The organism is Streptomyces sp. NPDC050617, assembly GCF_040654795.1.
Taxonomy (GTDB): domain Bacteria; phylum Actinomycetota; class Actinomycetes; order Streptomycetales; family Streptomycetaceae; genus Streptomyces.
In genome coordinates this window covers 167,637-251,337 of the sequence record NZ_JBFAIS010000012.1, presented here as the reverse complement: position 1 = coordinate 251,337, position 83,701 = coordinate 167,637, and the positions used below count along the sequence as shown (strand labels likewise).

Genomic DNA, 83,701 nt, shown 5'->3' with positions numbered 1-83,701 from the left:
TACGGGCACGGACGGCCCGTAGGTGATCAGCGTCGCGGACGTACCGGACCGGCGCACGGCCGCCCGGCCGATCGGACACCGGCGCACAGCCCCGGCACGGCCTTCACACAGCCCGCACACAGCTCCGGGCTCACATCTGGAGGCTCACATCCCGGCGATGAGCTTCTCCACCCGGTCGTCCACCGACCGGAAGGGGTCCTTGCACAGCACCGTGCGCTGCGCCTGGTCATTGAGCTTGAGATGCACCCAGTCGACGGTGAAGTCCCGGCGCTGCTCCTGCGCACGGCGGATGAAGTCCCCGCGCAGCCGCGCGCGAGTGGTCTGCGGAGGCACGGACTTGCCCTCGAAGATCTTCAAGTCGTCGCACACCCGAGCCGCCTGGCCACGCCGCTCCATCAGGTAGTACAGGCCCCGACGACGGTGGATGTCGTGGTACGCGAGATCTATCTGGGCCACCCGCGGATGCGACATGGTGATGTTGTTCTTCGCGCGGTAGCGCTCGATCAGCTGGTACTTCATCACCCAGTCGATCTCCGTGGAGATCCGGTCCAGATCCTCCTCCTGGATGGCGTCCAGGGTCCGGCCCCACAGCTCCAGGACCCGCTCCACCGTGCCCGTACGAATCCCGCGGCGCTCGCAGAAGTCGACGGCCTTCTCGTAGTACTCGCGCTGGACGTCGAGCGCGGACGCCTCCCGCCCGCTGGCGAGGCGCACCTTGCGCTGCCCCGTGATGTCGTGACTGACCTCCCGGATGGCCCGGATCGGGTTCTCCAGAGTGAGATCGCGCATCACCGTGCCCGCCTCGATCATGCGCAGCACGAGATCCGTCGCACCGACCTTCAGGAGCATGGTCGTCTCGGACATGTTGGAGTCGCCGACGATGACATGCAGCCGGCGATAACGCTCCGCGTCGGCATGCGGCTCATCACGCGTGTTGATGATGGGGCGCGAACGGGTCGTCGCGGAACTGACACCCTCCCAGATGTGCTCCGCCCGCTGACTGACGCAGTAGACCGCGCCGCGCGGCGTCTGGAGCACCTTGCCCGCGCCGCACAGCAACTGCCGCGTGACGAGGAACGGAATGAGGATGTCCGCGAGCCGGGAGAACTCCCCGTGCCGCGCGACCAGGTAGTTCTCGTGGCAGCCGTAGGAGTTGCCCGCCGAGTCGGTGTTGTTCTTGAAGAGATAGACGTCGCCCGCGATCCCCTCCTCGTGCAGGCGGCGTTCGGCATCGACGAGCAGCCCTTCGAGAATGCGCTCACCCGCCTTGTCGTGGGTGACGAGCTCGGTCACATTGTCGCACTCGGGAGTCGCGTATTCCGGGTGCGAGCCCACATCGAGGTACAGACGGGCGCCGTTCCGCAGGAAGACATTGCTGCTGCGGCCCCAGGAGACAACTCGGCGGAAGAGGTAGCGCGCCACTTCGTCAGGTGACAGTCGGCGCTGTCCCCTGAACGTGCACGTGACGCCGTACTCGTTCTCCAGCCCGAAAATGCGGCGGTCCATGACTGAACATTACGCCTGACGGCCAGCTCTGAAACCGGGTTCGACAACTGCGTTTCGATCATTTTCCGCCCCCCGTTCAACTACCGGAAGACCACCGACGGCCGGAAGGAAGCGCCGGGCCACGACAAGCACCGCCAACGCCGCACACCCCCCGAAGCCCGCGACCGAGAACCCCGCCCCGGCCCCGCCCCGCTCCACAGCCGGCCCCACCACCGCCCCGCCGATCGCCGCCCCCACCCCGAAACTCGTCACCAGCCACGAGAACGCCTCCGTAACCGTGCCACGCGGCGCGTGCCGATCCACGACGACGAACGCACACGCCAGCGCCGGCGCCAGAAACACGCCCGCCAACACCGTCAACGCCGTCATCGCGACAACCCCCGGCACCAGCGCCAGCGGCAGATAACCGACGGCCAACGCCGCCACCAACAGCCGCAACCGGCCCTCCGGAGCCCCCGGCCACTGCCGCGCCCCATACACCACACCGCCGACCAGCGCACCGACACCCAGCCCGGACAGCAGATAACTGGCCACCAGCCCGCCGCCATGCCCCTCCGCGTACGAAACCGCCGCCACCGCTATCGACCCGAGCGCGACACCGACGAAGAAGAACGACCCCAGCAGCACAAGGAGCCCCGGCGAACGCAGCGCACCGAGCCAGTGCGCCTCGCGCGGCGCACTGCGCCACCGCCGCGACGGCGGCGACACCACCACGGACAACGCGCCCGCGACCCCCAGCGCGTTGACCACCAGCAGCGCCGCCGCCGGCGACCAGGCCGCCACCAGCAGCGTCACCAGCAACGGCCCCACCGCGAACATCACCTCCTGCGCCACCGCGTCCAGCGCGTACGCGGCGTGAATACGGTCATCCCGCTTCAGGACACTCGGCCACAGCGCACGCAGCCCGCCCTCCAACGGCGGCGTGAAGAACCCCGCGAGAAGCATCGCGGCGAACACCACCGGCAGCGGACTCAACCCGCAAGCCGTGAACACGGCCACGCACAGCGCGGAGAGCACCGAGGCGGGAAGCATCACCCTGGGCTGCCCGTACAGATCCACGGCCCGGCCCAGCAGCGGCTGACCGACGGCGTTCCCCACCCCGTAGACAGCCGTCAGCGCCCCCGCCAAGCCGTAACCACCGCCCTCGGCACGCGCGAACAACACGATCGCCAACGTGGCCGTGGCGTTCGGCAACCGCCCCACGAGCGTGCCGCACAGCAGCCGCGCAGCATGCCGCGTCCGCAGCAGATCCCCATAGCCCGCAGCCATCGCCCGCCCCTTCGCGCCCCGGTCCACTCCCGAGGTGTTACGTATAATGTGCGGGGCTACACCTATCATGAGCACCGACCGCCGGTCCACCCCGATAGAGTCCCAAACGGACCGAACGGGAACAGAGGAGCGGCATCAGTGATAGGCGAGGGCGGCGCACCACACAGCCACGGCGACCAGGCGACAAACCCCCCGACCACCGCCCCCCGACCCACCGGCGACCGCACCACCAGCCGCGACGTGGCACGCGCCGCCGGCGTCTCACAAGCCACCGTCTCCCTCGTCCTCGGCGACAAATGGCGCGGCCGCGTCTCCGAACGCACAGCCGCATCCGTACGCGCATCAGCCCGCGAACTCGGCTACCGCCCCAACCTCGCCGCACGCAACCTCCGACTCGGCCGCACCAGAACCGTGCTCCTCGTCGTCCCCGCCCTCACCAACGAATTCTTCGCCCGCGTCCACGCCGGCGCCGCCCGCGCCGCCCGCCAACACAGCGTCGGCGTCCTGCTCTACCCCTCACCCGACGGCATCGGCCCCGCCCGCGACCCCTTCGACTCCGCACGCGCCGCCGTCGACGGAGTGATCGCCTCCTCCATGGCCGCGGACGCACTGACCGCCATCCGCGACGGCGGACTGCCACTCGTCATGCTCGACAGCGACCCACTGCGCTCCGACTCCGCCGCCACCGTCAACCTCGACATCGCCGCCGGCATGCGACACGTGGCCGAACACCTGCTCACCCTCGGCCACCGCCGCTTCGCACACATCGCGGCCCGCATCGACTCCTGGACCTTCGCCGTACGCGCCGAAGCCCTCGCCGCCACCCTCCACCGCACCCCGGACGCCACCGTACGAACCGAACCCGCGGCCCTCGGCGTCGCGCAGGGCCGACTCGCCGCCGAACGCGCCCTCAGCGGACCCGGACCACGGCCGACCGCACTGGTCTGCGACGACGACCTACTGGCGGCAGGCGCCTGCAAAGCCGCCCGCCGACTCGGACTGCGCGTCCCGGACGACGTGTCGGTGACCGGCTTCGACGACCTCTCCCTGGCAACCGCCGTCGAACCCGAACTGACGACAGTACGGCTACCCGCCGAAGCAGTCGGCGAGGCCGGCATGAAAGCCCTCATCGCAGTACTCGACGGCCACACACCCGAACCGACAGAACTCCACGGCGAACTGGTCGTACGCGACTCCACCGCCGCACCACGGGCCGACGCGTAAAAAAACAACGTGCCCGTGACAGACCGCACAGCCCGCCACGGGCACGAACAACCGACAGCCGCCGGCTACTGCTACTCCTCGGCGTCCGAACCCTCCGCGGCATCATCGGACTCCGCGACGGAACCCTCACCATCCGCCAGCAACCGCGTCAACTGACCACCCAGCAACCGCTTGAACTTCCGCTGCTGCGGCCGCGTACGATCCAAGATCGCCACTTCCAGCTGCTCGGCGGTAAGCGTGCGCTCCCCACCGTTGTTGTCACGCGACAGAGACTCCACAGCGAGCTTCAGCGCCTCACCCAGCGTCATACCGTCCACATGACGCTGATCGAGATAACTGCTGATCTGATCCGCGTTCCCGCCGACCGCGACCGAACCATGCTCGTCCACGATCGAACCATCATGCGGCAACCGGTAGATCTGATCATCCTCCGGCCCCTCCCCGGCCTCCGCGACAATCAGCTCGACCTCATACGGCTTCTCGGCCGCACTGGAGAAAATGGTGCCCAGAGCCTGGGCATACACATTGGCGAGACCACGGGCCGTCACATCGTGCCGGTCATACGTATAGCCGCGCAGATCCGCATAGCGCACACCGGCGATCCGCAGATTCTCGAACTCGTTGTACTTGCCGACCGCCGCGAAAGCGATCCGGTCATAGATCTCGCTGACCTTGTGCAGCGCACGGGACGGGTTCTCGGCGACGAAGACAATGCCGTCGGCATACTGGAGCACGACAACGCTGCGGCCGCGCGCAATGCCCTTGCGGGCGTACTCGGCGCGGTCGGCCATGGCCTGCTGGGGTGAGACATAGAACGGCGTCGACACCGGCTATCCGTCCCTTTCTGTCAGTGGCTGGGATACCGCCCAGCGGCGGCGGGGGAACATGCGGGCAGATCCGCGAGACTAGAGCAGCCCGGCCCGCGGGCCGTCCGGCTCCTGCAGCCGCTGCTCATGGATCGCACGGACGGCCTCGGACGCCTCCCCCTCGGTCAGCCTCCGGAACCCCTCGTCAGTGATCACGGTGAGAACGGGGTAGATGCGACGCGCCAGATCCGGCCCACCGGTCGCCGAATCGTCATCGGCGGCGTCGTACAGCGCCTGAGTGACGAGCGTGATGGCCTGGCTCTCCGTCAGGTTGTCCCGGTAGAGCTTCTTCAGCGCGCCCCGCGCGAACACCGAGCCCGAGCCGATCGCCGCGAAACCGTACTCCTCGGAGCGCCCGCCGGTGACGTCGTAGGAGAAGATCCGGCCCTTCCCACGGCCCACATCCCAGCCCGCGAAGAGCGGCACCACGGCGAGGCCCTGCATAGCCATGCCGAGATTGCTGCGGATCATGGTCGAGAGACGGTTGGCCTTGCCCTCCAACGAAAGAGTCGCACCCTCCACCTTCTCGAAGTGCTCCAGCTCCAGCTGGAAGAGCTTGACCATCTCCACAGCCAGCCCGGCCGTACCGGCGATGCCGACGGCCGAGTACTCGTCGGCCGGGAAGACCTTCTGCACGTCGCGCTGCGCGATGATATTGCCCATCGTCGCCCGCCGGTCACCGGCGAGCACCACACCGCCGGGGAACGTCGCACCCACGATGGTCGTGCCATGCGGCAACTCGACGGCCCCCTGCACGGCCGGCAGCTCCCGGTTCCCCGGCAGCAGCTCCGGAGAGTGCTCGGTCAGGAAATCCATGAACGAGGACGAGCCAGGCGTCAGGAAGGCAGCCGGTAGACGCCCTGAGCTACGAGTGTTGGCTTCCACGCGTTTCCTTCCAGGTATGCGATGGCCCGACGCAAGGTGTCGGGATCGTCTCCCAACTTGCCGATGGCCGAATTGCAGTTGAAGCACAGTACGCCACGGACCTTACCCGTCTGATGGCAGTGATCCACATGCACGGCTGGAGCATTGAGACAGATCACGCAGATTCCCATTTGGGAGGCGATTATCTCGTCACGCTCCGCCTCGGTCATGCCGTACTGACGCTTCAGGTGTGCTTCCCGCCCCTGAACGGCCCGACACGCCTTGCAGCGCGTCGACAGGCCGTCCGAGGCAGTCGCGTTGCGGTGCCACTCGCTGTGGGGCTTGATCTCGCCGCAAGAGCGACAGAGCTTGCACCCGTCGGTCACATCCACTTTCTCGCGGACAGTCTTGCCGCGAGCTTCCTGGCGTCGCTTGTAGTACTCAGCCGCGCATTCACGGCAATTGGCCTGGAGGCCGTCCGGCCGCGACCTATTAGCCGCGAATGCGCTGGCAGGGAGTGTCTGCTGACAGGCCGAGCATTTCCTCCCGACGCCGAATTCGGACATTCCTCACTGTCCGCCCTTTTGTACAAAACTCCGGACGAAATCCTCGGCATTTTCCTCCAAGACGTCGTCGATTTCGTCCAGGACGGAGTCCACGTCGTCCGACAGCTTCTCCTGCCGCTCCTTGAGGTCCTCCGCAGCCTGCGCGTCCTGCGCCTGCTCCTCGACCTCCTCGGTGGAACGCGTCGCCTTCTGCTGTCCGCCGCCGGTGTCCTTGGTCGCCATCTACCTCACCCCGCTCGGTTCGATGCACTTGATCAGACCCTACAAGCAGGGTCCGACATTGGCCCTTTACTTCCCCAACGTCCGGGAACCACCTCGATGATTCCCATACGCCGGCCTTTTCAGCCCCGGTTCAGCCCCCGGACAGCACCCGGACGAGGTCCTCCGCCGTGCGGCACCGGTCCAGGAGCTCCTTGACGTGGTTGCGGGTGCCGCGCAGGGGCTCCAGGGTGGGAACACGCTGGAGGGAGTCGCGGCCGGGGAGGTCGAAGATGACCGAGTCCCAGGAGGCCGCGGCGACGTCGTCGGCGTACTGCTCCAGGCAGCGGCCGCGGAAGTACGCGCGGGTGTCCTCCGGCGGCTTCGTACGGGCCCTCTCGACGTCGCCCTCGTCCAGCAGCCGCTTCATCCTGCCGCGTGCCGCGAGGCGGTTGTAGAGGCCCTTGTCGGGCCGTACGTCCGCGTACTGGAGGTCCACCAGCTGCAGCCGGGCGGCGTCCCAGTCCAGGCCGTCGCGGCGGCGGTAGCCCTCCAGGAGCTCGCGCTTGGCGACCCAGTCCAGCTCGCCCGCCAGGCTCATGGGGTCGTGCTCCAGCCGGTTCAGCACGTCCTCCCAGCGGGTGAGGACGTCCCTGGTCTGCTCGTCGGCGTCCACGCCGTAGCGGTCCTCGACGTATTTGCGGGCCAGCTCGAAGTACTCCATTTGGAGCTGTACGGCGGTGAGCGTCCGGCCGCTGCGCAGCGTGATCAGGTGTTGCAGGGAGGTGTCGTGCGAGACCTGGTGGAGGGTGCGTACGGGCTGGTCGATGGCGAGGTCGGCGGCGATGAAGCCGTCTTCGATCATCGACAGGACGAGTGCGGTGGTGCCGAGCTTGAGGTAGGTGGAGATCTCGGAGAGGTTGGCGTCGCCGATGATGACGTGCAGTCGGCGGTAGCGCTCGGCGTCGGCGTGCGGCTCGTCGCGGGTGTTGATGATGGGGCGTTTGAGGGTGGTCTCCAGGCCGACCTCGACTTCGAAGTAGTCGGCGCGCTGGCTGAGCTGGAATCCCTGTTCGTGGCCGTCCTGGCCGACGCCGACGCGTCCGGCGCCGGTGACGACCTGGCGGGAGACGAAGAACGGTGTCAGGTGGCGCACGATGTCCGAGAAGGGGGTGTCCCGCTTCATCAGGTAGTTCTCGTGTGTGCCGTAGGAGGCGCCTTTGTTGTCGGTGTTGTTCTTGTAGAGGTGGATGGGCTGGGCGCCGGGGAGGCCGGCCGCGCGCTCGGCGGCTTCCGCCATGATGCGTTCTCCGGCTTTGTCCCAGAGGACGGCGTCGCGGGGGTTGGTGACCTCGGGGGAGCTGTATTCGGGGTGGGCGTGGTCCACGTACAGCCGCGCGCCGTTGGTGAGGATGACGTTGGCGAGGCCGATGTCCTCGTCGGTCAGCTGGCTGGAGTCGGCGGATTCGCGCGCGAGGTCGAAGCCGCGGGCGTCTCGCAGCGGGTTCTCCTCCTCGAAGTCCCAGCGGGCTCGTCGCGCCCGGTGCATCGCCGCCGCGTAGGCGTTGACTACCTGGGATGAGGTGAGCATGGCATTGGCGTTCGGGTGGCCGGGGACGGAGATCCCGTACTCCGTCTCGATGCCCATTACTCGCCGTACGGTCATGCGGCCCTCCTTGCCCGGCGGCGCCCCCGGATGGGGTAGGCGCTCAAGTACCGCTGCGCTTCCGGTCCGTGTGCGGTCCCGATCCCCCACTGTGCTTCGCGGCGGTACCGCAGAGCCTAGAACGGCTTTGCTGTGGTGGGGAGATCATTACAGTCTTTGCTCGGGCCCGGCCTGTCGGCGGGCGTCCGGTTTTCGCTGCGGCTGCTTCGTTGACGTTCGGTGCGGTTCGTGGGATTGGGTTGAATTATGTCGCGGAACCGCTGTGGGGTCCGTCGGCGCCCGTGGGTATGGGTCGGGATTGGTTGAGGCGAAAAATACGTCCGGCCGCGGACGCCCCGTGCAGGACATCCGCAGCCGGACGGCGGTGTTACAGGTACTGGCCGGTATTGGCCACTGTGTCGATGGAGCGGCCGGTGTCCGCGCCCTGCTTTCCGGTGACGAGGGTGCGGATGAAGACGATCCGCTCGCCCTTCTTTCCGGAGATGCGGGCCCAGTCGTCCGGGTTGGTGGTGTTGGGCAGGTCCTCGTTCTCCTTGAACTCGTCCACGCAGGCGGCGAGCAGGTGGGCGACGCGGATGCCCTTCTGGTTGTGGTCGAGGAATGCCTTGATCGCCATTTTCTTGGCTCGGTCCACGATGTTCTGGATCATCGCTCCGGAGTTGAAGTCCTTGAAGTAGAGGACTTCCTTGTCGCCGTTGGCGTAGGTGACCTCCAGGAAGCGGTTCTCCTCGGATTCCGCGTACATCTGCTCGACGACCGACTGGATCATGCCGGAGACGGCGGAGGCGCCCGAGCCGCTGTGTTCGGCGAGGTCGTCCGTGTGGATCGGCAGGGTCGGGGTCAGGTACTTCGTGAAGATGTCCTTGGCGGCCTCGGCGTCGGGGCGCTCGATCTTGATCTTCACGTCGAGTCGGCCGGGGCGCAGGATCGCGGGGTCGATCATGTCTTCGCGGTTGGAGGCGCCGATGACGATGACGTTCTCCAGGCCTTCGACGCCGTCGATCTCGGCGAGCAGCTGGGGGACGATGGTGTTCTCCACGTCCGAGCTGACGCCGGAGCCGCGGGTGCGGAAGAGCGACTCCATCTCGTCGAAGAAGATGATGACCGGGGTGCCTTCGCTGGCCTTCTCCCTGGCGCGCTGGAAGACGAGGCGGATGTGCCGTTCGGTTTCGCCGACGTACTTGTTGAGCAGTTCGGGGCCCTTGATGTTGAGGAAGAAGCTCTTCCCCGCGGGCTTGCCGGTGACTTCGGCGACTTTTTTGGCGAGGGAGTTGGCGACGGCTTTGGCGATGAGGGTCTTGCCGCAGCCGGGGGGGCCGTAGAGCAGTACGCCCTTGGGCGGCCGTAGTTCGTGTTCTTTGAAGAGGTCGGGGTAGAGGTAGGGGAGTTCGACGGCGTCGCGGATCAGCTCGATCTGGTTGCCCAGGCCGCCGATCTTCGTGTAGTCGATGTCCGGGACCTCTTCGAGGACGAGTTCCTCGACTTCGCTCTTCGGGATGACTTCGTAGACGTAGCCGGATCGGGGTTCGAGCAGCAGTGCGTCGCCGGGTCGGATGGTGATGTCCAGCAGCGGCTCGGCGAGCCTCACCACCCGCTCCTCGTCGGTGTGCCCGATGACCAGGGCCCGCTCGCCGTCCTCGAGGATTTCCTTGAGGGTGACGATGTCCCCGGCGCTCTCGAACTCCATGGCTTCGACCACATTGAGCGCCTCGTTGAGCATGACCTCCTGGCCACGCCTGAGCTCTTCGAGTTCGACGCTCGGGCTGACATTCACGCGGAGTTTGCGGCCGCCGGTGAAGATGTCGGCCGTACCGTCCTCGTTCGCCTGCAGGAAGACCCCGAAGCCGGCCGGCGGCTGCGCGAGCCGGTCGACCTCCTCCTTGAGGGCCACGATCTGGTCGCGGGCCTCACGGAGTGTATTGGCGAGCCGCTCGTTCTGAGCGGACACTCCGGCCAGGTTGGTCTGCAGCTCGACGATCCGCTCTTCGAGAATCCTCGTGTGACGCGGCGAGTCGGCGAGCTTGCGCCGCAGGACGGCGATCTCCTGCTCAAGATAGGCAACCTGACCGGCGGGGTCCTCAGACCCTCGCCCCGGCCGGATGCCGCGGTTGATGTCGTCGTCGTGGGCTGCCACGGTCCTCACCTCCTCCAAGGGGAGCTGGACGCTTCCTGACCCTACCTGGGCCGGTGCAGGTTGAAACCCCTAGATCACAAACCCGGTCGGGGTGTGTCCGATCTTCACCCTTGCGCACGTCCTTACCTGAGGGGAATACCCACCCAACAACATCGGAAAGCGGGCGGTTGTATCGTCGAGTCGGTCAACACCCGTCAGGGCTGGCACGACTTACCGCAAGAATTTGACGCGCGACGCAGGAAACGGCAGGCGAGATGACCGTGCAGGACGAGGCCCGGGAAAGCACCGAGGATCTTGAGGTCTGGATCGATCAGGATCTGTGCACCGGCGACGGGATCTGCGCGCAGTACGCTCCGGAGGTCTTCGAGCTCGACATCGACGGTCTCGCGTATGTCAAGAGCGCGGACGACGAGCTGCTCCAGGACAAGGGGGCGACGACGCGGGTGCCGCTGCCGCTGCTGAACGATGTGCGGGACTCGGCGAAGGAGTGCCCCGGGGACTGCATCCATGTGCGCCGGGTCGCGGACCGGGTCGAGGTTTACGGGCCCGACGCCGACTAAAGGGCGCACGCGAACACGCCGCGTGACCGGCGATTACTCCTTGTGGTCGGCTGGTTCGCGGCTGTCAGACGCTGCCGGGCGCGGGCAGCGCGGTGAGGGCGAACTTCCCGTCCGTCCACCGCCACTTGACCTCTCGCTGCTTGTCGGGGCAGCAACGCGGCACGTCCTTCGAGGAGTAGCCGAGCAGGGTCGCCGAGACGGCGGCGTCCGACACGCGGAAGTCCATGACGCTCATCCGCTGCGCGGGGTCGAGGAGCGTCGCCGCGACCTTGGGGCGCCCGCCTCGCGCGGCCGGGGGTGTGAGTACGTACACACCGCTGGGCGGGGTGCCCGCCTCGGCGTGGCAGCGCACCACGGCGACCGTCTCGGGTCGTCCGTCGCCGTCGAAGTCGGCGGAGCCCTTCTCCACGACGTCCACCTCCGTCCGGCCGCAGTCGAGCGGATACCGTGCCGCGTGCGCATCGGGTGCTCCGCCGGAGGGCGTACCGGAGCGTGGTGCGGTGGTGGTAGCCGTGGCGTCCGCGGGCTGGACGAGGGCCGCGCCGGCGACGACGAGGGCGAGCGCGGCGGCGGTCGCTATCCAGTGCACGGGGCGGGTACGGGCGTGGGAGGGGTCGGTGCCGGGCGCGGGGAAGGGCCCAGTGCCTGCCAGGGGCTGCACGCGGGGGGACTCCTGTGAGAGCTGTGCCGTCGGGGTGTGCAGCATCGTGCCATATGGGTGGGGGCGTGGCAGCACCGGAGTCCGGTGCTGCCGGTGCGGCTGGTGGTCTTTCAACGCGTGGGCCCCGCCGCCGAGTTCCGTTGGGCGGATTCGGGCGGCGGGGCCTGTGGTGCGTGCGGCCGGGAGGCCGGGGTCAGCGTTCGGCGGAGCCGCTCTGGCTTCCGGGGCCGGTGTAGTCGTCGCCGTAGGCGCCCTTGGCGGGGCGGCGGCGGCGCAGGGGCGGTTCGACGCCGTCGGCGAGGCGGCGGGCGGTGAGGAGGAAGCCGGTGTGTCCGATCATGCGGTGGTCGGGGCGTACGGCGAGGCCTTCGACGTGCCAGGTGCGGACCATGGTCTCCCAGGCGGAGGGTTCGTTGAAGGTGCCGTGTTCGCGGATGGCCTCGACGGTGCGGGCGAGCTGCGTGGTGGTGGCCACGTAGGCGCAGAGGATGCCGCCGGGGACGAGGGCCTTGGAGACGACTTCGAGGCATTCCCAGGGGGCGAGCATGTCGAGGATGACCCGGTCGACCTCGGTGTCGGAGAGGTTGTCCTGGAGGTCGCCGACGGTGAGCGTCCAGGCGGGGTGCGGGGCGCCGAAGTAGCGCTGCACGTTCTGGGTGGCGATCTCGGCGAAGTCGGCCCGGCGCTCGTAGGAGTGCAGCATGCCCTGGTCGCCGATGGCGCGCAGCAGGAAGCTGCTCAGGGAGCCGGAGCCGACGCCTGCCTCGACGACGCGGGCGCCGGGGAAGATGTCGGCCATCGCCAGTATCTGCCCCGCGTCCTTGGGGTAGACGACGGCGGCTCCGCGCGGCATGGACAGGACGTAGTCGGGGAGCAGGGGGCGCAGCGCGAGGTAGGCGACGTTTCCCGTGGTTCGGACAACACTGCCTTCGGGGGCACCGATCAGCTCGTCGTGGGGGAAGGCACCCTTGTGGGTGTGGAACTGCTTCCCGGTTTCGAGCGTGAAGGTGTAGTGGCGTCCCTTGGGGTCGGTGAGCTGGACCTGGTCCCCGACCTGGAAGGGGCCGCGACGGCGGGCGGCACCGGTCGGTTCGGACATGTGACCAGCCTACCTGGGGTGGCGGGCGGTGATGTCCGCGGTCTCCGGAGCCTGTGGCATATCCCTGGGGTATGGCGGGGGCTCTACTGCTGGGGGCGGGCCATGGCGGCGACGAAGGCGCGTTCGACGTCGGAGGTGGCGAGTACGCCGTAGATTTCGCCGGTTTCCTCGATGACCAGGTATTCGGTGGCGGGGGTGGCGCGGAGGGTGTCGAGGAGTTCTTCGCCGGCGAGCTCGGCGGAGACCCGCATGCCGTCCTTGAGGTCTTGGGCGAGGCCGCTGACGGCGACCCAGGGGCGGCGGTGTTCGGGGACGCCGACGATGGCGGATTCGCGGACGACGGCGGTGGGGGCGCCGTCGGTGTCGACGACGACGAGGGCGCGGGCTCCGGCGTCGTTGGCGCGGCGGAGCGCTTCGGAGAGGGGGGTGGCGGGTTCTACGGGGACGGCGCGCCGGGTGAGGGTGCGGACGGTGAGTTCGGGGAGGCGTTCGCGGAGTCGGGCGACGCGGAGGCTGTTGCCGGCGCCGGTCCAGATGATCGCGGCGAGGATGGCGGCGAGGAGGGCGTCGGTGAGTGAGTCGACGCTGCCGAATCCTTCGTTTCCGTCGCCGAGGCTGCCGGCCTGGGTGAGGAGCGGGAGGCCCACGAGGACGGCGACGGCGAGGCCGCGGCCGACCCAGGCGGCGGCGACGGTGCCGCTCATGGGGTTGCCGGTGATCTTCCAGACGACGGCGCGGAGCATTCGGCCGCCGTCGAGCGGCAGGCCGGGGAGCAGGTTGAAGATCGCGACGATCAGGTTGGAGATCATCAGTCCGGCGAGCAGTACGCCGGGCACGGTGCCGGGCTGGACGGTCTGCATGCCGAGGTAGAAGACGCCGGCGAGGACGAGGGAGAGCAGCGGGCCGACGAAGGCGAGGACGAATTCGCGGCCGGGGGTCTCGGCGTCCTTCTCGATCTCGGAGACGCCGCCGAAGAACTGGAGCTGGATGCGGCGGACGGGGAGTCTGAAGCGCAGCGCGGCGATGGTGTGGGCGAGCTCGTGGACGAGGACGGAGGCGTAGAAGGCGACGGCGAAGAAGAGTGAGACGAGGTATCGGGCGCGGCCGAGTTCGGGCAGGACGCGGTCGAGCTGGCCGCCGAAGACCCAGGTGATGAGGGCGGCGACGAGGAACCAGCTGGGGGCGACGTAGACGGGGACGCCGAAGGGGCGGCCCATGAGGATGCCGCCGCCCTGTTCGCGCGGGCGGCGTGGTTTGCGGCCTTCGGGCTCTTTGGGCTTCTCGGCCTGGGGGCCCGCTCCCCCGCCGGACCGGCCCTGCCCGCTGTTCTCCACTGTGTCCCCTCGTCGGCGTTCTGCCCCGCACCCGCGTGGTGCGTTTCCACGATCATGCAGTGCGGGGCGGTCTGCCGTCGATGGTATGCGGCTCGTTGTCGGTGGGGGGCCGTAGGGTCGGCGGCATGGGAACGAGCATCGAGAAGATTCCGCAGGCCCGGCCGAGCGGGCTCCGGGCCGTGTCAGCCGAACGGCCCACGGCGCTGTCGCCCTCGCGGGCGGGCGATTTCATGCGGTGCCCGTTGCTCTACCGCTTTCGGGTGATCGACAAGTTGCCGGAGCGTCCGAGTGCCGCGGCGACGCGGGGCACGGTGGTGCACGCGGTGCTGGAGCGGTTGTTCGACGCGCCGGCCGGGGAGCGTACGGCCGAGGGTGCGCGGGCCATGGTGCCGGGTGAGTGGGAGAAGCTGCTCGCGAGGCGGCCGGAGCTGGCGGAGCTGTTCGAGGACGATCCGGGGGGTGAGCGGCTGGCCGGGTGGCTGGGTGACGCGGAGCGGCTGGTGGACCGGTGGTTCACGTTGGAGGATCCGACGCGGCTGGAGCCTGCCGACCGGGAGCTGTATGTGGAGACGGTCCTGGATTCGGGGCTGGCGCTGCGGGGCTTCATCGACCGGGTCGATGTCGCGCCGGGCGGGGAGGTGCGGCTCGTGGATTACAAGACGGGCAAGGCGCCGGCTCCGCAGTTCCGGTCGGAGCCGCTGTTTCAGATGACGTTCTACGCGCTGGTGATGTGGCGGCTGCGGGGTTCGGTGCCGCGTCGGCTCCAGTTGGTCTATCTGGGCAGTGGGGATGTGCTGACGTACGACCCGAGCGAGGCGGATCTGCTGGCGGTCGAGCGGAAGCTGCTCGCCTTGTGGGAGGCGATCGTGCTGGCGACGGAGACGGGTGATTGGCGGCCGCGGCGGAGCAAGTTGTGCGGTTGGTGTGATCACCAGGCCGTGTGTCCGGAGTTCGGGGGGACGCCGCCGCCTTATCCGCTGCCGGTGGTCGGTGCCGGGGAGGGCGGGCCGCAGGCCGGTCCGCTGCCGGTGGTCGGTGCCGGGGAGGGCGGGCCGCAGGCCGGTCCGCTGCCGGTGGGCGGCGCCGGGGAGGGCGGTGCGGAGGCCGGGTCAGTGGCTTCGGGGCAGGCGCCGCAAGGCAGAATGGGGCAGATCTAGCGAAGGAGAGAGTCCCTGTGGCTATCCGCGTCCTGCTGGTCGACGACCAGCCGCTGCTGCGCACCGGTTTCCGGATGATCTTGGAGGCCGAGCAGGATCTCGCGGTCGTCGGCGAGGCCGGCGACGGTCTCCAGGCGCTCGATCAGGTGCGGGCGCTGCAGCCCGATGTGGTGCTGATGGATATCCGGATGCCTCGGATGGACGGTGTGGAGGCGACCCGGCAGATCACGGGTCCGGGCCGGGACGGTCCGGCGAAGGTGCTGGTGCTGACCACGTTCGATCTCGATGAGTACGTGGTGGAGGCGCTGCGCGCGGGGGCGAGCGGCTTTCTGCTGAAGGACGCGCCGGCCGACGAGCTCGTGCAGGCGATCCGGGTGGTGGCGGGCGGCGAGGCGATGCTGGCGCCGAGCATCACGCGGCGGCTGCTGGACAAGTACGCCGGTCATCTGCCGTCCGGTGAGGAGAAGGTCCCGGACACGCTGGACACGCTGACCGAGCGCGAGGTGGAGGTGCTCAAGCTGGTGGCGCGCGGTCTGTCGAACGCGGAGATCGCCGCGGATCTGTTCGTGAGCGAGACGACGGTCAAGACGCATGTGGGGCATGTGCTGACCAAGCTGGGGCTGCGGGACCGGGTGCAGGCGGCGGTCTACGCGTACGAGAGCGGGCTGGTGCGCCCCGGTTCGCAGTAGGCGGGGCAGCGGGGTCGAGAAGAGGCCGGCGGCCCGCTTCCTTCGGGAAGCGGGCCGTCGGCCTTCGTCGTGTGGCGGCTCGGGGGTCAGACGCCGCGGCCGAGTTCCCAGGGCTGGATCTGCGAGGAGGAGTTGAGCGCCCACTCCACGCCGGTGATGTTCTCGCGGGCGGCCACGTACTGCTTGCCCTGCCACAGCGGGAGGATCGGCACGTCGTCGGCGACGATGTCCTGGGCCTGCTGGAAGATCGTGGCGGCCTCGTCGCGCCGTGCTTCCTGCCGGGTCTGCGGGATGAGCTTGTCGGTGATCTTCTTGTTCCGGTAGGGGGACTTGAGGAAGTTGCCCTCACCGAAGAACGGGGCGATGAAGTTGTCGGGGTCCGGGAAGTCGGGGAACCAGCCCATGCCGTAGACGGCGTACTCGCCGTTGATGCTCTCGGGGCGGAACTTGGACCATTCGACGCCCTTGATCTTCACGTCGAAGAGCTTGCTGCCGTTGAGCTGGTCCTGGAGGTTCTTGAACTCCTTGGCGGTCGCCTCACCGTAGTGGTCCGTGGTGTACGTGAGGGTGACGTGCACCGGGGAGGTGATGTTCGCGTTCTGGAGGATGGTGCGCGCCTTGTCGGTGCTGGGCTCGCCGTACGTGTTGGAGAAGGAGTTCTGGTGGCTGGTGATGCCGCTGGGGACCAGGGAGTACAGCGGCTTGGTCGTACGGCCGTAGTCGTCGCGGCTGAGCGCGTCCCGGTCGATGATCTGCGCCATGGCCTGGCGGACGGCCTTGTTCTTCACCGACGGGTCGTTGGTGTTGAAGGCCAGGAAGCTGATCTCCTGCCCCGGCGACTCGACGATGTTGATGTCCTTGGAGGCGGAGGCGCGCAGCCGGGTGATCTGCTCGGGCGCCATGGAGCGGTTCATGACGTCGATGTCGCCGGACTTGAGGGCCTTCTCCATCGCGCTGGAGCTCGCGAAGAAGCGCATTTCGGCCTTGCTGTTCTGGAGCTTCAGGCCGCCCTTGTACTGCGGGTTCTTCGAGAAGACGACCTTGTTGACCTTGCCGTCCGTGGCGTCGGCCTTCAGCGTGTACGGGCCGGAGCCGACGATGTCGTAGCCGTCGCGGACCTTCTTGGGGTCGTAGACCTCGCTGTCGACGATGCCGCCGGCGGGCGTGGAGATCTTCTGCGCGAAGGTCGCGTCGGGGGTCTTGAGGTGGAAGACGACCTCTTGGTCGTTGGGCGTCTCCACCCGGTCGACGTTGTCGAACAGCGAGGCGGGGCCGTTCTTGAAGTTGATGTTCCGGACGCGGTCGATGGAGAACTTCACGTCCTTGGCGGTGAGGTCGTGGCCGTTGGAGAATTTCAGGCCCTCGCGCATCGTGCAGCGGAACTGCTCGCTCTTGCGGTCGGTGAACCCGCACTTCTCGGCGGCGTCCGGGACCGGGGTGGTGCCGGAGCGCGGCAGTCGCAGCAGCGTCTGGAAGGTGCTGCGCAGCACGGTGAGGCCGGCGATGTCGTAGACCTCGGCCGGGTCGAAGGGCGCGGGGGTGTCCTTCGACAGCTCGAACCGGTCCGTGCTGCCGATGACGATGGCCCCGCCATCCTTGCCGGCGCCGTCGGACCCGCCACAGGCGACGAGCACAGGGGCCAACAGGCCCACCACGGTCGGCAGCACCAGCGTCTTGCGGTTCATTGTCGGGGCTCTCCCTGCGATCGATCCCGGGACCATACCGACGTCGGGTGCGCTGGCCACAGGGTCAGTGGTGAAGTTCTCGCGAAGACATTAGTGCGCGCGGCCAGCAACTTTGGAACGCGGCCGAGTTGAGGTGATATCACGCCCCGATAACGGGCCGCCATTCACCGATATCCGGACGCCGGAACGATTCGTACGCGAGATCATCAATCGGGACACAAGGGTGCGTCAGGACGGGTCCGCGGGGGTGTCGCGGCGATCATCGACCCCCTTGTCGACGCCGCCGCCCGTGATAAACCTCACTCCCCCGAAGAGGTTGCGGCGTCCTGCAATTCGGACGCCGTATTCGCCACGCGGGTCACGCAAAATAAGCACGCCTGCGCCGAGCGTTCCCCGGCGCATTACGCGTCCCACGCTCAGTGCACACTCAGTGCATTGCTGTAATCAGCGACCGCAGATAAGTCAGGTCGACTTCCTCCAGCGAGCCGACGACGCTGCGCCCGGCCGCCGCGGGGATCGGCGCGATCGACGGCACCGCCACGACCCGGCAGCCGGCCGCCTCCGCCGCCGCCACGCCCGTGGCGGTGTCCTCCACCACGGCGCACCGCGCGGGGTCCGCCCCGAGCCGGGCCGCGGCCAGCAGGTACGGGTCCGGGTGCGGCTTCGTGCGCTTCAGCTCGTCGCCGGCGACCGTCAGGGTGAAGTTCTCCGGCCCGAGGGTGCCGAGCACCCGGTCGATGATCTGCCGGTGCGAGGCGGAGACCAGCGCGGTCGGCACCCGGTGGGCGGCCAGCTCGGTCAGCAGCCGGCGCGCGCCGGGCATCAGCGGCACCCCGCCGGTGATCGTCTCGGCGAACCGGGCGTTGAGCAGCACGCTCAGCTCGGCGAGGGCGATGCGGGCGCCGGTGGCCTGGATCAGATAGGCGGCGCTGCGCGTCATCGGGCCGCCGACGACGACCTCGCGGTACTCGTCGAGGAGCGTGTGCCCGAGCTCCGCGAAGACCGCGACTTCCACGTCCCACCAGAAGCCCTCGGTGTCGACCAGGGTGCCGTCCATGTCGAGCAGCACGGCCTGCAGGGCGGAGTCTTCGGCCGTACGGGTGTCGACGGCGGGGATGCTGCTGGTCATCCGCACACACCTCACAGAAGGGACGCGAAGGCCGGCCGCCGTCCCCGGAGGGAAGACGACCGGCCTTTACCGGACCGACAAGTGTACGTCGGGCGCCCGCGGCGCGCGGTGGATCGTCCCGGCGGGCGGTTACCGGCCGCCGCCGGGAGCGGTCAGCGTGCGTTGAAGTACTTCGCCTGGGGGTGGTGGATGACGATGGCGTCCGTGGACTGCTCGGGGTGGAGCTGGAACTCCTCCGAGAGCTGGACGCCGATCCGCTCGGGCTCCAGGAGCGCGGCGATCTTCGCCCGGTCCTCCAGGTCGGGGCAGGCGCCGTAGCCCAGCGAGAAGCGCGCGCCGCGGTACTTGAGCGCGAACATGTCCTCGACCTCGGCGGGGTCCTCGCCGGCGAAGCCGAGCTCGGCCCGTACCCGCGCGTGCCAGTACTCGGCGAGGGCCTCGGCCAGCTGTACGGACAGGCCGTGCAGCTCCAGGTAGTCGCGGTAGGAGTCGGAGCCGAACAGCTCGGCGGTGGCCTCGCCGATCTTCGAGCCGACGGTGACGACCTGGAAGCCGACCACGTCCGTCTCGCCCGACTCCTGCGGCCGGAAGAAGTCCGCCAGGCAGAGGCGGCGGCCGCGGCGCTGGCGCGGGAAGGTGAAGCGGGTGCGCTCGGAGCCGTCCTCGTGCAGCACGATCAGGTCGTCGCCCTTGGAGACGCACGGGAAGTAGCCGTAGACCACGGCGGCTTCCAGGAGGTTGTCCGTGTGGAGCTTGTCGAGCCAGCCGCGCAGCCGGGGCCGGCCCTCGCTCTCGACCAGCTCCTCGTAGCTGGGCCCGTCGCCCGTACGGGCCTGCTTGAGGCCCCACTGGCCCTTGAACAGGGCGCCCTCGTCCAGCCAGGACGCGTAATCCTTGAGGCCGATGCCCTTGATCACCCGGGTGCCCCAGAAGGGCGGGGCGGGGACGGGGTTGTCGGTCGCGGTGTCGGAGCGTACGGGCCCCTCGTCCGTCTCCTCGGCCTCCGGGAGGGGCGTCTCGCGCTGCGGGACGCGGCGCTGCTTGAGTTCGGGGAGGGTGGCGCCGGGGACGCCGCGCTTGACGGCGATGAGGGCGTCCATCAGCCGCAGCCCTTCGAAGGCGTCGCGGGCGTAGCGGACCTCTCCCTCGTAGATCTCGTGCAGGTCCTGTTCCACGTAGGCGCGGGTGAGCGCGGCGCCGCCGAGGATGACGGGGAAGTCGGCGGCCATGTTGCGCTGGTTGAGCTCCTCCAGGTTCTCCTTCATGATCACCGTGGATTTGACCAGGAGCCCGGACATGCCGATGACGTCGGCCCGGTGCTCCTCGGCGGCCTCCAGGATCGCGGAGACGGGCTGTTTGATGCCGAGGTTGACGACGTTGTAGCCGTTGTTGGACAGGATGATGTCGACGAGGTTCTTGCCGATGTCGTGGACGTCGCCGCGGACGGTGGCCAGCACGATGGTGCCCTTGCCCTCGTCGTCGGACTTCTCCATGTGCGGTTCGAGGTGGGCGACGGCCGTCTTCATGACCTCGGCGGACTGGAGGACGAACGGCAGCTGCATCTGGCCGGAGCCGAACAGCTCGCCGACGACCTTCATGCCGGCCAGCAGCGTGTCGTTGACGATCTCCAGCGCGGGGCGGTCGGCGAGCGCCTCGTCGAGGTCGGCGGCGAGCCCGTTCTTCTCGCCGTCGATGATGCGGCGCTGGAGCCGCTCGTCCAGCGGCAGCGCGAGCAGTTCCTCGGCCTTGCCGGCCTTCATCGACTTCGTGTCGACGCCCTCGAAGAGCTCCAGGAACCGCTGGAGGGGGTCGTAGGCGGGCGTGTCGCCGTCGGCGGGGCGCCGCCGGTCGTAGATCAGGTCGAGGGCCACCTGGCGCTGCTCGTCCTCCAGCCGGGCGATCGGCAGGATCTTCGAGGCGTGCACGATCGCCGAGTCCAGGCCGGCCTTGACGCACTCGTCGAGGAAGACGGAGTTGAGCACCATCCGGGCGGCCGGGTTGAGGCCGAAGGAGATGTTGGACAGGCCGAGCGTGGTCTGCACGTCGGGGTGGCGGCGCTTGAGCTCGCGGATCGCCTCGATGGTGGCGATGCCGTCCTTGCGGGACTCCTCCTGGCCGGTGCAGATCGTGAAGGTCAGGCAGTCGATGAGGATGTCCGGCTCCAGGATGCCCCAGTTGCCGGTGAGGTCCGCGATGAGCCGTTCCGCGACGGCGACCTTCTCCTCGGGGGTGCGCGCCTGGCCCTTTTCGTCGATGGTCAGCGCGATGAGGGCGGCGCCGTGCTCGGCCGCCAGCGTGGTGATGCGGGCGAACCGCGACTCGGGCCCGTCGCCGTCCTCGTAGTTGACGGAGTTGATGACGGCCCGGCCGCCGAGCTTCTCCAGCCCGGCCTGGAGCACCGCGGGCTCGGTGGAGTCCAGCACGATGGGGAGGGTGGAGGCGGTGGCGAAGCGGCCGGCGATCTCCGACATGTCGGCGACGCCGTCCCGGCCCACGTAGTCCACGCAGAGGTCGAGCAGGTGCGCGCCCTCGCGGATCTGGTCGCGGGCCATCTCCACGCAGTCGTCCCAGCGCTCGGCCAGCATGGCCTCGCGGAACTTCTTGGAGCCGTTGGCGTTGGTGCGCTCGCCGATCGCGAGGTAGGCGGTGTCCTGGCGGAACGGCACGGTCTGGTAGAGGGAGGCCGCGCCCGGTTCGGGGCGGGGGCTGCGGACGGTGGGCTCCATGCCGCGGACCCGCTCGACGACCTGCCGCAGGTGCTCGGGGGTGGTGCCGCAGCAGCCGCCGACCAGCGACAGCCCGTACTCGCGGACGAAGGTCTCGTGCGCGTCGGCCAGCTCGCCGGGCGAGAGCGGGTAGTGCGCGCCGTCCTTGCCGAGCACCGGGAGGCCGGCGTTGGGCATGGCGGAGACGCGGGTGCGGGCGTGCCGGGAGAGGTAGCGCAGGTGCTCGCTCATCTCGGCGGGACCGGTGGCGCAGTTCAGGCCGATCATGTCGATGCCGAGGGGCTCCAGGGCGGTGAGGGCCGCGCCGATCTCCGAGCCGAGCAGCATGGTGCCGGTGGTCTCGACGGTCACCTGGACGAGCAGCGGCAGGTCGGCGCCGGTGGCCGCGAGCGCCCGGCGGGCGCCGATCACCGAGGACTTGGTCTGGAGCAGGTCCTGGGTGGTCTCCACCAGGATGGCGTCCGCGCCGCCCGCGATCAGGCCCTCGACGTTGCGCTGGTAGGCGTCGCGCAGCGCCGGGTACGGGGCGTGGCCGAGCGTCGGCAGCTTGGTGCCGGGGCCGACCGAGCCGAGCACCCAGCGGGGGCGGCCGTCGGCGGCGGCGAACTCGTCGGCGACCTCGCGGGCGATGCGCGCGCCGGCCTCGGAGAGCTCGTGGATGCGCTCGGGGATGTCGTACTCGCCGAGGGCGGCGAGGTTGGCGCCGAAGGTGTTGGTCTCGACGCAGTCCACGCCGACGGCGAAGTACTCCTGGTGCACCGAACGGACGATGTCCGGGCGGGTGATGTTCAGGATCTCGTTGCAGCCCTCGAGGTTCTGGAAGTCCTCCAGACTCGGGTCCTGCGCCTGGAGCATCGTGCCCATCGCCCCGTCCGCCACCACCACGCGCGAGGCGAGAGCCTCACGGAGTTCGGCTGCTCGGGCTGCGCTTGCGGAAGATGGCGATTTCACGGCCATGGAACTGCTCCCAGGGTTGCGACGGCTGTCGGCTTTGCGCCTTCCGGTGGACGGCGCACCCGGCCAGGGTAGCGGGCAGCACAAGGGGCGGTACGTGCGTCCCACCACGCGGACGCCCCCGGGGCGGGCGGCTCCATGGCGGCGCGAAGATGGGCGGCGGGGCTTCGACGGGTACCGCTGGGTCGGCATCGACCGATAGTGTTCAGCATTGTCGAACGGCATGTGAGGGAGGTTGCGCGGTGGCTCGGACCATCCAGTCGCTGGAACGGGCAGCGGCGATGCTGCGGCTGCTGGCCGGCGGCGAGCGGCGCCTCGGACTGTCCGACGTGGCGTCCTCGCTGGGGCTCGCGAAGGGCACCGCCCACGGCATTCTGCGCACCCTCCAGCAGGAGGGCTTCGTCGAGCAGGACCCGGCCTCGGGCCGCTATCAGCTCGGCGCGGAGCTGCTGCGGCTGGGCAACAGCTTCCTCGACGTGCACGAGCTGCGCGCCCGCGCCCTGGTGTGGGCGGACGATCTGGCGCGCTCCAGCGGCGAGAGCGTGTATCTGGGCGTGCTGCACCAGCAGGGCGTGCTGGTCATCCACCACGTCTTCCGGCCGGACGACAGCCGCCAGGTGCTGGAGGTGGGGGCGATGCAGCCGCTGCACAGCACGGCGCTGGGCAAGGTGGTCTCCGCGTACGACCCGGTGGCGCACAGCGAGGCGATCGAGGCCGAGCGCGAGGCGTTCACGTCGCGGACCGTCACCGGCCTCGCCGACTTCGAGGGCGTGCTGGACCTCACCCGCGCCCGCGGCTGGGCCTCGGACGTGGAGGAGACCTGGGAGGGCGTCGCCTCGGTGGCCGCCCCCATCCACGACCGGCGGCGGACGCCGGTGGGCGCGGTCGGGATCACCGGGGCGGTGGAGCGGGTCTGCGAGGGCGGCGAGCTGCGCGCGCAGCTGGTCGCGGCCGTGCGGGACTGCGCCCGCGCCGTCTCGCGCGACCTCGGCGCGGGCCGTTTCTGACGCTTGTGTGCGGTTCCTGACGCTTTACGACACCCCGCGTCTCACTCGTTCGACCGAAAAGTTACCCCCGCATGGCCGGGAGTTTTCGGTCACATGACTCTTGACGGGCACTTAGCAGTGGACAAAACTGCCGTTCGTCGGTCGGCATTGTCGAACACCTAACGACAATATTCGCTATGGTGGACATTGCCGCGGGCCGACCCACCGCCCTCACCGAGGGCGCGGACCACCGGAGGGACCCGGGGTACGGCGTTTCTCGGTGTCCATCTGGACGAAGGACAAAGGAGTCACTGGTGTCCAGCTCCGATATCTTCACTGGCGAGACCATCGGCACCGCCGTACTGGTTCTGCTCGGCGGCGGCGTCTGCGCCGCTGTCACCCTCAAGCGCTCGAAGGCTTTCGAAGCCGGCTGGGTCGCGATCGCCTTCGGGTGGGGCTTCGCCGTTCTGACCGGCGCGTACATCGCCCAGCGGTCCGGCGCCCACCTCAACCCGGCCGTCACGGTCGGCCTGGCCATCGAGGGCACGACCAAGTGGAGCGACGTACCGCTCTACTTCGGCTCCCAGATTCTCGGCGCCATGATCGGCGCGGTGCTGATGTGGATCACCTACTACGGCCACTTCAAGGTCCACCTGACGGACCCCGAGGTCCTGGCCCAGCACTCCGGCCAGGAGGGCATGGTCGACAAGTCGTCCTCCCCCAAGGCCGGCCCGGTGCTCGGGATCTTCTCCACCGGCCCCGAGGTCCGCAACGTCGTACAGAACCTCGCCACCGAGATCATCGCCACTACCGTGCTCGTCCTCGCGATCCTCACCCAGGGCCTCACCAAGGGCCTGGGCGTCTCCGGAACCGGCGTGCTCATGACGGCGCTCGTCGTGACCAGCATCGGCCTCTCGCTGGGCGGTCCGACCGGCTACGCCATCAACCCGGTACGTGACCTCGGTCCCCGCATCGTGCACGCTTTGCTGCCGCTGCCCAACAAGGGCGGCTCCGATTGGGGCTACGCCTGGATCCCCGTCGTCGGCCCGCTGCTCGGCGGCGCCCTCGCCGGCGGCATCTACCAGCTCGCCTTCGCCTGAGCCCCCGCCGAGACCACAGAACTTCCAGGAGCACACCGTGACCGACGCACACACCACCGGCCCGTTCATCGCCGCGATCGACCAGGGCACCACCTCCAGCCGCTGCATCGTCTTCGACCGGGACGGCCGCATCGTGGCCGTCGAGCAGAAGGAACACGAGCAGATCTTCCCGAAGCCGGGCTGGGTGGAGCACGACGCCGCCGAGATCTGGGAGAACGTCCAGTACGTGGTGGCCGGCGCCATCGAGAAGGCGGGCATCACCGCCTCCGACGTCAAGGCCATCGGCATCACCAACCAGCGCGAGACCACGCTGCTGTGGGACAAGGCCACCGGCGAGCCCGTGCACAACGCCATCGTCTGGCAGGACACCCGCACCGACGCGCTCTGCAAGGAGCTCGGCCGCAACGTCGGCCAGGACCGCTTCCGCCGGGAGACCGGCCTCCCGCTGGCCAGCTACTTCGCCGGCCCCAAGATCCGCTGGATGCTCGACAACGTCGAGGGCCTGCGCGAGCGCGCCGAGCGCGGCGAGATCCTCTTCGGCACCATGGACTCCTGGGTCATCTGGAACCTCACCGGCGGCGCCGACGGCGGCGTGCACGTCACCGACGTCACCAACGCCTCCCGCACCATGCTGATGAACCTGCGCGGCCTGGAGTGGGACCCGAAGATCCTCGCCTCCATGCAGATCCCGGCCGAGGTGCTGCCCAAGATCCGCTCCTCCGCCGAGGTGTACGGCACCGCCAAGGGCGGCGCGCTCGACGGCGTGCCGGTGGCCTCCGCGCTCGGCGACCAGCAGGCGGCCCTGTTCGGCCAGACCTGCTTCTCCGAGGGCGAGGCCAAGTCCACCTACGGCACCGGCACCTTCATGCTGATGAACACCGGCCAGGAGCCCGTCAACTCCTACAACGGGCTGCTGACCACCGTCGGCTACCGCATCGGCACCGAGAAGCCGGTCTACGCCCTCGAGGGCTCGATCGCCGTCACCGGCTCCCTGGTGCAGTGGATGCGCGACCAGATGGGCCTGATCAAGAGCGCGGCCGAGATCGAGACGCTCGCCAGCTCGGTCGACGACAACGGCGGCGCGTACTTCGTGCCCGCCTTCTCCGGCCTCTTCGCCCCCTACTGGCGCTCCGACGCACGCGGCGTCATCGCGGGCCTGACCCGCTATGTCACCAAGGCGCACATCGCCCGCGCCGTGCTCGAGGCCACCGCCTGGCAGACCCGCGAGATCACCGACGCCATGACCAAGGACTCCGGCGTCGAGCTGACCTCGCTCAAGGTCGACGGCGGCATGACCTCCAACAACCTGCTGATGCAGACCCTCTCGGACTTCCTGGACGCCCCCGTGGTGCGCCCGATGGTCGCCGAGACCACCTGCCTCGGCGCGGCCTACGCCGCCGGCCTGGCCGTCGGCTTCTGGCCGGACACCGCCGCCCTGCGCGCCAACTGGCGCCGGGCCGCCGAGTGGACCCCCCGGATGGACGCGGCCACGCGTGACCGCGAGTACAAGAACTGGCTCAAGGCCGTCGAGCGGACCATGGGCTGGATCGAGGACGAGGAGTAATCAACATGAGCACCCTGCAGAGCGTCCCGGCCCTCGGGACGCACCCGGCTGCCGGTTCGAACCCGAGCCGCGCCGAGACCCGGGAACAGCTGAACAAGGCTACGTACGACCTCCTGGTGATCGGCGGCGGCATTCTGGGCATCACCGTTGCCTGGCACGCCGCGCAGTCCGGACTGCGGGTGGCCATGGTGGACGCCGGCGACTTCGCCGGCGCCACCTCCTCCGCCTCCTCCAAGCTGCTCCACGGCGGCCTGCGCTACCTCCAGACCGGCGCCGTCAAGCTCGTCGCCGAGAACCACTTCGAGCGCCGCGCCGTCTCCCACGACGTCGCCCCGCACCTGTCCAACCCGCTCACCTTCTACCTGCCGGTCTACAAGGGCGGCCCGCACGGCGCGGCCAAGCTCGGCGCGGGCGTCTTCGCGTACTCCGCGCTGTCCGCCTTCCGCGACGGCGTCGGCCACGTCATCAGCGCCGACAAGGCCGCGCGCGACGTGCCGGAGCTGCGGACCGACAACCTCAAGGCGGTCGCGGTCTACGGCGACGGCCAGATGAACGACGCCCGCATGGCGCTGATGACCGTACGGGCCGCGGTCGAGGCCGGCGCGACCGTCCTGAACCACGCCGAGGTCACCGGCCTGCGCTTCACGCACGGCAAGGTCACCGGCGCGGAGCTCAAGGACGGCGTGGACGGGACCGAGTTCGGCGTCGACGCCCGCCTGGTGCTCAACGCCACCGGCCCCTGGGTGGACCACCTCCGCGCGATGGAGGACAAGAACGCGGCCCCCAGCATCCGCCTCTCCAAGGGCGCGCACCTCGTCCTCAAGCGCACCTCCCCCTGGAACGCGGCGCTGGCGACCCCGATCGACAAGTACCGCATCACCTTCGCCCTCCCCTGGGAGGACATGCTCCTGCTCGGCACCACCGACGAGGAGTACGAGGGCGACCCGCGGGACGTCGCCGTCAACGACAAGGACATATCGCAGATCCTGGACGAGGCCGCGTTCTCCGTCCGGGACCAGCAGCTCTCCCGCGACCTGATCACGTACTCCTTCGCGGGTCTGCGGGTGCTGCCGGGCGGCCCCGGCGACACCTCCAAGGCCAAGCGCGAGACGGTCGTCACCGAGGGCAGCGGCGGCATGCTGTCGGTCGCCGGCGGCAAGTGGACCACCTTCCGGCACATCGGCCGCACCGTGATGAACAAGCTCGCGCAGCTTCCGGGCCACCCGCTCGGCAGCGACATGGAGCCCGTCTCCCAGCTGCCCAAGCACATGCCGCTGCCCGGCATCGCCAACCCGGACGCGGTCACCCACCGGCTGCTGGTCGACGGCGGCGCGAACGGCGTCCGGATGGCCCCGGAGACCGCGCGCCACCTGGCGACGCACTACGGCTCGCTGTCCTTCGAGATCGCCCGCATGGCGAACGAGAACCCGGAGCTGGCCGAGCGCATCCACCCCGACGCCCCCGAGATCTGGGCGCAGGCCGTCTACGCCCGCGACCACGAGTGGGCCGAGACCGAGGACGACGTGCTGCGCCGCCGCACGACCCTGACGATCCGCGGCCTGGCCACGGACGACGTCCGCGCCAAGGTCAAGGACCTGCTGGGCAAGAAGGGCTGACACGCCGCCAGTCGTTGAGGGGAGGGCCGTCCGGTACGGGCGGCCCTCCCCTTCCGCGTACGGTGCGCGCCTGTTCGGGCGGCCCTCCCCCGCCGCGTACGGATGCGCCTACGATCCGGGCATGGACGTGTACGCATCTCTGGTCGACGCGGTCGGCGGCACCCCCCTGGTCCGGCTCAACCGCGTGACCGGCGCCCTGACCGCCCCCGTCTTCGCGAAACTCGAATACGTCAACCCGGGCGGCAGCGTGAAGGACCGCGCCGCCGTGGCGATGGTCGACGCCGCCGAGGAGGCCGGGCTGCTGCGCCCCGGCGGCACCGTCGTCGAGGGCACCTCCGGCAACACCGGGGCGGGGCTGGCCATGGTCGCCGCCCAGCGCGGCTACCGGTGCGTCTTCGCGATCCCCGACAAGAGCAGCGCCGAGAAGATCGCGCTGCTGCGCGCGTACGGCGCCGAGGTCGTCGTCTGCCCCAGCGGGGTGCCGCGCGAGCACCCGGACCATGTGCACGAGACGGCCGCGCGCATCGCCGCCGAGACCCCCGGCGCCTGGCACGCCGACCAGTACGACAACCCGGCCAACCCGCTGGCCCACTACCGGAGTACGGGCCCGGAGATCTGGCGGCAGACCGAGGGGCGCGTCACGCACCTGGTGGCCGGGGTGGGCACCGGCGGCACGATCACCGGGACCGGCGAGTACCTGAAGGATGCCAGCGACGGCCGGGTCACGGTCGTCGGCGCGGACCCGGAAGCGTCCGTGTACTCGGGCGGCGACGGACGCCCGTACTTCGTGGAGAGCATCGGCCACTTCGTACACCCCGAGACGGTGGAGGACCTGTGGCCGTCCTCCTACCACCCGCCGGTCGTCGACCGGTTCGAGACGATCCCGGACCGGGAGTCGCTGCTGACGGCGCGCCGGCTGGCGCGCGAGGAGGGGCTGCTGGCCGGCGGTTCGGCGGGGACCGCGGTGGCCGCCGCGCTGCGGGTCGCGGCGGGGCTCGGGCCCGAGGACCTCGTGGTGGTGCTGCTGCCGGACTCGGGCCGCAACTACCTCTCCAAGGTGCACGACGACGGCTGGCTGCGGCGCTGGGGGTTCCTGGACGCGGACGGCCCGCTGCCCTCGGTGGGCGACGCGAAGATCGCGGCCGTGGGTCCGCACGTACGCCCCACCGACACCGTCGGGCAGGCGCTCGCCGCGGCGCGGGACGTGGCGGGCCCGGTGCTGGTGACCACGGTCGCGCTCCGCCCGGACCGGCCCGTGATGGCGCCCGAGGTGATCGGCGCGGTCTCCGCGGAGCGGCTGAGCGCGGCGGTCGCGTCGGGGGCGGCGCGCGGGGACGACCCGGTGGCGTCCCACGCGGCGCCGGCGCTGCCGCTGGTGGGCCGCGGCGAGTCGGCGGCGGCGGCGCTGGCCGCTCTGGAGGAGCAGGGCGCGGAGGCCGCGGTGGTGCTGCTCGACGGCCGGGTGCACGGTCTCGTCGGCCGGTCCGCGCTGCGTACGGCGGTGGGGTGAGGGCCGTCGGCGCGGACGGGGCGGTTTTCGGCCACGGCAGCCGCCCGGCCGGCCCCGGCCGCCGGCTCCGCCGGAGCGCGGCCGGGGTGTGAACCGGGGGAACGGAAAGCACGTCAGGTCCATAATGGGGCCAGACATCGGATGTATTGACGCGGCACCGAGGCAGTGCCGGGGTGGTACGGGAGCGGCGCCGCGTCGATTCCGAGCGGGTCCGACGCGGGGAGGGTCAAGATGGCGGTCACCGACGAGGCGATCGAGAAGATCAAGGGGATGATCGTCTCCGGGGCGCTGCGGCCGGGCGACCGGCTGCCCAAGGAGAGCGAGCTCGCGGCGGAGCTGGGCCTGTCGCGCAATTCGCTGCGCGAGGCCGTACGGGCGCTGTCGCTGATCCGCATCCTGGACGTGCGCCAGGGCGACGGCACGTACGTCACGAGCCTCGATCCGCAGCTGCTGCTGGAGGCGCTGAGCTTCGTCGTCGACTTCCACCGGGACGACACGGTGCTGGAGTTCCTGCAGGTGCGCCGCATCCTGGAGCCGGCGGCCACGGCGATGGCCTGCGGGCGCATCGGCGACGCCGCCCTGGACGCGCTCAGCGCCCAATTGGAGGAGCTGGGGCCCGAGCCCTCGGTGGAGCAGCTGGTCGCCTGCGACCTGGAGTTCCACCGAGGCATCGTGCAGGCCTCCGGCAACTCGGTGCTGTGCTCGCTGCTGGACGGGCTGTCCGGGCCGACCACGCGCGCGCGGGTGTGGCGCGGCCTGACCCAGGAGGACGCGGTGAGCCGCACGCTGCACGAGCACCGGGCGATCGTGGGCGCGCTACGGGACCGCGACGCGGAGGCGGCCCGGTCCTGGGCGACGGTGCACATCGCGAGCGTGGAGCAGTGGCTGCGCTCGACGCTCTGACGGCGGCTCGGCGGCCGGGCGGCGGTTTGGCGGCAGAGCGGCGGCGGAGCGCCGGACGTCCGGCAGCCGGATCCGGACGTCGGACGTTTCGGGCGCCGTGCCGCCCAGGAACACGACTGCTGTGGCCCGAGTGAAGTTGGCCGGGAGAGGGCCGGAGACACCTCGGATGAATGGGTACTCGTCCGTGCACAGGGGCTGCGGCGAGGGGCCCCGGAAGCCGTAGGCTTGGGGCGCACGCATTGGAACTGCACACCGGTGGCGGCACGAGCCGTCCGCCCCGGTCGGAAGGAGGCGCTGGGTGATCGAGCTTGAGGGGGTTCCCGAGCTGATCGACCCGGTCATGATCTGTGCCTTCGAAGGGTGGAACGACGCCGGCGACGCCGCCTCCTCCGCGGTCGGGCACCTGGACCGGGAGTGGAAGGGCGAGGTCTTCGCGGCGCTCGACGCCGAGGACTACTACGACTTCCAGGTCAACCGGCCCACCGTGTGGCTGGACGGCGGGGTCCGCAAGGTCACCTGGCCGACGACACGGCTCTCCGTGGTCCGCACCGGCGGCGCGAAGCCGCGCGACCTCGTGCTGGTGCGCGGCATCGAGCCGAGCATGCGCTGGCGCTCGTACTGCAACGAGATCCTGGGCTTCGCGCACGAGCTGGGCGTCGAGATGGTGGTGGTGCTGGGCGCGCTGCTCGGCGACACCCCGCACACCCGGCCGGTGCCGGTCAGCGGCGTGACCTCCGACGCCGACCTGGCGCGCACGATGGATCTGGAGGAGACCCGGTACGAGGGTCCGACCGGCATCGTGGGCATCCTCCAGGAAGCGTGCGCGCACGCGGGCGTGCCGGCCGTGAGCCTGTGGGCGGCGGTGCCGCACTACGTGTCGCAGCCGCCGAATCCGAAGGCCGCCCTGGCCCTGCTCAACCGCCTCGAAGACCTCATCGACCTGCGCGTGCCCCTCGGCGAGCTGGCGGAGGACGCGCGCGCCTGGCAGTTGGGCGTGGACCAGCTGGCGGCGGAGGACAGCGAGGTCGCGGAGTACGTGCAGTCGCTGGAGGAGGCGCGCGACACGGCCGAGCTGCCGGAGGCGTCCGGCGAGGCCATCGCCCGCGAGTTCGAGCGCTATCTGCGGCGGCGCGACGGCCAGCCGGGGCCGGGACAGCCGGGCGGGCACGCGACGGAGGGCGGGGTCGCGGACGGCCGCGACGGATCGTATCTCCGTGACACGTCCAGCGGCCGTACGCGCCCGAGGAAGCCGACGGCGAAGGACGAGCCGCCGGGGCTCCGTCCGGGCCCCGGCCGCGACCCGGACCGTGATGCCAAGGGCGCCGCGGACGATGCCGAGGGCGGCAAGGACAGGGAAGACGGGAACGACGGGGACGAGAAGAAGGACGGCGAGGAGTAGCGGGCCCGCCGGGTACTCAGGCAAGTGAAAAGGGGCGCTTCCCTCGACGGGAAGCGCCCCTGCCTGTATCCGTTCCCGTCAGAGCGCCACGCCGAGCAGCGCGTCGACGGCGCGGGAGACGACGCCGGGCGCGCCCTCCTCGGCGCCGCCGCCGGCGGCCTGCGCGGCGGCCCAGCGGTCGACGGCCGCGAGCGCGGCCGGCGCGTCGAGGTCGTCCGCGAGCGCCTCGCGGATCTCCTCGACGAGCGCGTCGGCGGACGGCCCGTCGGGGCGCGAGACGGCGGCGCGCCAGCGGCCGAGCCGCTCCACGGCCTCGGCCAGGACGCCGTCCGTCCACTCCCAGTCCGCGCGGTAGTGGTGGGCGAGGAGCGCGAGCCGGATGGCGACGGGGTCCACGCCGTCCCGGCGCAGCTGGGAGACGAAGACGAGGTTGCCCTTGGACTTGGACATCTTCTCGCCGTCCAGGCCGACCATGCCGGCGTGCACATACGCCTTGGCGAAGGGGTATTCGCCGGTCAGCGCCTGGGCGTGGGAGGCGCCCATCTCGTGGTGCGGGAAGGCGAGGTCGGAGCCGCCGCCCTGGACGTCGAAGCCCATGCCGAGGTGGTCGAGGGCGATGGCCACACACTCGATGTGCCAGCCGGGGCGGCCCTGGCCGAGCGAGGCGCCGTCCCAGCTGGGTTCGCCCTCGCGGGCGGCCATCCACAGCATCGGGTCGAGCGGGTTCTTCTTGCCGGGCCGCTCGGGGTCGCCGCCGCGCTCTGCGGAGAGCAGCCGCATGGCCTCGGCGTCGAGCCCGGAGACCCCGCCGAAGTGCGGGTCCGACTCCACGGAGAAGTAGGTGTCGCCGTCGAGTTCGTAGGCGGCGCCGATGTCGCGCAGCCGCTCGACGAGGGGGACGATGCCGGGTATGGATTCGACGGCGCCGACGTAGTGCTGGGGCGGGAGCATGCGCAGCGCGGTCATGTCCTCGCGGAACAGGGCCGTCTCGCGTTCGGCGAGGGCCGTCCAGTCCTGCCCGTCGCGTACGGCCCGCTCCAGCAGCGGGTCGTCGACGTCGGTGACGTTCTGGACGTACTGAACCTGCCGCTTGGTGTCGAGCCACACGCGCTGCACGAGGTCGAACGCGTTGTAGGTCGCCGCGTGCCCCATATGGGTGGCGTCATAGGGCGTGATGCCGCAGACGTAGATACGGGCGACGGGACCGGGGGCGAGGGTGACGCGGCCGCCGGTCGCGGTGTCGTGGATTCGGAGGTCGCGGCCACTGCCAGGCAGGGCGGGCACCTCAGAAGCGGGCCAGGCATACATGCCTTGAGCGTAACCGGATGCAGTGTCCGTATACGAACCGGATACCGGTCGTTGGCTGGTTACGCGGTCTTGCGCGGACCCCGGCCGCGTGCTGGGTCAGACCGGCGGCCAGGGGATCGCGGGCCACTCCCCGCTGGGCACAGGGTGCCGCCCGGTCCGCAGAAGATCGGCGACGCGGCCCCTCAGGGCCCCGATCTCGGCGGTGGTGATCAGCTCGGCCAGACGGGCGACGAGCGGCCCGCCGTCGGCGAGGTCGGCCGAAAGCCGTCGCAGCGCCGCGACGGCGTCCGCCGGCAGCGGCTCGCCCGCCCAGCCCCACAGCAGGGTGCGCAGCTTGTCGTCCGCGTTGAAGGTCACTCCGTGGTCGATGGCGTAGAAGCGGCCGTCGGAGGCGGGCAGGAGGTGGCCGCCCTTGCGGTCGCCGTTGTTGATCACGGCGTCGAGCACGGCCAGCCTGCGCAGCCGTACGTCGTCCGCGTGCACCAGCAGCGCGGTGCGGCCCTCGCCGACCTCGGCGAAGCCGATGGCCTTCCAGCCGGGGCCGGGCTCCTCGGCCTCGATCAGCGCCAGCAGCCCGGCGGCGGCCCCGAGCCCGATGCCGTCCCCGTCCCCGTCCCCGTCGGAGCGCCCACCGTTCTCCGAGCCCTCCGCAGGGGCCCCCTCACCGTCGCCCTCGCCCTCACCGTCCGCCGACGGCTCGATCCATAGCTGGCACATGCCCTGCCCGTACGGACCGTCGCGCAGCACGGTCTGCGGGATCAGGCTCCAGCCCATGGCCTCGGACAGCTCGTACGCCGCCACCTCGCGCTGCGCGAGGGTGCCGTCGGGGAAGTCCCACAACGGGCGCTCCCCCGCCACCGGCTTGTACACGCACGCCGCGCTGTGGCCCTCGTACGCGACCGTGCAGTACAGCACCGCGTTGGACGCCTCCCGCACCCTCCCGTGCACCGTCAGCTCGCCGAGCGCCAGCAGCTCCGGCGGCGTCACGCCCCGCGGCGATATCCGTTCTGGCGCGGGCATACGTGTCCCTCCGGGTCGAGCGGCAGACTGCACAGCGGGCACGGCGGGCGGCCGGCGTTGACGAGTTCCAGGGCGCGCTTGGCGAATTCGCGGGCCATCAGCCCGGTGAGCCGTACGCGGAGCATCGGCGGGCCGTTCGCCTCGTCCTGGAGCAGCCGCTCCTCGGCCTCGGCGAGGTCCTCCTCGGAGTCGGCGTCGAGCTCGACGAGGGCCTGCGCCTCGACCACCATGCGCTGCTCCTCGCCGTCCCAGGCCAGGGCCATGGTGCCGACCCGGAACTCCTCCTCGACGGGGGTGTCCAGGGGCGCGGTGTCGGTGACCTCGGCGGGGGCGACGGCGGGCACGGGGGCGTTGCCGCCGGTGCGGCGCACCACCTCGTCGAGGAGTTCGTCGATGCGCTCGGCGAGCGCCTCGACCTGCGTCTTCTCCAGCGCGACGCTGGTCGTCCGGCCGGCCGCGGTGGCTTGCAGGAAGAAGGCACGGCGGCCAGGCAGCCCGACGGTGCCGGCGACGAAGCGGTCCGGCGGGTCGTAGAGGAACACCTGACGGGACAACGTCCTGCTCCATTTGTCGTCGACTGCGGATATACGGCGTTACGGGATATGCGAGCTATGCAAGATATACGGGATATACGGCTGTTCACGGCTCTGCGGCCGACGGGCGGGCGGTGCGGGCTGCGGTGGTGCTCGATCGCTCGGTGCTGCCCGCGGTGCCGGTCCGGCGGACGCACCGGTTCGGCGACCGAGCGGGCGGCGCCGCGCCACTACCCTACTGCGCCCGTCGATCACGGTGCTCCGGTGCCACCGCCGACCGCCGCGTCACCCGCCGTGCCGCCCTCGGCGGACGGCCCCTCGGGCGGTTGCAGGCCGCCGAGGTCGCCGGTGTCGCCGAGGCGCAGCAGGAACGGCCGCAGCCGGGTGTAGCGGATCGCGGTCACCGAGCAGGGGTCGACGGCGATCCGCTGGAACAGGTCGAGGTGCAGGCCGAGGGCGTCGGCGACGAGCGCCTTGACGATGTCGCCGTGCGTGCACATGGCGTAGACGGCGTCGGCGCCGTGCTCGTCCTCGATCCGCTGGTTCCACTGCCGGACCGCGTTGACCGCGCGGGCCTGCATCTCCCGTATGGACTCGCCGCCGGGGAAGGCGGCGGCGGACGGGTGCTGCTGGACGACGGTCATCAGGGGTTCGTCGAAGAGCTCGGCGAGTTTGCGTCCGGACCAGTCGCCGTAGTCGCACTCGCCGATCCGGTCGTCGGTGTGGAGCGGGAGCTCGGGCCGGGCGGCGAGCAGCGGGGCGAGAGTCTCCCGGCAGCGCTGGAGGGGGCTGGTGACGGCGGCGGCCAGCGGCAGCCCCGCCAGCCGGGCGGGCAGCTCGGCCGCCTGCGCCGCGCCGCGCTCGTCGAGGGCGATGCCGGGGGTCCAGCCCGCGAGGACTCCCCCGGTGTTGGCGGTGGACCGGCCGTGCCGGACAAGGATCAACGTGGGCATGGCGCCACCCTACGACTCGCCTTTGCCCGTGCCTGGTGTACATCGCAGTGGGGGGCGGAAGAATGCTCTCCGTGATCGTGGACTGTGCCATTTACCGCGACGGGCGCCGTACCGACGGCCCCGCCGACTTCTCCGAAGCGCTGGACGAGGCGCGCGCCGAGGGGCATTCCTTCCTGTGGATCGGGCTGCACGAGCCGACCGAGAGCGAATTCGCGCTCGTGACCGCGGAATTCGGGCTGCACCCGCTGGCCGTGGAGGACGCGCTGGCCGCACACCAGCGGCCCAAGCTGGAGGTCTACGACGACTCGCTGTTCCTGGTGCTCAAGCCGGTCGAGTACGACGAGGACGCCGATACGGTCGCCACGGGCGAGCTGATGGTCTTCGTCGGCGACTCCTTCGTGGTGACGGTGCGCCACGGCCGGGGCAATCCGCTCACCCAGGTGCGGCACCGGCTGGAGGCGGACCCCGAGGTGCTCCAGCACGGTCCTACGGCGGTGATGTACGCGGTGAGCGACGCGGTCGTCGACACCTATATCGACGTGGCGGCGGAACTTCAGGTGGACCTGGAGGAGTTGGAGGCCGAGGTGTTCGCCCCGGCCGGCGGCGACACCAAGCGCATGGCCGGCCGGATCTACGCCTTCAAGCGGCAGGTCGTGGAGTTCCGCCGGGCCACCGGCCCGCTCGCGGAGCCGATGTCCCGGCTGGCGAGCGCCGGGCTGCCGTACGTACGGTCCGCCTCGCAGCCCTTCTTCCGCGACGTCAGCGACCATCTGACGCGCGCGAACGACTATGTGGAGGGACTGGACCGGCTGCTGTCCGACATCCTCTCCGCGCATCTCGCGCAGACGGGGGTGCGGCAGAACGACGACATGCGGAAGATCTCGGCGTGGGCGGCGATGGCCGCGGTCCCGACGATGGTCGCAGGGATATACGGCATGAACTTCGAGCACATGCCGGAGCTCCAGTATCCGTGGAGCTATCCGGCGGTGATCCTGCTGATGGCGGGCCTGGTCTTCTGGCTGCACCGCATGTTCAAGCACCGGGGCTGGCTGTAGGAACGGCCGCCGGAGGCAGCGGCGCGTACGGACGAAGCGGCGCGGGAGCGCGTACGGGCATGGGGCGCGTACGGGCGCGGGGCCGGGCCCTCAGGCCAGTCCGACGGTGCGGGGCGCGGGGCCGCCGAGGGCGTCGCGGCGCTCGGGCATCCGCAGGCTGACCATGCGCCGCCAGCCGCCGGCCCGCTCGTACCCGTGCATGGCGCGGATCCCGGCGGCGAGCACGGCGGCCTTGGGGCGCGGCCAGCCCAGGATCCGCCCGATCCGGTCCATCACGGCGAGGGAGACGTCCCGGTAGACGGCGATCTCGGCGAGGGCGCTGTGGCGCAGGGCTGCCTGGATCCGCCGGCCGTGCCCGAGGGCCGCGAGGCGGAGCAGTTCCTCGTGGCAGTAGGCGAGGTGGTTCTCCTCGTCGCGGCAGATGACCCGGACCGCCCGGCCGATCTGCGGGTGCTCGCCGAAGTGCCCGGTCAGCATGGCCATCTGGTCGGCGGCGCGCTGTTCGGTGACGCGGCTGTGCGTGAGGTAGGTGATGATGTCCCGCTCGGTGAGCGGTTCGGCGGCGCGCAGCCGGTCGTGGGCGAGGCCGATGCCACGGCGTTCGAGGAGCATGGTGTAGTCGGTGCTCGGCGGGATCTCGACCGGTTCCAGGCCGCGGTTGCGCAGCAGGGCGAGGAAGATGCGGCCGTGCTTGTCCTCGTCCGCGCCGTGCCGGGCGATCTTCGGCGCGAGGTCGCGCAGGCCGTCCGGGACGAGGGCCGCGATCCGGCCGTTCTCCCAGCCGCCCTGGCTCTCGCCGCCGGCCGCGATGGAGCAGAACAGCTGAAACGAATCGTCGCTGTCGAGAATCTCCTGGAACAGGCCCTTGGCCGAAAGCATCGCCACCACCTCCGAGCACGGCATTCGCCAAGGGAGAGTCAAGCGCCGGGAGGCGGAAGGGGCAACAGGAGGTCCGGCCGAATGGCGGAGGCCGGAGCGGCCCCGGCGCGTAACCGCCGGGGCGGTCGGGGCGTTGTGCTCGGTGACGGCCGTGGCGGGGAAGACCCCCGAGCCCCCACCACGGCCGTGGACTTCCCCCCGGCACTCCCCGCCTGTGCGCGTCAGGCGAGCCCGGCCCGCTCCAGGGCGTCGACGCCGGCCCGCAGCCCCGCGATCCGCTCGTCGAGCGTGAAGCCGGCGGGGGCCAGCGACAGGGTGGTGACCCCGGCCTCGGCGTACGCCTGCATGCGCTCGGCGATGCGCTCCACGGGGCCGAGCAGGGCGGTGGAGTCGATCAGCTCGCGCGGGACCGCGGCGGCGGCGCCGTCCTTGTCCCCGGCGAGGTACCTCTCCTGGATCTCGGCGGCCTCCTTGCCGTACCCCATGCGCTGCGCGAGCTTGTTGTAGAAGTTCTGCTTGGCGCTGCCCATGCCGCCGACGTAGAGGGCGGTGTACGGGCGGAAGAGGTCGGCGAGCGCGCTCACGTCGTCGCCGACGGCCATGGGGACGGTGGGGACGAGATCGAAGCCGTCGAGGTCCTTGCCGGCCTTGGCGCGGCCGGCGCGGAGCGCGCCGAGCGTGGTCTCCTCCGCGTGTTCGGGCGAGAAGAAGACGAGCAGCGCGCCGTCGGCGATCTCGCCGGTCTGCTCCAGGTTCTTCGGGCCGATGGCGGCGATGTAGAGCGGGATGTGCTCGCGCACCGGGTGCACGGTGAGCTTGATCGGCTTGCCGGGGCCGCCGGGGAGGGGCAGCGTCCAGTGCTCGCCGTCGTGGCTGAGCCGCTCGCGGGACATGGCCTTGCGGATGATCTCGACGTATTCGCGGGTGCGGGCGAGCGGCTTGTCGAACTTGACGCCGTACCAGCCCTCGGAGACCTGCGGGCCGGAGACGCCGAGGCCGAGCCGGAACCGGCCGCCGGAGAGCGAGTCGAGGGTGGCGGCGGTCATCGCCGTCATCGAGGGGGTACGGGCGGGGATCTGGAAGATGGCGGAGCCGACGTCGATCCGCTCGGTCTGCGCGGCCACCCAGGAGAGCACGGTGGCGGCGTCCGATCCGTACGCCTCGGCGGCCCAGCAGACCGCATAGCCGAGGCGGTCCGCCTCGCGGGCGACCGCGAGGTTGTCCGCGTCCATCCCGGCTCCCCAGTAGCCGAGGTTGATGCCAAGCCGCATACCGCTCCCCTTACTCATCAGTAACGTCCCTGTAGCGGGGACTCTAGCGCGCGTACCTCGGATACGTCAGTGTCGAGTTATCCACAGGCGGCCACCGAAAGTGCCCTGCCCACTAATCTGAGCGCTCATGGAGCAAAGGCATCTCGGCCGCACGGGGCTGCGCGTATCCCGGATCGGGCTCGGCACCCTCACCTGGGGCCGGGACACCGGCGAGCACGACGCCGCGGATCAGCTCAAGGCGTTCTGGGAGGCGGGCGGCACCCTGGTCGACACCGCCGATGTGTACGCGGACGGCGGCGCGGAGTATCTGCTGGGGCAGCTGATGGAGGGGCTGGTGCCGCGCCGCGACCTGGTCATCGCGACGAAGGCGGGCAGCGTCCCCGATCCGGACCGGCGCTTCGACGGCTCGCGCGGGCATCTGCTCTCCGCCCTCGACGCGTCGCTGGAGCGGCTGGGGACCGACCATGTCGATCTTTGGCAGGTGCACGCCTTCGATCCGGCGACGCCGCTGGACGAGACGCTGCAAGCGCTGGACATCGCGGTCGGCAGCGGGCGGGCGCGGTACGCGGGGGTGTCCAACTTCTCCGGCTGGCAGCTGGCCAAGGCCGCCACGTGGCAGCTGGGGGCGCCCGGCGTGCGTACCCGGCTGGCCAGTACGCAGATGGAGTACTCCCTGCTCCAGCGCGGCATCGAGCGCGAGGTGCTGCCCGCGGCGCTGGACCTGGGGGTGGGCCTGCTGCCGTCGTCGCCGCTGGGCCGCGGCGTGCTCACCGGCAAGTACCGGCATGCCACACCGGCGGACTCGCGCGGCGCGTCCGAGGCGCTGGCCCCGTTCGTCGCCCCCTACCTGGACGAGGCGGCCGGCCACATCGTCGACGCCGTGGCCACCGCCGCGGACGGCCTCGCCACCACCTCCCTCCAGGTCGCCCTGGCCTGGGTCCGCGACCGCCCCGGCGTCGTCGCCCCCCTCGTCGGAGCGCGCAACGCGAAGCAGCTCAGAGCCGCGTTGTCAGTGGAGGCCCTTACGCTTCCTGACGAGATCTGCCGGGCGCTCGACGACGTGTCAGCGCCCGTGCACCGCTACCCCGACCAGGACTGGAGCACCCTGTGAACACGGACCGCCTCTCCCCCGAGGCCAATTCGGCAGGGACCGATCCTGCTACGCCCGCGTCTGCGTCCGCGTCCGCGCCGGCGGATGGGGAGCGGGGGGAGGACGCGCCGGGGGCGTCCGCGCGGGAGGCCGATGCCGTGGCGGCGCCCGCTGAGGGTGCCGACGATGCCGCGGAGACGTCCACGGGGGATGCCGAGGGCCGGGCGGCGGCTGCGCCGAGCGATGGCGCGCCCGCCCCGGTCGGGCCCGAGCAGGGGGACGCATCCGGCGGGGGTGAGCAGCCCGCGCGGTCCGCTGCCGCTGAGGCGTTGGCCGCGGCCGTACGGGCCGTGGAGAGCGGGGAGCGGTCGGCTGCGTCGTTCTTCAGTACGCCGAACCGGCCGAAGCCGGCACCGGCATCGGCGCCCGCACCGGCAGCCTCGTCCCCGGCCGCACCCACGCCTGCTCCCTCCTCCTCCCCCGCGCCCGCAGCGGCGGCGCGGCCCGCCGCCGCGCCGCCCCGGCACATCGCCGTGACGGCCGCCGGTCTGGACGGGGTCCGGCAGGTGCTCGCGGCCGGCGGAGCGCCCGAGCAGTTGGCGGAGAAGGCCGTGGACGCGCTCGGCGAGAGGGCCGCGGAGGCGCTCCGCGAAGACCCTTGGCAGCTGCTCGGGGTGCCCGGCGTACGGCCCGAGCAGGCCGACGGATTCGCGCGCGCTCTCCTCGGAGGCGAGTGCGGGCCAGGCGACGAGCGCCGCACCCAGGCGCTCGTCGCCTGGCTGCTGGAGCGCGCCGCGCTCGAAGGACACACCGTGCTGGAGTCCTCGGCGCTGCGCGCGGCCCTCGCCCAGCAGTCCGTACCGGACCCGGACGAGGCGCTGCAGACGGCCATCGCCGACGGCGCGGTGCTCGTCTTCCAGGAGGCCCTCGAAGCGCCGGGAGCGGGATCCGGGGGCGGGCGCGCACCGGCCGGCGGTGACGAGGACGAGGAGGTACCGGTCCGCGTGCTGCTGGGGCTGGACCGCTACGCCATGGCCGAGGAGAGCCTCGCCGACGGCCTGGCCCGGCTCATCAACTCCCTGTCGTCCCCATCGTCTCCGTCGTCCCTGTCGTCCCCGTCGTCTCCGTCGCCGGAGGCGGAAGACGGCGCCGGCATGGACGCCGACGCGTGGGAGCGGGCCGCGGCCGGTGCGCCGTCCCCGTCGGCGGCCGAGCTGATCCGGGCCGCGGCCGGCAACGGCCTGGTGACCCACACCGGCGGCGAGGCCGCCCGCGCCGAACCCGCCGCCCTGGTCGCCGCCGCCCGCGCCGCGGGGCTGCGCGCGTACGCGGCCGCGCACAGCGAGGACGGCAGGCGGCGAACGGCCGCCCTCATCGCCGGGACCGCGGACGGCGAAGGCCCCGCCGACCCGGCCCCGTACGAACCGGCGGTCACCGTCTCAGGGCTGCTCACCGGCCGCGAAGGCCCCGGCCGCGACGCGGACGGCGCCCTCGACCTCGACCTCCTCGTCGTGCTGGACGCGCCGCAGCTCGACGTGGAGACCGCGGCGATGCTCGTGGAGTCGCTGGCGGACGGCGCCCGGCTGGTTCTCAGCGGCGACGCCGGAACGCTCTGGTCGGCGGGGCCCGGCCGGGTGTTCGCGGACGTCGCGGCGGCCCGTGTCTGCCCCGTCGTCGTCTCGCGCACCCCGGACCCGGGCCCGATCGGCGAGCTCGTCTCGGGCATCGGCGTCGGCGAGCTGAACCAGGTCGACGCCCCCGGCAAGGAGGTCGTCATCGTCCCGGTGCGGGACGCGGGAGAGGCGGTGCACCGCACCGTGCAGCTGGTCGCCGACTCGGTCCCGCGCGCGATCGGCGTCCCCTCGGACCGTACGCAGGTGATCACGCCGGGCCATGGCGGGCCGGCCGGTACGCGCGCGCTCAACGCGGCGCTCAAGGAGCGGCTGAATCCGGGGCCGGGCCGCTTCGGCGGGTTCGATCCGGGCGACCGGGTCGCGTACGTACCGGCGCCGGGCCGGATGACGGCCGGCACCGTGGTCTCGGCGGACGCCGAGGGGCTGCACCTGGAGTGCGCGGGCGCGCCCGTCGTCGTACCGCGCGAGCGGGTGGCCGAGACGGTGCGGCACGGCTGGGCCGTAACGGCCCATCAGGCGGCGGGCATCCGCTGGCCCGCCGCCGTGGTGGTGCTGCCGGGGGACGCCGCCGCGGCGCTGAGCCGCGCCTGGGTCTACACCGCGTTCAGCCGCGGCGAGCGGCATCTGTCCGTGGTGCATGGCGTGGACCAGGCGCTGCCCCGCGCCATCGCCGAGGTGCCGGCGAAGCCGCGTACCACCCGGCTGCGGTCGCTGCTCCAGGCGCAGGGCAGGTCCGAGGAGTGAGCCGGGGGCCGGGCGGCCACCCGGCGGCCCGGCCCCGGCCCCTCGGGCCGGAGAAGGCGCGAGGAGGCCGCGGACGGCCGGAGGGGAGATCGGAGGAGGCCGGGGTCAGTGTTCCGGCCGAAGCGGCTCCAAGTCCTCCTCCTCGTCGCCGACGTCCTCCAGGTCCTCCAGGTCCTCCGCGTCGTCGAACTCCTCGTCGAAGACCGAGCTGACATCGAAGCGGCACACCACCCGCTGCGGGTCCGTCTGATCGAACGGCGCGGTCAGCCACTCCCCCGGCTCGGTCAGTTCGTCGAGGGCCGCCACCCAGAGCGTGGAGTCGCCTTCCTCCAAGCCGAATTCCTTGTGCCGGGAGGCGATCTCGTCCGGTTCGTACTCGCCGAAGAGCACTCCGAGCGCGGCGTGCACGCTGCTGCCGACGATGCCCGCGGCCCCGCCCGCCGTGCCGTTCCCGGTGTCGACGTCCGGGTCGAGGTCTGCCACCCGCTGCGCCTGGGCGAGCAGGCGCTGCGGTTCGGCCACCGCGTAGTCGCGGCGGATCAGCACGCTCAGCGCGCTGGGCTCCTCGGGCCCCGCGTACGCGGGCAGCGACTCGTCGCCGGGGATCTCGAAGGGCGTCACCTCGTCGTAGACGTCGTAGAGCAGCTCGTCGTACGTCTCGGCGGCCGCGGCCAGTTCGTTGAACGCGGCGTAGACATCCGGGTCGTCCTCCCCCGACCGGCGTTCGACGGCGTCGAGGTGACGATCCAGCGCGGCTTTGACCGCCTCGGCGGCGGCACGTACCTCGGCAGCGGTTGGCTGCGCAGCATCAGACATAGTGCAGACGCTATCCGCACCTGGGCTGTTCACGCGCAGTAGATGCGATGCCAAGACGCGAATATCCCGGCGTGGCCGTGTACTTGACCACAGCGGGGAAGCTAATTGTCCACAATCATCACATTTCACCGGGAGATCGCGGGGAGAGCCCAAAGAGGCGTCCAAAGGCTCACCGTGCGGTCGTCGCGTGGCTGTGGTGTGGCTGCCGTGCGGCACGGTGCGCCGCAGGGTGCCGAAATCGGCGTGCACCGAGCACAATGGTGGCGATGCCGGAATATGAATTCTGCGACGTGTACATGCCGCGCGGGGTCTCCCGCAAGGCGGCTGCGCGCCTGCTGACCGACCATGCCGAGTACGGATACTGGGAGTTGGACCGACTTCGCCTCAATCCCGACGGCAGCCGCAAGGCGCGGCTGCGGCGGCGGATCATCCGCCAGCCGCACGCCACGTGGTGAGTGAGCGCGAAACGGGCCCCGCATCGGCGGGGCCCGCTCCGCTGCGCCCCGGCCGCTGCCGGAGCCCCGATCCGCTCAGTGCCGCGCCGCACGGGAGCGGCGGTACAGCACCGCGCCGCCCAGCAGCAGCCCGGCGCCGACCGGAATGACCGCGCCCAGCTGACCCGCGCCGGTCCGGGCGAGCTGCTCGGTGCCCACGGTGTGCGGGGACGGCGCGACATCGTGCACCTGCGACATCCCGGACGCCTGCGGCTGCTCGGCGGCCGGGTCCGACGGGATCGCACGGCCGTCCGGAGGCGTGTGCGACGAGGAGTGCCCGGGGCCCTGCGGGTGGCCGGGGCCCTGCGGGTGGCCGGGGTCCTGCGGGTGACCGGGGTGGTGCGGCCGGCCGGGCTGGTCCGGCGTGTGCGGCTGCCCCGGGTGCTGGGGCTCGTGCGGCCCGGCGGGCGGGTGGCCCGGCCGGTGCGTGCTGTGCCCCTGCGGGTTGGCGCAGTCGTTGCCGGTGGTCGAGTTGCCGAGGCCGACGACATTGGCGCTGTTCCCGCAGGCGTTGACCGGCACATCGATCGGCACCTGGAGGCCGTTGCCCGAGCCGATGCCGGGCGAGTGGTGGGGGCCGCCGTGCGCGTCGGCCCCGCTGTGTCCGCCCGGCTTCGCGCCATGGCCGTGGTGGTGGCTGCCCGAGCCGTTGGCGCACTTGTTCCCCGTGGTGGGATTGAGCAGTCCGATCACGCTGACCGTGTTGCCGCACGCGTTCACCGGCACGTCCACTGGGACCTGTACCGAATTTCCGGACAGAACGCCCGGAGATCGTGAGGCGCCGCCTTGCGCCGTCGAATCCGCGTGCGCGTAGCCGCCGGTCGCGGCGAATACGCCGCTCGCGGCCGCCACGGTGATCAGGCCTTTTCTCGCGACCTGTCGCATAGCTTCGTTCCCCTGACTTCTGCCTGCCTTACGAAACGCGAGGGGGCTCGTTCTGCCCGCTCGCCGGATGCCCAGCGGCCCCGGAGTGCAGGACACGCACTCCGGGGCCAACCGGGATCACACCCTCACGGGTTGTGGCACAACGTCAGGAGTTGACGCAGGTGTTGCCGAAGGCAGGGTTCAGCAGCCCGACCACGGAGATCGCGTTGCCGCACACGTTCACCGGAACGTGGATCGGCACCTGGACGACGTTGCCCGACAGCACGCCGGGGCTGCCGACAGCAGCTCCCTGGGCGCCCGAGTCGGCAACCGCCAGACCCGCGCCGGCGAGCACCAGACCACCAGTGACAGCCGCAGCGGCGACGATCTTCTTGATCATTATTCCTCCTTGTTGGCAATGCGGTCCAAGCCGCGGACCGCACAACCTGTAACGAGGAGGGGGTAATCGAGCTACGAACCTACAGCGCCATTCACTCTTTCCGGTGAAGGTCGTACGCGCGGCCGACGACCGGATTCCCGTGCCGACCCCGCTTTCCACCGCTTTCCGGCATCAGCACTGGTCCAGGAAGCGGTCCAGCACCCGGACGCCGAACTTCAGGCCGTCGACCGGCACCCGCTCGTCCACGCCGTGGAACATCCCGGCGAAGTCGAGCTCGGGCGGCAGCTTCAGCGGCGCGAAGCCGAAGCCGCGGATGCCGAGGTCGTCGAAGGACTTGGCGTCCGTACCGGCGGAGAGCATGTACGGGACGGCGCGCGCGATCGGGTCCTCGGCCTGGAGCGCCGATTGCATCGCGTCGACCAGCGCCCCGTCGAAGGTGGTCTCCAGGGCCTTGTCCGCGTGCACGTCCTCGCGCCGCACCCGCGGGCCGAGAATCCGGTCGAGGTCGGCGAGGAACTCCTCCTCGTACCCCGGCAGGAAGCGCCCGTCCACGTGCGCGGTGGCCTGCCCGGGGATGACGTTGACCTTGTAGCCGGCGCCGAGCTGGGTCGGGTTGGCCGTGTTCTTCATCGACGCGCCGATGAGCTTGGCGATGCCGCCCAGCTTGGCGAGCGTCTCGTCCATGTTCTCCGGGTCGAGCTCGGTGCCGAGCGCGTCCCCGAGCTCGTCGAGGAAGGCCCGCAGCGTCTTGGTCACCCGCACCGGGAACGTGTGCCGCCCCAACCGACCGACGGCCTCGGACAGTTCGGTGATGGCGTTGTCCTTATGGATCATCGAGCCGTGGCCGGCGGAGCCGTCCACGGTCAGCTTCATCCAGTGCATGCCCTTCTGCGCCGTCTCGACCAGATACAGCCGCAGCTTCTCGTTGACCGTGAACGAGAACCCGCCGACCTCGCTGATCGCCTCGTTCACCCCCTCGAAGAGCCCCGGGTGCTTGTCGACGAGGTACCGCGCGCCGTACGTGCCGCCGGCCTCCTCGTCGGCGACGAAGGCCAGCACGATGTCGCGCGGGGGCTTGCGGCCGGAGCGCAGCCGGTCCCGTACGACCGCGAGGGTCATCGCGTCCATGTCCTTCATGTCGACCGCGCCGCGGCCCCAGACGCACCCGTCGGCGATCTCGCCGGAGAACGGGTCGTGCGTCCAGTCGGCGGCGTTGGCGGGCACGACATCGGTGTGGCCGTGGATGAGGAGGCCCGGCCGGGACCGGTCCTCGCCCTCGATCCGCGCGACGGTGGACGCGCGGCCCTTGTGGGACTCGAAGATCTGCGGTTCGAGCCCGACCTCGGCGAGCTTCTCGGCCACGTACTCCGCCGCGGCCCGCTCGCCGGGCCCGGAGTGGTCCCCGTAGTTGCTGGTGTCGATCCGGATCAGATCCCGGCAGAGGTCGACGACCTCGTCCTCGCCCGATCCCGTACGCGCCGGGTTCGCCTCGCTCACGCTGCCTCCTCATCGTTCGTTCCTCGGACCGCTCGGTCGTGGACCGCCCCGATACGGACGTCCGTACGCGAGGGCCCACCGCCATCCTCCACCCCACGCCACCGCAGCCCAAGGCCGCAATACTCCCGACACACGCAGGTCACGCGGCCACCCCGCCCCCGCCCGGCCATGTGATCGAGCACCCCCGGACGTTTGCTATTGTTTTCCATGTCGGAACGGCCGCGGGCCGCACGACAGACACCTTGTCCGGGTGGCGGAATGGCAGACGCGCTAGCTTGAGGTGCTAGTGCCCTTTATCGGGCGTGGGGGTTCAAGTCCCCCCTCGGACACCAGCTGGAACCCCTGTTCATCAGGGGTTTTCTGCGTTTCTGGGCCCATTGTCCGGCCCTGTCGCGGCAGTCGGCGGAGCGGTGAGAGTGGCTGCCGGGCCGCAGGGGGCGGCGCTCGCGTCGGGTCGACCCGTCTAGCGGGCGGCGAGCCGTTCCAGCAGGGCGGCGCTCCGGGAGAGTACGGTCCGCTCCTCATCGGTCAGTTCGGCCTCGATGGCCTGGGCCAGCCAGCCGGCGCGGCGGCCGCGTTCCGCTTCGAGGGCGGCGCGGCCCGCGGCCGAGAGTTCGACGAGGGACTTGCGGCCGTCGGTGGGGTGCGCGCGGCGGGTGATCAGGTTCTGTTCCATGAGCAGCCCCACCGCGCGGGCCATCGACTGGGGGCGTACGCGCTGGTCGGCGGCGAGATCGCTGGTGGTCATGGCGCCGTTGCGGTCGAGGGCGCCGAGCACGGCGACCTGGCCGAGCGGGATGCGGTCCTCGTGTTTGACGCGCCGGGAGAGCTTGCCCATCGCGGTGCGCAGTTCGGCGGCGATGGCGGCGGCTTCCGAGGTGGGCATAGGGCACTTTACCCCGTTGGTCGCCCTTGCTGCGCAGCTGACCTGCACAGCAATGCTGTACAGCAAAACTGAGCAGCATTGCTGTAATGTTTGGCGTTGTCGGGCTCAGCGCCAGCGTCGTCGCAGCCGGGGCCACGGCACACGACAACGGGAAGGAACTCCCATGTCCGCACGAGCAGTCACGAACGTCGACGCCGCCATCGAGACCGTCGCCGCCCGCCGGATCATCGACAGCCGGGGCAACCCCACGGTCGAGGTCGACGTCGTCCTGACGGACGGCTCACTGGGACGCGCGGCCGTACCCTCCGGCGCCTCCACCGGCGCGCGGGAAGCCGTGGAACTGCGCGACGGGGACTCCGCGCGCTGGCACGGCAAGGGCGTCGACCGCGCGGTGGCCCACGTCAACGGGGAGATCGCGGCGGCCGTACGCGGCCGGGACGCGGCGGACCAGGCGGGGCTCGACGCCGCGCTGATCGCCCTCGACGGCACCGCCACGAAGTCCCGGCTCGGCGCCAACGCGATTCTCGGCGTCTCCCTCGCCGCCGCCAAGGCCGCCGCCGCGGCCTGTCGGCAGCCCCTCTACCGCTACCTCGGCGGCGCCGACGCCCGCCTCCTGCCGCTGCCGATGATGAACATCGTCAACGGCGGCGCCCACGCGGACAATCCGCTGGACTTCCAGGAGTTCATGATCGCGCCCGTGGGCGCGGACACCTTCGCCGAGGCCGTCCGCATGGGCAGCGAGGTCTTCCACACCCTGCGCCGCGATCTGCTGGCCGCCGGGCACTCCACCGGCGTCGGCGACGAGGGCGGCTTCGCGCCCGCGCTGCGTACCGCCGAGGAAGCGCTCGACTTCGTGATGGCCGCCATCGAGCGCACCGGTTACCGCCCCGGCGCAGACTTCGGCCTGGTCATGGACCCTGCCTCGTCGGAGTTCTTCCGCGAGGGCGTGTACGACTACGCGGGCGAAGGCGTGCGCCGCACCCCCTCCGAGCACGCCGACCATCTGGCCGAGCTCATCGACGCCTACCCGGTGGTCTCCATCGAGGACCCGATGGCGGAGAACGACCTGGACGGCTGGCGCGAGCTGACCGCCCGCGTCGGCGACCGCTGCCAGCTCACCGGCGACGATGTCTTCTGCACCAACGAGACGCTGCTGCGCGAGGGCATACGCACCGGCGTCGGCAACTCCGTCCTCGTCAAGGTCAACCAGATCGGCACCCTCACCGAAGCGCTGACCGCCGTGGCCACGGCCCACAAGGCGGGCTGGACAGCGGTCATGTCGCACCGCTCCGGCGAGACGGAGGACACCACCATCGCGGACCTGGCGGTGGCGACCGGCTGCGGCCAGATCAAGACCGGCTCGCTCTCCCGCTCGGACCGCACCGCGAAGTACAACCAGCTCATCCGCATCGAAGAGGAACTGGGCGACACGGCCCGCTACGCCGGCCGCTCCGCACTGCGCCGGGCCTGAACGACCCGCGGAGGCAGGGACCGCACGCGCCCCGGACCGTTCCGTTCGGGGCGTTCCGGCGCGCCTCCTTTAGTCACGTACGTGAACTCGCTGTTGCGGGTCCTCTTGGGGTCTCCTTGTTACTTTGATCCGATGTTTGTGGTGTCAGAAGGCTTCCGGTACGGGCGCGTCGGCTGCACTATGCGAGGTGGGTTCAGGTAGGGGAACCCGTAGCGCGTATGTGACTGGAGGCTGGGTGTATGGACGAGGCCACTACCCGACGCACCGTGCTGACCGCCGCGGCGGGGGCGGGGGCGGTGCTCGCGCTGGGGGGCTCCCCTGCCTCGGCCGTGGAGCGTCACCGTGGGCGCCGGCTGCCGTTCCTGTTCGACATGGTGCAGGCCAACCCCGGCGAGCCGCTGATGACCTCGCGCTACAACGACCCGGCGACCCTGGCCTCGTACGACTACAACGGGCAGGTCATCAACGAATTCCGGCCGCCGCACACGGCGATCGCCTTCGAGACCGTCGACGAGCGGATCTTTCCCGCCGGATCGGCCGGGCGGGCCTGGGTGGAGGACAACGCGCGGCGCGTCCGGGCGCATATCGGCCGCGCGCACGCCGCCAGCATCGGCTCGTACTTCTTCACCGACATCATCGTGCTGCCCAAGCGGCTGGTGGAGCTGTACGGCGATGACGTACTGGACGACAAGGGGCGCATCAGCCTGCACCGGCCGAAGACCGTCGAGATCCACCGGCTGATGCTCCGCGAGGTCTTCGCCCGCTTTCCCGGCATCGACGGGTTGGTGGTCCGCACCGGTGAGACCTACCTACAGAACGTCCCCTTTCACACCGGCAACAACCCCATCACCGACGGGCAGTCCAGCCACGAGCTGCTCATCAATCTGTTGCGTGAAGAGGTGTGTGTACGGGCCGGCAAACGGCTCTTCTACCGGACCTGGGCGACCGGCAACGACAAGTTCCGGGAAGATCCGACCTATTACCGCGCCGTCACCGACCGGATCGAGCCCCACGAGCGGCTGCTGTTCTCCATCAAGCACACGGCGAGCGACTTCTGGCGGACCATCCCCTTCAACCGGACCCTGGGCGTCGGGCGGCACCGGCAGATCGTCGAGGTGCAGTGCGCGCGCGAGTACGAGGCCAAGGGGGCCTGCCCGGACTATGTGGGCGACGGCGTCATCAACGGCTTCGAGGAGTACGCCGCCGGGGCCGGGCCCCGCGGGCTCGCCGACCTCGCCGCGAATCCGCTGCTGGCCGGGGTGTGGACCTGGTCCCGCGGCGGCGGGTGGCGCGGCCCGTACATCACGAACGAGCTGTGGTGCGACCTCAACATGTGGGTGCTGGCCCACTGGGCGCGGGACACCGGGCAGGGGGAGGCCGGGGCGTTCGCCGCGTACGCGCGGCGGATCGGGCTGCGGGGCGACGCGGCCCACCGCTTTCGGCGGCTGGCGCTGCTTTCGGCCGCCGGGACGCTGCGCGGTCACTACAGCGCGCGTACTCCGGTTCCGAATATGACGTGGACCCGTGATCAGTACCTCGGCGGCTCCGACAAGGATCTCGCCGGGCATTACAAGGCGCTTGTCGGCGGCGGCCTGGTGGACGCGGCGCTCGCGGAGAAGGCGCACGCGGCGCGTATATGGCGGGAGATCGTGGAGCTTGCCGACGGGTTGCCAGTGCGGGATCGGGATGACCGGGATTACATGCGGGTCTCCGCTCGGTACGGGTTTTATCTGTATTCGGTCGTCCATCATGGGTGGGAGGTGATGCTGCGGGGGTTCGCCGGGGAGCGGAGCCGGGTGATGGCCGGGCATATACGGGCCTATGACGCGGCTTGGCGGGGGTGGGGGCGGCTTGCCGATCGGCATGATTCTTGCGCTTCGCTTTATCAGCCGCTCGGGTTTGGGAAGAAGGATGCCGATGGGGTTTATGGGGCGGATCCTGATCATGGGATGGGGCCGTCTGTGGATCGTTATCGGGGAATGCTGGCGCGGTGACGGTGGCTTCGCCCGGTTTTTCTTTTCCCCACCCCGCCCCTTCCCGTAACCGGGGCGCTGCCCCTGGACCCCGGTCCTCAATCGCCGGACGGGCTGGGGGGGAGGCGGAACCGGGTGATCGGGGGCTGGGTGGGCAGGAAGGTGCTCTGTCCTCAAGCGCCGGACGGGCTGGGGGGGGAGGCGGAACCGGGTGACCGGGGCTGGGGAGGGCGGGAAGGTGCTCTGTCCTCAAGCGCCGGACGGGCTGGGGGGAGGCGGAACCGGGTGAGTCGGGGCCGGGGGGGGCGGAAGGGGTTCTGTCCTCAGGTGCCGGACGGGCTGGGGGGGACCAGGGGGGCGGGCTGGGTGGGGCTTGTGGTGTTGACGATGGGAGAGGTACGTCTGTGTATGGGCATGGGATTCCTCGAAGAAGGTTGTTGGCTTCGGCTGTCGGAGCCGGGGCCGGGGCCGCTGTCGCGTTGAGTGGGAGGGCCTCGAACGCCCTCGCCGCGGAGCGGCAGCAGCAGCGACATCGGCGGCGCTACGAGCCGACGCCCGAGTCGCTGGCCCGGCATCCGGTCGCGCGGTGGTTCCGGCAGGGGAAGTTCGGGATCTTCATTCACTGGGGGGCTTACGCGGTTCCGCACTGGGGTGACGACGCGTGGAGTTCCGAGTGGTATCTCTACGCCATGAACGCCTATGCCAAGGGGGGTGTGTATGAGCATCACCGGGCTGTGTACGGGCAGGATTTCCCCTATGACGCGTTCCTCTCGCGGTTTCGCGCGGAGCGGTTCGACGCCGACTCCTGGGTGCGGCTCTTCGAACGGGCGGGGGCACGGTATTTCGTGCTCACCTCCAAGCACCACGACGGGTTCCAGCTCTTCCCCAATTCCGCTTCCCATCGCAACTCCGCGCTCATCGGCCCGCGGCGCGATCTGGTCGGGGAGCTGTTCCGGGCGGCCCGCGGTACGGGGCTGAAGCGGGGGCTGTATTACTCGCTCGGCGAGTTCTACAACCCGGCGCTGGGCACCGCGCCGATCAATCCGTATACGCGCGATCCGGTTCCGTACACCGGGTACAAGCCGGTGACCGATTACGTCGAGGAGTACGAGCACGTCCAGCTGCGGACGCTCATCCACCGCTACGACCCCGACATTCTCTGGGGCGACGGGCACGGGAGCCATAATTTCGCGGGCGGTGCGGGGCATATCTTCCGGCCGGAGCGGTGGGACTGGCGCAGCGACGAGATCCTCGCGCGGTACTACAACCACGCCGAGGACCGGGCCCGGCCGAAGGAGGTGATGGTCAACGACCGGTTCATCGCCTCGCACGCCGACTACCCGGCCATCGAGGGCGACAAGCCGTCGTACGCGCTGCGGGACGCGCCCTGGGAGGCGTGTCTGACCATGAGCCGGTCGTGGGGGTACATGGACCCGACGTACAAGATCAAGTCCAGTGAGAAGCTGGTCCGGCTGCTCGTCGACGTCGTCTCCAAGAACGGCAATCTGCTGCTCAACATCGGTCCGCGGGCCGACGGCACCATCCCCGACTGGCAGCGCGAGCGGCTGCTCGCGATCGGCGAGTGGCTCGACGTCAACGGGCGGGCCGTCTACGAGTCCCGGCCCTGGCGGCGGGCGGAGGACGGGCCGCTGCGCTACACCCTCGGCGACGACGGCCACTTCAACATCATCACGCTGACCCGGCCGGGCCCGCGGCTCACCGCCCCCGCCGACCTGCCGGTGCGCGACGGCGACCGCATCCGGCTCCTCGGCCACCCCGCCCACCGCCTCCGCTGGTCGCGCACCGCGGACGGCATCGAGATCGAGCTGCCCGCCTCCGGGGCGGCGCGTGGACCGCGGGCGGATCAGGGCGAGGTCTATCCCTCGGTCCTCTCCATCGCGAACGGCGGTCGCTCATGACCGCCCCCGACCGCCCCCGACGCGGCTTCCCCGTACGCGCATTGGCCGCTCTCGTCACGCTGCTCCTCGCCGCCGCCCTCGCGCACGGGCTGCCCGCCGCGTCCGCCACCGCCGCCGAGAGGGCTCCCGCCGGCCGCTCCCAGCACTGGGTCGGCGGCTGGGGCACCGCGATGACGCCCCCCGGCACCTCCGGCTACTCGGCGACCGGCTTCGCCGACCGTACGCTCCGCATGGTGGAGCGGCTGTCCGCCGGCGGGAGCGCGGTGCGGCTGCGGCTGACCAACGCGTACGGGACCTCGCCGCTCGACCTCGGCGCGGTGACCGTCGCCCGGCGGGCGAAGGGCGCGGCGGTCGAGCCCGGCAGCAGCCGCGAGGTCCGCTTCGGCGGGCAGCGCTCCACGACGGTCCCGGCCGGGGCCGAGGCCGTCAGCGACCCGGTCCCCCTGTCCACGAAGGCCGATACGGACCTCGTCGTCAGCGTCTACCTGCCGACCGCCACGGGCCCGACGACCTGGCATCCGTGGGCCAAGCAGACCAGCTACCTCTCCACCGCCGGAGCCGAGGCCGGGGACCACACCGGCGATGTCTCCGGGGCGGCGTTCGGGGAGAAGACGACTTCCTGGTTCTTCCTGGACGGCGTGGACGTCCTCGCGCACCGTGCCGAGGGCACCGTGGTGGCGTTCGGCGACTCCATCACCGAGGGCGGGGTCACCGCGAACGACAGCAACCGGCGCTGGACCGACGAGCTGGGCCGGCGGCTCGCCGCGCGCCCCGGCGGGCAGCGGCTGTCCGTCGTCAACAAGGGAATCGGCGGCAACCGGGTGCTCACCGACGCCGGAACGCAGGGCCAGGGCAACCGCAACCTCGGAAACAGCGCCGAGTCCCGGTTCGCCCGTGACGCGCTCGGCCAGACGCGCGTCAGCGACATCATCCTTCTCGAAGGCACCAACGACCTCGGCAGCAACGCCGGGGTGCACCCCGGCACCCCGCTCACCGCGGATCAGCTGATCGCCGGGCTGGGCCGGCTGGCGCAGCGCGCGCACGCCGCGGGCCTGCGCGTCCACGGCGGCACGATCACCCCCAACGGGAAGCTGGACGCACGCGCGGAGCGGATGCGCGAGGACGTCAACCGCTGGATCCGCACCGGCGGCGCGTTCGACACCGTCGTCGACTTCGACGCGGCGCTGCGGGACCCCGCCGACCCGCACCGCATGCTCCCGGCGTACGACGGCGGCGACACCGTGCACCCCAATGACGCGGGGCTGCGGGTGATGGCGCGCACGGTGAACCTGTCGGCGCTGGGCCGCGGTTGACGGCCCTGAACCGTGCTGCGGGCCGGGGCGCGCGCCCCGGCCCGTACCGCTCAGGCGTCCGAGGCGTCTCCCCCCTCCGCCGCGTCCGGGTCGAGCACCACCTCGCGCGTGATGCCGATCTCCTTCAGGAACGGCCGGTCGTGACTGGCGACGATCAGCGCCCCCTCGTACGACTCCAGCGCGCTGACGAGCTGCCGGACGCTCGCCATGTCCAGGTTGTTGGTCGGCTCGTCGAGCAGCAGGAGCTGCGGGGCGGGTTCGGCCAGCATCACGGCGGCCAGCGTCGCGCGGAAGCGCTCGCCGCCGGAGAGGGTGCCGGCCGGCTGGTCCGCGCGGGCTCCCTTGAAGAGGAAGTGCGCAAGGCGGGCGCGGACGCGGTTGTTGGTGGCGCCGGGCGCGAAGCGGGCCACGTTCTCGGCGACGGTCAGCTCGTCGTCGAGGATGTCGAGCCGCTGCGGCAGGTAGCGCAGCGGTACGTGCGTACGGGCCTCGCCCGAGACCGGCGCGAGCTCACCGGTGACGGTGCGCAGCAGGGTGGTCTTGCCCGCGCCGTTGGGGCCGAGGAGCGCGATCCGTTCGGGGCCGCGGATGTCCAGGTGGGCGCGGGCTCCGCCGCGTACCTCCAGGGAGTCCAGGGTCAGCACGCCGCGGCCGGGCGGGACGGCGGTGTAGGGCAGTTCGACGCGGATCTCGTCGTCGTCGCGGACGGCTTCGACGGCCTCGTCCAGGCGTTCCTCGGCCTCCTTGAGCTTCTCGGCGTGCATGATGCGGTGCTTGCCCGCGGAGACCTGGGCCTCGCGCTTGCGCTCGTTCATGACGACCTTCGGTTCGCGCTTGTTCTCGTTCATCTTCTTGCCGTAGCGGACCCGGCGGGCCAGTTTGACGTGGGCGTCGGACAGCTCCCGCCGCTGCCGCTTCACGTCGGCCTCGGCGACCCGCACCATGCGCTCGGCGGCTTCCTGCTCGGCCGCCAGCGCCCGCTCGTACGCGGAGAGGTTTCCGCCGTACCAGTGGACCTCGCCGCCGCGCAGGTCGGCGATGCGGTCGACCAGTTCGAGCAGTTCGCGGTCGTGGCTGACCACCACCAGGACGCCGTTCCAGGCGGCGACGGCGTCGTACAGGCGTTGCCGGGCGCGCAGGTCGAGGTTGTTGGTGGGCTCGTCGAGGAGCAGTACGTCGGGGCGGCTGATCAGCAGGGCCGCGAGCCGCAGCAGCACGGACTCGCCGCCGGAGAGCGCGCCGGCGGTGCGGTCGAGGCCGATGCCGTCCAGGCCGAGCCGGTCGAGGGCGGCGCGGGCGCGCTCCTCGACGTCCCAGTCGTCGCCGACCGTGGTGAAGTGCTCCTCGCTCGCGTCGCCGTTCTCGATGGCGTGCAGCGCGGCGCGGGTTTCGGCGATGCCGAGTGCCGCGTCGACGCGGAGCGAGGTGTCGAGGGTGAGGTTCTGCGGCAGGTAGCCGATGCGTCCGGCGACGCGCACGGCTCCGGCGTTCGGGGTCAGCTCGCCCGCGATCAGCTTCAACAGGGTTGACTTCCCTGCCCCGTTGAGGCCGATGAGTCCGGTGCGGCCGGGGCCGACGCCGAGCTGGAAGTCTTCCAGTACGCGTGTGCCGTCGGGCCAGGAGAAGTCGAGGCCGGTGCAGGTGATGGAGGCGACCGAAGGGGGCGTATGAGACATACGGGTCTCCGTGGTGCTCAAAAGTGAAAGGGAAAGGGCACAACACGTGGAGACACCACGAGGGTGGGTGGAGGCGGCTCTGTGCCGAGGTCGCACGCGCACGTCCGCGCGCCGCAGGAGGCGCGATCGGTCGCGGTGTCTCAAGACCTCAGTAGAGCAACGGCCTACTCCCATCAACGGTGACAACGTCCGGCATCGACGGTAAGGGGGCGGGCGCACGTCCCGCAAAGGGTTTTCCCGCGCACCGCGTACGCCCCGGACGGTGTCGCTCGCACCCTGATCAGCTGGCCTGCCGGTGCGTATCATCTGCCGGATGACCTCGAACAACGCGCGCCGCTCGGCGCCCGCCGCGGGATCGTGCCGGATCACTGTCTGCCGGGGCTGCTGCTGCGGCGACCCGCGCAAGGTGCCCGGTGTCGATCACGCGGGGCAGATAGCCCGGCTGCGCGCGGCGCTCGACGGCGCGGCGCCGGTGCGGGCCTCGGAGTGCCTGGACGTGTGCGAGCAGGCGAACGTCATGGTGGTGCAGCCCTCGCCCGCGGGGCGGGCGGCGGGCGGGCGGCCGGTCTGGCTGGGGCTGGTCAACGACGACGGGGCGCTCGCGGACATCGCGGCGTGGGTGCGGGCCGGGGGGCCGGGGGTGGCGGAGCCGCCTGGGGTGCTCGATCTGTACGGGTTCACGGTCTCGCGGCGGGTCGGCAAGGCGCTGGAGGACTGATCGGCACGGCGCGGGAGGGCTGAGAGGCCGTGCCGTGTCCCTGGCCGGGCGCCACGGTGCACCGAGCGCGCGAGTGCGAGCCCGAGTGCGAGCGCACCCCGGCGCGTCCTTTGACCGACCGTGCGGCTCTGGGCATGGTTGACTCTGCGTAGGGTTCCTCCATGACGATGTTTGACGAGCTGCCCCCCTTCGAGCTGGCGTTTCCGGGGCCCCTGCGCGACCAGTTGGTCGCGGCCGTGCTCTCCGGCGCGAAGACCTCCACCACCGGCCTGGTGCGGGAGTACGAGCTCGCCGGCGATCCGCTGCCCGAGGTGGGAGAGCGGTCCGCGGTGATCGACTCGGCCGGACAGCCGGTCGCGGTGATAGAGGTGACAGAGGTACGGGTCGTGCCTCTGGGGGAGATCGACGAGGCGCACGCGCGCGACGAGGGCGAGGGCCACGAGACCGTCGCCGCGTGGCGTGCGGACCACGAGGGCTTCTGGCACAGCCCGCAGATGCGGCAGACGCTCGGGGACCCGCACTTCACCGTGGACGACGGGACGCCGGTGGTCGCGTGCCGGTTCATGGTCGTGGAGTGCGGGCGGGTGCCCGTCGAGAACGGCGAGCTGTACTACGAGGCCGCGGGCAGCGGCCCGGTGCTGGTGCTGCTGCATGGCGGGATGCTCGACATGGGCATGTGGGATGAGCAGTTCACCCGGCTCGCGCGGTCGGGGCGGCGCGTCATCCGCTACGACGCGCGGGGCCACGGCCGCTCGTCCGTGAGCGACGGCGACTGGTCCGACCACGACGATCTGTACGCGCTCCTGGACCAGTTGCGCGTCGTACGGGCCACCCTCGTCGGGCACTCGTCGGGCGCCCGGATCGCGGTGGACACGGCGATCGCGCACCCCGGCGTCGTGGCGGCGCTGGTGCTCCTCGCGCCGGGGCTCAGCGGCAGCGAGATCACCGACCCCTATATCCAGGAGCAGCTCCAGGAGCAGGAGAAGTGCTTCGGCGCGCCGGACGGCGCGGAGCGGTTCGTCGAGCACTACCTGCGGATGTGGGTGGACGGCCCGTACCGCGAACCGGAGGCGGTGGACCCGGTGTTGCGCGAGCGGATCTGGGCCTCGGCCACGGCGAACGTCACGGCCAACGTCGCCACGCCGACCCTGGGCCGGGCGATCGAGACCGGGGCGACGGAGCGGCTGCACGAGATACAGGTGCCGACGGTGGCCCTCGTCGGCGAGCTGGACAGCGGCGATGTCGCGGGCAACCTCGCGGACATCGTCTCGGTGGTGCCCGGCGCGCGGGCCGTGGTGGTGCCGGGCGCCGGGCATCTGGTGAACCTGGAGGGGCGGGCGTCCTTCGAGCAGTCGCTGGACGCGTTCCTGCGGGCGCACCCCTGGGTGTAGCCGCCGTCAGTCGGCGTGGCAGCGGCCGCCCCCGCTCTCCCTCGGCAGGTCGAGGGCGGGGTTGCGGTCGAAGAACCCGGTGGGCCGCAGGGTGAAGCCGCTGTGGTCCACGGGCATGACCGGCCACTCCTCGGGCCGGGGCAGATGGGTGGGGCCGAAGGTGTGCCAGAGGGTGAGTTCGGTGTTCTCCAGCGACTCGTCGCCGACGGCCCAGGCCGGCAGCCCCGCGCCGCCGGGGTGCTGGTTGGGGTAGTCGCCGGCCGGGTAGCGGCGGTCCGTACGGTGCCGGGTGACCCACAGGTGCTTCGTCCCGTACGCCACGCGCCGGGCGACGTCGGAGCCGGGGCGCGCGAGGAGGACCGGGCCGGGCTGCGGCACGAGGGTGTACGCGACGGGGCGGCCCATGCGGTTGAGCGAGCCGGGGTTGGTGATCTGCCAGCGCCTGCCGAGCGCGGGGTCCGCGAGCCGCCCGCCGTCCCCGGCGGCGGCGATCGTGGTCGTACGGGCGGTGAAGGCGTTGCCCGCCGGGTTGCCGGGGCCCGCCGGCGCCGGCACGACGTCGATCTCCTCGACGGTGTTGGCGGGGCCGTCGACGGCGGCGTCGAGCCGTACGCAGAACAGGTGCTGGTGGTACGGGGCCAGCAGCCCCGGCGCGACCTCGGTGCCGTACGGCGAGCCCGCGCCCGGCTCGACGGCCGCGGTCTGCACGATGCCGGTGGACTTGGCCTCGAAGCCGATGGAGCCGTCCTGGTGGAAGTACCAGTAGAAGCCGTAGTCGTAGTTGCCGACGGTCGCGATGAAGGAGATCACCAGGCGGCGGGCGCGGCGGCTCTCGGCGGCGTCGCCGTTGAAGCTGTCGGTGTGCTTCCAGAGCAGCCCGGCGTCCTCTTCGTGCAGGCAGACGGCGTTGGGCAGGGTGCGCGGGGCGCCGAGGTCGTCGGCGAGCACGGCGTCGAGGTAACGGATCTCGCCGAGGCAGTCGCAGCCGAGCCGCAGCGCGTTGGTGCTGCGGCCCAGCGCGTACTCCCCCGCGTCGAGGAACGCCACCCAGTTGCGGCTCTCCTCCGCCTCCCCGTAGGCGACGGCCATCTCGGCGAGCGAGGCGCGGTGCAGCACGGACCGCTCGCGGTCGCCGTCGCGGTACGCGATCCGGTGCAGGACCAGGCCCTCGCGGGCGTTGAAGTCGATGCGGAAGGACCAGTTCTGCCAGCTGAGCAGGTTGCCGTCGAGGGTGAACGAGGGGCCCTCGGGCTGGGTGATCTCCAGCGGGCGCAGATCGGTGCGGGCGGGCCCGTTGAACTCGGCGTCGTAGCGCCCGCACTCGGCCGGCACCGGCACCGGGCCGGTGTCGGTGATCCGTACGACGCGCCGCTCGACGACGTCGACGTCGGCGACGAGGCCGCCGACCGGGTGGGCCCAGGCGCTGTCCTCGGGCGTGCAGCGCAGCCAGGTCAGCGAGCGCATCAGGCGGCGGCCGGGCCGGCCGTCCACGACGAGGGCGCCGGCGGACAGCGGCGCGCAGATCGCCAGTGCCAGCGCGTCCGGCGCGGTGATGCCGCGTTCGGCCATCGCCTTGCGCCAGCCGGGGTCGGCCTTGACGACCTCGTCGACGATTCCGTACTCCTCGACGGTGACGGGCGCCTGGCCCTCCGCGGCCGCGTCCAGCTCGCGGTAGGAGAGGAGCGCCCCGGCGGTGACGTCGACGACGGCCTCGGCGCTCACCCCGGTCCCGGTGTCCAGCAGCGCGACCCGCACCCGGCGCGTGACCGGGTCGCCCGCGCGGTGCGCGGCGGCCGTGCGGCGGTCGGGCTCGTCGAGGACGACGAGGGGGAAGCGCGTGGCGGCCCCGGCCTTCCCGGCCTCGCCGAGCACCCGCCGCGCGGCGGTGATCTCGTCGGCGGTGAGCGGATCGAGCGGGTGCGGGGCGGGCTGATGCGGGGCGGGCGGGTTGGGGCCGGCCGCCGCTGGGGCCGGGTGGCGCGACGTCATGGGAGCTCTCCTTCAGTTCGTTGCGACGGCTGGGCTGTGCGGATGCGCTGAGGGCGCTGAGGGTTCTGAGGGGGGACGGGCGGTCCCCACGATGGACCCGAGTCCGCCCGGCCGGGGCCCGTCACCTGGCCCTCGCGTGTTTCGGCGCGTCGGACGCCTTCTCCAACTGGAACGCCTCGTTGCCCAGTCCGATGCGGGCGTGCAGCGCGGGGCGTACGGACTTCAGTACGAGCCCGTAGGCGATGCCGGCGACCGCGGCGGCTCCGATGATGCCCGGCAGGATCCAGCTCAGCGCCGAACCGGGGTCGGCGCCCAGCAGGACGCCGAAGTCCTTGACCGTGAAGACGGCGATGACCAGCAGGGCGACGGCCGCGACGGCGGAGGCCAGCAGCCGCCACGCCTGGGCGCGGCCCGCGCCGCGCCGTACGAAGAAGGCGATGACGGCGACCGAGGCGGTGGCCATCAGCACGATGATGCCGAGCGCGCCGATGTTGCCCATCCAGGTGAAGAGGTGCAGTACGGGCGCGGTGGGGTCGCCGATCGGGTGGCCGTCGGTGACCGCGAAGAGCACCACGACGACCAGCGCCACCGCGCTCTGGAGCAGCGAGCCGTACGCGGGGGCGCCGCTGGTGGCGGCGGTGCGGCCGAGAGCGGCGGGCAGCAGGCCCTCGCGGCCCATGGCGAAGGCGTAGCGGGCGACGACGTTGTGGAAGCTGAGCATCGCGGCGAACATGCCGGTGACGTAGAAGACGTGCATGACGTCGGTGAAGGCCGGGCCGTAGCGGGCCTCGGTGAGCAGGAAGAGCAGGTTGGGGCCTTCCTTCTGGGCCGTGCCGACGATCGCGGAGGGCCCGGCGGCGACGGTGAGCGCCCAGGAGCTGACGACGAAGAAGAGGGCGACGAAGCCGACGGCGAGGAACATCACGCGGGCGACGAGGACGTTGGGCCGGCTGGTCTCCTCGGCGTAGACGGGGGCCTGTTCGAAGCCGACGAAGGCGGCGATGCAGAAGCAGAGCGCGGTGCCGAGGCCGGCGCCGCCGAGGGTGGCGGGGTCGAAGGCGTGCAGCGACAGCCCTTCCCCGCCGGGCCGGGTGAAGCCGGCGATGTCGAAGGCGAGGACCATCGCGCACTCGACGAGGAGCAGCGCGCCGAGCACCTTGGCGTTGAGGTCGATCTTCAGCCAGCCGAGCACGGCGACGATCACGACGGCGCCGAGGGAGGGGATCCACCAGGCGAGGGCGGCGTCGAAGTGGCGGGCGGCGATGTTGGAGACCTCGAAGCCGAAGATGCCGAAGACGCCGACCTGGAGAGCGCTGTAGGCGACCAGGGCGACCAGGGAGGCGGCGGTGCCGGCGGTGCCGCCGAGGCCGCGGGCGATGTAGGCGTAGAACGCCCCGGCGTTGTGGACGTGGCGGCTCATCTCGGCGTAGCCGAAGCTGAAGAGCGCGAGCACGACGCCGAGGATGACGAACAGCAGCGGCTGTCCGATCATGCCCATGACACCGAAGGTGGTGGGCATGACCCCGGCCACCACCATCAGCGGCGCGCTGGCCGCGAGTACCGACAGCAGCAGGCCCGGCATGCCCAGCCGGTCGGCGCGGAGCCGTCTGCCCTGCCCTTTGAACGTGCTGATCTCGTGCGCCGTGCCCGTAGCCATCGCGGGATGGTCCTTCCATGGGAATGCGGGGAGTTGTCGCTGAGTCACACGGAGCCGAGCGCGCTGTCGCGCGCCGCGCGGAACACCTTCTTCGGATCTCGGTCGGGGTAGGACCACGGGGCGCGGGTGGCGTGCGGTCCGATGCGGGTGAAGAGCGCGGCGGCCTCCGCCATCCGGCCCTCCAGGAACTTGGCGTGCGCCAGGAAGTTGAGGTCGATCTTGCGCCGCGGGTGGTCCTCGGCGTCCCATTCGAGCCACCAGTCGAAGGCGCACTTCATGACCTGCCGGGCGCGGCGGGTGTCCCAGTGGCCGCTGCGGGCCGGGTCGCGCGGTGCGAGTCCGGCGCGGGCCAGCACGCGGTAGCGCTCGGCGTGGGCGACGACCGGCAGGACGGCCAGGGGCGAGTCGGCCGGGGCCCGTTCGGCGGCCCAGGAGGCGAAGTCGTAGACCTCGTGCAGCAGGTCGTCCCGGCCGCCGCGCTGCTCGGCCAGGCAGGCGGCCATCAGGTGGTGCGCGTGGTGGTGGTCCCGGTGCCGGGCCCGTACCTGGTCGAAGGCGCGTACGCACTCGTCCCCCGAGCCGGTGCGGTGGGCGAGGATCTGCAGCGCCAGCCAGGGCGAGGGGTCCGCGGGGTCCATCCGGGCGGCGGTCAGACAGGCCGCGCGCGCCTGCTCGGGTCCGTCCCTGCCGCGCGCGGCCCGGAAGACGGCGGCGCAGGCCAGCAGCGCCGCGGCGTCCGCGCTGTCCGGCTCGGCCAGCTGCCACTCGTGGGCCCAGGCCAGGCTGGTCTTCCCCGCGCCGAGGACGACGAGGCGGTGGCCGCGGCGGTCCCAGTCCCGGCCGGTGCGGGCGAGCAGGTCGCGGGCGGCGGGCCAGCGGCCGCGGGCGAGGGCGTCGCGTACGGCGGCGAGGGGTGCGTCGTCGAGCGCCGGGTCGAACGCGGGACCGTCCTTGTTCCGCGGCCGGCCCAAGGGCGGTGGAGGGGTCATCGGCTGACTTCCTCCATGGCGCACGTCCCCTCCGGGCGCGGGGTCAGCGCGTCCGCCTACAGATACGGGCCCGGGTGCGGGCTCACATGAATCACGGATACGGACTCGTTTGATCACGCACAGCAAACCGGTCCCCACGGGTCCGAGTCAAGAGCGGTCGCCGGACTGAACTTTCCCCAACTCCGAAGGAAATCCGGAGAGTTGATCAACAGGATCGTTTCACCGGAGCTCTGCGGGCATACGGACGTACGGGGCGTGCGGGCGAGCGGCGGGGTGTGGACGTACGGGGGTGTGCGGGCGTACGGACCCGCGCCCCCGTACGCCCGCGTGCGTGACCGCGCCCCGACCGGCCGCCGGGCCGACCGGCCTCAGCCGACGGCCTTCGCCGCCGCCCGCCCCGCCGTACGCCCCGAGAAGAGACAGCCGCCGAGGAACGTGCCCTCCAGCGAGCGGTACCCGTGCATCCCCCCGCCGCCGAACCCGGCGGCCTCCCCCGCCGCGTACACGCCCGGCAGCACCTCGCCGCCCTCGGTCAGCACCCGCGAGGAGAGGTCGGTCTCCAGGCCGCCGAGGGTCTTGCGGGTCAGGATGCTCAGCCGCACGGCGATCAGCGGCCCGGCGTCGGGGTCCAGGAGGCGGTGCGGCGCGGCGGTGCGGATCAGCCGGTCGCCGAGGTAGCGGCGCGCCCCGCGCACCGCCGTCACCTGGAGGTCCTTGGTGAACGGGTTGGTCATCTCCCGGTCCCGCGCGACGATCTCGTCGCGCAGCTCCTCCTCGACGATGAGCGGCTCCTTCGTCAGCTCGTTCATGCCGCGCACCAGTGCGCCCAGGTCGCGCTCCACGACGAAGTCGGCGCCGTGGTCCATGAACGCCTTGACGGGGGCGGGCACCGCGGTGCGGACGCGGTCGAGCACGCCGCGCAGGCTCTTGCCGGTCAGGTCCGGGTTCTGCTCGGAGCCCGAGAGGGCGAACTCCTTGCCGATGATGCGCTGGTCGAGCACGAACCACGTGTAGTCGTAGCCGGTCTCCATGATGTGTTCGAGGGTGCCGAGCGTGTCGAAGCCCGGGAAGAGCGGCACCGGCAGCCGCCTGCCGATCGCGTCCAGCCAGAGCGAGGAGGGGCCGGGCAGGATGCGGATGCCGTGCCGGGCCCAGATCGGGTGCCAGTTCTCGATGCCCTCGGTGTAGTGCCACATGCGGTCGGGGTTGATGATCCGGCCCCCGGCCCGCTCGGTGATGCCGAGCATCGCCCCGTCCACGTGCGCCGGGACCCCGCTGAGCATCCGGGCAGGCGGCGGACCGAGCCGTTCCGGCCAGTTCGCCCGTACGAGGTCGTGGTTGCCGCCGATGCCGCCGGAGGTGACGATCACGGCCTGGGCGCGCAGCTCGAAGGAGCCGGTCACCTCGCGGCTGCTGGCCGTGCCGCGCGCCGCCGGGCTCGGCTGGAGCACCTCGCCGCAGACCGTGTCGACGGCGCCCGCGCTGCGGGTCAGGGTGGTGACGCGGTGCCGGAAGCGCAGGTCGACCAGGCCGCGCGCGGCCGCGGCCCGCACCCTGCGCTCGAACGGGGCGACGAGTCCGGGGCCGGTGCCCCAGGTGATGTGGAACCTCGGCACGGAGTTGCCGTGCCCGGTGGCCGCGTATCCGCCGCGCTCGGCCCAGCCGACGACGGGGAAGAAGCGCACCCCCCGCTCGTGCAGCCAGGCCCGCTTCTCGCCGGCCGCGAAGTCGACGTACGCCTCGGCCCAGCGGCGCGGCCAGTGGTCCTCCGGACGGTCGAAGCCCGCGGCGCCGAGCCAGTCCTGCCAGGCCAGCTCGTGGCTGTCGCGGACGCGCAGCCGGCGCTGCTCGGGCGAGTCGACGAGGAAGAGGCCGCCGAAGGAGAAGTGCGCCTGGCCGCCGATGGACCGTTCGGGCTCCTGGTCGAGCAGGATGACCCGGCGGCCGGCCGCGGCGAGTTCGGCGGTGGCGGCGAGCCCGGACAGGCCGGCCCCGATCACGATCACGTCTGCGTCGTAGGCCATGGTGCGTCCGTCCTGCTCGGCTGGGTCGCTGCGCTGCGGCTGGTCGCTTTGATCCTCGGATCGCGCGGGGCAATGCGTCAACTGTTCGGGTATCAGTACGCGCCGCCGCAGCCGCGCGCCGCGCCCGTACGCCGCCGCCCGGCGTACGCCCCGGCTGGCGCGCCCGCGCACGGATGGCACACTGAAAAACCGGGTACTCGGCCGCCGCGCCGCCCCCGACGGCGGCTAAGGTCTTCTGCCAAGTCCTCCACACCCGGCCGGTCTTGAGGTACGCGACGTGACTGTTCTCGTCTTCATCTACGCCGTGGGAGCGGCGTGCTGCCTGGGCGTCGGCTTCGTCTTCCAGCAGAACGCGGCGCAGCGGGCCCCGATGAGCGACTTCCTCTCCCCGCGGCTGCTGCTCGATCTCATCCGGATGCCGCGCTGGGTGGCGGGCATCGCGCTGATGGCGGCGGGCATGGTGCTCGGCGCGCTGGCGCTGGGCTGGGGCGAGGTGTCGCTGGTGGAGCCGCTGCTGGCGACGAATCTGCTGTTCGCGATGGCCCTGTCCCGACGGCAGACGGGGCAGCCGCTCGGCTGGACGGGGTGGGGCGGGCTGTGGCTGCTGGCGGGCGGCGTGACGGCGTTCATCGTGGCGGGCCAGCCGCACGGCGGAGACACCGTCGCGTCCCCGCTGCGCCACTGGCTGATCATCGGCCTGATGCTGGGGGCCGCGCTGCTGATGACGCTGGCCGCGAAGCGGGTGCGGATGAGCGCGGAGGCCGTGCTCCTGGCGGTGGCGGCGGGCCTGCTGTACGGGCTCCAGGACGCGCTGACCCGCGTCAGCAGCGAGCGGCTCTCCGAGGGCGGCTGGTCGGCCCTGGTCACCGGCTGGCAGCCGTACGGCGTACTGGCGCTCGGCATCACCGGCCTGGTGCTGGTGCAGAGCGCCTTCGAGACGGCCCCCCTGCGGATGTCCCTGCCCGCCCTCACCGCCGCCCAGCCGCTGGCCGGCATCGTCTGCGGCGTCGGCTTCCTCGGCGACCGGCTCCGGATGACGACGGGCGCGCTGGCCTGGGAGGCCGCGGGCATCGCGGCGATCGTCGTGGGCATCGTCCTGATCGGCCGCCACCCGGCGATGCCGGCGGGGACGTCGGAGGCCGGGCGCGTACGGGACCTCCAGCCGCGCTGAGGGACGGCCCGCCCGTACAGCCGGCGGCGGGTGTACAGCCGGCGGCGGGTGTACAGCCGGCGGCGGGTGTACAGCCGGCGGCGGGTGTACAGCCGGCGGCGGCCGCCGCGGCGTTCCCCGGTGCGGATGATGTGATGGGCGCATGGCTGATACACCCGAGGAGACGCCGCTCTCGGCGGACGAATTGCTGGACATCGTGGACGACCGCGACGAGGTGGTCGGGCAGGCGCGGCGCGCCGACGCGTACGCGCGCGGGCTGCGGCACCGGTGCGCCTTCGTGCTCGTACGGGACGGCGAGGGGCGCGTCTTCGTGCACCGGCGCACCGCGCGGAAGCTGGTCTTCCCCTCGCACTACGACATGTTCGTGGGCGGGGTCGTCGGGGCGGGCGAGTCGTACGACGAGGCGGCGCTGCGCGAGGCGGAGGAGGAGCTGGGCGTGCGCGGGCTGCCCGCGCCGCTGCCGCGGCTGAAGTTCCTCTACACCTCGCCCGAGACGGGGCACAGCTGGTGGTCGTGGGTCTACGAGGTGCGCTGCGACCTGCCGGTCGATCCGCAGGCGGAGGAGATCGACTGGCACGCCTTCCTCACCGAGGAGGAGCTGGACGAGCGGCTCGCCGAGTGGGACTGGACGCCGGACGGGCTGGACGCGTACCGGCGGCTGCGACGCCTGGGCGGTGCGCACGGAGAGCTCGGCAAGTACGGAAAGTAGAGTCCAGTCATGATCGATCGCGGCCGTGTCCCCTCGGGGGCCCTCTCGTCCGCCGCCGCGACCGTGCGGCTGTGGTTCGCCCCCCAGCGCATCCACGAGGAGGGCACGACCCCCGACTACCGCTTCACGCTCGCCAACGAACGCACCTTCCTGGCCTGGCTGCGCACCTCGCTGGCGCTGGTGGGCGGCGGCTTCGCGGTCGATCAGTTCCTGCCGCACATATCCCGGCCGCTGCGGATCACGCTGGCCCTGGTGCTGCTGGTGGGCGGCGCGCTGTGCGCGGTGCGGGCGGTGAACCAGTGGGTGCGCTGCGAGCGGGCGATGCGGCGCGGCGAGGACCTGCCGATCAGCCGGTTCCCGACGGTGCTGGGGCTGCTGCTGGCGGTGCTCTCGGCCGTGCTGGTGCTCGTGGTCGCCTTCGGCTGGGCGGGCTGATGGCAGCGGCCGGGGCGCCGGAGGGATACGAGCGGCGGGACCCGGGGCTCCAGCCGGAGCGGACGCGCATGGCGTGGCGGCGTACGACGCTGTCCTGCGCGGTCGCCGGGGTGCTCGCCGTCCGGCAGGCCCTGCGCAGCGGCCCGGACCCGCTCGCCGTGCTGGCCGTGGCGCTGATCGCCCTCGTCTTCCTGGCCTTCCTCGGCGCGGCCAACCGCCGTATGCACACCCTGAACGCGCCGCGTCCGCCCGCCCTGTCCCCGCGGGCGGCCGTGGCCGCCGCCGTGTGCGTGATCGCGCTGGCGGCGCTGGGGGCGGGGCTGCTGCGCTGAGGCCCCGGGCCCCGGGCCGCCCGCGCCCCCGGCCGTCACCAGCGCGGCACCGCCGGAGTGACCCATTCCGGCTCCGCCGCCCGCATGGCCGCCGCGTCGTCGCGTTCGCGCATCGTGCCGTCGTCGTCCAGCCAGCGGCGGTGGAGGGCGGCGAGGGCGGGGCGGTCGAGTTCGACGCCGAGGCCGGGGGCGTCGGGGACGGTCAGACAGCCGTCCTCGAAGGCGTGGCGCCGGGTGATGACGTCCTCGGTCTGCCAGGGGTAGTGGCTGTCGCAGGCGTAGTCGAGATTGGGCACGGTGGCGGCGACGTGCGTCATGGCGGCGAGGCTGATGCCCAGGTGGGTGTTGGAGTGCATGGACAGGCCGACGCCGAAGGTGCGGCAGATCGCGGCGAGTTCGCGGGTGTTGCGCAGTCCGCCCCAGTAGTGGTGGTCGGAGAGGACGACCTGGACGGCGTCGCGGGCGAACGCCTCGCGTATCTCGGGGAAGGTCGTCACGCACATATTGGTGGCGAGCGGCACCCCGGCGCCCGCCGCGACCCGCGCCATCCGGTCGGTGCCGGCGGCGGGGTCCTCCAGGTACTCGAGTACGTCGCCGAGTTCGCGGGCCACGCGCAGGGAGGTCTCGACCGACCAGGCGCCGTTGGGGTCGAGGCGCAGCGGCTGTCCGGGGAAGGCGGCGGCGAGGGCCCGTACGGCGGCGATCTCCTCGTCCGGCGGGAAGACGCCGCCCTTGAGCTTGAAGGAGCGGAAGCCGTACGCGTCGGCGAACCGCCTCGCCTGGGCGACGATCCCCTGCGGGTCGAGGGCGGCGCCCCAGTCGTCGGCGGGCGCGTCGGGGCCAGGGTGGGCGGCCCAGCGGTAGAAGAGGTACGCGCTGTACTCGACGCGGTCGCGGACCTTGCCGCCGAGGAGCGCGTGCACGGGCAGGCCGAGCGTCCTGCCGAGCGCGTCGAGGCAGGCCACCTCGAAGCCGGAGACCACGGAGAGGCGGAGCTTGGCGGCGTTGCGGACGCCGCGCAGCCCCGCGGCGCCGGTCCCCTCGTCGATATCCCCGTCCCCGCCCGCCGCCCCGGAGAGCCCCTCCCCCGCCGCCGCGCATTCCGCCGCCTCGGCCAGTGAGAAGAGCCTGTTCATGTCCGTGACCGGGTGACCGATCAGGGAGTCGGCGAGCGGGCGGGCGAGCGCGAGGTAGTCGCCGTCCCCGTAGGTCTCCCCCACCCCTGTCACGCCGCCGCGCGTGACGACTTCCACGATGAGACGCGGGGTGTACGGCTGGTGGACGCCCTGGGTGTTGAGCAAGGGCGGGTCGGCTATCAGGATCGGGGTGAGATGAACCTCTGCGATCGTCAGCGACGTATCCATACGTGAACCATATTCAGGCATGCGTCCAGTGCGCTAGATCTCATCACGAGATCACTGGACGACATACCGACTGGTCGGCATCATGTTCCGCGTACGCACGCACCGATCGCCGCAACCGCACTGACACCCGCCCGCCCACGTCCCACACCGAGGAGCACGCGATGAGCAAGGGCAACCCGCCGGGGCTCGACCTGGAGCGGCTGAGCGCGCACCTGGACCGCGAACGCCCCGGACTCGCGACGGCGCGGCTCACCGCCGAGCTGATCGAAGGGGGCCGCTCCAACCTCACATACAAGGTCACCGACGGCGCCTCCCGCTGGGTGGTGCGCCGGCCCCCGCTCGGCCACGTCCTCGCCACCGCACACGACATGGCCCGCGAGTACCGGGTGATCAGCGCGCTGCACGACACCTCCGTGCCGGTGCCCGCGACCCTGCTGCTCTGCGAGGACGACTCCGTCATCGGAGCGCCCTTCTACGTCATGGAGTTCGTGGACGGCACGCCGTACCGCAGCGCCGAACAACTCGCGGCCATCGGCCCCCGGCGCACCCGCGAGGTCGTCCTCGGCCTCGCCGACACGCTCGTACGGCTGCACTCCGTCGAGCCGGCCGCGGTCGGGCTGGAGGACTTCGGGCGGCCCGACGGGTTCCTGGAGCGGCAGCTCCGCCGCTGGGGCAAGCAGCTGGAGGCGTCCCGCAACCGCGAGCTGCCCGGCATCGACGAGCTGCACCAGGCGCTCGCCCGTAAGCTGCCGCGCTCCCCCGCGCCCGCCGTCGTCCACGGCGACTACCGCCTCGACAACGTCCTGGTCACCGCCGACGACCGGATCAGCGCCATCCTCGACTGGGAGATGTCCACGCTCGGCGACCCGCTCACCGACCTCGGCCTGCTGATGATGTACAGCGAGCAGGAGGCGGTCGAGGGCTCGCCCGTGGCCACCACGCGCGGCGCGCCCGGCCACCCCGAGCCCGCCGAGATCGCGGAGCGCTACGCCGCCGGCTCCGGCCGCGACCTGAGCGCCCTGCCCTGGTACACGGCCTTCGCCTACTTCAAGCTCGCCGTGATCCTCGAAGGCATCCACTACCGCTACACCCTCGGCCAGACCCTCGGCTCGGGCTTCGAACGCATCGGCGACCTCGTCCCGGTCTTCATCCGCAACGGACTCACCACCCTTCAGGAGGGCTGAGCACACCATGGACTTCGCATTCGACGCCCGTACCGAGGAGCTGCGCGACAGGCTCCTCGCCTTCATGGACGAGCGCGTCCTTCCCGCCGAGCCGGTCGCGGCCGAGCAGCGGGCGGAGCTGGCCTCCCCGTGGGACACCCCGGCGATCGTCGGGGAGCTCAAGGCCGAGGCGCGCGAGCGGGGCCTGTGGAACCTCTTCCTGCCGGACGAGGAGTACGGGGCCGGGCTCACCAACCTCCAGTACGCGCCGCTCGCCGAGATCACCGGCCGCAGCCCGCAGCTCGCGCCCACCGCCCTCAACTGCGCCGCCCCCGACACCGGGAACATGGAGGTGCTCGCCCAGTTCGGCACCGCCGAGCAGCGCAAGCAGTGGCTGGAGCCGCTGCTCGCCGGGGAGATCCGGTCGGCGTTCGCGATGACCGAGCCCGAGGTCGCCTCGTCCGACGCCACCAACATCGAGACGCGGATCGAGCGCGACGGCGACGACTACGTCATCACCGGCCGCAAGTGGTACATCTCCGGGGCCATGAACCCCGACTGCCGGATCTTCATCGTCATGGGCAAGACCGACCCGGACGGCGCGGACCTCCGCCGCCAGCAGTCCATGGTCCTGGTCCCCCGCGACACCCCCGGCGTCGAGGTCCGCCGCGCCATGCGGGTCTACGGCTACGAGGACCACTCGCACGGCGGCCACGCCGAGGTCGTCTTCGACGGCGCGCGGGTGCCCGCGAGCAATCTGGTCGGCGAGGAGGGCGGCGGCTTCGCCATCGCCCAGGCCCGCCTCGGCCCCGGCCGCATCCACCACTGCATGCGGCTGATCGGGATGGCCGAGCGGACCATCGAGCTGATGTGCCGGCGCGCCGTGGACCGTACGGCGTTCGGCAAGCCGCTCGCCCGGCAGGGCGTCGTCCAGGAGTGGATCGCGGACGCGCGGGTGGCGGTGGAGCAGTTGCGGCTGCTGGTGCTCAAGACCGCGTGGCTGATGGACACCGTCGGCAACCGCGGCGCGCACACCGAGATCCAGGCCATCAAGATCGCGACGCCGCGCACGGTCGTGGACATCATCGACCGGGCGGTGCAGCTGTACGGGGCCGGCGGCGTCAGCCAGGACTTCCCGCTCGCGGAGCTGTGGGCGGGCGCCCGCACCCTGCGGCTCGCGGACGGCCCGGACGAGGTGCACCAGCGCTCGCTGGCCCGGCGGGAGCTGAAGCGGTACGTCTGAGCGCGCGGAGGGGAGGCCGGTGGGCGTCCCCTCCGTACGTACTTCCGCTACGCCCGCAGCGCCCTCAGCAGCAGGTCGGCGAGGTGGTCGGCGACCTCGCGCGGGGTGAGCGGGCCCTGCGGGCGGTACCAGGCGCCGAGGTGGTGGATGGACCCGAAGTGGTAGTCGACCACCAGGTCGGCGGGGGTGTCCCGGCTGAAGACGCCGACCTCCTGGCCCTCCTCGATCAGGGCGCGGAACCGTTCGTGGTAGCGCCGCCGCTCGGCCCGTACCTGCTTGTGCTTCTCCGGGCTGAGCTGGTGCATGGAGCGGAAGAAGATGGTGGCGTCGTCGAGGTTGTCGATGGTGGTGACGACGACGTCGGCGGCGGCCTCGCGCAGCCGCCGCTCCACGGGCGCCGCGGAGTCGGCGATGGCGTCCAGCCGCTCCTGCTGGAGGCGGAGCAGCCGCGCGTACACCTCGTGCAGGAGATCGTCCTTCGAGCCGAAGTAGTGGTAGAGCGCGCCCTTGGTCACGCCCGCCGCCTCGACGATCTCCTGCACCGAGGTGCGGTCGTACCCCTGGTCGGCGAAGAGGCGGGTGGCGGCGGCCAGCAGCCGCTGCGGTACGGGCTTCGCGTCGCCCTCCGTCGTCCTGGCCATCGCCATCGCCCGCCTTTCACCTGTCCGTGCTGTGCTGTTCTGTACGGTCTCGCACCGCGCCGCTCTGTACGTTCTCGCGCCGCGCCGATACCGCTACGCGCGGGTGCGCAGTTCCCGCCGCAGGATCTTCCCACTCGTGGTCTTGGGGAGCTCCGGCAGGATCTCCACTTCGCGCGGGTATTTGAACGCGGCGAGGCGCTCCTTGCAGTACGCGACGAGGTCGGCGCCCTCTGCGGGGGTCCCCGGCCGCAGGCTCACATACGCCTTGACCGACTCGCCGCGGTAGCTGTCGGGCACCCCGACGACGGCCGCCTCGCGCACCGCCGGGTGGGTGTACAGGACGTCCTCGACCTCCCGCGGCCAGACCTTGAAGCCGGACGCGTTGATCATGTCCTTCTTGCGGTCGACGACGTAGAGCCAGCCGGTCGGGTCCATGAACCCGATGTCGCCGGTGCGCAGCTCGCCGCCGGGGAAGGCCGCCGCGGTCTCCTCGGGGCGGCGCCAGTAGCCGGGTACGACCTGGGGGCCGCGCACCGCGATCTCGCCGTGCTCGCCGAAGGGCACGTCGCAGCCCTTCTCGTCGATGATCCGCACCACGGTGTCGGGGCCGGGCACGCCGACCGCGAGGGTGCCGGAGGCCGGGTCGACGGGCGCCTCCGTGCCGGGCGGGACGCTCGCGCAGGGGGCGGTGCACTCGGTGAGCCCGTAGCCGTTGTGGAGGTAGCAGCCGCTGGCGGCGCGGAACTTCTCGGTGAGCGCGGGCGGCAGCGGCGCGCCGCCGGAGGAGATGGACCGGAAGGACGCGAAGTGGTCCCGCGTGACCTGGGGCTGGGCCAGCAGCGCCATGAAGGCGGTGGAGGGGCCGACGGTGAAGGCGGGCCGGTGTTCGAGGAACGCGTCGAGGACGACGCCGGGCTCGAAGCGGTAGGTCAGGGCCAGCGTCCCGGCGTTCGCCATGCAGGCCGTGAGCTCGTTGACCATGCCGGTGATGTGGAAGAGCGGCGCGAGGGCGAAGTAGACGGAGCCCTCGGGGACGCCGCCGCCGGTGCGCTGGCGCTCGGCGTTGAACATGATGTTGCCGTGGGTGTTCATGGCGCCCTTGGGCGCGCCGCTGGTGCCCGAGGTGTAGCTGATGAGGGCGGTGTGGTCCGGGGTGAGGCCGGGGTCGGCGGGGCGGTGCGCGCCGGAGCGGGCCACGGCGTACAGGTCGTCGGCGTCGGCCGCCCGGGCGGCGCGCCCGCCGCGCAGCACGCGCGCGTCGTCGCGGCTCTGGAAGTCGTAGGCGCAGGCCGTGAGGGCGATGCGGACCGGGGAGTCGGCGGCGGCGTCCCGCAGGTACTCCGCCCAGGCGTGGTCCGCGCAGACCAGCGCGGTCACCTCGGCGTCGCGCAGGATGTGGCCGACCTCGCCCGCCTTGTACATGGGGTTGACGGGAACGGCGACGCCGCCCGCCTTCCAGACGCCGAGCAGCGCGATCACGAAGTGCGGGGTGTTCTGGAGCGTGATCACGGCGCGGTCGCCGCGCCGGAAGCCGCGCTCCACGAGGTGGGCGGCTATCGCGTCGGAGAGCCGGTCGGTCTCCGCGTAGGTCAGCCGGCCGTCGAAGTAGGCGAGCGCGGTGCGGTCGGGGGCGCGGCCGACCGCGTCCTCGAACGCGTGCAGGACGCTGGGCGGCGGGGTGACGGGGCCCCGCTGCACGGCGTCGAGGTGGGCGAGCCAGGGCTTGTCCTGGTACGTGGTCATGGGTACGGCCCTTCTTCGCGCGCGGCTACTCGCCGGTCCCGGCTGCGGCCTGTGTCGTCGCGGCCGGCGTCGCGGCCCGCTCGATCCGTTCGAGCTTCTGCTGGAGACGGTTCATGCCGCTCAGCCAGCGGTCGGGGTCCGAGGCCCGCGCCGTGTAGTAGTCGGCGACCTCGGGGTGCGGCAGGACCAGGAACCGCCCGTCGGCCATGGCCGCGAAGAGCTCGTCCGCGACCCGTACGGGCTCGACGGCGGTGGGGCGCAGCACCAGGTCCCCGGCGGCCCCGGTCACGCCGAGCATGTCCGTGCGCACGCCCTGCGGGCAGATGGCGTGAACGTCGATGCCGCGGTGCCGGTAGGTGGCGGAGAGCCATTCGGCGAAGGCGAGGGCCGCGTGCTTGGAGACGCTGTACGGGGCCGAGCCGACCATGGTGAGCAGCCCGGCCGCGGAGACGGTGGAGACGAACCGGCCGCTGCCGCGCTCCAGCCACTCGGGGAGCAGCTCGCGGGCGGCCCGTACGTGCGCCATCACGTTGACGTCCCAGGCGGCCGACCAGATCTCCTCGCTCGCCTCGGGGCCGCCGGCGGGGGCGACCCCGGCGTTGGCGCAGAAGACGTCGACGCGTCCGCCGAGCGCCGCGCGCGCCGCGCCGACGATGCCGGAGGCGTCGCCGGGCACGGGGGTGGCGCCGATCTCCTCGGCGACGGCGGCGGCCTTGGCGGCGTCGAGGTCGTTGACCACGACGCGGGCGCCCTCCGCGGCGAATCTGCGGGCCAGGGCCGCGCCGATGCCGCCGCCCGCTCCGGTCACCACTACTGCCGCGTCCCGCACGGTCTCCACGTTCGCGTCTCCCTCGACTCGACTGTTCCGGCAGACTAACCAGTCGGTATGTAGAAGCGGAAGGGGGCGGCGCGGGCTCGGCGGGATCGTTCCGCCGGGGCTTCGAGGGCGTTAGCGTGCCTGGGCATGGACCTGTCGAGAAGAACGTCGAGAAGAACACTGCTCGCCGCCGCCGGAGCCGCGGGGACGGTCGCGGCCACCGCTTCCGCGGCCCGCGCCGGGGCCCGTACGCACGGTCGGGACGGCCATGATCACAGCCACGGGCACGGCCACGGCGGGGCCCGGGTGCGTACGGGCTTCGACCGGCTGGCCGCCGACGGCTACGCCCGGCTCGCCGGCCGCCGCATCGGCGTCGTCACCAACCCGACCGGCGTCACCGCCGACGTGCGGCACATCGTGGACGTCATGCACGCGGACGACCGCGTGCGCGTCGTCGCCGTCTTCGGCCCCGAGCACGGCTTCCGCGGCACCGCGCAGGCGGGCGGTTCGGAGAGCGGCTCCAAGGACCCGGCGACCGGACTGCCCGTCTACGACACGTACGGCAAGAGCGGCATGGAACTCGCCGGCATCTTCACCGAGGCGGGCGTGGACACCGTCGTCTTCGACATCCAGGACGTGGGCGCCCGCTTCTACACGTACATCTGGACGCTGTACGACTGCATGGTCGCGGCGGCCCTCGCGGGCAAGCGGTTCCTGGTGCTGGACCGGCCCAACCCGCTGACCGGGCGCGCGGCGCGGGGGCCGGTGCTGGAGCGCTCGCAGGCGTCCGGGGTCGGGCGGGAGCCGATCGCGCAGGCACACGGGATGACGGCGGCGGAGCTGGCGCGGCTGTTCAACGGCGAGTTCGTGGCGCGGGCGGCGGGCCGGGCGGTGGAACTGGAGACGGTCTGGATGTCGGGGTGGCGGCGTACGGACTTCTTCGACGCGACCGGCCTCCCGTGGGTGCCGCCGAGCCCGAACATGCCGACGCCGCAGACGGCTCTCGCGTATCCGGGCACCTGCCTGTTCGAGGGCACCAACCTCTCCGAGGGGCGCGGCACGACGCGGCCGTTCGAGCTGCTGGGCGCGGAGGGGATCGACCGGCGGTGGGCGGAGCGGGCCGACGCGCTGGAGCTGCCGGGCGTGCGGTTCCGGGAGGCGTACTTCGTACCGGTGTTCTCCAAGTTCCAGGGAAAGACGGTGGGCGGCGTCCAGTTGCACGTCCACGACCCGCGTGCCTTCGACCCGGTCCGTACCGGCATCGCGCTGCTGGTCACCGCGAAGCAGGTGTGGCGCGGCTTCGCGTGGCGCTCCGACAACTGGATCGACAAGCTCACGGGGTCGTCCAGGGTCCGCACGATGATCGACGCGGGGGCGTCGACGGACGAGGTGGCGGCGGACTGGCAGGAGGGGCTGGCGGCGTTCGGGGCGGTGCGGGAACGGTATCTGCACTACCGATGACCGGACGGGGTAGGGCTGCGTCCACCGCCGAAGTGGGGCCACCCGTATGGAGGTTGAGGTGTACGGGCCGAAACCATGGCCCGTATGACAGCCACCCGACGCACGGCATCCGACCGGCGACGCGCACGCATACGGAATCGGCCCGCCCTCCTCCTGGCGCTGTCGTTGTGCCTGGGCGCGGCGGCGTGGGCCCAGCCGGCGGCCCAGGCACGGCAGCGCGCCGACTCCCCCGTACGTACCGAAGACCCCGTTCGTACCGACAGCCTTGTACGTCCCGACGGCACCGTACGTCCCGACGGCACCGTACGTACCGACGGCCTCGTACGGGCGCTGACCCGCGCGGCCCACCCCCTGCGGACCACCGACCCGGCGGGCGACGACACGCACGATCTGCGGGCGCTCGGCCGCATGATCGGTGACGCGAAGGTGGTGGGGGTCGGCGAGGCGACGCACGGCTCGCACGAGTTCATCACCGACAAGGACCGCCTCTTCCGCTATCTCGTCGAGCGGAAGGGGTTCACCGCCTTCGCCCTGGAGGCGAACTGGAGCACGGGGCTGCGGATCAACGACTACGTCCTGCACGGGAAGGGGAACGCCCGGCAGATCATGAAGGAGGAGTTCCAGAACTCCTACCGGTTCTGGAACAACCAGGAGTATCTGGACCTCATCGAGTGGATGCGCGCCTACAACACGCGCCACGCCGAGAAGGTCCAGTTCATGGGCGACGACGTCGGCTACGCGGGCCCGGAGCTCTTCGACCGGGTGACGGACTACGCGGCGCGCCACTGCCCCGCCCTGCTGCCGCGCCTCACCGGTCTCTACCGGAGCCAGCGCCCCGCGCCCGGCGACAGCGTGAACAGCTGGATGACCGCGTACATGACGAAGCCCCTGGCCGAGCGGCGAGAGCTGGCCGCGCGGGCCGGACAGGCCCTCGACCTGCTGCGGCGGCAGCGGTCGGGCGGGGACCGCGCGGAGTTCGCCTGGACGGTACGGCACGCGCGCGCGATCTCGCAGGTCGCCTCGCTCTACGCGCACGACCTCGACACGGCGGAGGGCAACCGGGCGGCCATGCGCTTCCGCGACGAGGCGATGGCCGCCAACACCGCCTGGTGGCAGCGGCGGACCGGCCGCAAGATGCTGCTGTCCGCGCACAACACGCACGTCGCGTACGAGAGCGACGCCCCGGCGAACTACCCGAAGGTGCAGGGCGCGTTCCTGCGGGAGCGGCTCGGCGCGGACTACCGCAACGTCCGGCTCACGTTCGACGCGGGGGCGTTCAACGCGACCGGCCCGGACGGCGGGGAACCGGCCGTCCATACGGTCGGCCCGGCCGAGCCCGGCAGCAACGAGCACCTCCTGGATCAGGTCCCGTATCGCGACTACTACCTGGACATGCGCACCGCGCCGCCCGCCGCCCGCGCCTGGCTGGCCGAGGCCCGCCCGACCCGCGGCATCGGGACGGCGTACCCCACACCGCCGCTGATGACGGCGCTGGGGAGCTCGTACGATCTGCTGATCCACCTGCACCGCGTGACGGCGTCCCGGCTGTTCGACGGCCGGTGAGGGCCGGTGAGGCAGCGGGACTGGTCTTCCCGCCGGCCGCCCCGCTCCTCGCTTCCCGCTCCCCGCTCCCCGCTCCCCGCTCCCCGCTCCCCGCTCAGCCGCCGTACCGCCGCTCCCGCGCGGAGAAGCTGCGCAGCGCGCGCAGGAAGTCGATCTCCCGGAAGGCCGGCCAGTACGCCTCGCAGAAGTACAGCTCGGAGTACGCGCTCTGCCAGAGCAGGAAGTTCGACATCCGCTGCTCGCCGCTGGTGCGGATGACGAGGTCGGGGTCGGGGCGCCCGGCCGTGTAGAGGTGCTGGGCGATGTCGTCCACGGTCAGGGAGGCCGCCAGCTCGGTCAGCGACAGGCCCTCGGCGGCGCGCTCGGTCATCAATTCCCGCAGGGCGTCGATGACTTCCTGCCGGCCGCCGTAGCCGATGGCGAGGGTGACGTGAGCCCCGGTGGGGCAGGAGCGGGTGGCCTCGACGGCGTTCTTGAGGGCATGGGCCGTGCTGTCGGGCAGGACGTCGAGCGTGCCGGCGATGTGCACCTGCCAGCGGGCGTCGGGGCGGCACAGCTTGTCGCGGGCGACCTGTTCGATGAGCTTCATGAGGTAGGCGACCTCGGTGTCCTCGCGCCGCCGCAGATTCTCCGTGGAGCAGACGAACACCGTGATGTGCTTGATCCCCAGCGCCTCGCACCAGGACAGCACGTCCTCGACGTGCTCGGCGCCGCGCTGGTGGCCCTGGCTGGGGTCGGCCATCCCCATCTGCCGCGCCCACCGGCGGTTGCCGTCCATGATCAGCCCGATGTGCTCGGGCAGCGCCCCGTCCTGCACCTGGCGGCGCAGCCGGTTCGCGTACAGGGCATAGAGAGGAGCGGTGATACCCATGGCGTCCTTGGCGTCCTTTCGCGAACACGGCGAGCGGGCGAGGCGGGGCGGGGGGCGGCGGGGCCACCGCGCCCCAGTATGCCGGGCGCGCACGACGCGGGGAGGGCGAACACGAGCCCCGCCCGCCTCGCACCACATCGGCGACGGTCGACGCGGGGTCAGCGGCCGGGGTCCGGTGCCGGCGCCCTTCGCAGAACGGTGGAGGCAGCGCGGCGTATGGCGTCGATCGTGGGCAGCGTGCGGTTCTTGGCCATCCAGGCCAGGGCGGCGGTGCCGGGTGACGCGTCCGACACCTCTACGTAGTGCACGCCGGGGCGGGGAAAGAAGGTCGGCGCGGCGCCGGGCAGGAAGGCCATGGCTTCCCCGTCGGCAACGGCCAGGAACAACGCCTCGACGTCATGAACAACCGGCCCGTAGCGCACAGGCGTGCCGTCCGGGCGCGGGTCGACGGCCCAGAAGTTCCACCACGTCCGGGGGCATTCGGGCGGGACGTCGACGACCGGGCGCCCTGCCAGTTCGGCCAGGGTGACGCTGGTCCGGTCGGCGAGCGGGTCATCGGCAGGCAGGCACGCCACACGTGGCCCGGTGGCAAGCGTCAAGGTCTCGATGCCCGGCGGCATGGGAGAGACGAGGAAGGCCACGTCGACCTCACCCTGGGTCAGTGCCAGGACATGGTGTGCGATATCGAGACTGCACACATCGAGCTTGAGGTCGGGGTTCCGTGCACGGAGTTCCGCCAAAATGGCCCGCGTGTACGGCTGTTGGGCCTCCGCCCCGATGGAGCCGATCGCCAGCCGACCCTGGACGCACCGGATCTGGGTCTGTGCGACGTGGCGTATACGGTCCACCGCCTCCACCGCCGTCCGCGCTTCCGGCAGCAGCGCCCGACCTGCCGGTGTGAGCTCCACCCGGCGGCTCGAACGAGCCACCAGATCCACCCCGAGACGCCGTTCGAGAGCACGGATTTGGCGACTTAACGCAGGCTGGCTGATGAACATGCGCCGCGCGGCGTTCCCGAAGTGCAACTCCTCGGCCAGCACGACGAACAGACGTAACTGATGCACGCTCGGTTCACGGGAGGAGCCGGTTCCCGGGTCCTCCCCGCCCCCGGCCGGGCCGTCCCCCGCAGAGGTATCCATACCCATCACGGTATCAATCTCGCCCCAGTCGGCATCGGCCTTCTCTTTACCCACACAATGCGCCTGGCCAAGATGGGTCCGGACCATCTCATTGCCGCGCTGGAACTGCGGAAAACCCGCGCACTGTCCGCAGTAGCAACGCGATGTCATCTCATCGGGGGAAGCAATGCCGCTGTCACAACACCGCGCGGGCGCCGCGCTCGCCATCGCGTCGCGTCGTCGGCCGGCCTGGGCCTGGACCTGACGGCTTCGGCAACTGCGCACACAGATCTCGTCGGACCACGTGGCCGTCGGCACGGCGGGTCCCATACGGGTGGTTGTCCATGAGGGCGGATTCACCACGTAGCCGCATCGGCTGGGTGCCGGATCAACACATCACCAGCGAAACCGATCCTGTCGAGCGCTGCCGGCAACCATGAGCCGATCTGCCTGTCGACGTCTCACTCCGAACAACTTGAATAACTTGAATAACTTGAGAAAATCACTCCAAGGGGGTTTAAGCGATGGGGAGATACAGATTGAGAGAAAGACGCTTTGTCGTCCTTCTCTGCATCGCGTTCGCGGTGCTCTTGAACTTTCAGGCACCCGCAACGGCAGCGCCCAGCACGATACCGGGTATCCGTTCCGGCCTGACTGCCGGCCAGACAGCAGCAGCAGCAGCAGCACAAAGCGAGTCCATCACTCGCGCCGAAGTTCTGGCCAGGGCTAAGACTTGGGTGGACGCATCCGTTCCGTATGACAATTACAGCTACCGAGACGGATACCGCAAGGACTGCTCAGGGTTCGTCAGCTTCGCCTGGTCGGCGAACACCAGCTATACCACGCAGTCCCTGCCTCAGATCAGCCGGAAAATCGCCAAGGAAGAGCTTCTTCCCGGCGACATTCTGCTGTGGCAGAGCCCCAACTGGCCCAATGAGATGGGGCACGTACGAATCTTCGGCGGCTGGCTGGACAGCGCTCACTCGCGATACTGGGTATACGAACAAACGCCACCCCATACGATGCGCAGTGAGTACGCATGGTCCAGTACGAGTTCGAAGTACGTGCCGTATCGGTACAACAACATTCTGGGCGATTCGCCATCCGGTGATCGGGTGGTGACGGCGTCGGATGCTGATGGGCGGATGGAGATTTTCGCCGGTGGGGATGACGGGGTCTGGCATGCCTACCAGACGTCACAGAACGGCGGATGGGCCGCCTGGGAGTTCTGGGGCGGCCCGAAGTCCGCGAATCTGGCATCGGCACGGTCTGCCGATGGCCGCATCGAGGTCTTCGCACTCAACACACAGACGCTGTGGCACCGCGTCCAGAAGGACCCCAGCGGCGCCTGGCACGACTGGGAGACCAACTTCGGCGGCGGAGGCTACGGCCTGACCGTAGGGAAGAACAAGGACGGGCGGCTGGAGGTATTCGCCTCCAACGGCGGCGGCATCTACCACCGATACAACACCAGCGAACAACCCTACTGGTCCTCCTGGGAGTCGATCGGCGGACCGGCCGATTCCCGCCTCGCGTCCGCGAGTTCATCCGACGGCCGCATCGAAGTCTTCGCACTGAGCGACAGCGCATTCGGACACCTCGTGCAGAAATCCCCCAACAGCGGCTGGCACCCGTGGGAGAACTTCGGCGGCGGAGGCTACGACCTGGCCGTCGGCACCAACAAAGACGGGCGGCTGGAAGTCTTCGCCTCCAACGGCGGCGGCATCTACCACCGATACAACACCAGCGAACAGCCCTACTGGTCGTCTTGGGAATCCTTCGGGGGCCTCGGCAACGCCAAGCTGGCGACCGAACGGTCCGCGGACGGACGCATCGAACTCTTCGCGGTGAACACCGCCGGCGCCCAGCACATCGTCCAGAAATCCCCCAACAGCGGCTGGCACAACTGGGAGACCAACTTCGGCGGACCGGGAACCGACATCGCCGCCGGACACAACGCCGACGGCCGCCTCGAAGCCATCGCCTCCAACGGCGGCGGCATCTACCACCGATACAACACCAGCCAACAGCCCTACTGGTCCAACTGGGACCACCTCAACGGCCCCGGCCCCGGCATCGGCTACTGAAAACACCAGCCGCTCGCGCAAATACGACGAAACCGGCTCGAAGCCACTCGCGGTAGAACACCTGGTCCCAGCCACGGCCGGCGAAGAGCGCGTCCGGATCGCGGTGCGAATATCCCACCCGGGCGGGGCGCCTTGCCGTCGTAAAAGGCGGTACTTGGCGCCTCCCCGGCCTCAATTGGAGAATCTCGGTTTCTGACCAGACAGAAGAAAGACGAGAAATAAATGCCAAAATCTTCCTGGCGGTTCAGATGCATGGCCATCCTCACCGGTGTCTTAGCCTGGACCCTCGGCATCACTGCGACGGCGACCTTCGCGGGCGCTTCCACTCGCCCCGTGGATCCATCCGAGATCACCCCGTACGAGGCTCGCGCCTTCTACGAGAACCTTGCGTGTGACCCCGCAGGACCAAGCCCGGCAGACGCAACGAAAGCCTCTTCTTTGAACGCGGTCCTCTCCAACAAGATGGCCCATAACATGACGGCATACCGTGCTTCATGCGCGAGGGTCATCGTGCAGGCCGTGAAAGACCGTGGGCTCAACCAGCGAGCTGCCGCGATCGCTCTGGCCACGACCATCGTGGAATCCAGTATCAGTAACCTCGACGGTGGCGACGCGGACTCAGTGGGTCTGTACCAGCAGAGGGCTTCTTGGGGGTCCTTCGCTCAGCGAACGAACGCGACGTGGGCAACCAATAAGTTTCTCGACGTCATGCAGAACTTCTATCCGAACGGGTCATGGAATTCGGCGCCCATCGGTGACGTAGCCGCTGACGTACAGCGGCCCGCGAGTCAGTACCGATACCGCTACGGCGTCGAAGCAAACGATGCTGTGACCATGGCCAAGGCGCTGTGGGACAGCCAGACCTTCTCCGGTGACCGGGTGGTGACGGCGTCGGACGCTGATGGGCGGATGGAGATTTTCGCCGGTGGGGATGACGGGGTCTGGCATGCCTACCAGACGTCGCAGAACGGCGGTTGGGCCGCCTGGGAGTTCTGGGGCGGCCCGAAGTCCGCGAATCTGGCGTCGGCACGGTCTGCCGATGGCCGCATCGAGGTCTTCGCACTGAACACACAGACGCTGTGGCACCGCGTACAGAAGGATCCCAGCGGCGCCTGGCACGACTGGGAGACCAACTTCGGCGGCGGAGGCTACGGCCTGACCGTAGGGAAGAACAAGGACGGGCGGCTGGAAGTCTTCGCCTCCAACGGCGGCGGCATCTACCACCGATACAACACCAGCCAACAACCCTACTGGTCCAACTGGGAATCAATCGGCGGACCAGCCGATTCCCGCCTCGCGTCCGCGAGTTCATCCGACGGCCGCATCGAAGTCTTCGCACTGAGCGACAGCGCATTCGGACACCTCGTGCAGAAATCCCCCAACAGCGGCTGGCACCCGTGGGAGAACTTCGGCGGCGGAGGCTACGACCTGGCCGTCGGCACCAACAAAGACGGACGACTGGAAGTCTTCGCCTCCAACGGCGGGGGCATCTACCACCGATACAACACGAGCGAACAACCCTACTGGTCGTCTTGGGAATCCTTCGGGGGCCTCGGCAACGCCAAACTGGCGACCGAACGGTCCGCGGACGGACGCATCGAACTCTTCGCGGTGAACACCGCCGGCGCCCAGCACATCGTCCAGAAGAGCCCCAACAGCGGCTGGCACAACTGGGAGACCAACTTCGGCGGACCGGGAACCGACATCGCCGCCGGACACAACGCCGACGGCCGCCTCGAAGCCATCGCCTCCAACGGCGGCGGCATCTACCACCGATACAACACCAGCCAACAACCCTACTGGTCCAACTGGGACCACCTCAACGGCCCCGGCCCCGGCATCGGCTACTGAAAACACCAGCCGCTGATGTCGCCATGTGCCTCGAACTGAGTCGCTGAACCGGGCATTCGCCGAACGCCGAGACGGCCTCGGCGCGTGCCCGGGATCAGTCAGACCAGTTCGCGCTCCCGCGTCTCGGGGAGGGCCAGTACGCACAGGAGCGAGACCACCGCCATGGCGCTCACGTACCAGCCCACCGAGGCGGAGCCCCAGGCGGGTTGGAGGCGGGTGGCGACGAGGGGGGAGACGGCGCCGCCGAGGACGCCGCCGAGGTTGTAGGCGAGGGAGGCGCCGGAGTAGCGGACGCGGGGGCCGAAGAGTTCGGGGAGGTAGGCGCCCATGGGCCCGTACACGACGCCCATGCAGAACAGCGCGCCGCCGAGGGCCAGGGCGATCAGGACGGGCTGCTCGGTGTCGAGCAGCGGGAAGAGGAGCAGGCCCCAGACCACCGCGAGCCCCGTGCCCGCCAGGACGACCTTGCGGCGGCCCCGCGCGTCGGAGCGGGTCGAGGCCAGCCAGGTGCCGGCGGCGAGGAAGAGGCACGCGACCATCGACAGGCCGAGCATGGTGGAACGGGCGATGCCGAGGTTCTTGGTGGCGTAGGCGAGGCAGTAGGTGGTGGCCGTGTAGAAGAGGCCGTACGCGATGATCATCCCGCCCGCGCCGAGCAGGAGTTCGCGCCAGTGCCGGCGCAGCACGTCCAGCGTGGGGACCTTGCTGGCCTCCTGCCGCTCCATGACCCGCGCGAACACCGGCGTCTCGCTGATCTTCAGCCGGACGAACAGCCCGACGCCCACGAGCAGGAACGACAGCAGGAAGGGGACGCGCCACCCCCAGGACCGGAACGCCGCGTCGCTCAGCGCGGACGACAGCAGCCAGAACACCCCGGTGGCCGCGAAGAACCCCACGGACGGGCCGAGTTGCGGGAACGCCGCGTAGAGTCCGCGTCTGCCGCGCGGCGCGTGCTCGACGGCCAGCAGCGCCGCCCCGCCCCACTCGCCGCCGAGCCCGATGCCCTGGACGAAGCGCAGCAGCACCAGCAGCAGCGGGGCCCAGAGGCCGAGCGTGGAGTAGCCGGGCAGCAGTCCGACGAAGGCCGTGGACAGCCCCATCATCAGCAGCGACGCGACGAGTACGGATTTGCGGCCGACGCGGTCCCCGAAGTGGCCGAAGATCACGGAGCCGAGCGGCCGGGCCGCGAACGCCACCGCGTAC

At 71.2% G+C, this 83,701-nt stretch carries 68 protein-coding genes, 1 tRNA gene and 1 pseudogene (1 of these 70 running past the window's edge); 33 read left to right on the top strand and 37 right to left on the bottom strand.

The window, feature by feature from the left end:
• Positions 1 to 144: 144 nt before the first annotated feature.
• Together pafA and AB0I49_RS18980 are read right to left on the bottom strand one after the other, a co-directional pair.
• Positions 145 to 1,506, bottom strand: a complete 1,362-nt coding sequence (pafA, locus tag AB0I49_RS18985; RefSeq protein WP_030879208.1) for a Pup--protein ligase — start codon at positions 1,504 to 1,506, stop codon at positions 145 to 147.
• Between the two features lie 9 nt (positions 1,507 to 1,515).
• Positions 1,516 to 2,775: an MFS transporter gene (locus AB0I49_RS18980; RefSeq protein WP_363228113.1), complete on the bottom strand. Its 1,260-nt coding sequence runs from the start codon at positions 2,773 to 2,775 to the stop codon at positions 1,516 to 1,518.
• Positions 2,776 to 3,015: 240 nt separating this feature from the next.
• Between AB0I49_RS18980 and AB0I49_RS18975 the strand changes: the two genes are divergently transcribed.
• Positions 3,016 to 3,999 (top strand): LacI family DNA-binding transcriptional regulator, encoded by a 984-nt coding sequence (locus AB0I49_RS18975; protein ID WP_363228111.1) that lies wholly within the window; start codon positions 3,016 to 3,018, stop codon positions 3,997 to 3,999.
• 71 nt (positions 4,000 to 4,070) lie between these two features.
• On the opposite strand, the gene prcA is transcribed toward AB0I49_RS18975, so the two are convergent.
• The 6 genes from prcA to arc all read right to left on the bottom strand — a co-directional run bounded on the left by prcA (position 4,071) and on the right by arc (position 10,293).
• Positions 4,071 to 4,826: a proteasome subunit alpha gene (prcA, locus tag AB0I49_RS18970; RefSeq protein WP_363228110.1), complete on the bottom strand. Its 756-nt coding sequence runs from the start codon at positions 4,824 to 4,826 to the stop codon at positions 4,071 to 4,073.
• Positions 4,827 to 4,904: 78 nt separating this feature from the next.
• Complete coding sequence (gene prcB, locus AB0I49_RS18965) at positions 4,905 to 5,750, bottom strand: proteasome subunit beta (protein WP_363228108.1); 846 nt, start codon at positions 5,748 to 5,750, stop codon at positions 4,905 to 4,907.
• Positions 5,702 to 6,295, bottom strand: coding sequence for an endonuclease VII domain-containing protein (locus AB0I49_RS18960; protein ID WP_363228107.1), 594 nt, complete (start codon positions 6,293 to 6,295; stop codon positions 5,702 to 5,704). Before AB0I49_RS18960 ends, prcB begins: the two co-directional genes overlap by 49 nt.
• Positions 6,296 to 6,298: 3 nt before the next feature.
• Positions 6,299 to 6,517 carry a ubiquitin-like protein Pup gene (locus tag AB0I49_RS18955; RefSeq protein WP_018848997.1) on the bottom strand — a complete coding sequence of 73 codons (219 nt, stop codon included), beginning with the start codon at positions 6,515 to 6,517 and terminating at the stop codon, positions 6,299 to 6,301.
• A 130-nt stretch (positions 6,518 to 6,647) separates the two neighbouring features.
• Positions 6,648 to 8,159, bottom strand: a complete 1,512-nt coding sequence (gene dop / locus AB0I49_RS18950; protein WP_363228105.1) for a depupylase/deamidase Dop — start codon at positions 8,157 to 8,159, stop codon at positions 6,648 to 6,650.
• Positions 8,160 to 8,526: 367 nt separating this feature from the next.
• Positions 8,527 to 10,293 carry a proteasome ATPase gene (gene arc / locus AB0I49_RS18945; protein ID WP_363129554.1) on the bottom strand — a complete coding sequence of 589 codons (1,767 nt, stop codon included), beginning with the start codon at positions 10,291 to 10,293 and terminating at the stop codon, positions 8,527 to 8,529.
• 254 nt (positions 10,294 to 10,547) lie between these two features.
• Here arc and AB0I49_RS18940 point away from each other — a divergent pair, with 254 nt between their 5' ends.
• The gene (locus AB0I49_RS18940; protein WP_363228103.1) at positions 10,548 to 10,853 is read left to right on the top strand and encodes a ferredoxin; all 306 of its coding nucleotides are present in this window, start codon (positions 10,548 to 10,550) and stop codon (positions 10,851 to 10,853) included.
• A gap of 64 nt (positions 10,854 to 10,917) precedes the next feature.
• Here the strand turns inward: AB0I49_RS18940 and AB0I49_RS18935 are convergent, their stop codons facing one another.
• From AB0I49_RS18935 to AB0I49_RS18925, 3 genes are all read right to left on the bottom strand, one after another.
• Positions 10,918 to 11,514 carry a hypothetical protein gene (locus AB0I49_RS18935; RefSeq protein ID WP_363228102.1) on the bottom strand — a complete coding sequence of 199 codons (597 nt, stop codon included), beginning with the start codon at positions 11,512 to 11,514 and terminating at the stop codon, positions 10,918 to 10,920.
• Between the two features lie 193 nt (positions 11,515 to 11,707).
• Entirely contained in the window at positions 11,708 to 12,613 is a 906-nt protein-coding gene (locus AB0I49_RS18930) for a tRNA (adenine-N1)-methyltransferase (protein WP_363129551.1), read from the bottom strand.
• Positions 12,614 to 12,696: 83 nt separating this feature from the next.
• On the bottom strand, positions 12,697 to 13,947 hold the full coding sequence (locus AB0I49_RS18925) for a site-2 protease family protein (RefSeq protein ID WP_363228100.1): 1,251 nt from the start codon (positions 13,945 to 13,947) through the stop codon (positions 12,697 to 12,699).
• A gap of 125 nt (positions 13,948 to 14,072) precedes the next feature.
• Between AB0I49_RS18925 and AB0I49_RS18920 the strand changes: the two genes are divergently transcribed.
• Positions 14,073 to 15,104, top strand: a complete 1,032-nt coding sequence (locus tag AB0I49_RS18920) for a PD-(D/E)XK nuclease family protein (RefSeq protein WP_363228099.1) — start codon at positions 14,073 to 14,075, stop codon at positions 15,102 to 15,104.
• 17 nt (positions 15,105 to 15,121) lie between these two features.
• Entirely contained in the window at positions 15,122 to 15,793 is a 672-nt protein-coding gene (locus AB0I49_RS18915; protein ID WP_030879167.1) for a response regulator transcription factor, read from the top strand.
• A gap of 86 nt (positions 15,794 to 15,879) precedes the next feature.
• On the opposite strand, the gene AB0I49_RS18910 is transcribed toward AB0I49_RS18915, so the two are convergent.
• From AB0I49_RS18910 to metH, 3 genes are all read right to left on the bottom strand, one after another.
• Entirely contained in the window at positions 15,880 to 17,478 is a 1,599-nt protein-coding gene (locus tag AB0I49_RS18910; RefSeq protein WP_363228098.1) for an ABC transporter substrate-binding protein, read from the bottom strand.
• Between the two features lie 427 nt (positions 17,479 to 17,905).
• Positions 17,906 to 18,607, bottom strand: a complete 702-nt coding sequence (locus AB0I49_RS18905) for an HAD family phosphatase (protein WP_363228096.1) — start codon at positions 18,605 to 18,607, stop codon at positions 17,906 to 17,908.
• A gap of 152 nt (positions 18,608 to 18,759) precedes the next feature.
• The gene (gene metH / locus AB0I49_RS18900; protein WP_363228094.1) at positions 18,760 to 22,290 is read right to left on the bottom strand and encodes a methionine synthase; all 3,531 of its coding nucleotides are present in this window, start codon (positions 22,288 to 22,290) and stop codon (positions 18,760 to 18,762) included.
• A 239-nt stretch (positions 22,291 to 22,529) separates the two neighbouring features.
• Here metH and AB0I49_RS18895 point away from each other — a divergent pair, with 239 nt between their 5' ends.
• The 7 genes from AB0I49_RS18895 to AB0I49_RS18865 all read left to right on the top strand — a co-directional run bounded on the left by AB0I49_RS18895 (position 22,530) and on the right by AB0I49_RS18865 (position 31,365).
• On the top strand, positions 22,530 to 23,294 hold the full coding sequence (locus AB0I49_RS18895; protein WP_363228093.1) for an IclR family transcriptional regulator: 765 nt from the start codon (positions 22,530 to 22,532) through the stop codon (positions 23,292 to 23,294).
• Between the two features lie 293 nt (positions 23,295 to 23,587).
• On the top strand, positions 23,588 to 24,373 hold the full coding sequence (locus AB0I49_RS18890; RefSeq protein WP_363228092.1) for an MIP/aquaporin family protein: 786 nt from the start codon (positions 23,588 to 23,590) through the stop codon (positions 24,371 to 24,373).
• Positions 24,374 to 24,410: 37 nt separating this feature from the next.
• A complete protein-coding gene (gene glpK / locus AB0I49_RS18885) occupies positions 24,411 to 25,937 on the top strand; it encodes a glycerol kinase GlpK (protein WP_363228090.1) in 1,527 nt (508 codons plus the stop codon).
• Between the two features lie 5 nt (positions 25,938 to 25,942).
• A complete protein-coding gene (locus AB0I49_RS18880; protein WP_363228088.1) occupies positions 25,943 to 27,553 on the top strand; it encodes a glycerol-3-phosphate dehydrogenase/oxidase in 1,611 nt (536 codons plus the stop codon).
• A gap of 121 nt (positions 27,554 to 27,674) precedes the next feature.
• Positions 27,675 to 29,063, top strand: coding sequence for a pyridoxal-phosphate dependent enzyme (locus tag AB0I49_RS18875; RefSeq protein ID WP_363228087.1), 1,389 nt, complete (start codon positions 27,675 to 27,677; stop codon positions 29,061 to 29,063).
• 231 nt (positions 29,064 to 29,294) lie between these two features.
• A complete protein-coding gene (locus AB0I49_RS18870) occupies positions 29,295 to 29,966 on the top strand; it encodes a FadR/GntR family transcriptional regulator (RefSeq protein ID WP_363228085.1) in 672 nt (223 codons plus the stop codon).
• Positions 29,967 to 30,264: 298 nt separating this feature from the next.
• Positions 30,265 to 31,365 carry a PAC2 family protein gene (locus AB0I49_RS18865; RefSeq protein WP_363228084.1) on the top strand — a complete coding sequence of 367 codons (1,101 nt, stop codon included), beginning with the start codon at positions 30,265 to 30,267 and terminating at the stop codon, positions 31,363 to 31,365.
• Positions 31,366 to 31,443: 78 nt separating this feature from the next.
• Here the strand turns inward: AB0I49_RS18865 and mshC are convergent, their stop codons facing one another.
• From mshC to AB0I49_RS18845, 4 genes are all read right to left on the bottom strand, one after another.
• The gene (gene mshC, locus AB0I49_RS18860; RefSeq protein ID WP_363228083.1) at positions 31,444 to 32,673 is read right to left on the bottom strand and encodes a cysteine--1-D-myo-inosityl 2-amino-2-deoxy-alpha-D-glucopyranoside ligase; all 1,230 of its coding nucleotides are present in this window, start codon (positions 32,671 to 32,673) and stop codon (positions 31,444 to 31,446) included.
• A gap of 96 nt (positions 32,674 to 32,769) precedes the next feature.
• The gene (locus AB0I49_RS18855; protein WP_363228081.1) at positions 32,770 to 33,693 is read right to left on the bottom strand and encodes an SCO1664 family protein; all 924 of its coding nucleotides are present in this window, start codon (positions 33,691 to 33,693) and stop codon (positions 32,770 to 32,772) included.
• Positions 33,657 to 34,247: a DUF3090 domain-containing protein gene (locus AB0I49_RS18850; protein ID WP_363228080.1), complete on the bottom strand. Its 591-nt coding sequence runs from the start codon at positions 34,245 to 34,247 to the stop codon at positions 33,657 to 33,659. Before AB0I49_RS18850 ends, AB0I49_RS18855 begins: the two co-directional genes overlap by 37 nt.
• Before the next feature lie 230 nt (positions 34,248 to 34,477).
• A complete protein-coding gene (locus AB0I49_RS18845; RefSeq protein ID WP_363228079.1) occupies positions 34,478 to 35,179 on the bottom strand; it encodes a histidine phosphatase family protein in 702 nt (233 codons plus the stop codon).
• A gap of 62 nt (positions 35,180 to 35,241) precedes the next feature.
• Between AB0I49_RS18845 and AB0I49_RS18840 the strand changes: the two genes are divergently transcribed.
• Positions 35,242 to 36,234 carry a magnesium and cobalt transport protein CorA gene (locus AB0I49_RS18840; protein ID WP_363228078.1) on the top strand — a complete coding sequence of 331 codons (993 nt, stop codon included), beginning with the start codon at positions 35,242 to 35,244 and terminating at the stop codon, positions 36,232 to 36,234.
• 90 nt (positions 36,235 to 36,324) lie between these two features.
• Here AB0I49_RS18840 and AB0I49_RS18835 read toward each other — a convergent pair whose 3' ends face one another.
• Complete coding sequence (locus AB0I49_RS18835) at positions 36,325 to 37,113, bottom strand: ferritin-like domain-containing protein (protein WP_363228077.1); 789 nt, start codon at positions 37,111 to 37,113, stop codon at positions 36,325 to 36,327.
• Positions 37,114 to 37,334: 221 nt separating this feature from the next.
• Positions 37,335 to 38,384 (bottom strand): LLM class F420-dependent oxidoreductase, encoded by a 1,050-nt coding sequence (locus AB0I49_RS18830; protein WP_363228075.1) that lies wholly within the window; start codon positions 38,382 to 38,384, stop codon positions 37,335 to 37,337.
• A 127-nt stretch (positions 38,385 to 38,511) separates the two neighbouring features.
• Here AB0I49_RS18830 and AB0I49_RS18825 point away from each other — a divergent pair, with 127 nt between their 5' ends.
• Together AB0I49_RS18825 and AB0I49_RS18820 are read left to right on the top strand one after the other, a co-directional pair.
• Positions 38,512 to 39,495: an aldo/keto reductase gene (locus tag AB0I49_RS18825; RefSeq protein WP_363228074.1), complete on the top strand. Its 984-nt coding sequence runs from the start codon at positions 38,512 to 38,514 to the stop codon at positions 39,493 to 39,495.
• A 137-nt stretch (positions 39,496 to 39,632) separates the two neighbouring features.
• Positions 39,633 to 41,852 (top strand): helix-hairpin-helix domain-containing protein, encoded by a 2,220-nt coding sequence (locus AB0I49_RS18820; RefSeq protein WP_363228073.1) that lies wholly within the window; start codon positions 39,633 to 39,635, stop codon positions 41,850 to 41,852.
• 105 nt (positions 41,853 to 41,957) lie between these two features.
• Here AB0I49_RS18820 and AB0I49_RS18815 read toward each other — a convergent pair whose 3' ends face one another.
• Positions 41,958 to 42,668 (bottom strand): hypothetical protein, encoded by a 711-nt coding sequence (locus AB0I49_RS18815; protein WP_363228071.1) that lies wholly within the window; start codon positions 42,666 to 42,668, stop codon positions 41,958 to 41,960.
• A 266-nt stretch (positions 42,669 to 42,934) separates the two neighbouring features.
• Here AB0I49_RS18815 and AB0I49_RS18810 point away from each other — a divergent pair, with 266 nt between their 5' ends.
• Positions 42,935 to 43,123, top strand: a complete 189-nt coding sequence (locus tag AB0I49_RS18810) for a DUF5703 family protein (protein ID WP_363228069.1) — start codon at positions 42,935 to 42,937, stop codon at positions 43,121 to 43,123.
• A 75-nt stretch (positions 43,124 to 43,198) separates the two neighbouring features.
• Here AB0I49_RS18810 and AB0I49_RS18805 read toward each other — a convergent pair whose 3' ends face one another.
• From AB0I49_RS18805 to AB0I49_RS18795, 3 genes are all read right to left on the bottom strand, one after another.
• The gene (locus tag AB0I49_RS18805) at positions 43,199 to 44,047 is read right to left on the bottom strand and encodes a chaplin family protein (protein WP_363228068.1); all 849 of its coding nucleotides are present in this window, start codon (positions 44,045 to 44,047) and stop codon (positions 43,199 to 43,201) included.
• Between the two features lie 145 nt (positions 44,048 to 44,192).
• Positions 44,193 to 44,426 carry a chaplin ChpH gene (gene chpH / locus AB0I49_RS18800; RefSeq protein WP_363228067.1) on the bottom strand — a complete coding sequence of 78 codons (234 nt, stop codon included), beginning with the start codon at positions 44,424 to 44,426 and terminating at the stop codon, positions 44,193 to 44,195.
• 171 nt (positions 44,427 to 44,597) lie between these two features.
• On the bottom strand, positions 44,598 to 45,923 hold the full coding sequence (locus tag AB0I49_RS18795) for a M20/M25/M40 family metallo-hydrolase (RefSeq protein ID WP_363228066.1): 1,326 nt from the start codon (positions 45,921 to 45,923) through the stop codon (positions 44,598 to 44,600).
• Positions 45,924 to 46,167: 244 nt separating this feature from the next.
• Here AB0I49_RS18795 and AB0I49_RS18790 point away from each other — a divergent pair.
• Positions 46,168 to 46,255: transfer RNA gene (locus AB0I49_RS18790), tRNA-Leu, on the top strand.
• A 131-nt stretch (positions 46,256 to 46,386) separates the two neighbouring features.
• Here the strand turns inward: AB0I49_RS18790 and AB0I49_RS18785 are convergent.
• Positions 46,387 to 46,809 carry a MarR family transcriptional regulator gene (locus AB0I49_RS18785; RefSeq protein ID WP_363228065.1) on the bottom strand — a complete coding sequence of 141 codons (423 nt, stop codon included), beginning with the start codon at positions 46,807 to 46,809 and terminating at the stop codon, positions 46,387 to 46,389.
• Positions 46,810 to 46,972: 163 nt separating this feature from the next.
• Between AB0I49_RS18785 and eno the strand changes: the two genes are divergently transcribed.
• From eno to AB0I49_RS18765, 4 genes are all read left to right on the top strand, one after another.
• Positions 46,973 to 48,280 carry a phosphopyruvate hydratase gene (gene eno, locus AB0I49_RS18780; RefSeq protein ID WP_363228064.1) on the top strand — a complete coding sequence of 436 codons (1,308 nt, stop codon included), beginning with the start codon at positions 46,973 to 46,975 and terminating at the stop codon, positions 48,278 to 48,280.
• A 239-nt stretch (positions 48,281 to 48,519) separates the two neighbouring features.
• The gene (locus AB0I49_RS18775) at positions 48,520 to 50,274 is read left to right on the top strand and encodes a hypothetical protein (protein WP_363228063.1); all 1,755 of its coding nucleotides are present in this window, start codon (positions 48,520 to 48,522) and stop codon (positions 50,272 to 50,274) included.
• Between the two features lie 458 nt (positions 50,275 to 50,732).
• Positions 50,733 to 52,172 (top strand): alpha-L-fucosidase, encoded by a 1,440-nt coding sequence (locus tag AB0I49_RS18770; protein ID WP_363228062.1) that lies wholly within the window; start codon positions 50,733 to 50,735, stop codon positions 52,170 to 52,172.
• The gene (locus AB0I49_RS18765; protein WP_363228061.1) at positions 52,169 to 53,485 is read left to right on the top strand and encodes an SGNH/GDSL hydrolase family protein; all 1,317 of its coding nucleotides are present in this window, start codon (positions 52,169 to 52,171) and stop codon (positions 53,483 to 53,485) included. The genes AB0I49_RS18770 and AB0I49_RS18765 overlap by 4 nt, the downstream gene beginning before the upstream one ends.
• Positions 53,486 to 53,535: 50 nt before the next feature.
• On the opposite strand, the gene AB0I49_RS18760 is transcribed toward AB0I49_RS18765, so the two are convergent.
• Positions 53,536 to 55,161 (bottom strand): ABC-F family ATP-binding cassette domain-containing protein, encoded by a 1,626-nt coding sequence (locus AB0I49_RS18760; RefSeq protein WP_363228060.1) that lies wholly within the window; start codon positions 55,159 to 55,161, stop codon positions 53,536 to 53,538.
• A gap of 313 nt (positions 55,162 to 55,474) precedes the next feature.
• Between AB0I49_RS18760 and AB0I49_RS18755 the strand changes: the two genes are divergently transcribed.
• The 3 genes and pseudogenes from AB0I49_RS18755 (at position 55,475) to AB0I49_RS18745 (ending at position 57,270) form a co-directional block, all read left to right on the top strand.
• Positions 55,475 to 55,879: a (2Fe-2S) ferredoxin domain-containing protein gene (locus AB0I49_RS18755; protein ID WP_363228059.1), complete on the top strand. Its 405-nt coding sequence runs from the start codon at positions 55,475 to 55,477 to the stop codon at positions 55,877 to 55,879.
• Positions 55,880 to 56,040: 161 nt separating this feature from the next.
• A pseudogene (locus tag AB0I49_RS18750) lies at positions 56,041 to 56,454 on the top strand (ASCH domain-containing protein); the annotation flags it as partial.
• Positions 56,443 to 57,270 (top strand): alpha/beta hydrolase, encoded by an 828-nt coding sequence (locus tag AB0I49_RS18745; RefSeq protein WP_363228131.1) that lies wholly within the window; start codon positions 56,443 to 56,445, stop codon positions 57,268 to 57,270. The pseudogene AB0I49_RS18750 and the gene AB0I49_RS18745, both read left to right, overlap by 12 nt.
• A gap of 6 nt (positions 57,271 to 57,276) precedes the next feature.
• Here the strand turns inward: AB0I49_RS18745 and AB0I49_RS18740 are convergent, their stop codons facing one another.
• The 4 genes from AB0I49_RS18740 to AB0I49_RS18725 form a co-directional block, all read right to left on the bottom strand.
• Positions 57,277 to 59,259, bottom strand: coding sequence for a primary-amine oxidase (locus tag AB0I49_RS18740; RefSeq protein ID WP_363228058.1), 1,983 nt, complete (start codon positions 59,257 to 59,259; stop codon positions 57,277 to 57,279).
• A gap of 121 nt (positions 59,260 to 59,380) precedes the next feature.
• A complete protein-coding gene (locus AB0I49_RS18735) occupies positions 59,381 to 60,916 on the bottom strand; it encodes an APC family permease (RefSeq protein WP_363228057.1) in 1,536 nt (511 codons plus the stop codon).
• Positions 60,917 to 60,960: 44 nt separating this feature from the next.
• The gene (locus AB0I49_RS18730; protein ID WP_363228056.1) at positions 60,961 to 61,905 is read right to left on the bottom strand and encodes a hypothetical protein; all 945 of its coding nucleotides are present in this window, start codon (positions 61,903 to 61,905) and stop codon (positions 60,961 to 60,963) included.
• Positions 61,906 to 62,273: 368 nt separating this feature from the next.
• A complete protein-coding gene (locus AB0I49_RS18725) occupies positions 62,274 to 63,929 on the bottom strand; it encodes an FAD-binding dehydrogenase (protein ID WP_363228055.1) in 1,656 nt (551 codons plus the stop codon).
• Positions 63,930 to 64,206: 277 nt separating this feature from the next.
• On the opposite strand from AB0I49_RS18725, the gene AB0I49_RS18720 reads away from it, so the two are divergent.
• The 4 genes from AB0I49_RS18720 to AB0I49_RS18705 all read left to right on the top strand — a co-directional run bounded on the left by AB0I49_RS18720 (position 64,207) and on the right by AB0I49_RS18705 (position 66,576).
• Positions 64,207 to 65,100, top strand: coding sequence for a DMT family transporter (locus AB0I49_RS18720; RefSeq protein WP_363228054.1), 894 nt, complete (start codon positions 64,207 to 64,209; stop codon positions 65,098 to 65,100).
• A gap of 142 nt (positions 65,101 to 65,242) precedes the next feature.
• Positions 65,243 to 65,809 carry an NUDIX domain-containing protein gene (locus AB0I49_RS18715; RefSeq protein WP_363228053.1) on the top strand — a complete coding sequence of 189 codons (567 nt, stop codon included), beginning with the start codon at positions 65,243 to 65,245 and terminating at the stop codon, positions 65,807 to 65,809.
• 9 nt (positions 65,810 to 65,818) lie between these two features.
• Positions 65,819 to 66,244, top strand: coding sequence for a DUF202 domain-containing protein (locus tag AB0I49_RS18710; protein ID WP_363228052.1), 426 nt, complete (start codon positions 65,819 to 65,821; stop codon positions 66,242 to 66,244).
• Positions 66,244 to 66,576, top strand: a complete 333-nt coding sequence (locus tag AB0I49_RS18705; protein WP_363228051.1) for a DUF202 domain-containing protein — start codon at positions 66,244 to 66,246, stop codon at positions 66,574 to 66,576. Before AB0I49_RS18710 ends, AB0I49_RS18705 begins: the two co-directional genes overlap by 1 nt.
• Before the next feature lie 35 nt (positions 66,577 to 66,611).
• On the opposite strand, the gene AB0I49_RS18700 is transcribed toward AB0I49_RS18705, so the two are convergent.
• Positions 66,612 to 67,940 carry a glucarate dehydratase family protein gene (locus tag AB0I49_RS18700; RefSeq protein ID WP_363228050.1) on the bottom strand — a complete coding sequence of 443 codons (1,329 nt, stop codon included), beginning with the start codon at positions 67,938 to 67,940 and terminating at the stop codon, positions 66,612 to 66,614.
• 161 nt (positions 67,941 to 68,101) lie between these two features.
• On the opposite strand from AB0I49_RS18700, the gene AB0I49_RS18695 reads away from it, so the two are divergent.
• Positions 68,102 to 69,124, top strand: a complete 1,023-nt coding sequence (locus AB0I49_RS18695; RefSeq protein WP_363228049.1) for a phosphotransferase family protein — start codon at positions 68,102 to 68,104, stop codon at positions 69,122 to 69,124.
• A 7-nt stretch (positions 69,125 to 69,131) separates the two neighbouring features.
• Positions 69,132 to 70,346 (top strand): acyl-CoA dehydrogenase family protein, encoded by a 1,215-nt coding sequence (locus AB0I49_RS18690; RefSeq protein ID WP_363228048.1) that lies wholly within the window; start codon positions 69,132 to 69,134, stop codon positions 70,344 to 70,346.
• Positions 70,347 to 70,393: 47 nt separating this feature from the next.
• Here AB0I49_RS18690 and AB0I49_RS18685 read toward each other — a convergent pair whose 3' ends face one another.
• The 3 genes from AB0I49_RS18685 to AB0I49_RS18675 form a co-directional block, all read right to left on the bottom strand.
• Positions 70,394 to 70,987 carry a TetR/AcrR family transcriptional regulator gene (locus AB0I49_RS18685; protein WP_363228047.1) on the bottom strand — a complete coding sequence of 198 codons (594 nt, stop codon included), beginning with the start codon at positions 70,985 to 70,987 and terminating at the stop codon, positions 70,394 to 70,396.
• A gap of 93 nt (positions 70,988 to 71,080) precedes the next feature.
• Positions 71,081 to 72,730 (bottom strand): AMP-binding protein, encoded by a 1,650-nt coding sequence (locus AB0I49_RS18680; protein ID WP_363228046.1) that lies wholly within the window; start codon positions 72,728 to 72,730, stop codon positions 71,081 to 71,083.
• A 25-nt stretch (positions 72,731 to 72,755) separates the two neighbouring features.
• Positions 72,756 to 73,568, bottom strand: coding sequence for an SDR family oxidoreductase (locus AB0I49_RS18675; RefSeq protein ID WP_363228045.1), 813 nt, complete (start codon positions 73,566 to 73,568; stop codon positions 72,756 to 72,758).
• A gap of 126 nt (positions 73,569 to 73,694) precedes the next feature.
• Here AB0I49_RS18675 and AB0I49_RS18670 point away from each other — a divergent pair, with 126 nt between their 5' ends.
• Complete coding sequence (locus tag AB0I49_RS18670; protein ID WP_363228044.1) at positions 73,695 to 75,008, top strand: DUF1343 domain-containing protein; 1,314 nt, start codon at positions 73,695 to 73,697, stop codon at positions 75,006 to 75,008.
• Positions 75,009 to 75,092: 84 nt separating this feature from the next.
• On the top strand, positions 75,093 to 76,571 hold the full coding sequence (locus AB0I49_RS18665) for an erythromycin esterase family protein (RefSeq protein WP_363228043.1): 1,479 nt from the start codon (positions 75,093 to 75,095) through the stop codon (positions 76,569 to 76,571).
• Positions 76,572 to 76,665: 94 nt separating this feature from the next.
• Here AB0I49_RS18665 and uppS read toward each other — a convergent pair whose 3' ends face one another.
• A complete protein-coding gene (gene uppS / locus AB0I49_RS18660; protein ID WP_363228042.1) occupies positions 76,666 to 77,442 on the bottom strand; it encodes a polyprenyl diphosphate synthase in 777 nt (258 codons plus the stop codon).
• Positions 77,443 to 77,600: 158 nt separating this feature from the next.
• Complete coding sequence (locus AB0I49_RS18655; protein ID WP_363228041.1) at positions 77,601 to 78,890, bottom strand: LysR family transcriptional regulator; 1,290 nt, start codon at positions 78,888 to 78,890, stop codon at positions 77,601 to 77,603.
• 209 nt (positions 78,891 to 79,099) lie between these two features.
• On the opposite strand from AB0I49_RS18655, the gene AB0I49_RS18650 reads away from it, so the two are divergent.
• Positions 79,100 to 80,647 (top strand): peptidase M23, encoded by a 1,548-nt coding sequence (locus AB0I49_RS18650; RefSeq protein WP_363228040.1) that lies wholly within the window; start codon positions 79,100 to 79,102, stop codon positions 80,645 to 80,647.
• Between the two features lie 252 nt (positions 80,648 to 80,899).
• The gene (locus AB0I49_RS18645) at positions 80,900 to 82,498 is read left to right on the top strand and encodes a peptidase M23 (protein WP_363228039.1); all 1,599 of its coding nucleotides are present in this window, start codon (positions 80,900 to 80,902) and stop codon (positions 82,496 to 82,498) included.
• 98 nt (positions 82,499 to 82,596) lie between these two features.
• Here AB0I49_RS18645 and AB0I49_RS18640 read toward each other — a convergent pair whose 3' ends face one another.
• Positions 82,597 to 83,701, bottom strand: the 3' portion of a protein-coding gene (locus tag AB0I49_RS18640; RefSeq protein WP_363228129.1) for an MFS transporter. 149 nt of this gene lie beyond the right edge of the window; 1,105 of the gene's 1,254 nt are visible here — the last part of the coding sequence; the start codon falls outside the window, past its right edge; its stop codon occupies positions 82,597 to 82,599.

What these genes read in the sequence shown, in the direction of transcription:
- pafA (WP_030879208.1), bottom strand. Translation starts at nt 1,506, where the DNA reads ATGGACCGCCGCATTTTCGGGCTGGAGAACGAGTACGGCGTCACGTGC.
- AB0I49_RS18980 (WP_363228113.1), bottom strand. Translation starts at nt 2,775, where the DNA reads ATGGCTGCGGGCTATGGGGATCTGCTGCGGACGCGGCATGCTGCGCGG.
- AB0I49_RS18960 (WP_363228107.1), bottom strand. Translation starts at nt 6,295, where the DNA reads ATGTCCGAATTCGGCGTCGGGAGGAAATGCTCGGCCTGTCAGCAGACA.
- AB0I49_RS18955 (WP_018848997.1), bottom strand. Translation starts at nt 6,517, where the DNA reads ATGGCGACCAAGGACACCGGCGGCGGACAGCAGAAGGCGACGCGTTCC.
- dop (WP_363228105.1), bottom strand. Translation starts at nt 8,159, where the DNA reads ATGACCGTACGGCGAGTAATGGGCATCGAGACGGAGTACGGGATCTCC.
- AB0I49_RS18940 (WP_363228103.1), top strand. Translation starts at nt 10,548, where the DNA reads ATGACCGTGCAGGACGAGGCCCGGGAAAGCACCGAGGATCTTGAGGTC.
- AB0I49_RS18930 (WP_363129551.1), bottom strand. Translation starts at nt 12,613, where the DNA reads ATGTCCGAACCGACCGGTGCCGCCCGCCGTCGCGGCCCCTTCCAGGTC.
- AB0I49_RS18920 (WP_363228099.1), top strand. Translation starts at nt 14,073, where the DNA reads ATGGGAACGAGCATCGAGAAGATTCCGCAGGCCCGGCCGAGCGGGCTC.
- AB0I49_RS18910 (WP_363228098.1), bottom strand. Translation starts at nt 17,478, where the DNA reads ATGAACCGCAAGACGCTGGTGCTGCCGACCGTGGTGGGCCTGTTGGCC.
- AB0I49_RS18905 (WP_363228096.1), bottom strand. Translation starts at nt 18,607, where the DNA reads ATGACCAGCAGCATCCCCGCCGTCGACACCCGTACGGCCGAAGACTCC.
- metH (WP_363228094.1), bottom strand. Translation starts at nt 22,290, where the DNA reads ATGGCCGTGAAATCGCCATCTTCCGCAAGCGCAGCCCGAGCAGCCGAA.
- AB0I49_RS18880 (WP_363228088.1), top strand. Translation starts at nt 25,943, where the DNA reads ATGAGCACCCTGCAGAGCGTCCCGGCCCTCGGGACGCACCCGGCTGCC.
- AB0I49_RS18875 (WP_363228087.1), top strand. Translation starts at nt 27,675, where the DNA reads ATGGACGTGTACGCATCTCTGGTCGACGCGGTCGGCGGCACCCCCCTG.
- AB0I49_RS18870 (WP_363228085.1), top strand. Translation starts at nt 29,295, where the DNA reads ATGGCGGTCACCGACGAGGCGATCGAGAAGATCAAGGGGATGATCGTC.
- mshC (WP_363228083.1), bottom strand. Translation starts at nt 32,673, where the DNA reads ATGTATGCCTGGCCCGCTTCTGAGGTGCCCGCCCTGCCTGGCAGTGGC.
- AB0I49_RS18855 (WP_363228081.1), bottom strand. Translation starts at nt 33,693, where the DNA reads ATGCCCGCGCCAGAACGGATATCGCCGCGGGGCGTGACGCCGCCGGAG.
- AB0I49_RS18845 (WP_363228079.1), bottom strand. Translation starts at nt 35,179, where the DNA reads ATGCCCACGTTGATCCTTGTCCGGCACGGCCGGTCCACCGCCAACACC.
- AB0I49_RS18840 (WP_363228078.1), top strand. Translation starts at nt 35,242, where the DNA reads ATGCTCTCCGTGATCGTGGACTGTGCCATTTACCGCGACGGGCGCCGT.
- AB0I49_RS18835 (WP_363228077.1), bottom strand. Translation starts at nt 37,113, where the DNA reads ATGCTTTCGGCCAAGGGCCTGTTCCAGGAGATTCTCGACAGCGACGAT.
- AB0I49_RS18830 (WP_363228075.1), bottom strand. Translation starts at nt 38,384, where the DNA reads ATGCGGCTTGGCATCAACCTCGGCTACTGGGGAGCCGGGATGGACGCG.
- AB0I49_RS18825 (WP_363228074.1), top strand. Translation starts at nt 38,512, where the DNA reads ATGGAGCAAAGGCATCTCGGCCGCACGGGGCTGCGCGTATCCCGGATC.
- AB0I49_RS18815 (WP_363228071.1), bottom strand. Translation starts at nt 42,668, where the DNA reads ATGTCTGATGCTGCGCAGCCAACCGCTGCCGAGGTACGTGCCGCCGCC.
- AB0I49_RS18810 (WP_363228069.1), top strand. Translation starts at nt 42,935, where the DNA reads ATGCCGGAATATGAATTCTGCGACGTGTACATGCCGCGCGGGGTCTCC.
- AB0I49_RS18805 (WP_363228068.1), bottom strand. Translation starts at nt 44,047, where the DNA reads ATGCGACAGGTCGCGAGAAAAGGCCTGATCACCGTGGCGGCCGCGAGC.
- chpH (WP_363228067.1), bottom strand. Translation starts at nt 44,426, where the DNA reads ATGATCAAGAAGATCGTCGCCGCTGCGGCTGTCACTGGTGGTCTGGTG.
- AB0I49_RS18785 (WP_363228065.1), bottom strand. Translation starts at nt 46,809, where the DNA reads ATGCCCACCTCGGAAGCCGCCGCCATCGCCGCCGAACTGCGCACCGCG.
- eno (WP_363228064.1), top strand. Translation starts at nt 46,973, where the DNA reads ATGTCCGCACGAGCAGTCACGAACGTCGACGCCGCCATCGAGACCGTC.
- AB0I49_RS18775 (WP_363228063.1), top strand. Translation starts at nt 48,520, where the DNA reads ATGGACGAGGCCACTACCCGACGCACCGTGCTGACCGCCGCGGCGGGG.
- AB0I49_RS18765 (WP_363228061.1), top strand. Translation starts at nt 52,169, where the DNA reads ATGACCGCCCCCGACCGCCCCCGACGCGGCTTCCCCGTACGCGCATTG.
- AB0I49_RS18760 (WP_363228060.1), bottom strand. Translation starts at nt 55,161, where the DNA reads ATGTCTCATACGCCCCCTTCGGTCGCCTCCATCACCTGCACCGGCCTC.
- AB0I49_RS18755 (WP_363228059.1), top strand. Translation starts at nt 55,475, where the DNA reads ATGACCTCGAACAACGCGCGCCGCTCGGCGCCCGCCGCGGGATCGTGC.
- AB0I49_RS18745 (WP_363228131.1), top strand. Translation starts at nt 56,443, where the DNA reads ATGGTCGTGGAGTGCGGGCGGGTGCCCGTCGAGAACGGCGAGCTGTAC.
- AB0I49_RS18740 (WP_363228058.1), bottom strand. Translation starts at nt 59,259, where the DNA reads ATGACGTCGCGCCACCCGGCCCCAGCGGCGGCCGGCCCCAACCCGCCC.
- AB0I49_RS18735 (WP_363228057.1), bottom strand. Translation starts at nt 60,916, where the DNA reads ATGGCTACGGGCACGGCGCACGAGATCAGCACGTTCAAAGGGCAGGGC.
- AB0I49_RS18730 (WP_363228056.1), bottom strand. Translation starts at nt 61,905, where the DNA reads ATGACCCCTCCACCGCCCTTGGGCCGGCCGCGGAACAAGGACGGTCCC.
- AB0I49_RS18725 (WP_363228055.1), bottom strand. Translation starts at nt 63,929, where the DNA reads ATGGCCTACGACGCAGACGTGATCGTGATCGGGGCCGGCCTGTCCGGG.
- AB0I49_RS18715 (WP_363228053.1), top strand. Translation starts at nt 65,243, where the DNA reads ATGGCTGATACACCCGAGGAGACGCCGCTCTCGGCGGACGAATTGCTG.
- AB0I49_RS18710 (WP_363228052.1), top strand. Translation starts at nt 65,819, where the DNA reads ATGATCGATCGCGGCCGTGTCCCCTCGGGGGCCCTCTCGTCCGCCGCC.
- AB0I49_RS18705 (WP_363228051.1), top strand. Translation starts at nt 66,244, where the DNA reads ATGGCAGCGGCCGGGGCGCCGGAGGGATACGAGCGGCGGGACCCGGGG.
- AB0I49_RS18700 (WP_363228050.1), bottom strand. Translation starts at nt 67,940, where the DNA reads ATGGATACGTCGCTGACGATCGCAGAGGTTCATCTCACCCCGATCCTG.
- AB0I49_RS18695 (WP_363228049.1), top strand. Translation starts at nt 68,102, where the DNA reads ATGAGCAAGGGCAACCCGCCGGGGCTCGACCTGGAGCGGCTGAGCGCG.
- AB0I49_RS18690 (WP_363228048.1), top strand. Translation starts at nt 69,132, where the DNA reads ATGGACTTCGCATTCGACGCCCGTACCGAGGAGCTGCGCGACAGGCTC.
- AB0I49_RS18685 (WP_363228047.1), bottom strand. Translation starts at nt 70,987, where the DNA reads ATGGCCAGGACGACGGAGGGCGACGCGAAGCCCGTACCGCAGCGGCTG.
- AB0I49_RS18680 (WP_363228046.1), bottom strand. Translation starts at nt 72,730, where the DNA reads ATGACCACGTACCAGGACAAGCCCTGGCTCGCCCACCTCGACGCCGTG.
- AB0I49_RS18670 (WP_363228044.1), top strand. Translation starts at nt 73,695, where the DNA reads ATGGACCTGTCGAGAAGAACGTCGAGAAGAACACTGCTCGCCGCCGCC.
- AB0I49_RS18665 (WP_363228043.1), top strand. Translation starts at nt 75,093, where the DNA reads ATGACAGCCACCCGACGCACGGCATCCGACCGGCGACGCGCACGCATA.
- uppS (WP_363228042.1), bottom strand. Translation starts at nt 77,442, where the DNA reads ATGGGTATCACCGCTCCTCTCTATGCCCTGTACGCGAACCGGCTGCGC.
- AB0I49_RS18655 (WP_363228041.1), bottom strand. Translation starts at nt 78,890, where the DNA reads ATGGGACCCGCCGTGCCGACGGCCACGTGGTCCGACGAGATCTGTGTG.
- AB0I49_RS18645 (WP_363228039.1), top strand. Translation starts at nt 80,900, where the DNA reads ATGGCCATCCTCACCGGTGTCTTAGCCTGGACCCTCGGCATCACTGCG.